The organism is Streptomyces sp. GD-15H (assembly GCF_045291515.1).
Lineage (GTDB): Bacteria > Actinomycetota > Actinomycetes > Streptomycetales > Streptomycetaceae > Streptomyces.
In genome coordinates, this window is record NZ_CP149447.1 from 6,585,454 (window position 1) to 6,695,000 (window position 109,547).

Annotated in this window: 98 protein-coding genes, 17 pseudogenes and 1 riboswitch (2 of these 116 only partly in view); of the genes and pseudogenes, 60 read left to right on the forward strand and 55 right to left on the reverse strand. The window is 71.7% G+C overall.

Translation table 11 applies throughout. The annotated features are described in order from the left end of the window. The 5 genes and pseudogenes from WJ438_RS31060 to WJ438_RS31080 form a co-directional block, all read left to right on the forward strand. Nucleotides 1-490 carry the 3' end of a hypothetical protein gene (locus tag WJ438_RS31060; protein WP_406728164.1) on the forward strand. It extends 947 nt beyond the left edge of the window, so only the last 490 of its 1,437 coding nucleotides appear in the window; its start codon lies beyond the left edge, outside the window; its stop codon occupies nt 488-490. Nucleotides 491-496: 6 nt separating this feature from the next. Beyond that, nucleotides 497-1,120, forward strand: a pseudogene (locus WJ438_RS31065) (alkaline phosphatase PhoX); the annotation flags it as partial. 118 nt (nt 1,121-1,238) lie between these two features. Beyond that, entirely contained in the window at nt 1,239-1,895 is a 657-nt protein-coding gene (locus WJ438_RS31070; protein ID WP_406728165.1) for a GntR family transcriptional regulator, read from the forward strand. Between the two features lie 14 nt (nt 1,896-1,909). Next, nucleotides 1,910-2,926 (forward strand): 1-aminocyclopropane-1-carboxylate deaminase, encoded by a 1,017-nt coding sequence (locus tag WJ438_RS31075; protein WP_406728166.1) that lies wholly within the window; start codon nt 1,910-1,912, stop codon nt 2,924-2,926. Nucleotides 2,927-2,986: 60 nt separating this feature from the next. Beyond that, entirely contained in the window at nt 2,987-3,556 is a 570-nt protein-coding gene (locus WJ438_RS31080; RefSeq protein ID WP_406728167.1) for a TetR/AcrR family transcriptional regulator, read from the forward strand. Between the two features lie 69 nt (nt 3,557-3,625). Here WJ438_RS31080 and WJ438_RS31085 read toward each other — a convergent pair whose 3' ends face one another. The 4 genes and pseudogenes from WJ438_RS31085 to WJ438_RS31100 all read right to left on the reverse strand — a co-directional run. Then, nucleotides 3,626-4,840, reverse strand: a complete 1,215-nt coding sequence (locus tag WJ438_RS31085; protein ID WP_406728168.1) for a TerD family protein — start codon at nt 4,838-4,840, stop codon at nt 3,626-3,628. 256 nt (nt 4,841-5,096) lie between these two features. After that, a pseudogene (locus WJ438_RS31090) lies at nt 5,097-5,235 on the reverse strand (alcohol dehydrogenase); the annotation flags it as partial. 68 nt (nt 5,236-5,303) lie between these two features. After that, a pseudogene (locus WJ438_RS31095) lies at nt 5,304-5,786 on the reverse strand (DeoR/GlpR family DNA-binding transcription regulator); the annotation flags it as partial. Nucleotides 5,787-6,124: 338 nt separating this feature from the next. Then, nucleotides 6,125-6,613, reverse strand: a pseudogene (locus WJ438_RS31100) (NAD(P)-dependent oxidoreductase); the annotation flags it as partial. On the opposite strand from WJ438_RS31100, the pseudogene WJ438_RS31105 reads away from it, so the two are divergent. The 10 genes and pseudogenes from WJ438_RS31105 to WJ438_RS31150 all read left to right on the forward strand — a co-directional run. Continuing rightward, nucleotides 6,600-7,343, forward strand: a pseudogene (locus WJ438_RS31105) (hypothetical protein); the annotation flags it as partial. The pseudogenes WJ438_RS31100 and WJ438_RS31105 overlap by 14 nt on opposite strands. 147 nt (nt 7,344-7,490) lie before the next feature. Beyond that, nucleotides 7,491-8,090 carry a TIGR03086 family metal-binding protein gene (locus WJ438_RS31110; protein WP_406728169.1) on the forward strand — a complete coding sequence of 200 codons (600 nt, stop codon included), beginning with the start codon at nt 7,491-7,493 and terminating at the stop codon, nt 8,088-8,090. A gap of 290 nt (nt 8,091-8,380) precedes the next feature. Beyond that, nucleotides 8,381-9,106: a GntR family transcriptional regulator gene (locus tag WJ438_RS31115; protein WP_406728170.1), complete on the forward strand. Its 726-nt coding sequence runs from the start codon at nt 8,381-8,383 to the stop codon at nt 9,104-9,106. After that, on the forward strand, nt 9,103-10,011 hold the full coding sequence (locus WJ438_RS31120; protein ID WP_406728171.1) for a dihydrodipicolinate synthase family protein: 909 nt from the start codon (nt 9,103-9,105) through the stop codon (nt 10,009-10,011). Before WJ438_RS31115 ends, WJ438_RS31120 begins: the two co-directional genes overlap by 4 nt. Next, nucleotides 10,008-11,475, forward strand: a pseudogene (locus WJ438_RS31125) (dihydroxy-acid dehydratase); the annotation flags it as partial. The gene WJ438_RS31120 and the pseudogene WJ438_RS31125, both read left to right, overlap by 4 nt. Then, a complete protein-coding gene (locus tag WJ438_RS31130) occupies nt 11,471-12,292 on the forward strand; it encodes a PmoA family protein (RefSeq protein ID WP_406729863.1) in 822 nt (273 codons plus the stop codon). The pseudogene WJ438_RS31125 and the gene WJ438_RS31130, both read left to right, overlap by 5 nt. Continuing rightward, nucleotides 12,289-13,767 (forward strand): annotated as a pseudogene (locus tag WJ438_RS31135) (family 43 glycosylhydrolase); the annotation flags it as partial. The gene WJ438_RS31130 and the pseudogene WJ438_RS31135, both read left to right, overlap by 4 nt. Then, nucleotides 13,767-14,228: pseudogene (locus tag WJ438_RS31140) on the forward strand (rhamnogalacturonan acetylesterase); the annotation flags it as partial. The pseudogenes WJ438_RS31135 and WJ438_RS31140, both read left to right, overlap by 1 nt. A gap of 65 nt (nt 14,229-14,293) precedes the next feature. After that, on the forward strand, nt 14,294-14,794 hold the full coding sequence (locus WJ438_RS31145; protein WP_406728172.1) for a hypothetical protein: 501 nt from the start codon (nt 14,294-14,296) through the stop codon (nt 14,792-14,794). 197 nt (nt 14,795-14,991) lie between these two features. Beyond that, nucleotides 14,992-16,056, forward strand: a pseudogene (locus WJ438_RS31150) (dienelactone hydrolase family protein). A gap of 60 nt (nt 16,057-16,116) precedes the next feature. On the opposite strand, the gene WJ438_RS31155 reads toward WJ438_RS31150, so the two are convergent. The 5 genes and pseudogenes from WJ438_RS31155 to WJ438_RS31175 form a co-directional block, all read right to left on the reverse strand. Continuing rightward, a complete protein-coding gene (locus tag WJ438_RS31155; protein ID WP_406728173.1) occupies nt 16,117-16,773 on the reverse strand; it encodes a response regulator in 657 nt (218 codons plus the stop codon). 120 nt (nt 16,774-16,893) lie between these two features. After that, nucleotides 16,894-18,143: pseudogene (locus WJ438_RS31160) on the reverse strand (sensor histidine kinase). Continuing rightward, nucleotides 18,140-19,045, reverse strand: a complete 906-nt coding sequence (locus WJ438_RS31165) for a hypothetical protein (protein WP_406728174.1) — start codon at nt 19,043-19,045, stop codon at nt 18,140-18,142. The pseudogene WJ438_RS31160 and the gene WJ438_RS31165 overlap by 4 nt, the downstream one beginning before the upstream one ends. Nucleotides 19,046-19,234: 189 nt before the next feature. Next, nucleotides 19,235-19,708, reverse strand: coding sequence for a GNAT family N-acetyltransferase (locus WJ438_RS31170; protein WP_406728175.1), 474 nt, complete (start codon nt 19,706-19,708; stop codon nt 19,235-19,237). 2 nt (nt 19,709-19,710) lie between these two features. Beyond that, nucleotides 19,711-20,484, reverse strand: coding sequence for an IclR family transcriptional regulator (locus tag WJ438_RS31175; RefSeq protein ID WP_406728176.1), 774 nt, complete (start codon nt 20,482-20,484; stop codon nt 19,711-19,713). Between the two features lie 151 nt (nt 20,485-20,635). On the opposite strand from WJ438_RS31175, the gene WJ438_RS31180 reads away from it, so the two are divergent. The 4 genes from WJ438_RS31180 to WJ438_RS31195 all read left to right on the forward strand — a co-directional run bounded on the left by WJ438_RS31180 (nt 20,636) and on the right by WJ438_RS31195 (nt 24,926). Beyond that, on the forward strand, nt 20,636-22,165 hold the full coding sequence (locus WJ438_RS31180) for an aldehyde dehydrogenase (NADP(+)) (protein ID WP_406728177.1): 1,530 nt from the start codon (nt 20,636-20,638) through the stop codon (nt 22,163-22,165). A 121-nt stretch (nt 22,166-22,286) separates the two neighbouring features. After that, complete coding sequence (locus WJ438_RS31185) at nt 22,287-22,802, forward strand: N-acetyltransferase family protein (protein ID WP_406728178.1); 516 nt, start codon at nt 22,287-22,289, stop codon at nt 22,800-22,802. A gap of 61 nt (nt 22,803-22,863) precedes the next feature. Then, nucleotides 22,864-23,601: a DsbA family oxidoreductase gene (locus WJ438_RS31190; RefSeq protein ID WP_406728179.1), complete on the forward strand. Its 738-nt coding sequence runs from the start codon at nt 22,864-22,866 to the stop codon at nt 23,599-23,601. 272 nt (nt 23,602-23,873) lie between these two features. Then, nucleotides 23,874-24,926, forward strand: a complete 1,053-nt coding sequence (locus WJ438_RS31195) for an aminotransferase class V-fold PLP-dependent enzyme (RefSeq protein ID WP_406728180.1) — start codon at nt 23,874-23,876, stop codon at nt 24,924-24,926. A 140-nt stretch (nt 24,927-25,066) separates the two neighbouring features. Here WJ438_RS31195 and thpD read toward each other — a convergent pair whose 3' ends face one another. The 6 genes and pseudogenes from thpD to WJ438_RS31225 all read right to left on the reverse strand — a co-directional run bounded on the left by thpD (nt 25,067) and on the right by WJ438_RS31225 (nt 30,481). Continuing rightward, entirely contained in the window at nt 25,067-25,978 is a 912-nt protein-coding gene (gene thpD, locus WJ438_RS31200) for an ectoine hydroxylase (RefSeq protein WP_406728181.1), read from the reverse strand. A 6-nt stretch (nt 25,979-25,984) separates the two neighbouring features. Next, nucleotides 25,985-26,383, reverse strand: coding sequence for an ectoine synthase (locus WJ438_RS31205; protein WP_361459498.1), 399 nt, complete (start codon nt 26,381-26,383; stop codon nt 25,985-25,987). Between the two features lie 147 nt (nt 26,384-26,530). Beyond that, nucleotides 26,531-27,802 carry a diaminobutyrate--2-oxoglutarate transaminase gene (gene ectB / locus WJ438_RS31210; RefSeq protein WP_406728182.1) on the reverse strand — a complete coding sequence of 424 codons (1,272 nt, stop codon included), beginning with the start codon at nt 27,800-27,802 and terminating at the stop codon, nt 26,531-26,533. 88 nt (nt 27,803-27,890) lie between these two features. Beyond that, the gene (ectA, locus tag WJ438_RS31215) at nt 27,891-28,397 is read right to left on the reverse strand and encodes a diaminobutyrate acetyltransferase (protein ID WP_406728183.1); all 507 of its coding nucleotides are present in this window, start codon (nt 28,395-28,397) and stop codon (nt 27,891-27,893) included. A gap of 382 nt (nt 28,398-28,779) precedes the next feature. Continuing rightward, a pseudogene (locus tag WJ438_RS31220) lies at nt 28,780-29,318 on the reverse strand (DinB family protein). Nucleotides 29,319-29,377: 59 nt separating this feature from the next. Next, nucleotides 29,378-30,481 (reverse strand): pyridoxal-phosphate-dependent aminotransferase family protein, encoded by a 1,104-nt coding sequence (locus WJ438_RS31225; RefSeq protein WP_406728184.1) that lies wholly within the window; start codon nt 30,479-30,481, stop codon nt 29,378-29,380. Between the two features lie 225 nt (nt 30,482-30,706). On the opposite strand from WJ438_RS31225, the gene WJ438_RS31230 reads away from it, so the two are divergent. From WJ438_RS31230 to WJ438_RS31255, 6 genes are all read left to right on the forward strand, one after another. Beyond that, on the forward strand, nt 30,707-31,558 hold the full coding sequence (locus tag WJ438_RS31230) for an ABC transporter substrate-binding protein (protein ID WP_406728185.1): 852 nt from the start codon (nt 30,707-30,709) through the stop codon (nt 31,556-31,558). Between the two features lie 4 nt (nt 31,559-31,562). Next, complete coding sequence (locus WJ438_RS31235) at nt 31,563-32,396, forward strand: amino acid ABC transporter permease (RefSeq protein ID WP_406728186.1); 834 nt, start codon at nt 31,563-31,565, stop codon at nt 32,394-32,396. After that, nucleotides 32,393-33,220 carry an amino acid ABC transporter ATP-binding protein gene (locus tag WJ438_RS31240; protein WP_406728187.1) on the forward strand — a complete coding sequence of 276 codons (828 nt, stop codon included), beginning with the start codon at nt 32,393-32,395 and terminating at the stop codon, nt 33,218-33,220. The genes WJ438_RS31235 and WJ438_RS31240 overlap by 4 nt, the downstream gene beginning before the upstream one ends. Nucleotides 33,221-33,241: 21 nt before the next feature. After that, nucleotides 33,242-34,339, forward strand: coding sequence for an amidohydrolase family protein (locus tag WJ438_RS31245; RefSeq protein WP_406728188.1), 1,098 nt, complete (start codon nt 33,242-33,244; stop codon nt 34,337-34,339). Between the two features lie 245 nt (nt 34,340-34,584). Continuing rightward, nucleotides 34,585-34,764 (forward strand): hypothetical protein, encoded by a 180-nt coding sequence (locus WJ438_RS31250; protein WP_406728189.1) that lies wholly within the window; start codon nt 34,585-34,587, stop codon nt 34,762-34,764. Between the two features lie 288 nt (nt 34,765-35,052). Beyond that, the gene (locus tag WJ438_RS31255; RefSeq protein WP_406728190.1) at nt 35,053-36,018 is read left to right on the forward strand and encodes an SCO1860 family LAETG-anchored protein; all 966 of its coding nucleotides are present in this window, start codon (nt 35,053-35,055) and stop codon (nt 36,016-36,018) included. Between the two features lie 99 nt (nt 36,019-36,117). Here the strand turns inward: WJ438_RS31255 and cobC are convergent. The 15 genes and pseudogenes from cobC to WJ438_RS31330 all read right to left on the reverse strand — a co-directional run bounded on the left by cobC (nt 36,118) and on the right by WJ438_RS31330 (nt 55,751). Beyond that, nucleotides 36,118-37,186: pseudogene (gene cobC / locus WJ438_RS31260) on the reverse strand (Rv2231c family pyridoxal phosphate-dependent protein CobC). Continuing rightward, nucleotides 37,176-38,081 (reverse strand): sirohydrochlorin chelatase, encoded by a 906-nt coding sequence (locus WJ438_RS31265; RefSeq protein ID WP_406728191.1) that lies wholly within the window; start codon nt 38,079-38,081, stop codon nt 37,176-37,178. The pseudogene cobC and the gene WJ438_RS31265 overlap by 11 nt, the downstream one beginning before the upstream one ends. Then, nucleotides 38,078-38,692 (reverse strand): precorrin-8X methylmutase, encoded by a 615-nt coding sequence (locus tag WJ438_RS31270; RefSeq protein WP_406728192.1) that lies wholly within the window; start codon nt 38,690-38,692, stop codon nt 38,078-38,080. Before WJ438_RS31270 ends, WJ438_RS31265 begins: the two co-directional genes overlap by 4 nt. Further along, the gene (gene cobJ / locus WJ438_RS31275; RefSeq protein ID WP_406729864.1) at nt 38,689-40,371 is read right to left on the reverse strand and encodes a precorrin-3B C(17)-methyltransferase; all 1,683 of its coding nucleotides are present in this window, start codon (nt 40,369-40,371) and stop codon (nt 38,689-38,691) included. Before cobJ ends, WJ438_RS31270 begins: the two co-directional genes overlap by 4 nt. Nucleotides 40,372-40,551: 180 nt before the next feature. After that, nucleotides 40,552-41,808 (reverse strand): precorrin-6y C5,15-methyltransferase (decarboxylating) subunit CbiE, encoded by a 1,257-nt coding sequence (gene cbiE, locus WJ438_RS31280; protein ID WP_406728193.1) that lies wholly within the window; start codon nt 41,806-41,808, stop codon nt 40,552-40,554. Then, a complete protein-coding gene (gene cobM, locus WJ438_RS31285) occupies nt 41,805-42,623 on the reverse strand; it encodes a precorrin-4 C(11)-methyltransferase (protein WP_406728194.1) in 819 nt (272 codons plus the stop codon). Before cobM ends, cbiE begins: the two co-directional genes overlap by 4 nt. Nucleotides 42,624-42,730: 107 nt before the next feature. Then, nucleotides 42,731-43,486 carry a precorrin-2 C(20)-methyltransferase gene (cobI, locus tag WJ438_RS31290; protein ID WP_406728195.1) on the reverse strand — a complete coding sequence of 252 codons (756 nt, stop codon included), beginning with the start codon at nt 43,484-43,486 and terminating at the stop codon, nt 42,731-42,733. Further along, complete coding sequence (locus WJ438_RS31295) at nt 43,483-44,943, reverse strand: cobyrinate a,c-diamide synthase (protein WP_406728196.1); 1,461 nt, start codon at nt 44,941-44,943, stop codon at nt 43,483-43,485. Before WJ438_RS31295 ends, cobI begins: the two co-directional genes overlap by 4 nt. After that, nucleotides 44,937-45,536, reverse strand: a complete 600-nt coding sequence (cobO, locus tag WJ438_RS31300) for a cob(I)yrinic acid a,c-diamide adenosyltransferase (protein ID WP_406728197.1) — start codon at nt 45,534-45,536, stop codon at nt 44,937-44,939. Before cobO ends, WJ438_RS31295 begins: the two co-directional genes overlap by 7 nt. Next, complete coding sequence (locus WJ438_RS31305; RefSeq protein WP_406728198.1) at nt 45,536-47,545, reverse strand: putative cobaltochelatase; 2,010 nt, start codon at nt 47,543-47,545, stop codon at nt 45,536-45,538. Before WJ438_RS31305 ends, cobO begins: the two co-directional genes overlap by 1 nt. 169 nt (nt 47,546-47,714) lie before the next feature. Continuing rightward, nucleotides 47,715-51,368 carry a cobaltochelatase subunit CobN gene (cobN, locus tag WJ438_RS31310; protein WP_406728199.1) on the reverse strand — a complete coding sequence of 1,218 codons (3,654 nt, stop codon included), beginning with the start codon at nt 51,366-51,368 and terminating at the stop codon, nt 47,715-47,717. Continuing rightward, the gene (locus tag WJ438_RS31315; protein ID WP_406728200.1) at nt 51,365-52,900 is read right to left on the reverse strand and encodes a cobyric acid synthase; all 1,536 of its coding nucleotides are present in this window, start codon (nt 52,898-52,900) and stop codon (nt 51,365-51,367) included. Before WJ438_RS31315 ends, cobN begins: the two co-directional genes overlap by 4 nt. Further along, nucleotides 52,897-53,862 carry a cobalamin biosynthesis protein gene (locus WJ438_RS31320; protein WP_406728201.1) on the reverse strand — a complete coding sequence of 322 codons (966 nt, stop codon included), beginning with the start codon at nt 53,860-53,862 and terminating at the stop codon, nt 52,897-52,899. Before WJ438_RS31320 ends, WJ438_RS31315 begins: the two co-directional genes overlap by 4 nt. 122 nt (nt 53,863-53,984) lie before the next feature. After that, nucleotides 53,985-54,125, reverse strand: a riboswitch (cobalamin riboswitch). Nucleotides 54,126-54,256: 131 nt separating this feature from the next. Then, entirely contained in the window at nt 54,257-54,478 is a 222-nt protein-coding gene (locus WJ438_RS31325) for a hypothetical protein (RefSeq protein ID WP_406728202.1), read from the reverse strand. A 43-nt stretch (nt 54,479-54,521) separates the two neighbouring features. Further along, on the reverse strand, nt 54,522-55,751 hold the full coding sequence (locus tag WJ438_RS31330) for an anion permease (RefSeq protein WP_406728203.1): 1,230 nt from the start codon (nt 55,749-55,751) through the stop codon (nt 54,522-54,524). A 241-nt stretch (nt 55,752-55,992) separates the two neighbouring features. Here WJ438_RS31330 and WJ438_RS31335 point away from each other — a divergent pair, with 241 nt between their 5' ends. The 3 genes from WJ438_RS31335 to WJ438_RS31345 all read left to right on the forward strand — a co-directional run bounded on the left by WJ438_RS31335 (nt 55,993) and on the right by WJ438_RS31345 (nt 59,529). Then, a complete protein-coding gene (locus WJ438_RS31335; RefSeq protein ID WP_406728204.1) occupies nt 55,993-56,661 on the forward strand; it encodes a class II aldolase/adducin family protein in 669 nt (222 codons plus the stop codon). Between the two features lie 60 nt (nt 56,662-56,721). Beyond that, nucleotides 56,722-57,849: an alpha/beta hydrolase gene (locus tag WJ438_RS31340; RefSeq protein WP_406728205.1), complete on the forward strand. Its 1,128-nt coding sequence runs from the start codon at nt 56,722-56,724 to the stop codon at nt 57,847-57,849. A 222-nt stretch (nt 57,850-58,071) separates the two neighbouring features. Continuing rightward, nucleotides 58,072-59,529 (forward strand): hypothetical protein, encoded by a 1,458-nt coding sequence (locus tag WJ438_RS31345; protein WP_406728206.1) that lies wholly within the window; start codon nt 58,072-58,074, stop codon nt 59,527-59,529. A 121-nt stretch (nt 59,530-59,650) separates the two neighbouring features. On the opposite strand, the gene WJ438_RS31350 is transcribed toward WJ438_RS31345, so the two are convergent. After that, the gene (locus tag WJ438_RS31350) at nt 59,651-60,064 is read right to left on the reverse strand and encodes a VOC family protein (protein WP_406728207.1); all 414 of its coding nucleotides are present in this window, start codon (nt 60,062-60,064) and stop codon (nt 59,651-59,653) included. Nucleotides 60,065-60,350: 286 nt separating this feature from the next. On the opposite strand from WJ438_RS31350, the gene WJ438_RS31355 reads away from it, so the two are divergent. The 3 genes from WJ438_RS31355 to WJ438_RS31365 all read left to right on the forward strand — a co-directional run bounded on the left by WJ438_RS31355 (nt 60,351) and on the right by WJ438_RS31365 (nt 63,523). Beyond that, nucleotides 60,351-61,949: an ABC-F family ATP-binding cassette domain-containing protein gene (locus tag WJ438_RS31355; RefSeq protein WP_406728208.1), complete on the forward strand. Its 1,599-nt coding sequence runs from the start codon at nt 60,351-60,353 to the stop codon at nt 61,947-61,949. 397 nt (nt 61,950-62,346) lie between these two features. After that, complete coding sequence (locus tag WJ438_RS31360; protein WP_029385158.1) at nt 62,347-62,568, forward strand: helix-turn-helix domain-containing protein; 222 nt, start codon at nt 62,347-62,349, stop codon at nt 62,566-62,568. A gap of 151 nt (nt 62,569-62,719) precedes the next feature. Next, nucleotides 62,720-63,523, forward strand: coding sequence for an enoyl-CoA hydratase/isomerase family protein (locus WJ438_RS31365; protein WP_406728209.1), 804 nt, complete (start codon nt 62,720-62,722; stop codon nt 63,521-63,523). Nucleotides 63,524-63,569: 46 nt separating this feature from the next. Here WJ438_RS31365 and WJ438_RS31370 read toward each other — a convergent pair whose 3' ends face one another. Beyond that, the gene (locus tag WJ438_RS31370; RefSeq protein ID WP_406728210.1) at nt 63,570-64,373 is read right to left on the reverse strand and encodes a nucleopolyhedrovirus P10 family protein; all 804 of its coding nucleotides are present in this window, start codon (nt 64,371-64,373) and stop codon (nt 63,570-63,572) included. Nucleotides 64,374-64,461: 88 nt separating this feature from the next. On the opposite strand from WJ438_RS31370, the gene WJ438_RS31375 reads away from it, so the two are divergent. Genes WJ438_RS31375 through amaP form a run of 5 tightly spaced genes read left to right on the forward strand, consistent with a single transcriptional unit; the run spans nt 64,462 to nt 66,766 of the window. Next, nucleotides 64,462-64,956, forward strand: a complete 495-nt coding sequence (locus WJ438_RS31375; RefSeq protein WP_406729865.1) for an Asp23/Gls24 family envelope stress response protein — start codon at nt 64,462-64,464, stop codon at nt 64,954-64,956. A gap of 31 nt (nt 64,957-64,987) precedes the next feature. After that, nucleotides 64,988-65,173 carry a hypothetical protein gene (locus WJ438_RS31380; RefSeq protein WP_406728211.1) on the forward strand — a complete coding sequence of 62 codons (186 nt, stop codon included), beginning with the start codon at nt 64,988-64,990 and terminating at the stop codon, nt 65,171-65,173. Beyond that, the gene (locus WJ438_RS31385; RefSeq protein ID WP_406728212.1) at nt 65,170-65,556 is read left to right on the forward strand and encodes a hypothetical protein; all 387 of its coding nucleotides are present in this window, start codon (nt 65,170-65,172) and stop codon (nt 65,554-65,556) included. The genes WJ438_RS31380 and WJ438_RS31385 overlap by 4 nt, the downstream gene beginning before the upstream one ends. Next, a complete protein-coding gene (locus WJ438_RS31390; RefSeq protein ID WP_406728213.1) occupies nt 65,553-66,182 on the forward strand; it encodes a DUF6286 domain-containing protein in 630 nt (209 codons plus the stop codon). Before WJ438_RS31385 ends, WJ438_RS31390 begins: the two co-directional genes overlap by 4 nt. A gap of 5 nt (nt 66,183-66,187) precedes the next feature. Then, entirely contained in the window at nt 66,188-66,766 is a 579-nt protein-coding gene (amaP, locus tag WJ438_RS31395) for an alkaline shock response membrane anchor protein AmaP (RefSeq protein WP_406728214.1), read from the forward strand. A gap of 30 nt (nt 66,767-66,796) precedes the next feature. Here amaP and WJ438_RS31400 read toward each other — a convergent pair whose 3' ends face one another. The 5 genes from WJ438_RS31400 to WJ438_RS31420 form a co-directional block, all read right to left on the reverse strand. Beyond that, nucleotides 66,797-67,552, reverse strand: coding sequence for an SDR family oxidoreductase (locus WJ438_RS31400; RefSeq protein WP_406728215.1), 756 nt, complete (start codon nt 67,550-67,552; stop codon nt 66,797-66,799). A gap of 4 nt (nt 67,553-67,556) precedes the next feature. Continuing rightward, nucleotides 67,557-69,338, reverse strand: coding sequence for a glycoside hydrolase family 15 protein (locus WJ438_RS31405; protein ID WP_406728216.1), 1,782 nt, complete (start codon nt 69,336-69,338; stop codon nt 67,557-67,559). Nucleotides 69,339-69,449: 111 nt separating this feature from the next. Next, nucleotides 69,450-70,250, reverse strand: a complete 801-nt coding sequence (locus WJ438_RS31410) for an SURF1 family protein (protein ID WP_406728217.1) — start codon at nt 70,248-70,250, stop codon at nt 69,450-69,452. A gap of 181 nt (nt 70,251-70,431) precedes the next feature. Next, nucleotides 70,432-70,635 (reverse strand): hypothetical protein, encoded by a 204-nt coding sequence (locus WJ438_RS31415; protein WP_406728218.1) that lies wholly within the window; start codon nt 70,633-70,635, stop codon nt 70,432-70,434. 47 nt (nt 70,636-70,682) lie between these two features. Beyond that, entirely contained in the window at nt 70,683-71,561 is an 879-nt protein-coding gene (locus WJ438_RS31420) for a YceI family protein (protein ID WP_406728219.1), read from the reverse strand. A gap of 289 nt (nt 71,562-71,850) precedes the next feature. Here WJ438_RS31420 and WJ438_RS31425 point away from each other — a divergent pair, with 289 nt between their 5' ends. The 3 genes from WJ438_RS31425 (at nt 71,851) to WJ438_RS31435 (ending at nt 72,814) form a co-directional block, all read left to right on the forward strand. Next, on the forward strand, nt 71,851-72,102 hold the full coding sequence (locus tag WJ438_RS31425; protein ID WP_406728220.1) for a hypothetical protein: 252 nt from the start codon (nt 71,851-71,853) through the stop codon (nt 72,100-72,102). Beyond that, nucleotides 72,099-72,479 carry a hypothetical protein gene (locus tag WJ438_RS31430; RefSeq protein ID WP_406728221.1) on the forward strand — a complete coding sequence of 127 codons (381 nt, stop codon included), beginning with the start codon at nt 72,099-72,101 and terminating at the stop codon, nt 72,477-72,479. The genes WJ438_RS31425 and WJ438_RS31430 overlap by 4 nt, the downstream gene beginning before the upstream one ends. An 86-nt stretch (nt 72,480-72,565) precedes the next feature. Further along, entirely contained in the window at nt 72,566-72,814 is a 249-nt protein-coding gene (locus WJ438_RS31435; protein ID WP_406728222.1) for a hypothetical protein, read from the forward strand. A gap of 24 nt (nt 72,815-72,838) precedes the next feature. Here the strand turns inward: WJ438_RS31435 and WJ438_RS31440 are convergent, their stop codons facing one another. From WJ438_RS31440 to WJ438_RS31460, 5 genes are all read right to left on the reverse strand, one after another. Further along, nucleotides 72,839-73,270, reverse strand: a complete 432-nt coding sequence (locus tag WJ438_RS31440) for a recombinase family protein (RefSeq protein WP_406728223.1) — start codon at nt 73,268-73,270, stop codon at nt 72,839-72,841. 166 nt (nt 73,271-73,436) lie between these two features. Next, the gene (locus WJ438_RS31445) at nt 73,437-74,423 is read right to left on the reverse strand and encodes a DEDDh family exonuclease (RefSeq protein ID WP_406728224.1); all 987 of its coding nucleotides are present in this window, start codon (nt 74,421-74,423) and stop codon (nt 73,437-73,439) included. Between the two features lie 130 nt (nt 74,424-74,553). Continuing rightward, nucleotides 74,554-75,558 carry a CopD family protein gene (locus tag WJ438_RS31450; RefSeq protein WP_406728225.1) on the reverse strand — a complete coding sequence of 335 codons (1,005 nt, stop codon included), beginning with the start codon at nt 75,556-75,558 and terminating at the stop codon, nt 74,554-74,556. Between the two features lie 153 nt (nt 75,559-75,711). After that, complete coding sequence (locus WJ438_RS31455; RefSeq protein WP_406728226.1) at nt 75,712-77,160, reverse strand: CoA transferase; 1,449 nt, start codon at nt 77,158-77,160, stop codon at nt 75,712-75,714. 237 nt (nt 77,161-77,397) lie between these two features. Then, nucleotides 77,398-78,933 carry a S8 family serine peptidase gene (locus WJ438_RS31460; RefSeq protein ID WP_406728227.1) on the reverse strand — a complete coding sequence of 512 codons (1,536 nt, stop codon included), beginning with the start codon at nt 78,931-78,933 and terminating at the stop codon, nt 77,398-77,400. A 265-nt stretch (nt 78,934-79,198) separates the two neighbouring features. On the opposite strand from WJ438_RS31460, the gene WJ438_RS31465 reads away from it, so the two are divergent. The 3 genes from WJ438_RS31465 (at nt 79,199) to moaA (ending at nt 82,343) form a co-directional block, all read left to right on the forward strand. After that, a complete protein-coding gene (locus WJ438_RS31465) occupies nt 79,199-79,555 on the forward strand; it encodes a DUF485 domain-containing protein (protein ID WP_406728228.1) in 357 nt (118 codons plus the stop codon). Then, nucleotides 79,552-81,180: a cation acetate symporter gene (locus tag WJ438_RS31470; protein ID WP_406728229.1), complete on the forward strand. Its 1,629-nt coding sequence runs from the start codon at nt 79,552-79,554 to the stop codon at nt 81,178-81,180. Before WJ438_RS31465 ends, WJ438_RS31470 begins: the two co-directional genes overlap by 4 nt. A gap of 173 nt (nt 81,181-81,353) precedes the next feature. After that, complete coding sequence (moaA, locus tag WJ438_RS31475) at nt 81,354-82,343, forward strand: GTP 3',8-cyclase MoaA (RefSeq protein ID WP_406728230.1); 990 nt, start codon at nt 81,354-81,356, stop codon at nt 82,341-82,343. A 35-nt stretch (nt 82,344-82,378) separates the two neighbouring features. On the opposite strand, the gene WJ438_RS31480 is transcribed toward moaA, so the two are convergent. Beyond that, entirely contained in the window at nt 82,379-82,603 is a 225-nt protein-coding gene (locus WJ438_RS31480; protein WP_109383225.1) for a hypothetical protein, read from the reverse strand. Nucleotides 82,604-82,867: 264 nt separating this feature from the next. Next, entirely contained in the window at nt 82,868-83,263 is a 396-nt protein-coding gene (locus tag WJ438_RS31485; protein ID WP_406728231.1) for a DUF3099 domain-containing protein, read from the reverse strand. Nucleotides 83,264-83,529: 266 nt separating this feature from the next. Here WJ438_RS31485 and WJ438_RS31490 point away from each other — a divergent pair. Continuing rightward, nucleotides 83,530-83,810: pseudogene (locus WJ438_RS31490) on the forward strand (GlsB/YeaQ/YmgE family stress response membrane protein). Between the two features lie 84 nt (nt 83,811-83,894). On the opposite strand, the gene tyrS reads toward WJ438_RS31490, so the two are convergent. The 3 genes from tyrS to WJ438_RS31505 form a co-directional block, all read right to left on the reverse strand. After that, nucleotides 83,895-85,163 carry a tyrosine--tRNA ligase gene (gene tyrS / locus WJ438_RS31495; RefSeq protein ID WP_406728232.1) on the reverse strand — a complete coding sequence of 423 codons (1,269 nt, stop codon included), beginning with the start codon at nt 85,161-85,163 and terminating at the stop codon, nt 83,895-83,897. 80 nt (nt 85,164-85,243) lie between these two features. Next, on the reverse strand, nt 85,244-86,674 hold the full coding sequence (locus WJ438_RS31500; protein ID WP_406728233.1) for a metallopeptidase TldD-related protein: 1,431 nt from the start codon (nt 86,672-86,674) through the stop codon (nt 85,244-85,246). Next, a complete protein-coding gene (locus tag WJ438_RS31505; protein ID WP_406728234.1) occupies nt 86,671-88,194 on the reverse strand; it encodes a TldD/PmbA family protein in 1,524 nt (507 codons plus the stop codon). The genes WJ438_RS31500 and WJ438_RS31505 overlap by 4 nt, the downstream gene beginning before the upstream one ends. A 591-nt stretch (nt 88,195-88,785) precedes the next feature. Here WJ438_RS31505 and WJ438_RS31510 point away from each other — a divergent pair. The 4 genes from WJ438_RS31510 (at nt 88,786) to WJ438_RS31525 (ending at nt 91,257) form a co-directional block, all read left to right on the forward strand. Continuing rightward, entirely contained in the window at nt 88,786-88,956 is a 171-nt protein-coding gene (locus WJ438_RS31510) for a hypothetical protein (RefSeq protein ID WP_406728235.1), read from the forward strand. 223 nt (nt 88,957-89,179) lie between these two features. Continuing rightward, nucleotides 89,180-89,884 carry a 3-oxoacyl-[acyl-carrier-protein] reductase gene (fabG, locus tag WJ438_RS31515; protein WP_406728236.1) on the forward strand — a complete coding sequence of 235 codons (705 nt, stop codon included), beginning with the start codon at nt 89,180-89,182 and terminating at the stop codon, nt 89,882-89,884. Nucleotides 89,885-89,889: 5 nt separating this feature from the next. Continuing rightward, nucleotides 89,890-90,657 carry an enoyl-ACP reductase FabI gene (gene fabI, locus WJ438_RS31520; protein WP_406728237.1) on the forward strand — a complete coding sequence of 256 codons (768 nt, stop codon included), beginning with the start codon at nt 89,890-89,892 and terminating at the stop codon, nt 90,655-90,657. A 207-nt stretch (nt 90,658-90,864) separates the two neighbouring features. After that, nucleotides 90,865-91,257 (forward strand): hypothetical protein, encoded by a 393-nt coding sequence (locus tag WJ438_RS31525; RefSeq protein ID WP_406728238.1) that lies wholly within the window; start codon nt 90,865-90,867, stop codon nt 91,255-91,257. On the opposite strand, the gene WJ438_RS31530 is transcribed toward WJ438_RS31525, so the two are convergent. Beyond that, nucleotides 91,235-91,927, reverse strand: coding sequence for a FadR/GntR family transcriptional regulator (locus tag WJ438_RS31530; RefSeq protein ID WP_406728239.1), 693 nt, complete (start codon nt 91,925-91,927; stop codon nt 91,235-91,237). The genes WJ438_RS31525 and WJ438_RS31530 overlap by 23 nt on opposite strands. 76 nt (nt 91,928-92,003) lie before the next feature. Between WJ438_RS31530 and WJ438_RS31535 the strand changes: the two genes are divergently transcribed. From WJ438_RS31535 to WJ438_RS31550, 4 genes are all read left to right on the forward strand, one after another. After that, entirely contained in the window at nt 92,004-93,464 is a 1,461-nt protein-coding gene (locus WJ438_RS31535; RefSeq protein ID WP_406728240.1) for a CynX/NimT family MFS transporter, read from the forward strand. A 58-nt stretch (nt 93,465-93,522) separates the two neighbouring features. Further along, on the forward strand, nt 93,523-93,639 hold the full coding sequence (locus WJ438_RS31540) for an SGM_5486 family transporter-associated protein (protein ID WP_406728241.1): 117 nt from the start codon (nt 93,523-93,525) through the stop codon (nt 93,637-93,639). A gap of 177 nt (nt 93,640-93,816) precedes the next feature. After that, nucleotides 93,817-94,023, forward strand: a complete 207-nt coding sequence (locus WJ438_RS31545) for a hypothetical protein (protein WP_406728242.1) — start codon at nt 93,817-93,819, stop codon at nt 94,021-94,023. 65 nt (nt 94,024-94,088) lie between these two features. Then, nucleotides 94,089-94,607 (forward strand): SixA phosphatase family protein, encoded by a 519-nt coding sequence (locus WJ438_RS31550; RefSeq protein WP_406728243.1) that lies wholly within the window; start codon nt 94,089-94,091, stop codon nt 94,605-94,607. A gap of 148 nt (nt 94,608-94,755) precedes the next feature. On the opposite strand, the gene serB is transcribed toward WJ438_RS31550, so the two are convergent. Beyond that, the gene (gene serB / locus WJ438_RS31555; protein WP_406728244.1) at nt 94,756-95,964 is read right to left on the reverse strand and encodes a phosphoserine phosphatase SerB; all 1,209 of its coding nucleotides are present in this window, start codon (nt 95,962-95,964) and stop codon (nt 94,756-94,758) included. 310 nt (nt 95,965-96,274) lie between these two features. Then, nucleotides 96,275-96,646: pseudogene (locus tag WJ438_RS31560) on the reverse strand (streptophobe family protein); the annotation flags it as partial. Between the two features lie 242 nt (nt 96,647-96,888). Between WJ438_RS31560 and WJ438_RS31565 the strand changes: the two are divergent. Then, the gene (locus tag WJ438_RS31565; protein WP_406729866.1) at nt 96,889-99,429 is read left to right on the forward strand and encodes an FHA domain-containing protein; all 2,541 of its coding nucleotides are present in this window, start codon (nt 96,889-96,891) and stop codon (nt 99,427-99,429) included. A 113-nt stretch (nt 99,430-99,542) separates the two neighbouring features. Here the strand turns inward: WJ438_RS31565 and WJ438_RS31570 are convergent, their stop codons facing one another. Continuing rightward, on the reverse strand, nt 99,543-100,271 hold the full coding sequence (locus tag WJ438_RS31570; RefSeq protein ID WP_406728245.1) for a transglycosylase SLT domain-containing protein: 729 nt from the start codon (nt 100,269-100,271) through the stop codon (nt 99,543-99,545). A 473-nt stretch (nt 100,272-100,744) separates the two neighbouring features. Between WJ438_RS31570 and WJ438_RS31575 the strand changes: the two are divergent. The 3 genes and pseudogenes from WJ438_RS31575 to WJ438_RS31585 all read left to right on the forward strand — a co-directional run bounded on the left by WJ438_RS31575 (nt 100,745) and on the right by WJ438_RS31585 (nt 102,998). Continuing rightward, nucleotides 100,745-101,922: pseudogene (locus tag WJ438_RS31575) on the forward strand (GAF domain-containing sensor histidine kinase). Further along, nucleotides 101,915-102,556, forward strand: a complete 642-nt coding sequence (locus tag WJ438_RS31580) for a response regulator (protein WP_406728246.1) — start codon at nt 101,915-101,917, stop codon at nt 102,554-102,556. Before WJ438_RS31575 ends, WJ438_RS31580 begins: the two are co-directional and overlap by 8 nt. 196 nt (nt 102,557-102,752) lie before the next feature. Next, entirely contained in the window at nt 102,753-102,998 is a 246-nt protein-coding gene (locus WJ438_RS31585; protein WP_406728247.1) for a chaplin, read from the forward strand. 92 nt (nt 102,999-103,090) lie between these two features. On the opposite strand, the pseudogene WJ438_RS31590 reads toward WJ438_RS31585, so the two are convergent. Then, a pseudogene (locus WJ438_RS31590) lies at nt 103,091-103,878 on the reverse strand (hypothetical protein). Nucleotides 103,879-104,030: 152 nt separating this feature from the next. Between WJ438_RS31590 and WJ438_RS31595 the strand changes: the two are divergent. The 3 genes from WJ438_RS31595 to WJ438_RS31605 all read left to right on the forward strand — a co-directional run bounded on the left by WJ438_RS31595 (nt 104,031) and on the right by WJ438_RS31605 (nt 106,503). Further along, nucleotides 104,031-104,828, forward strand: a complete 798-nt coding sequence (locus tag WJ438_RS31595; protein ID WP_406728248.1) for an ABC transporter ATP-binding protein — start codon at nt 104,031-104,033, stop codon at nt 104,826-104,828. Between the two features lie 105 nt (nt 104,829-104,933). Next, complete coding sequence (locus tag WJ438_RS31600) at nt 104,934-105,365, forward strand: NfeD family protein (protein WP_406728249.1); 432 nt, start codon at nt 104,934-104,936, stop codon at nt 105,363-105,365. A 190-nt stretch (nt 105,366-105,555) separates the two neighbouring features. Then, nucleotides 105,556-106,503 (forward strand): SPFH domain-containing protein, encoded by a 948-nt coding sequence (locus tag WJ438_RS31605; RefSeq protein WP_109383202.1) that lies wholly within the window; start codon nt 105,556-105,558, stop codon nt 106,501-106,503. A 140-nt stretch (nt 106,504-106,643) separates the two neighbouring features. Here WJ438_RS31605 and WJ438_RS31610 read toward each other — a convergent pair whose 3' ends face one another. The 3 genes from WJ438_RS31610 to WJ438_RS31620 form a co-directional block, all read right to left on the reverse strand. Further along, a complete protein-coding gene (locus WJ438_RS31610) occupies nt 106,644-107,150 on the reverse strand; it encodes an HNH endonuclease (RefSeq protein WP_406728250.1) in 507 nt (168 codons plus the stop codon). A gap of 198 nt (nt 107,151-107,348) precedes the next feature. Continuing rightward, nucleotides 107,349-107,888, reverse strand: a complete 540-nt coding sequence (locus WJ438_RS31615) for a YbhB/YbcL family Raf kinase inhibitor-like protein (RefSeq protein WP_406728251.1) — start codon at nt 107,886-107,888, stop codon at nt 107,349-107,351. 41 nt (nt 107,889-107,929) lie between these two features. Beyond that, nucleotides 107,930-108,712 carry a sporulation protein gene (locus WJ438_RS31620; RefSeq protein WP_406728252.1) on the reverse strand — a complete coding sequence of 261 codons (783 nt, stop codon included), beginning with the start codon at nt 108,710-108,712 and terminating at the stop codon, nt 107,930-107,932. A 162-nt stretch (nt 108,713-108,874) separates the two neighbouring features. On the opposite strand from WJ438_RS31620, the pseudogene WJ438_RS31625 reads away from it, so the two are divergent. Together WJ438_RS31625 and WJ438_RS31630 are read left to right on the forward strand one after the other, a co-directional pair. Further along, nucleotides 108,875-109,132, forward strand: a pseudogene (locus tag WJ438_RS31625) (DNA-3-methyladenine glycosylase); the annotation flags it as partial. A gap of 14 nt (nt 109,133-109,146) precedes the next feature. Further along, nucleotides 109,147-109,547: the 5' portion of a DNA-3-methyladenine glycosylase gene (locus WJ438_RS31630; RefSeq protein ID WP_406728253.1), read on the forward strand. Its footprint extends 211 nt past the window's final position; 401 of the gene's 612 nt are visible here — the first part of the coding sequence; it begins with the start codon at nt 109,147-109,149; the stop codon falls past the right edge of the window.

The window sequence follows — 109,547 nt, forward strand, 5'->3', positions numbered from 1 at the left end:
CGAACAGTGGCTCGCCCGCCGCGAACCCCTCGCGGCAGCACGGGAGTTGCTGGCCGCCGCGCGCGGGAGCGACGAGAACGCGCCGCTGCGGCGGCTGCAGTGCCAGCAGGCGCTGTCGCTGGTCGGCCTCTCGGCCGGGCCCGCCCTGCGCGAGGTGCTCGACGACGCCGAACTCGGCGGGCTGGCCCGCGTGTGGCTGACCGAGCACGGGGCGACGGACGTACCGCCGCCCTCCGAGGCCATGATCTTCTGGCTGACCATCGACACGGTGGCCGCACAACTCGCCGCCGAGGGCAACTCCGAGGAACTGCGGGCCCTGGTGGAGGGTCTGGCCCGTCAGCACAGCGGCTTCTTCGCCACGGCCTGGCGGGTGGAGCACTCGGCCACGGCGGACGTGCTGGAGGCGATGGGCCGGCTGCACCCGGACAAGAAGATCGCCAAGGAGGCCCGCAAGGCGGCCTTCAAGGCTCGGTCGCAGCACGGGGGTTGAGGGGCGCGCCCCGCTCGGGGCAGGCTTGGGTTCCGCACCCTCGCCGACGGCGCGGGCGTCCTCCAGGCGCCCGAGTGCTACGAATCCGGCGGCCGGTTCATCGACGATCTCCCCCGTGCCACGAGGACCGGCACGGTGTACGGCGTCGACTGGGTCGAGGTACCGGACCGCGACGCGCGGACCGTCTCCGTGCGCGAGCAGTTCGAGCCGGCGGGATCACCCGTGGCCGCAAACTGGAGGGCATGTGGTGGGGCGTACTTCGTCTCCTCGTACGTCCGCGAGGAGAGACCCGTCCAGCCCGACGGTCAGGTCTGGTTCTACGACCCGAAGCCCCGCACGGTGACCCTGAAGGTCCTGCTCGGTGTCAACCGGAACCCTGCCGCGGACGGCGGCCTGGTCATCGCAGAGGACGGCGACGGCGTGCAGCACCTGGTCGGCGCCACCGACAGCGGACGCACCTGTCCCATCGCCCGCAACGACCTGAACATCGGCACCGGGGAGGAGCCGGAGTTCAGCGAGTTCACCGGCGTCACCTTCTCGCCCGACGGAAAGACCCTGTGCGCCAACATCCAGGAACCGGGCATCATGCTCGCCGTCACCGGCCCCTGGAAGCGCCGGAAGCGCCACTGACAGTCACGGCAGCGACGACCACCACGACAGCCGCACCCCGAACGCTCTCCCGCGGCCCGCACGATCCGTGCGGGCCGCGGTCTTGTTCGCGAGCCCAGTGACATCTAACATTTCAATCATGGAGGCCATTCGACCCGTGCCGCGCACCCTGCTCAGGGACCGCGCGCATGCAGCGATCCGGGACGCCATCGTGGCCGGGGAGATCGAGCCCGGGGAGGTGGTGCGGGACGCCGAGCTCGCCGAGCGGCTCGGGCTGTCCCGCGCGCCGGTGCGCGAGGCGTTCTCGCGGCTGGTCGACGAGGGGCTGCTGGAGAGCAAGCCGCAGAGCTACACCCGCGTGACCCCCCTGGTGGCCGGCGACGTGCGGGACGCGGCGGCCGTCGTCGGCGCCATGCACGAACTGGTCACCCGCGTCGCCGTACCGCGGCTGCGGGAGCCCGATGTGGACCTCATGCGTGCAGCCAACGAGCGGTTCGCCGCCGCAGTACGGGCCGGTGACGTGGACGGCGCGCTGCGCGCCGACGACGAACTGCACGACGTACTCGTACGGGTGAGCGGCAACCGCGCCGCCGCCGCGACCGCCGCCCGTTACACGCCCCTCATCCGTCGGCTGGAACGGCAGCGCTTCGGCGAGGGCGGCACCTGCCGTTCCGCCGGGCTGCACGAACGGCTGATCGAGGCCTGCGCGGCCGGAGACCCGGACGAAGCGGTCCGGGTCACGGCGGAGATCTGGCGGGGCCTGGAAGAGCTCGCCGACGTTCCCGAGGCTCCCTGACGGAAGGATCACCCATGTCCCTCTCTGCTTACGAGCGTTACCCCCTGCTCTTCGGACCCTCGCCCGTGCATCCGCTGGAGCGGCTGACCGGACACCTCGGCGGCGCCGCCCTGTGGGCCAAGCGCGAGGACTGCAACTCCGGTGTGGCCCACGGCGGCAACAAGACCCGCAAGCTGGAGTACCTGGTCGCCGACGCGCTCGCCCAGGGCTGCGACACCCTCGTCTCCATCGGCGGGGTGCAGTCCAACCACACCCGCCAGGTCGCCGCCGTCGCCGCCCGCGCCGGGCTCAAGTGCGTACTGGTGCAGGAGAGCTGGGTGGACTGGCCGGACTCTGTCTACGACAAGGTCGGCAACATCCTGATCAGCCGGTTGGCCGGCGCCGATGTGCGCCTGGTGCGGGCCGGGTTCGGGATCGGCTTCAAGGAGAGCTGGGAGCAGGCGCTGAGGGAGGTCGAGGAGGCGGGCGGCAAGCCCTACGCCATCCCGGCCGGTGCCTCCGACCACCCGCTCGGTGGGCTGGGCTTCGCCAACTGGGCCTCCGAGGTCGCCGAGCAGGAGCGGGAGCTGGGCGTCTTCTTCGACACCGTGATCGTGTGCTCGGTGACCGGATCCACCCAGGCGGGGATGGTCGCCGGTTTCCGCGCCCTGGAGGAGGCGGGCGGGCGCTCCCGGCGGGTGATCGGTGTCGACGCGTCGGCGGCACCCGTCCGCACCCGCGAACAGATCGCGCGGATCGCGCAGAACACCGGCCGGCTCATTGGCGTCAAGGCGGAGTTGACCGAGGGCGACGTCGAGCTGGACGAGCGGTACCACGCGGGCACCTACGGAATCCCCGACGAGGCGACGCTGGACGCGATGCGGCTCGCGGCCCGCACCGAGGGGATGGTCACCGACCCCGTGTACGAGGGGAAGTCGATGGCCGGGCTCATCGACCTGGTGTCCCGGGGCGAGATCGGGCGTGAGTCGACCGTTCTCTACGCCCACCTGGGCGGGCAACCGGCGCTGAACGCGTACAGCGCGCTGTTCTGACGCCCCGTCGGTGGGCCCTCGATAGGGTACGGCGAGGGCCGCCGGATCGAGGAGGGGCTGATGGCGCAGGTCAGGCCCATGCGGGCGGACGCCAGGCGCAATTACGCGCGGCTGCTGGAAGTGGCGGTGGAGGCGTTCGCCGCGCATGGTGAGGGTGCCTCGCTCGACGACATAGCCAAGCGGGCCGGGGTCGGCTCCGGCACCCTCTACCGGCACTTCCCCACGCGCCGGGCGCTGCTGGAGGCCGCTTACGCGGACCGTATCGACCACATCGCCGCGCGCGCCGGCGAACTGGCCGAACACCTGCCGCCGGGCGAGGCGCTGGGCCAGTGGCTGAACGAACTCGGCGCCGGCATGACCCAGCTCCGCGGACTGCGGGCCCTGCTCGGCGCGGCCGTCTCGGGCGGCGGCCCGACGAACGACGCCACCGACTGCTGCGACCCCCTGAAGGACGCCGTGACCCGGCTGGTCGGCGCGGCGCGGGAGGCGAAGACACTGCGCCGGGACATCGAGCCGATCGACGTGCTGCGCCTGGCCCACGGGGTGGCCACGGCGTCGGAACTGGCCGGCGGCGAGGGGCAGCACCTGCGCCGGTATCTGGGGTGGCTGATGGAGGGACTGCGGCCGTAGTCCCTCCGGTCCGGGACCGGCGGTCCGGGCGCCCCCTGCGGACGGGGGCGCCCGGGCTCGTACGCGCGCTCAGAGGGACTGGGCGGCCGGCTTGACCATGCCCCTCACCGTGCGGGACTTCACGAAGTCGCCGAGGGCGGTCATCTCCCACTCGCCGGAGTACTGGCGGATCAGCTTCGCCATTATCACGCCCGTCTGCGCTTCGGCGGAGGTGAGGTCGAAACGGACCAGCTCCTCGCCGGTGGTGGCGTCCAGGAGGCGGCAGTACGCCTTGGCGACCTCGGTGAACTTCTGGCCGGAGAACGAGTTGACCGTGAAGACCAGGCCGGTGACGTCCTGGGGGAGGCGGCCGAGGTCGACCGTGATCGTCTCGTCGTCCCCGCCGCCCTCGCCCGTGAGGTTGTCGCCGGAGTGCCGGATCGCGCCGTTCACGATCTGGAGCTTGCCGAAGTAGCAGCTGTCGATGTGGTTGCGCTGCGGGCCGTAGGCGATGACCGAGGCGTCGAGGTCGATGTCCTTGCCCCGGTACGCGGGCTCCCAGCCGAGGCCCATCCGGACCTGCGAGAGCAGCGGGAGGCCGCCCTTCATCAGCGAGACGGTCTGGTTCTTCTGGAGGCTGACTCGGCCCTTGTCCAGGTTGATCTTCCCGGTGCCGGGCGCGGCGGCGGGCGGCGCCGGGGGAGCGGCGGGCGCCGGCGGGGCCTGTGGGGCGGACATCGGCGGGGCCGGGGGACTCACCGGCGGCTGCATGGCGGGCGGGGGCGGAGTGACCGGCTGGGCGGGGGCGGCCGGTTCCTCGACCGTGACTCCGAAGTCGGTGGCGATGCCGGCCAGGCCGTTGGCGTAGCCCTGGCCGACCGCGCGCGCCTTCCAGGCACCGTTGCGCAGATAGATCTCGACGATCACCAGGGCCGTCTCGGCGCTGAGGCTCGGGGGAGTGAAGGTGGCCAGGACCGCGTTGTCGTCCGCGCTCCGGATGGTCGCCGTCGGTTCGATACCCTGGAACGTCTGGCCCTGGGCGTCGGGGCTCGCGGTGACGACGATCTTCTCGATGCCGGGCGGAACCGCCGTGGTGTCGATCGTGATGGCGTCGGGGGCGGTGCCGCCACCGGAACGGTAGGTCACACCGGGGCCCGCGGGCTGGTTGTAGAAGATGAAGTCGTCGTCGGAGCGCACCTTGCCGTCGGCGGTGAGCAGCAGGCCCGATACGTCGAGCCGCACCGGGGCGGCGACGTCCACCGTCACACGGGCGGTGGGGAGGGGGATGTTCGAGCCGGGGGTCATAGCTGTCATGCCGGGTGAACGAGCGGGGGCGTTTTGCTGTTCCCTGACCTGTGGCCCGGCCGGGGAAGAGGCTCTCAGCCCCGGTTGCGGGGCGCCCCAAGGGTGCTCGCCCCCGCCGCCCTCTCCCTCCCCGACCCTGGGGCTCCGCCCCAGACCCGACCCCGCCCACCCACCACCCGACTCGGTCGATCGAGAGGGAACGGCCAGGACACTCAGCCCGTCCGGGGCGGGGCGGGGCGGCCGGGGCGAGGAACCCCTACGGCACCACCACGGTCTTCCTCCCCACCCCCCCGCGCGAGCTGCTCCAGCGCCTCCGGGTAGCGGTCGAGCGGGATGCGGTCGCTGATGAAGACGTCCGGGTCCAGGACACCCGTCGCGAAGAGTTCGGCCGCCACCGCGACCGGGATCTCCGAGAGGAACGAGTGCATCATCCACACGGCGATCGGCAGGTTCATGGAGGTGTAGTCGTCCAGTGGTCGACGGTGGCGAGGGTGCCGGGGCGGACCCGGCCGCCGAGCAGCAGCACGGACACGGTGCCGGTCCCGGCGAGCGTGCCCGCGACCGGCAGGGAGGCGGTGACCACGGTGAGCGGCCGGTCCTGGGGCAGTGCCTCGGCGATGAGCCGCGGGGTGAAGCCCTCGTCGATGAAAACCGCCTCCGCGTCGCCGAGCAGTTCGGCCGCGGCGTTCGCGACCCTGCGCTTCTCGGCCACGTGGCTGGTGGCGCGGAAGGCGAGCGTGGTCTCGAAGGCGGCGCTCTCCAAGGGATAGGCGCCGCCATGGGTGCGGCGCACCAGGCCGTGGTCCTCCAGAGCGCGCAGGTCCCGTCGTACGGTCTCCTTGGCCACGCCCAGGTCGGCGGCGAGCGCCGTGACGTCGACCGAGCCGGTGGCGCGCGCCACCCGCACGATCTCACGCTGGCGCGCTTCGGCCGTTCTGTCGCCCATGGCCGAACACCTGCTTCCTGATCTCGCTGCCCGCTCGGGCCCCGTCGGGTCCTTGCAGGCAGCTGTACAGGCGGTGCGCGTAGCTGACCAGGCCTGTTGCGGACCCGGTCATGCCCGTTTCCGCCCGTTCGACTCCGGCGATGCCCGGCTCGGATCTGCGCGGGGGCGGAGCGCAGCACGGAAGCGGGCATCGCGGATGCCCGAACAAGGCGGCGGGCGGGCCCGTTCGGTGTCCGCCCGCCGGTGGGAACGTCGGATTTCCGCCGCGGCCACGCGCGCGTGCCGTCGATGTGCCGGTACCGGGCCCGCGGTTTCAGCGGCGTGTCGGGCCCGTGGTCTCAGTACGGCCAGATCGGCGGATCGGTCACGAAGTGGCCGCCGACGCGCGCGTGCGCCTCGTTGTCCGGGTCCAGCTCGCCCCGCTCGGCGACGAGCTTCGCGGCGAACGGCTCGGAGTCGTCCTGCGGGTCGTAACCGAGCGCACGCGCGGAGGTGAGGTCCCACCACAGGCGTGTGTTGGCGGACGAGCCGTGGACGACCGTGTGCCCGACGTGCTCGGCGGTCAGGGCCGCGTGCAGGAGGCGGGCGCCGTCGGCGGGGCTCATCCAGACCGAGAGCATCCGCACGCTGGTCGGCTCGGGGAAACAGGACCCGATGCGCACGGAGACGGTCTCCAGGCCGTGCTTGTCCCAGTAGAGCTGGGCGAGGTCCTCGCCGAAGCACTTGGAGAGGCTGTAGAGGGTGTCCGGGCGGTGCGGCGTGTCGACGGGAATGAGCGGGTCGCCGGCCAGGGGACGGGGCGTGTAGCCGACGGCGTACCTGACCGACCTGGCAGCGGAGGCGGCGGTACGGCCCGGGGCGCGCGGCACCGAACTGGAATCCCTCGGCTGGTACGGGCTGGCACATCTGCACGCCCACGACAAGACCGCCGGGGTCGGCCTCGGGGACGCCGGGCAGTACCTGATGTCCCTGTGCTTCTGCCCGTCCTGCCGCGAGGGCTACGGGACTCAGGGACTGGACGCCGGTGGGTTGGCCGCGTCCGTACGGGTCGCGCTGGAGCCGGTGTGGCGGGGGGCGCCCTCCGGTGGGGAGGGCTGGGCGGGAGTCGAAAAGCTCCTCGGTGAGGAGACGGCGGCCGCCACGCGCGCGTGGCGCGACGCCACGGCCCGCACGCTCCAGGAGGCGGCGGTCCGGGCGGTACGCGACGCGGCCCCCGAGGGCTTCCAGGTCCTCCTGCACGCGGACCCGGTGCCGTACCACTGCGGCGCCAACGCCGGCGTCGACCCCGTACACATCCTCTCCGTCGCAGACGGTGTGGTCGTCCCCTGCGCCGGCGGCCCCGGCCTGCTGACACCGTTCGCACAGGAGAACCACCGGGGGAGCGTCCTCGCCGCAAACTTCACGGTGGTCTCCGGCATGGGCGGCAGTCCCGGCACCCTCGCCGCGGACGCGGCCGAGGTCCGCCGGCTCGGCGCGACGGAGCTGCGCCTCTATCACACCGGACTGGCCTCGGACGGCGACCTGGAGCAGGTGGGCGCGGCACTCGCCGACCTCTGAGAACGCTGAGAACCTCTGAGAGCCCCTGAGGAGTCCGGGACCCGCGACGCGATGAGTTTCGCGTGCGGGGGCGGTCCACCCCTCAGGAGCTGAACCACTCGCAGCGCCGTGCGCGGTGCTGCGAGTGGAAACGTGAGGAGCAAGCCCATGACAGACCCGATTCTCGACCTCGGACCGCAGGCGCGGATCGTGGCGCGACTCGCCGAGGGCGTCACCGACGCGCAGCTCGCGGACGGGACGCCCTGCCCGAAGTACACGGTGCGCGACATCCTGGGCCACCTCGTCGGGCTGTCCGTCGCCTTCCGCGACGCCGGGCGCAAGGACCTCGGCGCCACCACCGACACCAGCCCGGACGCCGCCGTGCCGGACCTCCGGCCCGGCTGGCGCGAGGAACTGCCCCGGGTGCTCGACGAACTCGCCGACGCCTGGCGGGGCCCCGGGGCCTGGACCGGCATGACCAGGGCCGGGGGCGTCAACCTGCCGGGCGAGGTGGCCGGGGCCGTGGCCGCCGACGAACTGGTGATCCACGGCTGGGACCTGGCCCGCGCCACCGGCCAGCCCTACGCACCCGACCCCGCCGCCCTGGAGGCCGTGCACACCTTCCTCCTCGCCGCCGCGGCGGAACCCGGCCGGGACGGCGGCGAGGGCATCTTCGGCCCCGTAGTGCCGGTGCCGTCCGACGCCCCGCTGCTGGACCGGACCGTGGGGCTGAGCGGCCGCGATCCGGGGTGGACGCGAAAGGCCTGATCCAGGGAGCCCCCGAGACCCTCCGAGCGGCCGGGCATCCGTCACTTCCGAGTGACGGATGCCCGGCCGCGCCGCGTTCGCGATATTGCGGAAGCACATGGGTCCGGCCGCGAATCCGACCACGGGGACGGCCGGGAGCGGTGTGGACAGCCCTTCCCGGACCGCGTGAACGGCAACCAGGACTTCCTTTGTCAGAAGCATTGACGAAACCCCGGGCCGCTCCTAGTTTCATCGCGTCGTACTTCGTACGTCATATATGAGACGCGATATGTGAGATTCGAGAGGCGCGCATGACCTCTGTGCCCATGCCGATCCCCTCCCGCACGCAGTACGTGCTGGAGGAGATCAAACGACGCATCCTCACCGGCCGGCTGACACCGGGCCAGGCCCTGGTCGAGGCCGACCTCGCCGCGCAGTTCGGGGTGTCCAAGACCCCGGTGCGGGAGGCCCTCAAGACCCTGGCCGGTACCGGCCTGGTCGTGATGAGCCAGTACAAGGGCGTCACGGTGCGCACGGTCGACGCGGACATGGCGCGTGCGGTCTACGACGTGCGACTCCTCCTCGAACCCGAGGCGCTCCGGCGCGCCGTCCGGCGCGGTGCCTCCCTGGACGCCGCACGCGACGCGCTGACCCGGGCCGACGAGGCCACCGACACCGCCGAACGCTCCCTGAGCAACCGCGAGTTCCACCGCGCCCTGTACATGCCGTGCGGCAACCCGCTGCTCGGCCGGATGCTCGACGAGGTCCGCGACCAGGCGGCACTCGTCTCCGCCGTGGCCTGGGCCGCCGACCCCTCCTGGGAGCGGGAGGCGAGCGAGCACCGCGAGATCCTGCGGCTCGCCCTCGACGGAGACGCGAACGGCGCGGCACGCGCCCTGCACGCGCACATCGCGTCCTTCGTGCGCCGGGCCTTTCCCGACGCGGACCTCGACGCGGACCTCGACACCGAGGAAGCCCGAGCAGGCCAGGAAGCCGGAAAGGCTCCGGAAGCCCAGGAAGAGGACGGCCAGGCATGACGACGACGTTCGAGACCCAGCGGGCGGCCCTGGCCGGCGTGGTGGCGATCCCGGTGACCCCGTTCGCCGAGGACGGCTCCGTCGACCCGGCCGGCTACCGGGCCCTGCTGCGTCGCCTCCTCGACGCCGGCATCACCACCCTGACCCCCAACGGCAACACCGGCGAGTTCTACGCCCTGACGCCCGAGGAGCGGCGCACCGTCGCCGAGCTGACCATGGAGGAGACCGGTGACGGCTCGTCCGTCCTGGTCGGCGTGGGCCACGACGTACCGACCGCGGTCGCCTCCGCACGGCACGCCCGTGACCTCGGCGCGCGGATGGTGATGGTGCACCAGCCCGTCCACCCCTACGTCTCCCAGAGCGGCTGGGTCGACTACCACCGCGCCATCGCCGAGGCGGTGCCCGACCTGGGCGTCGTCCCCTACATCCGCAACGCCCGGCTCACCGGCACCCGCCTCGCCGAACTCGCCGACACCTGCCCCAACGTCATCGGCGTGAAGTACTCCGTACCGGACGCGGCGAGGTTCGCCGCCTTCGCGCGGGACGCCGGCATCGAGCGGTTCGTGTGGGTCGCCGGGCTGGCCGAGCCGTACGCACCCTCCTACTTCTCGGCGGGCGCCACCGGCTTCACCTCCGGCCTGGTCAACGTCGCCCCGTCGGTGTCGCTGAACATGATCGGGGCGCTCAGGTCGGGCGACTACGCGACCGCCATGAAGGTCTGGGAGCAGATCCGCCGCTTCGAGGAACTGCGCGGTGCCAACGGTTCCGCCGACAACGTCTCCGTCGTCAAGGAGGCCCTCGCCTCCCTTGGCCTGTGCCGCCGAGACGTCCGCCCGCCGAGCAGGCAGCTGACCGAGCAGGAGCGGGCCGAGGTGGCCGCGATAGCCGCGGGGTGGTCCGTATGAGCGTCCCCGACGAGCGGCGCAAGCGATCCGGGGAACTGCGCAGCCACCAGTGGTACGGCACGGACGGGCTGCGCTCCTTCAGCCACCGCGCCCGCACCCGCCAGCTCGGCTACCTGCCCGAGGAGCACCTGGGCAAGCCCGTCATCGCCCTCCTCAACACCTGGTCCGACATCAACCCCTGCCACGCCCACCTGCGTGACCGCGCCCAGGCGGTCAAAAGGGGTGTCTGGCAGGCCGGCGGATTCCCGCTCGAGTTCCCGGTCTCCACGCTCAGCGAGACCTTCCAGAAGCCGACCCCGATGCTCTACCGCAACCTCCTCGCCATGGAGACCGAGGAACTGCTGCGGTCCTACCCGGTCGACGGCGCCGTGCTGATGGGCGGCTGCGACAAGTCCACGCCCGCCCTGCTCATGGGCGCGGCCAGCGTCGACCTGCCGACGGTCTTCGTCCCGGCCGGACCCATGCCGCCGGGCCACTGGCGGGGCGAGGTGCTCGGTTCCGGCACCGACATGTGGAAGTACTGGGACGACAAGCGGGCGGGCGTCATCGGCGACTGCGAGATGCAGGAGATCGAGAGCGGCCTGGCCCGCTCGCCCGGCCACTGCATGACCATGGGGACGGCCTCCACGCTGACCGCCGCCGCCGAGGCCCTCGGCGTCACGATCCCGGGCGCCTCCAGCATCCCCGCCGTCGACTCCGGGCACGACAGAATGGCCGCCGCGGCCGGGCTGCGCATCGTCGGACTGGTCCACCGGGACCGGAAACTGAGCGACATCCTCACCGCGGAGGCCTTCGAGGACGCGGTGACGACCGTCCTCGGCCTGGGCGGCTCCACCAACGCCGTGATCCATCTGATCGCGATGGCAGGCCGCGCGGGCGTCGAACTCACCCTCGACGACTTCGACCGCCTCGCCCGCACCGTCCCGGTGCTGGCCAACGTACGGCCCGGCGGACAGACGTACCTGATGGAGGACTTCCACTTCGCGGGCGGTCTGCCCGGCTTCCTCTCCCGGATACCGGACCTGCTCCACCTGGACCGGCCCACCGTCTCCCACGACACCCTGCGCGAACAGATCGCCGGCGCGCAGGTGCACCACGACGACGTCATCCGGCCCCGGGACAAGCCGGTCGCCGACGAGGGCGGGGTCGCCGTACTGCGCGGCAACCTCTGCCCGGACGGCGCCGTCATCAAGCACATCGCCGCCGAGCCGCACCTGCTGCGGCACACCGGCCCCGCGGTCGTCTTCGACGACTACCGGACCATGCAGCGCACCCTCAACGACCCGGCGCTGAACATCACCGCCGACCATGTGCTGGTACTGCGCAACTCCGGCCCCAAGGGCGGGCCCGGGATGCCCGAGTACGGGATGCTGCCCCTCCCCGACCACCTGCTCAAGCAGGGGGTGCGGGACATGGTGCGGATCTCCGACGCCCTGATGAGCGGCACGAGTTACGGCACCTGCGCGTCGCGGGCCGGCCGGTCGGTCGGTACGTCACCCGGCCCGAGCTGCCCCTCGGGCTCTCCCCGCGCCCCTATCTGCACCCCGTCACCACCCTGGCCGGCACGGCGGTCACCGAACTGTCCCCCGCGGACCACACCCACCACCTCGGCGTCGGCGTCGCCGTTCCCGACGTCGAGGGGCACAACTTCTGGGGCGGACGTACCTACGTCCGCGACCAGGGCCCGACCGAACTGGACAACCACGGCTCCCAGCGGCACACCTCCTTCCGGCTGCGGGACCCCGACGGCTTCGTGGAGGAGCTGCGCTGGATCGCCGCGCCGGGCGAGCTGCTGCGGGAGCGCCGTACGGTCGCCGCCACCGAACTCACCGACACCGCCTGGGCGCTGGACTTCACCTTCTCCCTCACCAACGTCACCGGGGCCCCGCTCTCCCTCGGCAGCCCGGCCACCAACGGCCGCCCCGGCGCGGCTTACGGCGGCTTCTTCTGGCGGGCCCGCAAGGAGGCGACGGCACCGGACGTCTTCACCGCCGCCGCCGAGGGCGAAGCCGCGGCGCACGGCCACCGGGCCGACTGGCTCGCCCTGGCCGGCACCCGCTGGACGCTGGTCTTCGCCGGCGCCACCGAACCGACCCGCCGCGACCCCTGGTTCGTGCGCACCGCCGAGTACCCCGGCGTCGGCTCCTCCCTCGCTCCCGACGAACGGCTGCCGGTCCCGCCCGGGGGGACGGTGGTCCGCCGTGTCGTCACCGTCGTCGCCGACGGCCGGCTCGGCCGGGACGACGCCGCCGCCCTGGTCCGCAAGGCGGTGAGCCGATGAGCGCCGAGCCGGCGGACGTCACCTACCGGAACCCGGTCCTGAACGCCGACTGGTCCGACCCCGACGTGATCCGCGTCGGCGACGACTTCTACCTGACCGCCTCCAGCTTCGGCCGCGTCCCCGGACTGCCGCTGCTCCACTCCCGCGACCTGGTCAACTGGACACTCGTCGGCCATGCCCTCGAACGACTGCAACCCGAGAGCGAGTTCGCGGTCCCCCGGCACGACTGCGGGGTCTGGGCACCGTCCCTGCGCCACCACGACGACCGGTTCTGGATCTTCTGGGGTGACCCCGACCAGGGCATCTTCCAGGTCGACGCCCCTGAGATACGGGGGCCCTGGACCCGCCCCCACCTGGTGAAGGCCGGCAAGGGCCTCATCGACCCGTGCCCGCTGTGGGACGAGGAGAGCGGCGAGGCGTACCTCGTGCACGCCTGGGCCAAGTCCCGCAGCGGCGTCAAGAACCGGCTCACCGGCCACCGCATGCATCCCCACGGCACCGAACTCCTCGACGAGGGCAAGGTGATCGTCGACGCCGACCGCATCCCCGGCTGGTTCACCCTGGAGGGCCCCAAGCTCTACCGGTACGACGGCTGGTTCTGGATCCTGGCGCCCGCCGGGGGAGTGGAGACCGGCTGGCAGGGCGCCTTCCGGTCGCGTGAGTTCTTCGGGCCGTACGAGGAGAAGGTCGTCCTGGAACAGCGGGACACCGACGTCAACGGCCCCCACCAGGGCGGCTGGGTGCGCACCCCGTCCGGCGAGGACTGGTTCCTGCACTTCCAGCAGCGCGGGGCGTACGGCAGGGTCGTGCATCTCCAGCCGATGCACTGGGGCGGTGAGGGAGGCCAGCCGGTGCTGGGGGACGCCGGCGCGCCGGTCGCCGGGCACCGCCGACCGGACCTGCCCGCGCAGCCGGCCGCGGGGCCCGCCACCGACGACGACTTCCCCGGAGGCCGCTACGGCCGCCAGTGGCAGTGGACCGCCAATCCCCGGGACGGCTGGGCCACCCAGCACTCCGCCGACGGGTTGCGGCTGACCTGCGTGCGCACCGCCGACGCGCACGACCTGCGCAGGCTGGCGAACGTGCTCACCCAGCGGCTGCCCGGCATCCCGTGCACCGTCGACGTGGAACTGCGGCTCGCCAGCCAGGAGCCCGGGGCACGGGCCGGCCTCGCGGTCCTCGGCGACGCTTACCGCTGGATCGGACTCCAGCGGGGACCGGACGGCACGGCACACCTGGTGCACCGGTTCGCCGAGACGGTCGCCGCGGGGGCACCTCCCACGCCTTCGGGGCAGTGGGGGAGGGAACGCGACGCCGACCGTCCGCGGCTCGCCCCCGAGGGCCGGGCGCGACTGCGGATCGAGGCCGGTGCCGGAGCCCGCTGCCGCTTCTCGTACGACACCGGTGACGGCTTCCGCCCCTCCGGGCAGATCTTCGCCGCCACCCCGTGGCGCTGGGTCGGCGCCCTGCTCGGAAGGCCACCGACCCGAGCCGCTACACCGAGCCCTGGACGACGTACCGGGAGCACCTGCGGCTGTACGTCGCCGGGGCCAGGGCCCGCGGGGCGCGGCCCGTGCTGGCCACCGCCGTGGAGCGCCGGAGGTTCGACACGGCCGGCGACGCCGTGCCGAGCCACGGCGCGTACCCGGCGGCGATGCGGGCGCCGGCCGGCGAGGAGCGGGTCGCGCTGCTCGACATCCAGGCCCTGTCGCTGGCGCTGTGGCAGGAGCTGGGCGTCGGGGAGACCAAGGAGTACTTCAACTGGACGGCGACCGAGCAGGACAACACGCACTTCAACCCGCCCGGCGCGATCGCCGTGGCCCGGCTGGTCGCCCGGGAGCTGCTGCGCACCCGGGTGCTCGCACCGCGGGGCGTGCGCCGGCTGCACGAGGTGATCCCCGAGTCCTGGATCACCTGGCCGGACGCCGCCGCCTGACACCGGCACCACGGATACGCCGGCACCACGGACACACGAGAAACGAGAAAAGGGAGAGCCGCACCATGAACAGACCGATGTGGCATGAGCATGCCGCAGCGAGAGCCGCCTCGCTGGCCGGCTGCACCGCCCTCGTGCTGGCCCTGACCGGCACCGGCGCCCAGGCCCACTCCGGCCCTCACCCCGGCCCCCGCGACGCCGCCCGGCAGACGCTCGACGCGAACGACGGCTGGGCGTCCCAGGGAACCGGCACCACCGGAGGCGCCGACGCCACCGCCGCGCACGTCCACACCGTCAGTGACTGGGCCGGGTTCAAGTCGGCCCTGACGGACGGCGGCAGCGCGCCGAAGATCCTCAAGCGGTGGAACGACTCGCCGCTCACCGCCGAGAACAACCGCGTCAACGGCGAGCGGATCGACCTGATCGCCGTGCACAACGCGGAGCGCCCCGAGGGGACCCTCCGGTCCGGCGCCGGCTGGACACCCACCCTGCGTACCGCCGTTCACCCGGTGCAGGCGGTCCCGGCACTGGTCAAGCACGGCGCGGGAGCGGGCCGCATCCGCTGACGTCCCCGCGCCCACCGTCGCCGGGGCGGGCGCGCTCCACCCCCACTGTGGCGCGCGCCCGCCCCGGTCCTCCCCGTACCGAAGGAGCCCCGCATGCCTTCCTTGCTGCCCCCGGCCCGGCCCCAGCTCATCCCCGCCCAGGCCGCCGCCCACCTGCGCGAGACCTACCTCGGCGACCGGCGCCCCCGGACCGGCAAGTGATCCCCGCCCCCGGGCCGCCCGGCCTCCATCCGGCACTCAAGGACGACTTGACGTTCCCACTCGCCTGGGGCACCTCACCCGTCCGGGACTTCCCGGCGTGGCGGCGGGCGGCCCGGGAGAAGACCGAGGAACTGCTCGTCGTCGAGGACCAGGACGGCACGCCGTACGCGCCCGAGTTCACCGCGGGTCCCCGAGGGGACGGCTGCACCCGCGAGTCCGTGGAGCTCTCGCTCACCCGGTACGGCAGGGTCCGCGGGCCCTGCTCACCCCGCGGGGCACCGGGCCCTTCCCGGCCGTGCTTCTCCTGCACGACCACGGTTCCCGCTTCGACGTCGGCAAGGAGAAGGGCGTCCGGCCCTGGTACGACGACACCCGGCTCGCCTCCGCCGAACAGTGGGCCGAGCGGTACTTCGCCGGGCGCTTCGCCGGCGACGAACTCGCCCGGCGCGGCCATGTGGTGCTCTGCCTGGACGCCCTCGGACGGGGCGAGCGGGGGCCGCTGGTCCACGAGCGGCAGCGGGAACTGGCGAGCGACCTCTTCCACCTCGGCTCTCACCCGCCGGACTCCACGCCTGCGAGGACCAGCGGGCCGCCGCCTTCCTGGCCGGCCTCGACCGGGTGGACGGGCACCGGGCCGCCGCCCTCGGCTTCTCCATGGGCGGCTACCGGGCCTGGCAGGTGGCCGCGCTCAGCGACCACATCGCGGCGGCGGCGAGCGTGTGCTGGATGACCGGCCTGAAGGAAAGGAGATGATGGTGCCCGGGAAAAACACGCTGCGCGGGCAGTCGGCGTTCCACATGCTCCACCCCGGGCTCGCCCGGCACCTGGACATCCCCGACGTGGCGAGCATCGCGGCACCCCGGCCGATGCTGTTCTTCCACGGCGGGCTCGACGCCCTGTTCCCCGCCGACGGGGTGCGTACCGCCTACGGCAAGCTGCGTGCCGTCTGGCGCTCACAGGGCGCAGAGGACCGACTGCGGCTGAAGACGTGGCCGGACGGCCACGTCTTCGACGACGCGGTGCAGGACGAGGTGTACGCCTGGCGCGACTCCGTCCTGTGAGGGCCGCCCGCCCTCAGGCGCTCATGGAACCCGTGCGGAGGGGCAGGGGGCCCGCCGGGCTCAGGAACCGTGCACAAAACCCGCCTCGTAGGCGGCGATGACGGCCTGGGTGCGGTCCCGGCTCCCGGTCTTCGCCAACACCTGCGCCACATGGGTCTTCACCGTGGCGGGGCCGACCCCCATCAGCCGGGCGATCTCCACGTTGGTCAGCCCGGTCGCCATGTGCCGCAGCACCTCGCTCTCGCGCCCGGTCAGCCTCGCCGCCCACGCCGGAGCAGTGCGGGTCGCGTGCTCGGTGGCGAGTGCGCGCACCGCCGCCGGGAACAGCAGCGTGTCGCTGCGCGCCACCAGCCGGACCGCACTCACCAGCGCGTCGGCCTCCGCCCGTTTGAGCAGGAACGCGGCGGCTCCGACGCGCAGCGCGTCGTACACGTAGGAGTCGTTCTCGAAGGTGGTGAGGACGACGATGCGCGGCGGCCGGTCGAGGCCGGTGAGGATCTGCTCGGTGGCGCGGATGCCGTCGATCTCCGGCATCCGTACGTCCATGAGGACCACGTCCGGTCTTTGCTCCCGCACGACCGACACGGCCTGGGCGCCGGTGGCCGCCTCGCCGACCACCTCGAGATCCGGCTCGGCGGAGAGGATGGCCCGCAGGGCGGTGCGTACCATGCGCTCGTCGTCGGCGAGGACGACACGGACCGGGGTGGGGCTCGTCATGGGTGGTGTCCGGATTCTGTGAGCAGCGGCTCCGCCCGGGCGCCGGGCCCGGGGCGGACTGTTCGCGTGCGGCGGCCCGAGGCCTCGGGCCGCCCGGAGCGTCCCGCGGGTCCAAGTCGTTCAGGTCGCGGCCCGCATCGGCAGCCGTACGCGCAGCCGCCAGGTGCCGTCCGCCGGGCCCGCCCGGACGGTGCCGCCCAGCAGCCGGGCCCGGTCCCGCACACCGCACAGGCCGTGACCGCCCCCGGGGCGGGCGGTGGAGGCGGCGCCGAGGGGGTCTCGACCGTGATCTCCAGATGGCCGTCCCGCACCTCGACGCACAGGGTCACGGTGCCCCTCTCACCGGCGTGCTTGAGGGCGTTGCTCAGTCCCTCCTGCACGATGCGGTACGCCTCGCGGGAGAGGATCGGAGGCAGCGCGTCCGGCGGTGTCCCGATCGCGGCCGCCACCTTCAGTCCGCTCGCCCGGGTGGCCCACAGCAGAGCGTCGAGGCCGGCGGCCAGGGTGGGTGCCGGCGCGGTGCCGTTGGCCTCGTCGTCGCGCAACACACCGAGTACGGCGTCGAGTTCGCCCACGGTGCGGCGCGTGGTGTCCTCGATGGCGGCGAGGGCCTCACGGACGAACCCCGGGTCGGTGTCCAGGACCCTGCGCGCCGCGCTCGCCTGGAGGGTGACCGCGCTCAGCGCGTGCCCGACCGAGTCGTGCAGCTCGCGCGCCAGCCGGTTGCGTACGGCGAGGTCGGCGGCGCGCGCCTCGGCGGCGGCGAGCCGGTCCTCGGGGGTGGGGCCGAGCAGCGTCGGAGCCCAGCGGGCCAGCAGCGCGCCGCAGCCGGCCGCGCAGCCCGCCAGCGCGAGGAGCGAGGCCACGCCCGCGACCGGCGAGAGCGCCAACGCCCAAGCGTGATCCAAGACTTCGGGCAACCCGAGCGGACTGTCCCGCAGCCCCGCGAAGAGCGGCAGCACGATCAGTACGGCGGCGAACGGCGGCACCGCCAGCGACATCCCGGCGACGGTCGCGCCCAGCCCCAGGTGCAGCGTGTACCAGGCCGCCGTACGGCCCTTCGCGGCCCGGGTGCGGGCGGGCCCGTCGGCGAGCCGGTCCCCGTCGACCCCGCACAGCCAGCGCACGGCGGCGGTCTCCAGCGACCGGGTCAGCGGAAACAGGGAGGTGACCGCGGCGAGCGGCAGGCCGACGGCGAACGAGGCGAGCTGAAGGGGGAGCGTCGAGAAGACGGCGGTGCCGCCGGTCGCGGGACCGATGACGACCGAGCCGACGAGCACGTACGGCATGGCGAGCGCGCCCCCCAGGATCAGATGGATCCAGCGCAGGCGCGCCCGTCGGCCGAACAGCGGCCGCGCGAACGCCCTCACGTCACCGGACGCTTCACTGCCCCGGCGGACCGCGCCGCGAGGAAACGGACGCCGACGGTGGCGACGAGCAGGCCGACGATCATCTGGCCAGCGTAGGCCAGGAGCATCAGGCGGGTCGGACGGTCGGCGGGATCTCCCCCGGTGACCAGCGCGGCCACCGCCATCCAACCGCCCCAGCAGGCCACGGCACCGGAGCTGATCCCGGCGAGGGCCAGCGGCACCCGCACCGGGAGCACCCGGCCGCGCCCGAAGGCCAGCAGGGCGCCGCCGGTGACCGCGGTGAGGAGGAAGACCACGTACAGGGACTCCAGGACGTGGAAGTCGCTGCCCCGCTCCGCGACGAGGCCCGCACTCAGCCCGGTCGTGCCGCCGCCGGCCCAGACGAGCCGGAGCGTCAGCGGGAACAGGGCGAGCACGCCCGCCACGACCGCGGTGACCCGCTGCGCCGTCCCCAGGAGCCCGGCGGGCAGGTCTCCCATCCGGCCGCGCCACAGGTGGCCCCAGCGGTCGCGGGCGTACAGCACGAACAACGTGCCCAGGGCGAGGCCCTGAACGATGAATCCGGTGTAGACGACGGCGAACACCCACTCGTGCAGGAAGGGTTCGTCCTCGCCGCCCGCCGTGCCCGCGGTGCTCCCGCCGAGCGCGCGCACCAGCAACTGCAGCGGATAGCCGGTCATGATCGGCGCGAGCAGTCCCGTCGCGACCCACATCGGCGGCGCGAGCAGCCACGCGGGCACCCTGAGGCCCCACGGCCGGGTCAGCAGCAGGGCGAGCACGATCACGGCGCAGTCCATGAGGATTGTCAGGACGTTCGCGACGACCATCCCGGTGGGGTGGTCCAGCAGCGGACTGCCCGCCGGGACGCCGACGTGACTGCCCGCCACCCAGGCGGTCTTCAAAGCGAGGTACGGCAGGCAGGCCAGGACGGCGACGGCGCGCAGCAGCCCGCGGGAGCGGGGAGGGCGGGGCCGTCGGTGGCGAGGGCGGAGGCGAGTGTCTGCGACATGTCCTCAGGCTCCCGCGAGGCCGCCCACGGACACGTCCCGCTCGGTGACGATCCGCCTCCCCCGCGTGGGGGAGGGCGCCGTTCAGCCGGTCGACGTGAGGACGAGTTCGTCGATCTCGGTGCCCCGCGCGGGCGCGTATCCCGTGTCCCGCGCGAAGACCCGGAAACCGCACTTCTCCAGCACCCGCAGCGACCCCGCGTTGTCGGCGGCCACGCGCGCGTACAGCGGGCGTTCGGTCACCTCGGCCAGCAACTCCCGCAGGGCCGCCGTCGCGATGCCCCTGCCCCAGTACGCGCGGTCGACCCAGTACGTCACCTCACGCTCGCCCGGCTCTCCGTACACCGCCGCGTTGCCCACCACGTCGCCGTCGCACAGCACCGTGCGTACGACGACGTCCGGCGCGGTGCGGATACGGGCCCAGTGGGCCTCGAAGGCGTTCCGGTCGGCCGGGTCCTCGGCGGTGAAGGCCGCCATGCGCAGGGACTCCGGGTCGTTCGACTGCCGGTAGAAGACCGGCAGGTCGCTGTCGTGCACCGCGCGCAGGGCGATTTCCAAGGTCAGAGTCTCCGGGTGGCCAGGGTCAGCCGGTCGCGTGCGTCGAACAGGGCGTCCTTGACCATCTGCTCGTGCGCGGGGGTGAGCCTGGCGACCGGCACCGAGCAGCTGATCGCGTCCCGCGCGGGCGTGCGGTAGGGGATCGCCACCCCGAAGCAGCGCAGCCCGAGCGTGTTCTCCTCGCGGTCCACGGCGATGCCCTGCTCGCGCACCTGGTGCAGTTCCTCGATGAGCTTCTCCCGGTCCGTGATGGTGTTCTCGGTGAGGGCGGGCAGCGTCTCCGGGAGCATCTTGCGCACCTGCTCGTCCGTGTACGTGCTCAGCAGCGCCTTGCCGAGTGACGTCGAGTGCGCGGGCAGCCGGCGGCCGACCCGGGTGAAGGGGCGCAGGTAGTGCTGCGACTGCCGGGTGGCCAGATAGACGACGTTGGTGCCGTCGAGCCGGGCCAGGTGGATGGTCTCCGTGGTGTCGTCCGAGAGCCGGTCCAGTGTCGGGCGGGCCGCCGCGACCACCTCGTCGCCGTCGATGTAGGACGTGCCCACGAGCAGCGCCCGCACGCCGATGCCGTACCGCGTGCCCGTCGCGTCCGTCTCCACCCAGCCGAGGTCGACAAGGGTGCGCAGCAGCATGTAGAGACTGGACTTGGGATAGCCGACGGCCTCCTGGACCGCCGCCAGGGAGTGCATACCGGGGCGCCCGGCGAAGTACTCGAGCAGTTCAACGGTCCGCACCGCGGACTTGACCTGCGCGCCGCCGCCCGTCTCGCCAGCCGACATGCCCTTTGACCCTCCGTTCGACGAGAAGCTGAAGTTATAGTCTCCAGCAGCACATTCATCACCAGAGACGGTGTTCAGTATATCGAACGCCGCTGATGGGTGACGTACATACTGCGGCATTGAAGGCGGCAGTCAAGTGGAGGGACTCGCGGTGGCAGCAGCACCAGTCTGGAGTGTCGACCCCCGAACCGGGAAGCAGCGGGAACAGGTTGCGGTGGAGGCCACAGCTCAGGAGGTGGACGCCGCCGTCCGGGCCGCGCACAACGCGCGGGGCGCCCTGGCCGACCGCACCGTCCGCGCGGCCTTCCTGCGTTCCGCCGCCGACGAACTCGAGGCGGCCGGGGACCGGCTCGTCGAGGCCGCCGACGCCGAGACCGCTCTCGGCCCGGTCCGGCTGACCGGCGAACTCGCCCGCACCTGCTACCAGCTGCGGGCCTTCGCCGGCATCGTCGACGAGGGCGCCTTCCTCGACGTCGTCATCGACCACCCCGACGACACCGCGACCCCGCCCATCCCGGACCTGCGCCGTTACAAGGTCCCGCTGGGTGTCGTCGCCGTCTACTCGGCCTCCAACTTCCCCTTCGCCTTCTCCGTCCCCGGCGGCGACACCGCGAGCGCGCTCGCGGCGGGCTGCCCGGTGGTCGTCAAGGCCCACCCCGACCACCCGGGCCTTTCCGAGCTGGTCGCCAAGGTGCTGCGCCGCGCGGCGGCCCGGCACGACATCCCCGAGGGCGTGCTCGGTCTGGTGCACGGCTTCGAGGCCGGCGTCGAACTGGTCCGGCACCCGCTGGTCGCGGCGGCCGGCTTCACCGGCTCGGTGCGCGGCGGACGCGCCCTCTTCGACGCGGCGGCCGCCCGCCCGGTCCCGATCCCGTTCCACGGCGAGCTGGGCTCCCTGAACCCGGTCCTCGTCACGGAGGCCGCCGCCGCCGAGCGCGCCGAGGCGATCGGCGCCGGTCTCGCCGGTTCGATGACGCTGGGCGTCGGCCAGTTCTGTGTGAAGCCGGGCCTCGTCCTCGCTCCGACGGGCGCGGCCGGCGACCGCCTCGTCAAGTCCCTGACCGACGCCGTCAGCGACACCGACGCCGGTGTCCTGCTCGACCACCGCATGCGCGACGACTTCGTCGCCGGGATCGCCGAGCGCGCCCAGCTGCCCGACGTGGAGTCCCCGGTGACCCCGGGCTCGGGCGGCGAGCACACCGTCAGCGCCGGCTTCCTCACCGTCCCGGCGAGCAGGCTCGCCAAGGACGGCGAGCACGACCTGCTGCTGGAGGAGTGCTTCGGCCCGGTCACCGTCGTGGTCCGCTACGAGGACGACACCGAGGTCCGCGCCGTGCTCTCCCGCCTCCCCGGCAACCTCACCGCCACCGTCCACCTGTCCGAGGAGGAGGGTGCGGGCCAGGGCCGGGGCGCGGAGATCCTCGCCGAACTGACCCCGCTCGCCGGCCGGGTACTCGTCAACGCCTGGCCGACCGGCGTCGCGGTCGCCCCGGCCCAGCACCACGGGGGCCCGTACCCGGCGACGACCTCCACCTCCACCTCGGTCGGCGGCACCGCCATCGAGCGCTGGCTGCGTCCCGTCGCCTACCAGAACAGCCCGGCCGCCCTGCTGCCGCCGGAACTGCGCGACGACAACCCGCAGGGACTGCCGCGCCGTTTCAACGGCAGCCTGGAGCGCTGAGCGCGCGTCCGGCACCGCACGGCACGCAGGGTCCGTCCGGCACGATCCGCCGGACGGGCCTGTGTACGACGGCAGTTGACACGCCGGGAACCACCATCCTCCCGGGAACGTCCTGCACTGCGTGATCAGAGCGCACCGGACCGTGGACTCCCTGGTGATCAGGACCGCCCTGGCGGCCGAGGCCGCGGACATCGCCGCGCTGCACCTGCGCGCCCGGTCCACGTACTACCCGGACGGCCTCCCCGACCACGGCACCGACTGGCGGGCGCGCTGGCGGGAGACCGTCGAGCGCCCCGACGGGCAGGTGCTGTGCGCGGTGCGGGACGGCCACCTGGCCGGCATCGCCTCGTTCCGCACTCCGCCGGGGGTCCCCGCCGACACGGTCAAGCTGTTCCAGTTCCACGTCGACCCGGGGCACTGGCGCACCGGCGTCGGCACGGCCCTGCACGCCGCCTGCGCCGAGGAGTGGCGGGCGAACGGCAGACGGACCGCCGTGCTCGAGGTGCACACCGGTAACCGGCGGGCCCAGGCCTTCTACGCCCGCCGAGGCTGGGCCCCGGACCCGGAGCGCCCGCCCGCCGAGCACGACCACCACCTGCGCTTCGCCGTGGCCGGGGGAATGAAGCGCACCGGTTGAACGTTCACGCAGGCAGCGGAGGGAGTCTCCGTGTCCTCACGACCGGGAGAGTGCCCGAACGATGCGTGTCGAAATCTGGTCGGACATCGCCTGTCCCTGGTGCTATGTCGGTAAGGCGCGATTCGAGAAGGCGCTCGGTGGGTTCCCGCACCGTGACGACGTCGAGGTGGTGCACCGCTCCTTCGAGCTGGATCCCGGCCGGGCCAAGGACGACATCCAGCCCGTGCTCACGATGCTGACCAAGAAGTACGGCATGAGCCAGGCACAGGCCGAGGCCGGTGAGGACAACCTCGGCGCCCAGGCCGCTGCCGAGGGACTGCCGTACCGCACCCGGGGCCGTGACCACGGCGGCACCTTCGACATGCACCGCCTGCTGCACTTCGCCCGGGCCCGGGGCCGCCAGGTGGAACTGCTCGACCTCCTCTACAAGGCGAACTTCGCCGAGGAGCGGTCCGTCTTCGGTGACGACGAACGTCTCCTCGAACTCGCCACCGCCGCCGGCCTCGACACCGACGCCGCCCGCGCGGTCCTCGCCGACCCGGACGCGTACGCCGCCGAGGTGCGCGAGGACCAGCGGGAAGCCGCGGAACTCGGCGCGCGGGGCGTGCCCTTCTTCGTCCTCGACCGCAAGTACGGCGTCTCCGGCGCCCAGCCCGCCGAGGTGTTCACCCAGGCACTGACCCAGGCCTGGGGCGACCGGCCGCCGCTGAAGCCGATCGACGGCGGCTCCGGCGCGGCGGACAATCAGGACGGCGGGGAGGTCTGCGGCCCGGACGGATGCGCAGTGCCGCAGAGCTGAACCGTCCGCGCCCCCCGCTCACCTGCAGGTCAGCGGGGGTGCGTGGGTGTTCCCAGGTAGTACCGCGCAGAATGCGGTGAAAGACGGGAGTTCCCCGAGCCCGGCCGCAGAGCGGTCCCGTGGCTCCACCCACCGCTGGAAGCGGCGGGCTTCCCACCCGAAGGTTGCGGTCCAGCCCGAACCGACCCCTTTCGGAGCGGACGGAAATTACCATGGCCGGGCAAGCGACTCCCCTTCCGCCTGAAGCCGAGGGACCCCTCGCTAGGAGACTGATGGAGATCTTCGCAAGCCTCGTCCGTGCCGAGTTCACCCCGAAGAACACCTTCCTGAACACCGCGAGCAGTGCCCTTCTGCCCGCGCGTACGGTGACCGCCCTCGAGGAGGCCGTGCGGCTGAGGGCCGAGGGCGGACCGCTGGATCCGCTGTTCGACGATGTCGAGGCGTGCCGGGCCGCCTACGCCCGGCTGGCCGGTGTCCCCGTCCAGCGCGTGGCGGCCGGCGCCACCGTCACCCTCTTCACCGGGCTGATTGCGGCCTCACTGCCGCCGGGCGCCGAAGTACTCACCGTCGAGGGCGACTTCGCCTCGGTGCTCAACCCGTTCCACGTACGCGGCGACCTCAAGGTGCGGGCCGTGCCCTTGGAGCGGCTCGCCGAGTCCGTCCGTCCGGACACCGCCCTGGTCGCCGCGAGCGCCGTGCAGTCCGCCGACGGCCGGATCGCCGATCTGCCCGCGCTGCGGGAGGCGGCCGGGGAGCACGGCGCGCGCACCTACGTCGACTTCTCCCAGGCGGCCGGCTGGCTGCCGATCGACGCCGGTGCCCACGACTACTCCGTCTCCATCGCCCACAAGTGGCTGCTCGGCCCGCACGGGGCGGCCTTCCTCGTCGTGCCGGAGGACTTCGGCGATCTGACGCCGGTGCAGGCCGGGTGGGTCGCGGCGGAGAAGCCCTGGGACAGCTGCTACGGGCCCGTCACCGAACTCGCCCACTCGGCCCGCCGGTTCGACGTGAGTCCTGCCCTGTTCACCTACGCGGGGCTGCGTGCCTCCCTCGAACTCGTCGAGGAGATCGGCGTGGACGCGATCCACGCCCATGACCTCGCCCTCGCCGACCGCTTCCGGGCAGGACTTGTCACGCTGGGCCACGAGCCCGTGCCCGCACCCGGCTCGGCCATCGTGTCCGTGCCGGAACTGGGCCGTCTCCAGCCGGAGTTGGACAGGGCCGGCCTCGCGTTGTCCGACCGGGCCGGCCATCTGCGGGCGTCCTTCCACCTCTACAACACCCCGGCCGACGTGGACCGGCTGCTGGACGCCCTGTCCGGCTGAGGACGCCCCGGGAAGCCGCACTCGCCCGGCCACGCGCACGGCAGCGGGCCGGTGCCCCCGCCCACACGAGGAGGCCCGGCCCGCAGTCACCGTCGCGCGCGCACGTCACGCGTGCGCGGCACCTGTTTCAGGTCCCGCGCTCACGTCACCGGCGTGAAGTCCCGTGCCCCGATGTACTCGGGACGCCGGACCGGCGCCGCGAACGGCTCGACGGCCGTGTTCTCGACGCTGTTGAACACGATGAACACGTTGCTGCGCGGGAACGGCGTGATGTTGTCCCCGGAGCCGTGCATGCAGTTGCAGTCGAACCACGTCGCCGAGCCGGCCGCGCCGGTGAACAGCTTGATGCCGTACTCGGCCGCCAGCGAGGTCAGCCCCTCGTCGGAGGGCGTGCCCGCGTCCTGCATCTGCAGCGACTTCTTGTAGTTGTCCTTCGGTGTGGCCCCCGCACACCCGAGGAACGTCTTGTGCGACCCCGGCATGATCATGAGTCCGCCGTTGGTGTCGAAGTTCTCGGTCAGCGCGATCGACACGGACACCGTCCGCATCCGCGGCAGACCGTCCTCGGCGTGCCAGGTCTCGAAGTCCGAGTGCCAGTAGAAGCCACTGGCCCCGAAGCCCGGCTTGACGTTGATCCGGGACTGGTGGACGTACACGTCCGAGCCGAGGATCTGGCGGGCCCGGCCGACCACCCGCTCGTCGCGCACCAGTCGCGCGAACACCTCGCTGATCCGGTGGACCTCGAAGACCGACCGGATCTCCTTGGACCGCGGCTCGACGATCGACCGCTCGTCGGCCCGGATCGCCGGGTCGGCGATCAGCCGGTTCAGTTCGTCCCGGTAGACGGCGACCTCGTCCTCGGTGATCAGCTGGTCGACGGCGAGGAAGCCGTCACGCTCGAACGACTTGAGGTCGGCCGGAGTGATCGGGCCGGGCGCGTCCGGGGCGCCCCAGACGACCGGGTCCTGCCGCGGGGTGAGTACCTCGGCGGGGCCGCGGGTGGGATAGAGGTCGGGGACGTGAGTCTCGGTGCTGGGGGTCGCGGTGGTCATGGAACCTCACACCTCCTCGGTGAGCAGCGGGTAGACGCCGTTCTCGTCATGGTCCTCCCGTCCGGTCACGGGTGGGTTGAAGACGCAGATGCAGCGGAAGTCCTTCTTCACCCGCAGCGTGTGCTTCTCGTGCCCGTCGAGGAGGTACATGGTCCCGGGCGTGATCGTGTGCGTCAGCCCGGAGTCGTGGTCGGTGAGCTCTGCCTCTCCTTCCACACAGACGACGGCCTCGATGTGGTTCGCGTACCACATCGATGTCTCCGTACCGGCGTACAGGATGGTCTCGTGCAAGGAGAACCCGACGTTCTCCTTGGCGAGGACGATGCGCTTGCTCTCCCAGGTGCCCGACGCGGACTTCACATGCCGGTCGGTACCTTCGAGCTCCTTGAAGGAACGGACAATCACGGTACTGCGATGCCTCCTCGGTGGTGGTGATGGTGCCTGCGGGCCGTCCGGGCGCCGGGCCGAGGCCGGGGCCCGGACGGTTTTCAGCAGGTGGTTCAGGTGGTTCAGGTGGCGCGGAGGGTGGTTCAAAGAGACCGGCCGGACGGCTCAGGCGGTTTCTCGGACGGCGCGGGCCAGCGTCGTCAGCCCCTCGTCCAGCTCGTCCGGGGTGATGGTCAGGGCCGGGAGGAGTTTGACGACCTCGCTCTCGGGGCCGGAGGTCTCGATCAGCAGTCCGAGCTGGAAGGCACGCTCGGCGATCCGCCCCGCGCGCTCCTTGTCGTGGAACTCCAGGCCCCACACCAGCCCACGACCGCGGTACTCCTTCACGTCGGCGAGGTTCTCCCCGGTGATGGCGGTCATCGCCTGCTCGACCTGCTCACCGCGCGAACGGGTCTGCTTCTCCATCGCCGACCCGTCGGCCCAGTAGGCCTCCAGGGTGGCGGTCGCCGTGACGAAGGCAGGGTTGTTGCCGCGGAAGGTGCCGTTGTGCTCACCCGGCTCCCAGACGTCCAGCTCGGGCTTGAACAGGGTCAGCGCCATGGGCAGGCCGTAGCCACTGATCGACTTGGAGACGGTGACGATGTCCGGCGTGATGCCCGCCTCCTCGAAGGAGAAGAAGGCGCCGGTACGGCCGCAGCCCATCTGGATGTCGTCGACGATGAGCAGCATGTCCTGGCGTTCGCACAGCTCGGACAGGGCGCGCAGCCACTGGGGCCGGGCGACGTTGATGCCGCCCTCGCCCTGCACGGTCTCGACGATCACGGCGGCCGGCTTGTTGAGGCCGGAGCCCTGGTCCTCCAGCAGCCGCTCGAACCAGAGAAAGTCCTCGACCGTGCCGTCGAAGTAGTTGTCGAACGGCATGGGTGTGCCGTGCACCAGCGGGATGCCGGCCCCGGCCCGCTTGAAGGCGTTGCCGGTCACGGCGAGCGAGCCCAGTGACATGCCGTGGAAGGCGTTGGTGAACGACACGATCGACTCGCGCCCCTTCACCTTCCGCGCCAGCTTCAGGGCCGACTCGACGGCGTTGGTGCCCGTCGGGCCCGGGAACATGACCTTGTACGGCAGGTCGCGCGGGCGCAGGATCCAGTTCTGGAAGGACTCCAGGAACGCGCGTTTGGCCGTCGTCGACATGTCGAGCCCGTGCGTGACGCCGTCCCGCTCCAGGTAGTCGATCAGCGCCCGTTTCAGTACGGGGTTGTTGTGGCCGTAGTTGAGTGAACCGGCTCCGGCGAAGAAGTCGAGGTACTCGTGGCCGTCCTCGTCGTACATGCGGCTGCCGTGCGCGCGGTCGAAGACGGTGGGCCAGCCACGGCAGTAGCTGCGCACCTCGGACTCAAGGGTCTCGAAGACGCTCAGATCGGGCTGGGTGATGGTCACGACGAATCGCTCCTCGTTGGCGTGGGAGGTCGAAGGGAGTCGGGGATCGACGGAGTGACGCACTTCTTCGTGCGCGAGGGGCCGAAGGTCAGGGGGCGAGGGGGCCGATGCGGTACAGGACCTCGGGGTCGTGCGGTCCGTCGGGGAACCGGTCGGACTCGAACAGCACCTCGCGCTCCAGCCGGGCGCCGTGGCGCTCGGCGAACGCGGTGAACAGGCGCTCGGAGGCGGTGTTCCCCGGGGTGATGGTGGTCTCCACGGTGGTCACTCCGTGTTCCGCGGTGGTCCGTGCGACCAGACCGTCGAGCAGAGCGGCGGCCAGACCGCGGCCGCGGTGCGCCTCGTCCACCGCGACCTGCCAGACGAGCAGGGTGTGCGGGCTGTCCGGCCGTACGTAGCCGGTGACGAAGCCGATCGGTTCCCCGTCGGCGTCGCGGGCGACGGCCGAGGTGGCGGCGAAGTCCCGGCACCACAGGAGATAGCTGTACGACGAGTTCAGGTCGAGGGTTTTCGAATCCCTCGCTATCCGCCACAGCGCGGCTCCGTCCGCCAGGGCGGGGGGGTCGATCTGCGGGTCTGCTTGAGCGGCAGTCATGTGAATTTAACTTACCGAGGTAAATTCAAAATTGCATCGGCTGCCGGGGTTACCTGGTGGCTTGAACTATGTTATCGCGCGGGCGTGAAGCCGCAAGCGGAAGCTCGGCGAGATGCCCCGGTTTGCGTGGAATATAAGGTGCAAATCGGTCGCGCTGTGGGACCGGTCACAAATGTGTAACTCCCGTGACGGGAGTCCTGGATGCACCGCTTCCCGCTCGCGGAATCGTTGCGTTTAGGTCCGAAAAAAGCGGGCAGAAGGAGATGGGAAGCTGCCCTGAAAGGTAATATTGAAATAAGCGGGAGAATGCTGGGTGGAAATGCCTCCGATTGCTTCCGATAACCCCATGGAATTCATGATTCGGTCACCTGTGGCCGGTCACTCACGTGCCGGTCGTGCCGTCGATGCGCTCCCGCAGGAGATCGGCGTGACCGTTGTGCCGCGCGTACTCCTCGATCAGCTGGACGAGCACCCGGCGCAGACTGACCTCGGCCCCCGCGATCGGCCCGTCCACGATCCGCCCGGTGTCGTCCAGCTCCCGCCCCGCGCAGAGCTCCCGACCGCGCTCGACCTCCCGGCGCCAGATCCCCAGCGCCTCGTCGAGCCCGCGCGCGGGATCCAGGGCGTAACCGGTCGGGTCGTCGAACACCGACGGCACGCCGAGGCCGGCGACCACCCGCCGGAACCAGTTCCGCTCCACCTCGGCGAGGTGCTGCACCAGGCCCAGCAGGGTCAGCTCCGAAGGCTCGACGGAGGCACGCCGCACCTGTGCGCCGTCCAGCCCCGCGCACTTCAGCTCCAGCGTCCCGCGGTGGTGGTCCAGCCAGTCGATCAGCATGGACCGCTCGTCGCCGGTCAACCCCGCGGTACCGGGCGCTTGTCGGGGAGCAGTCGCCGGGGCTGGGGCGATTCGGCTGCCATGGGGGGAGCACGGCACGGCGCCGGCCGGACCGGCGCGGGAGACGAAGGAGTCCCCAGGCTTACCGCCAGGCGTCGTCGGCCGCGCTCAGGGCGCCCCGCACGTCCACCGTCAGGCCCCGCTCCGCCAGTGCGGTGCCCAGGGCCGCCAGGCTCGCCCGTACCGCGCCTCGGGTCGCGTCGGAGCCGTAGTGGTTGACGCGGATCATCTCCTTGGCCAGCGCGCCGCCCCCCGCGGCCAGCGGGAGCGCCGGGTCCACGGCCAGGGCGTGGGCCACCAGCTCCGCGGCCACCGTGCCCGACGGGGCCCGCAGGGTGGTGGCGACCGGAGCCGCCTCCGACGCCTCGTGGACGTACGGCACCAGGCCACCGCCCAGCGCGAGCGCACCCGCCCGCGTCGCCGCGGCGGCCGCCGCGTGCCGTGCCGTCACCGTGTCCAGGCCCGCCGCCTCGATGCGCTCCACGCACGCCTCCAGCGCCAGCATCTCCAACTGGGCCGGCGCGTGCGGCAGCGCCGTACGGCCCCCGTCGATCCAGCGCTCCTTCCAGTCCAGCAGCGACAGGTACGAGCGGCGCGGCGCCCGCGGGTTCGCCGCCATCCGGGTCCACGCCCGCTCGCTCACCGACACCGCCGACACACCCGCCGGACCGCCCATCGCCTTCTGCGCCCCGATCACGCACAGGTCCACGCCCCACGCGTCCGGCAGCACCGGCTCCGCCCCGATCGACGCCACCGCGTCCAGGTAGAACAGTGCCCCGTGCGCCCGCACCGCCTCACCGATCTCCGCGACCGGGTTGGTGTTCCCGGTGGCCGCCTCCGCGTGCACCAGGGAGACGAAGTCGATCTCCGGGTGCTCGCCGAAGGCCTCGCGGATCTGCCCGGCCGTCACCGCCGTGTGGAACGGCACCGCCAGGTCGATCACCGTGGCGCCGCAGTCCCGCAGCCAGTCCCCGAAGGTCTGCCCGTAGGGGCCCGTGACGACGTTCAGGGCGGTCGTGCCGGGTCCCGCGGCCGCGCGGATCGCGCCCTCCAGCGGCAGCAGCGCCTCGCCTTGCATGATCACGACATCCTGCGCGGTGCGCAGCAGCCGCGCCACGCGGTCCTCGATCGAGGCGAAGTGCGTGGCGCTCAGCGGGGCCAGACCGAGGAAGGGGTGGGTGCTCACGGCGGTGCTCTCTCCAGATCGCGGCTTCACGAGGTCGTGCCGCCACGAGGTCGTGCCTGCACGAGGTCGTGCCTGCACGAGGTCGTGGGGTACATGTGTGAGCGTACGGGAGCCTGTCCGACGCCGGGTTCTTAGGTCGGACGGCTCTTCAGCCATCGGTTTGGTTTGAGGTACTGAAACCTCTCCTTATAATCAGAACCCACAGTTCCCTGACAGGAGGCCCACGTGAAGACGCTCCTCGGCCGCCGGACCCGTGTTCTGGCCGCCACCACCGCGACGGCCGGGCTGGTGCTGCTGACCGCCTGCACCTCCAGCGACGACGGAGACGGCGCCTCCAAGACCGCGGCCGGCGGTGTCGAACTCGTCAAGGCGGGGCAGCTCACCACGTGCACCCACCTCCCGTACCCGCCCTTCCAGTTGGAGATCGACGGCAAGGTGCAGGGCTTCGACGTGGCGGTGATCGACCTGGTCGCCGACGACCTCGGCGTGAAGCAGCAGATCCTCGACACGCCGTTCGAGAACTTCAAGACCGGCGCCTTCCTCAACTCCGGCGAGTGCGACCTGGCCGCGGCCGGCATGACCATCACCGAGGAGCGCAAGAAGAACGTCGACTTCTCGGACCCGTACTTCAACGCCACCCAGGCCGTCCTCGTCGACAAGAAGGCCGGCGTCACCTCGCTGGCCGACGTGAAGTCCGAGAACGTGAAGCTGGGCGCCCAGGCGCAGACCACCGGCGAGGACTACGCCAAGAAGCAGGGCTTCGACCCGGTCTCCTTCGAGTCCTCTGACGCCGTCCTCAACGGCCTGCGCACCGGCCAGGTCAAGGCCGTCGTCATCGACTTCCCGGTGGTCCAGGGCTGGCTGAAGGACAAGGCCAACGCCGACGCCTTCGAGGTCGTCGACAACCTCGACACCGGCGAGCAGTACGGCTTCACGGTGAAGAAGGGCAACACCGGGCTGCGCGACGCCATCAACAAGGCGCTCTCGGACGCCAAGGCCGACGGCACGTACAAGAAGCTGTACGAGCAGTGGATCGGGCCGTACGACGAGTCGGCCGCCGACCCGTCCGCCACCTGATCCCATGGCCGACACGAAGGTAGAACCGGAGCTGAGGAAGAAGGGCCTGACGCGGCGACAGAAACGCGGTCTGTCACGCGGCGCCCAGTACGTTGTCTTCGTCGCGGCCGTGGTCGCCTTCGCGGCCTCGGCCGACTGGGGCCGGCTGCAGAACCAGTTCGCGCAGGCCGACATCGCCGAGCGGATGTTCCCGGACGTCATCACCCTGGCGCTGAAGAACACCGTGATCTACACGCTGACCGGCTTCGCCGTCGGACTCGGCCTCGGCATGGTCATCGCGCTGATGCGGCTGTCGTCGGTCGGCCCGTACCGCTGGCTGGCCGGCGTCTACATCGAGATCTTCCGGGGCCTGCCCGCCCTGCTGATCTTCATCTTCATCGGTGTGGCAGTGCCGCTCGCCTTCCCCGGCACCGAGATCATCGGCGGCACCTACGGCAAGGTCGCCCTCGCGCTCGGCCTGGTGGCCGCCGCCTACATGGCCGAGACGATCCGCGCGGGCATCCAGGCCGTGCCCAAGGGGCAGATGGAGGCGGCCCGGTCACTGGGCTTCTCGCCCGCGCGCGCCATGATCTCGATCATCATCCCGCAGGCGTTCCGGATCATCCTGCCGCCGCTCACCAACGAACTCGTCCTGCTCTTCAAGGACTCCTCGCTGGTGCTGTTCCTCGGCGTCACCCTGGAGGAGCGCGAACTGTCCAAGTACGGCCGCGACCTGGCCAGCCAGACCGCCAACTCCACCCCGATCCTGGTCGCCGGCCTGTGCTACCTGCTGATCACCATCCCGCTCGGCTTCGTCGTACGCCGTATGGAGGCCAAGGCCCAGGAGGCCGTCAAATGAGCCGACCGGACAGGCAACCGGAGAACCGGCCGGAGGGCGGCCCGGAGATCCGGGTCAGCGGACTGCACAAGTCGTTCGGCAGCAACGAGGTACTGCGCGGCATCGACCTGGAGATCCGCCAGGGCGAGGTCGTCTGCGTCATCGGCCCGTCCGGCTCGGGCAAGTCGACCCTGCTCCGGTGCGTGAACCTCCTCGAGGAGCCCACCAAGGGCCAGGTGTACGTCGGCGGTACGGAACTCACCCACCCGGACGTCGACATCGACGCCGCCCGCCGCCGTATCGGCATGGTCTTCCAGCAGTTCAACCTGTTCCCGCACGTCACGGTGACCGAGAACCTCACCCTGCCGCAGCGCCGGGTGCTCCGGCGGGGCAAGGCGGAGGCCGCCCGGATCGCCGCCGCGAACCTGGAGCGGGTGGGCCTCGCGGAGAAGGCGAACGCCTACCCGTCCTCCCTCTCCGGCGGCCAGCAGCAGCGCGTCGCCATCGCCCGCGCGCTGGCGATGGGCCCCGAGGTGATGCTGTTCGACGAGCCGACCTCGGCGCTCGACCCCGAGCTGGTGGGCGACGTGCTGGCGGTGATGCGGATGCTGGCGAACGAGGGCATGACCATGATGGTCGTCACCCACGAGATGACCTTCGCCCGCGAGGTCGCCGACCGGGTCGTCTTCATGGACGACGGGGTGATCGTCGAGGACGGCACCCCCGAGCAGGTCATCGGGAACCCGCGCCACGAACGCACCCGCCACTTCCTCTCCCGCCTCCTCGACCCCGCCATGGCGGACGTGGAGGAGGAGACCTCGGACCAGGTGGGCGGGTCCGGGTAGCGGCTCATTAGGGTGCTGTCCATGAGCGAACGCGCGGTGCTGCACGTGAAGGGGCGGATCCTCGCCGGACCCGACGAGGACCAGGTCCACGACGAACTGTGGGTGGTCGACGGCCGGATCTCCTACGACCGCCCCGGCGGCGCCCGCGACGTCCGGACCGTCGAGGGCTGGGTGCTGCCCGGACTGGTCGACGCCCACTGCCACGTCGGCCTCGACCAGCACGGCGCGGTCCCCGCGGAGATCGCGGAGAAGCAGGCGCTCACCGACCGCGACGCCGGTGCCCTGTTGCTGCGGGACGCGGGCTCGCCCTCCGACACCCGCTGGATCGACGACCGCGACGACCTCCCGAAGATCATCCGGGCGGGCCGCCACATCGCCCGCACCCGCCGCTACATCCGCAACTACGCCTGGGAGATCGAACCCGACGACCTCGTCGCATACGTCGCCCAGGAGGCCCGGCACGGCGACGGCTGGGTCAAACTCGTCGGCGACTGGATCGACCGCGACCTGGGCGACCTGTCGGCCTGCTGGCCGCGCGGCGCCGTCGAGGCGGCGATCGCCGAGGCACACCGGCTGGGCGCCCGCGTCACCGCGCACTGCTTCGCCGAGGACTCCCTGCGGGACCTGGTCGAGGCCGGCATCGACTGCGTCGAGCACGCGACGGGTTTGACCGACGACACCATCCCGCTGTTCGCCGAACGGGGCGTGGCGATCGTCCCGACCCTCGTCAACATCGCCACCTTCCCGGAACTCGCCGACGGCGGCGAGTCCAAGTTCCCGCGCTGGTCGGCCCACATCCGCCGACTCCACGAACGCCGCTACGACACCGTGCGCTCCGCCTACGACGCCGGCATCCCCGTCTTCGTCGGTACGGACGCGGGCGGCTCCCTCCCGCACGGCCTGGCGGCGGCCGAGGTCGCCGAACTGGTCACCGCCGGCATCCCGCCCGTCGACGCCCTCGCGGCCGGCACCTGGGCCGCCCGCGCCTGGCTCGGGCGTCCCGGCCTGGAGGAGGGCGCCCCTGCCGACCTCGTGGTCTACGCGTCCGACCCGCGCGCGGACGTACGGGTGCTCACCGACCCGCGCCGGGTGGTACTGAACGGGCGCGTGGTCGGCTAGGGTCCTTCGTCCGGATCAGGCCGGACCCCGCGAGCCCGGCATGATCCGAACGAGAGGCCCTGGCGCTGGGACCGCACAGGTCGCCGGGTTGACGGTCGAACACCGCTCCTCGGTCACGGCACCGGCCGGGACGGCTTGCCACACCTTGCCGCCGAAGAAGACCTGCACCTCCTGGACGAGCCCGTCCCGGACAGTGATCGCCTCGATGCCGCGGTGCCTGTCGCCGTCGTGGGCTCGTCCTCGTCATGGACGGAGACGAGCTCTTCGTCTGCGGGCGTGACGTGCGGCAACTGCTGCTCCTTCAAACGGTCGGCGGGCGGGAGACACCGCTCGAAGAACGTCGCCCTGTCGATGTGGTCGTCCTGCGGACCGGTGAAGGAGAAATCGCCGGCGCAGAGCGCGAAGGCCGCGTTGCGGTCCTGTGACCCGCAGTGCGGGAACGCCGCTTCCACGACGGCTCTCGGACTGTCGACCATCCGGGCTCCCCGGACGGACGACTGGCCCTGTTCCGCCACCGCACAACCACGTTTCGCGGGGAAACCCCGCCGGCGGGTGACGCGGGGGTGGCGGTGGGGAACAGCCGTGCCCCGGGATTCGAACGTGTCGGCGGGTTCGCCACGAAGGGGTGAAGTGTCTGCGGATCGCTGACGGCCGTCTCCCGGGACGGTCATTCTTTCCGGGTCCCACTCAAGTCTCATGGGGGTCCCACCACCTTGAACAGCACCAACTTCCGCATGTATGCACGCCGTTGGGCCGTCGTCACCGCGGCCACCGCCCTCGCCGCGGGTCCCGCGGCGCTGACCGGAGCGGGCTCCGCGCAGGCCACCGAGGAACACGGCAGCGCGAGCGCGGCCGTCCTGCGCACCGGGCTCGACGTGGCCCTGCTCGACAAGAGCGTGAACGTCCCGCTCACCGTCTCCCTCAACGAGGTCCACGCGCCGCGGAGCGCGCAGAAGACCGTCCTCACCGCGGATCTGGAGGGCGTCGACAAGGGCCGTCCCTTCAGCGTGCTGCGCGCGGAGGTGGCCGACGCGAAGGCGACGGTGGAGGGGGAGCGGGCCGAGTCCTCCACCACCCTCGTCAAGGCCCGGGTCCATGTGCCCGGACTGCCGCTGCTGTCGCTGATCGAGCTCGAGAAGGTCACCTCCAAGGCCGTCTGCGAGGCCGGCCGGACCCCGCTCGCCTCGGCCACCCTGCCCGGCTCGGTGACCGTGCTCGGCAAACGCGTCACGCTGACCTCCGCCGGCACCACCGAGGTCACGGTGCCGGGCGTCGGCGAGGTCCGCCTGGACCTGTCCAGGACGGAGACCACGTCCCGCACGGCCGCCGCCACCGCGCTCCGACTCAAGGTCGCCGTGGATCCGTCGAAGCTGAACGTCGCCGAGGTCAACGGCACCGTCACCCTGGCCGAAGCGAAGTGCGAGGCCCCGGCCGCCCCGGCCGAGCAGCCCGCCGACCCGGCCGGTCCGGCCGAGGAGCAGGCGGCCCCGGCGGAGTCCGGAGAGTCCAAGACCGCCGACGTGCGGCCCCAGGGCACGCGGGCCGAGCAGGCGGCCGAGGCGGACCTGGCCGAGACGGGCGGCGACTCGACGACCCCGTACATCGCGGGCGCCGCCGTCGTGCTCCTCGCGGCGGGTGGCGCGGGAGTCGCACTCTCCCGCCGGGGCCGCCGCAACTGAGGACGGACAGCCGTACGTCGACGTGGACCGGCGCTCCCACCGCCGGTCCACCGGGACACACGGCCGATCCCTCTCCGCGGGCGCGCAGGGCAGGGCAGGTCAGCTTGCGTCCAGCGCCCGCTCCAGCGCCCCCAGGAAGGCGTCTGTCGTCTGCCGGTCGCGTACCGCGAGGCGGAGCCAGTTCTGGTCCAGGCCCGGGAAGGTGTCTCCGCGGCGTACCGCGAAACCGAGGTCGCGGAGCCGGCGGCGTACGGCGGTCGCCTGCGGCAGGTGGAGCAGGACGAACGGGGCCTCGGCGGGGCCCACGACCCGGAGACCGCGCGCGGCGAACTTCTCCAGCCCCACGATCAGACGGGACCGGTCGGCGGCGATGCGGTGGGCCGCCCCGGCCGCCTCCGTCAGTGCCCTGGGCCCCACGCACGCCTCGGCCGCCGCCAGCGCGGGTGTGGACACCGGCCACAGGGGCTGCGCCCGCTCCAGCACCATGATGGTCTCCGGCGCGGCAAGGACGTAACCGATGCGCAGCCCCGCCAGCCCCCACGTCTTGGTGAGGCTGCGCAGGACCACAAGGCCCGGTACGTTCGATCCGGCCGGCCAGGGCCTCCCGCTCGTCCGGCACCGCGTCCAGGAACGCCTCATCCACGACCAGCGTCCGCCCGGGACGGGCGAGTCGGGCGATCGTCGCGGCCGGGTGCAGCACCGACGTCGGGTTCGTCGGGTTGCCGATCACCACCAGGTCCGCGTCCTCGGGGACCGCCGCCGGGTCCAGCCGGAAACCGTCCTCCTCGCGGAGCAGCACCCGGTCGACGGTGTGCCCCGCGTCCCGCAGCGCCGCCTCCGGCTCCGTGAACTGCGGGTGCACCACCACCGGCCGGCGCACCTCCAGTGCCCGCGCCAGCAGCACGAACGCCTCCGCCGCCCCCGCCGTCAGCAGCACCCGCCGCACCGGCAGCCCGTGCCGCGCCGCCACCGCCGCCCGCGCGGCCCGTCCGTCCGGGTAGGCGGCGAGCGAGGACAGTGACGCGGCGATGTGCTCCCGCAGCCATGCCGGGGGCGTGCCCGCGCGGACGTTCACGGCGAGGTCGACCAGCGTGGCGCCGTCGTCGCGGACCTCGGCGTCCCCGTGGTGCCGCAGGTCGTGCGCGCCGGCCTCGGGGTCAGTGCGCATGGGAGTGCGCGTGGCCGTGCCCGTGAGGGTGGTGGCCGTCGTCGTCCGGGTGGAAGTGCGGCTCCTGCGGCAGCCCGACCTTGTCCTCGAAGCCCGGCAGCGCGATCCGGTACACGCAGCTGTCGCAGTTCATCCGCAGATCGCCCTTCACGGCCTCCGCGTACCGCTCCCTCACCAGGTCCAGCAGCTCCGGCTCCGGCCCGATGACGTCCGCCGACCGCACCTCCGTCTCCGGGTGCGCCGCCGCCCACTCCCCGGTCTGGTGCCGCACCCGGTCCGGCAGGATGCCGGTGAACAGGAAGTACGGCAGGACGACGATCCGCCGGGCACCGAGCCGCGCGCACCGGTCGAGCCCGCTCGGCACGTCCGGCGCCGCCAGCGACACGAAAGCCGTCTCCACGGCCCCGTAGCCGCGTCCCTCCCACAGCAGCCGCGCCGCCTTGAACACCTCGGCGTTGGCGTCCGGGTCCGTCGAACCGCGCCCCACCAGCAGTACCGTCACCTCGGCGGGGTCCCAGGACGGGTCCACCGCCTGCCGAAGCCGCCGCTCCAGCACGCTCAACAGGGCGGGGTGCGGGCCCAGCGGACGGCCGTAGGTGTACGAGATCCCGGGGTGGCGTTCCTTCTCACGGGCCAGCGCCGCCGGGATGTCGCCCTTGGCGTGCCCGGCGGACACCAGCATCAGCGGCACGGCGGCGAACCGCCGCACCCCCTGGCCGACCAGCTCGGCGACGGCCTCGCCCAGCGGTGGCGGGGACAGCTCGATGAAGCCGCCCGCGACGGGCAGTTCGGGGTGACGGCGACCCAACTCCCTTACGAAGTCACGGAACGCCTGCGCTCCGGCGTCGTCCCGGGTGCCGTGTCCGGCGATGAGCAGCGCGGGCGGGGTGGTCACAGGTTCTCCTCGGGTGCTTCGGAAGCCTTGGATGCCTCGAACGGAGTGGGGTGGTACAGCAGGGCGTTGAGCGCGGCCGCGGCGACCGCCGAACCGCCCTTCTCGGACACGTTGCTCACCGCGGGCAGCCCGCTCTCGCGCAACGCGGCCTTGGACTCGGCCGCTCCGACGAAACCGACGGGCAGCCCGATGACGAGCGCGGGGGAGGCGTCCAGGGTCAGCAGTTCCTCCAGGGCGGTCGGTGCGCAGCCGATCACCCAGAGGGCCCCGGGGCCGACCTCCTCGTACGCCAGGCGCATCGCGTGCGCCGAACGCGTGCGGCCGGGCCCGGCCTCGGCATCCCCGAGACGGCAGACGGTCCCGCGCCGGGTGATCCCGGCCGCGACCATCTCCACGTCCACGACGACGGGCGCCCCGGCGTGCAGCACCGCGTGCGCCTTCGCCAACTCGCCCTCCTCCATCACGAGATCGTCCGCGTACGCCAGATCGGCCGCGGAGTGGATGATCCGCTCCACGACCGCCCGGGTCAGCGGCGGGAAGTGCCCGGTGTCCAGCCGGGCGCGCAACCGGCGGAAGGACTCCTGCTCGATGGGATGGACCACGCGCTTCACCTGGGCTCCTCCTGCCAGCGGTAGCCGCGCGGGGTGACCATGCGCCCCGCGATCTCACGGGTCGCCGTGTTGCCCACGGTCACGACCGTCATCATGTCGACCGTCGCCGGGTCGAGCGCGGCGAGCGTGGTCAGGCGACTCGACTCGTCGGCGCGGGACGCGTTCCGTACGACACCCACAGGCGTCGTCGGCTCCCGGTGCTCGGCGAGGATCGCCAGCGCCTTCGGCAGCTGCCAGTCACGGCCCCGGCTGCGCGGGTTGTAGAACGTCACGACGAGGTCCGCCTCGGCCGCCGCCCGCACCCGCCGCTCGATGACCTCCCACGGCGTGTGCAGATCGGACAGACTGATCGACACGTGGTCGTGGCCCAGCGGCGCGCCCAGGATCGCGCCGGCCGCCAGCGCCGCCGTCACCCCGGGCACCCCGACCACGTCGATGTCGTCGGACGCCTCGGCGAGCGCGGGGGAGGCCATGGCGTACACGCCCGCGTCCCCACTGCCGATCAGCGCGACCGCCTGCCCCCGGCGGGCCTCCTCGACGGCCGTGCGCGCCCGCTCCTCCTCCGCACCGAGCCCGGACTCCAGAATCCGGGTGCCGGGCCGCAGCAGATCGCGGATCTGGTCGACGTACTGGTCGAGGCCCACCAGCACGGACGCGCCCCGCAGTTCCGCCTTCGCGCGCGGGGTGAGCAGGTCCCGGGCACCCGGCCCGAGCCCGACCACCGCGAGCCGCCCGCGCCCCGGCCGCCGTACGACGGCACAGGTCGCCATCGCCGGACTCGCCGCCGACTTGCGCTTGGGCACGAGGAGTTCGCCCCCGCGCCGCAGCGCGGCGGCCTCCGCGACCGACGGGGTGCCCACGGCGGCGAGCGGCGCGTCGGAGGGGTTCGGCACCTCGACCCGCGCCAGCTCCTCGGCGGCGTACGTCACCAGCGGCACGTCGAGCCGCCGGGCCGCCTCCACGATGCCGGGCTCCTCGGACTTCGCGTCCACGGTGGCCAGTTCGGCGAGCGACGCGGCCGACAGCCCGGCGTCGCGCAGGGCTCCCTCGACCAGCGCGAGGACCTCGCCGACGGGGGCGCCCTTCGAGGCACCCACCCCGACGACGAGGGTGGGCGGCCGGAGGATCGCCTCCCGCCGCCCCGCCTCGACCAGCCGGTCCGTGAGACGGATCCTGTACGCACCCTCGTCCGCGACCGGCAGCGGGGGCAGCGGCCAGGGCACGTCGGTGCGCAGCGCCACCGCCTCGCCGTCCAGCAGGGCGCGCGACACGGCGGCCACGTCGCCCTCCACCGGGAGGCCCAGCGTGTCCAGACCGGGCAGCCCCGCCGCATCGGTCGCCGTGGTCACCACCGGCTCGGCGCCCAGCGCCTCGGCGACCTCGCGCGCGAGGTCGTTCGCCCCGCCGCCGTGCCCGCCCACCAGCGACACCGCGAACCGGCCGCCCTCGTCGACACAGACCACGCCCGGGTCGCGCGCCTTGTCGTCCAGCAGCGGCGCCACCAGCCGCACCACGGCGCCCGTCGCCAGGAAGCACACGAGCTGCTCGCACTGCGCGAACGCGGTCCGTACGGCGTCCCCGACGGGACCCTCGTACACTCGTGTACGGTCCGGCCACGCGGCGGCCAGTCGGTCCCGTGCGGCGGCTCCCGCCGCGGTGGCGGAGATGAGGCCGATCACTGGGTGCCCCCGCATGGTGACTGGTGGAGTCGCGAATCGCTGAGCGAGAACCGAGCCAGCACAGTAGTAACCTCCAACAACTTCATGAACCGGGCTGGTTTCAGCCCGGCTGGTGCCGATCGCGTAAGACTCGGCGGTTCGACGGACCGACGAGCAGCGTGAGCCAGGGATCTCCCCCACCTACGGAGGAGAGGATTCGATGAGCGGCCCCTTCGATCGCCCCGGGCATCTGATGCCCCACAGCAGGAAAACGGGATTGGCCGCCGCCAGCCGGGTCACGTCCCCGGGCAGCGGCGCGAGCCGCGACGACTGCAACAGCACCCCGTCGCAGGTGAAGCCGGCACCGGTCAGCGCCTCGCGCACGGCCGGCACCCGGTCCAGGGCGGCCAGGGCGACGACGACCGTGCGCCGCGCCCGCCGCGCGCACGCGGTGACGACGGCGGGCAGCTCCCGCCCGCCCCCGCCGACGAACACGGCGTCGGGGTCGTCCAGGTCGGACAGCACGGTCGGCGCCGCCCCGTGCACCACGCGCAGGTCCACCCCGTGCGCGAGGGCGTTGGCGCGGATCCGCCCCACCCCGTCCGCGGTCTTCTCCACCGCGGTGACGGCGGCGCCCAGCCGGGCGCACTCCACGGCCACGGAGCCCGAACCCGCGCCGATGTCCCACACCAGTTCGCCGGGGCGCGGCCCGAGCCGGGCCAGGGCCAGCGCCCGCACCTCGAACTTGGTGATCATCGAGTCCCGGTGGGCGAACTCGGCCTCGTCCAGAGCCCAACCGGAGGGCCGTTCGCAGGAGCCCGCGACGGTCCGCGCGGGACCAAGTTCCCGCGACTCGTCCAGGCACAGCACGACGCTGACCGCCGGCCCCCAGTCCCGTGCCGCCGCAACGGCGGGCGTGACCCGCTCCACCCGTTCCCGCTCAGGGTCGCCCAGCGCGGAGGCGACGACGAGGACACGGCCGGGGGAGTACCGGGCCAGCGCCGCCCCCAGCTCCGCGGGACCGGTCCCCGGTCCCGTCAGCACGGCGACCTTCGGGTACGCCCGGCACAGATTGACGGCCGTACGCGGATCCCGGCCGTGCGCGCTGACCACCACGGCGTCGTCCCAGGGCAACCCGACCCGTGCGAAGGCGGTGGCGACGGAGGAGACACCCGGCCGCACGTCCAGCCGCTCGGACCCGAACCGCTCGGCCAGCGCCCGTACGATCCCGAAGAACCCCGGGTCACCGGAGGCCAGCACGACGACCGGACGCTCCTCGGCGACGTACTTCTCGACGGTGTCCAGGGCGGGCGCCAGCGCCCCGAGGACGACCCGTTCGGCTCCCTCCGGCAGCCGAACGGCGTCCAGGTGCCGCCGCCCGCCCACGACAAGCTCCGCCCCGGCGAGCACGGCCTCCTCGACCGGCGCCCCGGTACCCGTGCCGACGACCGTGATCACGTGTGCGCACCCCGGGTGCGCAGCGCCCTGCGGGCCTCCGGGTCAGCCTTGCGGTAGCCGTGGAAGTGACCAGGGTGGTACAGGTGCGAGCGGGTGCCGTGCGCGTCGAGGGCGGGGCCGACCAGGAACAGCGTGTGCTTCCAGAGCTTGTGCTCCTTGACCGTCTCCTCCAGCGTGCCGATCGTGCACTTCACGATCAGCTCCTCCGGCCAGGTCGCCTGGTACGCGACAACCACCGGCGTGCTCGTCGGGTAGCCGCCCTCCAGCAGCTCCCGCACCAGCTGCCCGCTGCGCGCGGCCGACAGGAAGATCGCCATGGTGGTGCCGTGCCGCGCGAACTCGCGGACCTCCTCCCCGGGCGGCATCGGTGTCTTGCCGCCGCCGAGCCGGGTCAGCACCACGGACTGCGCCACCTCGGGGATGGTCAACTCCCGCTGCGCGAGCGCCGCGACGGCGGAGAAGGACGACACACCGGGCACGACCTCGGTCGCGATGCCGAGGTCCGCGCACCGGTCGAGCTGCTCCTGCGTGCCGCCCCAGAGCGCCGGATCCCCAGAATGGATCCTGGCCACCCTCAGCCCCTGAGCGCGCGCCCGCTCGTACACGGCCACGACGTCCTCCAGCGACATCGTCGCCGAGTCGAGGATCTCGGCGCCCTCACGCGCATGATCGAGGACCTCCGCCTGGACCAGGCTGGCGGCCCAGATCACGATGTCGGCCTCGGCGATCGCGCGCGCGGCGCGCAACGTCAGCAGATCGGCGGCGCCGGGGCCGGCACCGACGAAGGTCACCTTGCCGGTGGGGGCATCGGCCATGGGGAAACGATCCTCTCCTGCGGTTCCCGCGGTTCGTGTGATGTCCGTGGTTCCTGTGATGTCTTCGAGGGGCCCGGGTGGCCGGATGCCGTCGCCCGGCTGCCCGCTCACAACTTGCCGCCCCGCCCACCGTCACGCCGGGGCGGCGCGATGAGCGTCGACAGGTAGGGCAGGGGCGACCCGTCCAGCTCGGCGGCCGGCCGGACGAACTCCTCCGGCAGCCCGAGGGCCGACCCCCACACCGCGTCGCCGAGCCGCCCGCTCTCCCGCAGCGCTTCGGCCACCTCGCCCGCCCGCCGCCCGAACTTGTAGGCGACGACCGTGCCGGGCCCGGCCAGCGCCTCCTTGAGCACGGCGGCCCCGGCGGTCACCGGCACCAGGGTGAGCGGTTCGGTCCCCTCGGTGAGCACGGCCCCGGAACGCGCCGCCAGATCCTGCATCGCGGTGATCCCGGGCACGGTCTCGACCACCGTCCCCGGCACCGACTCCGCGACGGTCTGGGCGAGATACGTGAACGTCGAGTACACGTTGGGGTCGCCGATGGTCGCGAACGCGACATGGCCCCGATCCCGCAGCAACCCGGCCACCCGCTCACCGGCCGCGTCCCAGGCCGCCTCGCGCCGCGCCCGGTCGGTGCGCTCGTTCAGCGCGAACACCACCCGGACGACCTTCTCCTCGGGCACGTAGTGCAGCACGGTCGCCTCGGCCCGTCCGCGCTCGCCCACATCTGTTCCGTCAGACGCGGCCATCACGGGGACGACGACGACATCGGCGGCGCGCAGGACGTTCACCCCCTTGACGGTCACCAGTTCCGGATCTCCGGGGCCGACCCCGACCCCGGTCAGCATGCTCCTGCCGCTCATGACGTCCGGCACCTCTCCACGAACCGACGGGCCACACCGGGCTCGGACGCCCAGTGCGTGTGCAGATAACTCGCGTGCACACCGCGCTGTACGAAGCCTTCGACGCGCGGCTCAGGGACCCGCACACCCCACGCGGGCGTGTCCCCCGCGCCGGGCTCGACGACGGTGCGATGGAACTCGTGCCCCCGCATCCGCGTACCGGCGCCGGCCAGCGCACTGTCGGACAGGGCCACGGCGTCCCGGTAACCGAGGGTGAGCCGCTCGCTCATCCGCGCGGAGGCGTCCAGCACCCCGCACATGGGCAGACCGTCCAACTCCCGGCACAGGTACAGCAGTCCGGCACACTCGGCGGCGACCGGCGCACCGCTCAGGGCCAGTTCGGCAACGGCCTTGCGCAGCGGCTCGTTGGCCGACAACTCGGAGGCGTACACCTCGGGAAATCCGCCACCGATCACCAACCCGCGGGTTCCGTCGGGCAGTTCCTCGTCCCGCAACGGATCGAAGACGACGACCTCGGCCCCGGCGGCGGTGAGGAGTTCGGAATGCTCGGCATAGGAGAACGTGAATGCGGCCCCGCCGGCGACGGCGATCACTGCGAGCCCGTCCGGGGGTGTCCCCTCGGGGGGAGTTCGAGGACGAGGCCGTTCAGGCCGAAGCGGGGCTCTGGGGACAAGGCCCCCGGAGTCGGGAAGGGGGAGGGGCGGCGGGGGCGAAGAAACAAGAGCCTCAGCCGCATCCCAAGCCGCACAGGCCAACACCCCCGCCCCCCGCGCCAGCCCCACCAACGCCTCCAGGTCACACCCCTCGGCCACCTGGGCAGCCATCGCACCGACGGCGTCCACCGCCCCGTCCCGCCGCTCGGCGACCGGCACCAACCCCAGATGCCGCGACGGCGTGTCGACCTGGGCGGCCCGCCGCAGCACACCCAGCACGGGCACGCCGACGGAGTCGAGTGCCTCCCGCAGCGACACCTCGTGCCGGTCCGACGCGACCTTGTTCAGGATCACGCCCCCGACCCGTACCTCCGGATCCCACGTCACGAACCCGTGCACCAGCGCCGCCACCGACCGCGACTGCGACGAGGCGTCCACGACCAGCACGACCGGTGCCCGCAGCAGCTTCGCCACGTGGGCCGTCGACGCCAACTCCCCTTCCCCCGCAGCCCCGTCGTACAGCCCCATCACGCCCTCGACGACCGCGATGTCACACCCGCGCGCCCCGTGCAGGAACAGCGGCGCGACCCATTCGGGCCCGCACAGATACGCGTCCAGGTTGCGCCCCACGCGCCCGGTGGCCAGCGCGTGGTACCCGGGGTCGATGTAGTCCGGCCCGACCTTGTGCGGGGACACCGCGAGCCCCCGCGCGGTGAGCGTGGCCATCAACCCCGTGGCGACGGTGGTCTTGCCACTGCCCGAAGAGGGCGCGGCAATCACCAACCGGGGTACGGAGGTCACCACTCGATGCCCCTCTGCCCCTTCTGCCCGGCGTCCATGGGGTGCTTGACCTTGGACATGTCGGTCACCAGGTCGGCGAGGTCCACCAGCTTGTCGGGCGCGTTCCGCCCGGTGATCACCACATGCTGGGTCCCGGGACGCTCGCGCAGCACGGACACGACCTCGTCGGTGTCGATCCACCCCCAGTGCATCGGGTAGGCGAACTCGTCGAGCACGTACAGCTTGTACGTCTCGGCGGCCAGGTCGCGCTTGACCTGCTCCCAGCCCTCGCGGGCCTTCTCCTCGTTGTCCATCTGCGAGTCCCGCTGAACCCAGGACCAGCCCTCGCCCATCTTGTGCCACCTGACGCTGCCGCCCTCGCCGGAGGCGCCGAGCACCCGCAGCGCGTTCTCCTCGCCGACCTTCCACTTCGCCGACTTGACGAACTGGAACACCCCGATCGGCCACCCCTGGTTCCAGGCCCGCAGCGCCAGCCCGAACGCGGCGGTCGACTTGCCCTTCCCGATGCCGGTGTGCACGACGACCAGAGGCCGGTTGCGCCGCTGACGTGTCGTCAGTCCGTCGTCCGGTACGACACTCGGCTGCCCCTTCGGCACTACGCGGCCCTCCTCGAAGTCCCCTGTACGTCCCTGACCAGCCCGGCGATCGAGTCCGCCCGCAGTTCGTCCAGCGTCACCGCCGTACCGCCCAGCTCACCCGCGAGCTGCCCGGCGAGCCCCAGCCGCACCGGCCCCGCCTCGCAGTCCACGACCACGGACGCGGTTCCGTCGGCGGCGAACAGCCGCGCCGCGCGCCCGGCGAGGGCGACCGGTTCGGGGCCGCCGGTGGCCCGTCCGTCCGTCACCACGACCACCAGCGCCCGCCGCGCGGGGTCCCGCAACCGCTCCACGCGCAGCACGTCGTGCGCCCTGAGCAGCCCGGCCGCCAGCGGCGTACGCCCACCCGTCGGCAGCGACTCCAGCCGGGACGCCGCCGCGTCCACGGACGAGGTCGGCGGCAGCGCCACCTCGGCCGCCGAACCCCGGAACGTCACCAGGCCCACCTTGTCCCGCCGCTGGTAGGCGTCCAGCAGCAGCGAGAGCACAGCCCCCTTCACGGCACTCATCCGCTGCCGCGCCGCCATCGACCCGGAGGCGTCCACGACGAACAGCACGAGGTTCGACTCACGCCCCTCACGCGTGGCCTGCCGCAGATCGTCCCGCCGCACCACCAGCCCGGGCCCGGACCGGCCCCGGACCCGCTGATGCGGGGCCGCCGCCTGCACGGTCGCCGAGAGGTGCAACTTGGTCAGCGCCCCCTGCGGCCTTCGCGCTCCGGTGGTCCGCCCCTGCTCGGTCCGCGCGCGGGAACGCCGCCCGGCGGCTCCCTGGCCGATGCCCGGCACGTTCAGCACCTTCGTCCGGAACGGCTCCGCGGCCCGTACGGCGGACTGCTCCCCGCCGCCGGGCCCCGCCTGAGGCTCCCCGCCCTCACCAGCCTCGGGCCGTGCAGCGGTGTCACCCTCGCCCCGAGGGCCCTCATCGGGTGCCGGCTGCCCGCCCGGGCCACCGTCCGGTCCCGGGTCGGGATCGTCCTCGCCCCCGTCCTCACCAGGCCCGCCGAACTCCTCCAGCGTCTCGTCGAGCTTGTCCTCGTCGAGTCCGGGCGCGTCGAACGGCGAACGACGCCTGCGGTGGGGCAGTGCCAGCAGCGCGGCCTGCCGCACGTCCTCGGCAAGCACGTCGGTGCGCCCCGCCCAGGCCGCCAGCGCGGTCGCCGTGCGGGCCATCACGATGTCGGCCCGCATACCGTCCACCTCGAAGGCGGCACAGGTCGCCGCGATCTGCCGCAGCGCCCCGTCACCGAGCCGCACCGACGGCAGCAGCTCCCGCGCCGCCACGATCCGCGCCCGTACGGCGGCCTCCTCGTCGGCCCAGCGGGCGGCGAAACCGGCCGGGTCGTCGTCGTAGGCGAGCCGCCGCCGTACGACTTCCACCCGCTGGTCGGGCTCCCGGGAGGCAGCCACCTCGACGGTCAGACCGAAACGATCGAGGAGTTGGGGTCTGAGCTCTCCCTCCTCCGGGTTCATGGTTCCGACCAGCAGGAAGCGAGCGGCGTGCCGCACGGAGATGCCTTCCCTCTCGACGTACGAGGCACCCATGGCGGCGGCGTCCAGCAACAAGTCGACCAGATGGTCGTGGAGCAGATTGACCTCGTCGACGTAGAGGATCCCGCGGTGCGCGTCGGCGAGCAGACCGGGCTCGAATGCCTTGACGCCCTCAGCGAGCGCCCGCTCAATGTCGAGCGCTCCGACCAGCCGGTCCTCGGAGGCACCGACAGGGAGTTCGACCATACGGGCGGGCCGCGACTCAAGCGCTCCCGACTCGTGCGGCCCGTCCGGGCACTCGAGGCCGGGGGAATCGGGACGACACGAGAAACGGCACCCGGAGACGACCTCAACCGAGGGCATGAGCGCTGACAGAGCACGCACCGAGGTGGACTTGGCGGTGCCTTTCTCGCCCCGCACCAGCACGCCACCGACCGCGGGGCTTACCGCATTGAGGAGCAGCGCCATGCGGAGATCGTTCTGACCGACGATGGCGGTGAAGGGATAGGGCGTGCTCACGCAGTGATCACTCCTTCAGGTGGCATGGCGCAGGGTCGATCGAGATCGGGCCGCATCCATGTCATGGTCAAGGTCTGCTCCCCGCGCATGCGGGGATGGTCCGCGGTCCAGCAGTTGGGGACGCAGTTCGCCGTGATGCTCCCCGCCGACGCGGGGGTTCGGAGGGCGCTCATTCGTCGCCCTCCAGATCGCCCTCGAGTTCGAGGTAGGTCGCCCGGAGCCGGTCCAGGGTCTCCTGGTCCGGCTCCGCCCAGAGGCCTCGGTCTGCGGCCTCCAGCAAGCGTTCGGTGATGCCTCTCAAGGCCCAGGGATTCGACTTCCGCATGAAGTCCCGGTTCTCGGCGTCGAAGACGTACTCGGCGCTGAGCTTCTCGTACATCCAGTCGTCCACGACCCCGGCCGTGGCGTCGTAGCCGAAGAGGTAGTCGACGGTCGCCGCCATCTCAAAAGCACCCTTGTAACCGTGCCTCCGCATGGCGCTCATCCAGCGGGGGTTGACCACTCGCGCCCGGAAGACGCGGTGCGTTTCCTCGCCCAGCGTGCGCGTCTTCACCTGGTCCGGTGTCGCCGAGTCCCCGACGTACGCCTCCGGGCTCGCGCCCGTCAGGTGCCGCACCATGGCGACCATGCCGCCGTGGTACTGGAAATAATCGTCCGCATCGACGAGGTCGTGCTCACGCGTGTCGACATTCTTCGCCGCCACCGCGATCCGCCGGAACGCCGTCTCCATGTCACCGCGCGCCGCCCGGCCGTCGAGCCCGCGCCCGTAGGCGTAGCCGCCCCAGACCGCGTACACCTCGGCGAGGTCCGCGTCGGAGCGCCAGTTGCGGGCGTCGATCAGCGGCAGCAGACCGGCACCGTACGCGCCCGGCTTGGAGCCGAAGATGCGGGCCGTGGCCCGGCGCCGGTCGCCGTGCTCGGCGGTGTCCTCGTCGGCGTGGGCGCGGACGTAGTTCTGCTCGGCGGGCTCGTCCAGTTCCGCCACCGCCCGTACCGCGTCGTCGATCAGCCCGACGACGTGCGGGAACGCGTCCCGGAAGAAGCCGGAGATGCGGACCGTGACGTCGATGCGCGGCCGGCCCAGCTCCTCCAATCCGACCACCTCGAAGCCGGTCACCCGGCGCGAGGCGTCGTCCCACACCGGACGGCAGCCCAGCAGCGCCAGGATCTCGGCGATGTCGTCGCCCTGGGTGCGCATCGCGGACGTGCCCCAGACCGTCAGGCCGACGGACTTCGGGTACTCACCCGTGTCCTGCAGATACCGCTGCACCAGAGAGTCCGCCAGCGACTGCCCGACCTCCCAACTCAGCCGGGACGGGATCGCCTTGGGGTCGACGGAGTAGAAGTTCCGGCCGGTCGGCAGCACATTGACCAGCCCGCGCGTCGGTGAACCCGACGGGCCCGCCGGGACGTAACCGCCGTCCAGCGCCCGCAGGATGTGCCCGATCTCGTCCGTGGTCCGGGCGAGCCGGGGGACGACCTCGGTGCAGGCGAACTCCACCACCGCCACCGCGTCAGGGAGTTCGGCGCCCAGCACCTCGCGCACCAGCGGCGCGCTCTCCTCGACCGCCCAGCCGCGCTCCTCCATGCCCTCCGCGATCCGCCGGCACAGCTGCTCCAGCAGGTCGATCGCGTCGGAGGCCGACCGCGCCGGACCGTCCACCCGCTCCGTCAGCTCCGCCGGCACCTTCAGCGGGGCGCCCGGCTCGGCCAGCAGTTCCTTCTCCACCAGCCCGAAGTGCTCGGCCAGCGAAGCCCGAAGCCCCGGCAGCGCGTTCGCCCGGCCGCCCCACACCTGCGAGGCGCGCAGCACCGCCAGTACGAGGTTCACGCGCGGCTCGCCGACCGGGCCGCCGCCCAGGATGTGCAGCCCGTCGCGGATCTGCACGTCCTTGATCTCGCACAGATAGCCGTCGATGTGCATGACGAACGAGTCGAAGTCGTCGTCGTCCGGCTGGTCGTCCACGTGCAGGTCGTGGTGCAGTTCGGCGGCCTTGACGAGGGTCCAGATCTGCGCCCGTACCGTCGGCGCCTTCTCCGGGTCCAGGTCGGAGACGAGCGCGTACTCGTCCAGGAGCTGCTCCAGCTTGGCCAGGTCGCCGTACGTGTCGGCACGCGCCATCGGCGGCACCAGGTGGTCGACGACGGTGGCGTGCCCGCGCCGCTTGGCCTGGGTGCCCTCACCGGGGTCGTTGACGATGAACGGGTAGATCAATGGGAGGTCGCCGAGGACGGCGTCCGGCGCGCAGTTCGCGCTCAGCCCGAGGCCCTTGCCGGGCAGCCACTCCATGGTGCCGTGCTTGCCCATGTGCACGACCGCGTCGGCGCCGAAACTGTTCTCCAGCCACCGGTAGGCCGCCATGTAGTGGTGCGACGGCGGCATGTCGGGGTCGTGGTAGATGGCGATGGGGTTCTCGCCGAAGCCGCGCGGCGGCTGGATCATGACCACGACGTTCCCGAACTGGAGGGAGGCCAGCACGATGTCGTCGCCGTCGACGTACAGCGAGCCCGGCGGCTCGCCCCACGCCTCGGTCATCGCGTCCCGCAGCGTCGGGTCCAGCTTCTCGAACCAGGCCCGGTAGTCCGCGAGCGGCACCCGCGCGGGCGCGGCGGCCAGCTGGTCCTCCGTCAGCCACTCCACGTCGTGGCCGCCCGCCTCGATGAGCCGGTGGATCAACTCGTCGCCGTCGTCGGGGTACCCATGCACCCCGTACCCCGCGTTCCGCAGCGCGTCCAGCACCCGCACCGCCGAGGCGGGGGTGTCGAGCCCCACCGCGTTGCCGACGCGGGAGTGCTTGGTCGGGTAGGCGGTGAAGACCAGCGCGAGTTTCTTCTCCGCGTTGTCCAGGTGCTTCAGCCGGGCGTGCCGCACCGCGATCCCCGCCACTCGCGCGGCCCGCTCCGGGTCGGCGACGTACACCGGTACCTCGTCCGGACCCTGCTCCTTGAAGGAGAACGGGACCGTGATCAGCCGCCCGTCGAACTCCGGAATGGCGACCTGCATCGCCGCGTCCATGGGGGACAGCGCGGCGTCGGACTCCTCCCAGGCATCCCGCGACGACGTGAGACAAAGCCCTTGCAGCACAGGCACGTTCAGATCGGCCAGCGCCCCGATGTCCCACGCCTCCTCGTCTCCGCCCGCCGACGCCTGCGAGGCGTGCGTGCCGCCGGACGCCAGCACCGTGGCGACCAGCGTGTCCGCCCGCCCGAGGATCTCGTACAGCCCGGGGTCGGCGCCGCGCAGCGAACCGCAGTACACAGGCAGGGCGTTGGCGCCGTGTGCCTCGATCGCGTCGCAGAGCGTGTCCACGAAGGCGGTGTTGTCGCTCAGTTCGTGCGCCCGGTAGAAAAGCACGCCGACCGTCGGACGGCCTTCCCGCACGGGCCGCGAACCGCGGACGCCGTACTCCGGCATCTTCCGCGGCTCCTCGAACCCCTCGCCGGTCAGCAGCACCGTGTCCGACAGGAACCGGGCCAGCTCGGCCAGGTTGTCGGGGCCGCCCTCGACGAGGTACTTCAGCGCCTCCGACACGACACCCGCGGGCACCGACGACTCGGCCATCAGCTCCGCGTCCGGCACGGCCTCCCCGCCCAGCAGCACCGTCGGGATACCGGACGCCCTGAGCGCCGCGAGCCCGTCCTCCCAGGCGCGTTTGCCGCCCAGCAGCCGGACGACGGCGAGGTCCGCGCCGTCCAGCAGCGCGGGCAGTTCGGCCGCCACGTCCACGCGGGTCGGGTTGCCGATCCGGTAGGAGACGCCGGTGGCGGCGCGGGCCGCCAGCAGATCCGTGTCGGCGGTCGACAACAACAACACTGTGCTCATGCGGGCGCTCCCGGTGGAATGAAAGGCAGTCCTTGCGGCGCGCCCGACTCGATGAGCCGCCAGAGCGCGTCCGTGTCCGCGTGCTGTTCGATCAGGTCGCCGAGCCGGTCGAGCTGCTCCTCGCGCAGCGCGGCGAACGAGGTGTCGGGGGCCGGTACGAAACGGCGCCCCGTGGCGGCGGCCACCTCGCGCAGAAAGGCCCGGCGGAAGCCGTCGGACTCCAGTGAGCCGTGCCAGTGCGTGCCCCAGGTCTGTCCGACCCGGCAGCCGTCCAGGCTGTGTCCACTGTCGTCGGAGAGGAATGCCACCCCTCCCATGACGTCGGCGACCCCGTGATGGATCTCGTACCCCTCGACCCGCTCGCCGAGGGCCTCCCCGGCGGGCCGGGTGAGGGTCTTCTCCCGGGCGAACCGCACCCGCACGGGCAGCAGGCCGAGCCCGTCGACGTGCCCGGCGCGGCTCTCGACCTCGTCCTCGATGTGCTCGCCGAGGATCTGGTACCCCCCGCAGATCCCCAGCACGGGCCGTCCCTCGGCCACCCGCCGTTCCAGGGCGTCCGCCAGCCCCCGCTCGCGCAGCCACTCCAGGGCCCGCACGGTTCCGCGGGTCCCCGGCAGTACGACGAGGTCGGCGTCGGCCAGTTCCTCGGGCCGGTCCACGAACCGCACGACGACGCCCGGTTCGGCGGCCAGCGCGTCCACGTCCGTGAAGTTGGACATCAGCGGCACCGCGCACACGGCGACCCGCAGCACGTCCTCGCCAACCGGTGGGGCGACGGCCGACTCCCGCACGGCACCGCGCAAGGACACTGCCAGCCCGTCCTCCTCGTCGATGCCGAGCCCGTGCCGGAAGGGCAGTACGCCGTACGTGTGCCGCCCGGTCAGGTCGTGCAGCATGTCCAGGCCCGGCTCCAGCAGCGTCACGTCGCCCCGGAACTTGTTCACCAGGAACCCGGCGACCAGCGCCTGGTCCTCGGGGGAGAGCAGGGCGACGGTGCCGAAGAAGGAGGCGAAGACGCCGCCGCGGTCGATGTCGCCGACGACGAGGACGGGGAGTCCGGCGTTCCTGGCGATCCCCATGTTCACGATGTCGGTGCGCCGCAGGTTGATCTCGGCCGGGCTGCCGGCCCCCTCACAGATCACCGCGTCATACGTGCTCCGCAACTGTGCGAGGCAGTCCAGCACCGTGCCCAGCAACTGCTGTTGCCGCCCGCCGTGGTAGCCCCGCGCGCTCAGCTCCCCGACCGCTCTGCCGAGCAGGACGACCTGGCTGCTCCGCTCGCCGCCCGGCTTGAGCAGCACGGGGTTCATCAGCGCGGTCGGTTCGACCCGGCAGGCCTGGGCCTGCATGGCCTGCGCCCGCCCGATCTCGGCGCCCTCGCGCGTCACGAACGAGTTCAGCGACATGTTCTGCGCCTTGAACGGCGCGACCTTGACGTCTTGCCGTGCCAGCCACCGGCAGATCCCGGCGGTCACGACGCTCTTGCCGGCGTCCGAGGTGGTACCGGCGACCAGCAGACCCCCACCGCTCATGACGTACTTCCCTTCCCGACGAGCCGCGTGCCGACGAGCCGCGCGGCGGCACCGGCGCCGAGCGCCAGCCAGCCCACGCGGCGGGAGAGGCGTACCGCCCGGTCGATGTCCGCCACGGTCACGGCCCGGCCGGCGCCGTTGAGGACGGGCCGGTGCTCGACCCGCCCGGCGTAGGACAGCGTTCCGCCGAGCCGCACGCCGAGCGCGCCCGCGAAGGACGCCTCCACGGGGCCGGCGTTGGGGCTGGGGTGCTTCGCGGCATCCGCGCGCCACGCTCGGACTGCTCCCCGCGGGTCCGGCCCGGCGATCGCGGCGAGTACGGCGGTCAGCCGCGCCCCGGGCCACCCGGCGACGTCGTCGAGGCGGGCGGAGGCCCAGCCGTAGCGCAGGTGGCGGGGGGACTTGTGGCCGACCATGGCGTCCAGGGTGTTGACGGCCCGGAATCCGAGCAGTCCCGGCACACCGGCGACGGCGCCCCACACGAGGGCGCCCACCACGGCGTCGGAGGTGTTCTCGGCGACGGACTCCACCACCGCGCGGGCGATCCCGTCGGCGTCCAGCGCCTGCGGGTCCCGCCCGCACAGGTGCGGCAGCCGTGCCCGCGCCGCCTCGATGCCCTCGGCGGTCCCGGCCCCCAGGGCCCGTTCGACGGTGCGGGCCTCCCGGGCCAGCGACGTCCCGCCGACGACGGCCCAGGTGGCGGCGCCGGTCAGGGCGACCGAGGCGGCGGGGGAGGACCGTACGCACCGGGCGGCCAGGCTCCCCAGAGCGAGGGCCCCGCCGACGCAGACGGCGGTGTGCAACGCGCCCCGGCCACGGTCGTCCCGCCACAGCACCCGTTCCACGGCAGCCGCGGCCCGCCCGAAAGCGGCGACCGGATGTCCCCGGCGGGGATCACCGAGGAGCAGGTCGCCGAGGAGGCCGGCGGCGGCACCGTACGCGAACTCGCGAGCGGTACCCACGGGTTCAGCCGGTGGGGGATCCGGTGGAAGTGGTCGCCCCGAGCCGGGGCGGAGCGTCGCTGGTCAACCTCAACAGGCAGCCGGGCATGGCGATATGTCCTCACTCAGGGTGTCCACGCCCTGGTTCGACGAGACCGGCGGTGAGAGTTCCTGGCTCCCGGGGTGTGCACCCCGGTGACAGTGGCGGGACCGCGCCGGACTTTCACCGGCTTCCTCTCCTGCCGCCGTATTGGCATCCGGCAGTCCACCACGGTCCGGAAGAACCGTCAACTTGCCTTTGACCTGCGAGGCTGAAGTGTGCTGAGGCCCACAGAGGGGTTCCGGTGGGGGAACGCGAACGGGCGGTGCGGGGCGCGAAGCCCCGCACCGCCCGTCGGACGGAGACGACCCGGAATCAGGCCATGATCAGAGAGATCCCGTACGCCACCGCTGCCGTGCAGGCCGCGAAGCAGGCGTAGGCGCCGACGACCGCCAGGGCCGCGGACTCGCCCTGGGCCGTGGCACGCTCACGGCGGGACAGGCCGACGATGCCGAGGGTGAACAGGGCCACCAGGGCCACGGTGACCACGAGGCTGACGCCGAAGACGGAACCGAGGGCCGCCCAGTCGATCTTCATGATGCTCTTCTTCCTTCGTGTCTTCCTTCGTACCGGGGTGCGGTCAGACGGTGGTCTTGGCTGCCGGGGCCGGGATGGTGGCCGAGAACTCCTCGGTCACGGTGCCCGCCGGGGGCGGGGTCACCGCGGCCATGGCGGCGGTCACCACGCCGACCGGCTCCTCGACGGGGTCGTCGTGGTCGTTGACGTTGGTGTGGTCGACGATCTCACGCCGGGAGATCTTCCAGATCGCCGCGCTGGAGGCGACCAGGAAGACGGCGACGATGGCGGTGCCCCAGCTGCCGGTTCGGCAGACCAGTTCGGCGATGGCCGCGACCAGGGCCGCCGCCGGCAGCGTCAGGCCCCAGGCGACGAACATCCGGGTGGCCGTCGACCAGCGGACGACACCGCCCTTGCGGCCCAGGCCCGCACCCATCACGGCACCGGAGACCGAGTGCGTGGTGGAGAGGGAGAAACCGAGGTGGGAGGAGGCCAGGATGACCGTCGCGGCGCTGGTCTGGGCGGCGAAGCCCTGCTGCGGCTGGAGGTCCGTCAGGCCCTTGCCCATCGTGCGGATGATGCGCCAGCCGCCGAGGTAGGTGCCGAGCGCGATGGCGACGCCCGCGGACACGATGACCCACAGGGGCGGGTCGGAGTCCGGGGCGAGGGTGCCGCCGGCGATCAGGGCCAGGGTGATGATGCCCATCGTCTTCTGCGCGTCGTTGGTGCCGTGGGCCAGGGAGACGAGGCCGGCGGAGGCGATCTGGCCCGCCCGGTAGCCCTTCTCGGACGCCTTGCCGTCGGCCTTCTTGCCCAGGCGGTAGGTCAGTCGTGTCGCGAGCATCGCGGCGAGGCCGGCGACCAGCGGCGCGGCGATCGCGGGGATCAGTACCTTGGTGACCAGGACGTCACCGTGTACCGCGCCGAAGCCCGCCGAGGCGACGGTGGCACCGATCAGGCCGCCCATCAGGGCGTGCGAGGAACTGGACGGCAGACCGACCAGCCAGGTCAGGAGGTTCCAGAGGATCGCGCCGACCAGTGCGGCGAAGATGACCTCGGGACGGATGCCGGCCTCGTCGACGAGGCCTTTGGAGATCGTGTTGGCGACCTCCACGGAGAGGAAGGCGCCCACCAGGTTCAGCACGGCGGACATGGCCACCGCGACCTTGGGCTTGAGAGCACCGGTCGAAATGGTTGTCGCCATCGCGTTCGCGGTGTCGTGGAAACCGTTCGTGAAATCGAACGCGAGTGCGGTTACCACCACAATCGCGAGGATCAGCGAGAAGCTTTCCATTTACCCAGGCAATCGTTCGAAGTCATTGGCGCGTTGAACGTAGGTAACCTGAGTGAACGGAAGATGAACTGGGATGGGCATCGGGATGACCGTGATGGGTGCGGTCGCTCCATCGGACGGCCGCACCTCCACCATGGCCCGCGCGCGGCGGTGCGGCTGAAGGGCTGTGCGCCGTCGACGGGTGTCCGCGGCCGATCGCGGAGCCGTTGAAGAGACCTTCGTCACCCGGCAGGATCGCGGCATGGCTGAGCAGCGAGGAGACGTGAGTGACGAGGAGGCGCGTGCCTGGACCGGCCTCGTCGAGGCCGCCCGCCGGACCGTCTCCGACGGGCTCGTCGTCGGCACGTCCGGCAACGTCTCGGTGCGGGTCGGTTCGACCGTGCTGGTCACACCGTCGGGAGTGCCCTACGACCGGCTGACCCCGGACGACGTGACAGGTGTCGACCTCACCGGCCGACAGGTCCTCGGCACCCTGGTCCCGACCAGCGAGCTGCCCATGCATCTCGCGGTGTACCGCACGACCGGCGCCCATGCCGTGGTGCACACGCACGCCGTGCACGCGACGGCGGTCTCCACGCTCGTCGACGAACTCCCGCTCGTCCACTACATGGCCGCCGCGCTCGGCGGGCCCGTCCGGGTCGCCCCGTACGCGACGTACGGCACGGACGAGCTGGCCGAGCACATGCTGCGCGCCCTCGACGGACGCACCGGCTGCCTCCTGAGGAACCACGGCACCCTCACCCACGGCACGACCCTCGATCAGGCCTACGACCGCACCGCCCAGTTGGAATGGATGTGCAGGCTCTGGCTGACCGCCTCGTCCGTCCCGGGTCGGTCCCCGGCCCTCCTGTCGGCCGACCAGCTGGCGGAGGTCGCGGACCGCCTACGGGGCTACGGGCAGGGCGGCTGAGCCGGCACCCCGGGCGGACGCCCACTGGCCGGGTGGCCGGTCCGCCGGGACACTGGGTTCGTGCGCACTGCCAGAGCGACGGCCGCTGCCGTCACCGCCGTGATAGGGGCCGGAGCCGCCGCGGTGGCGGCCTGGCGGCTCGCCAGCGACGCCGCCCTCAAGGCGCCGCCGGGCAGACCGCTGCCCACCGAGCCCCGGCTCACCGTGCACGGCACCGCCGCCGGCCAGGTCAGTCTCACCCGGCACCTCGCCACGCTGCGCCCCGGCCGCTACGGCCTCACCGGTGACGATTCCCACGCGGTCGTCGGACCCGTCCTGGAAGGCATGTCGGACTCCGCCGACACCGTCGTGCGCCGTCTCGAACGCGTCGTGCGGGGCACCCTGAGGCCCGGCGACCGGGTGTGGCTCACCCCGAACCTGCACATAGGCGACCCGGGCACCGCGCTGGGCCTGGACCACACGGACGTCGACGTCCCCGGCGAACTCGGCCCCCTCCCCGCCTGGTTCCTGCCGGGCGTCCGGGAGACCTGGGTACTCGCGGTGCACGGCCTCGGCACCACCCGGGAACACCCCATGAACGTCATGGAGTTCCTGCACCGCCACCACTTCCCGGTGCTCACCCTCACCTACCGGGGTGATCCGGGCGCACCACGCTCACCCGACGGCCTCAACCACCTCGGCGAGACCGAGTGGCGCGACCTCGACGCGGCGATCCGCCACGCGCTGGACGCCGGTGCCCGGCAGGTCGTCCTCCTCGGCTGGTCCACCGGCGCGACCATGGCGCTGCGCGCCGCAGCCCGCTCCACCCTGCGCGACCACGTCGCCGGGCTCGTCCTCGACTCCCCGGTGCTCAGCTGGGAATCGACCCTGCGCGCCCTCGCCGCCGCCCGCCGCACCCCGGGCCCGCTGTTGCCGCTGGCGGTCCGCGCCGCCCAGGGCCGCACCGGCCGCTACGGCGACCACCACCCCGGCACCGCGGGGCCGGAACACGTCGACGTCCCCACCCTGATCGTCCACGGCCCCGGCGACGTGGTGGCCCCCTGGCAGCCCTCCCGCCGTCTGGCCGCCGCCCAGCCCAACACGGTCACCCTGCTCACGGTCGAGGACGCTCCGCACGGCGCCATGTGGAACGCCGACCAGCATGCCTACGAAGAGGCCCTGCGCCGCTTCCTCACCCCCCTCATGTGACCTCCGTGCCCCTTTCATGTGACCTCCGTGCCCGCCTCGCCGCCCCGGCGGACGGCCGGGCGGCCGGTGCAGCGGGTCCTCGCCGGAGATTCCGCTCGGGGCCGTGTCACCGGCCCGTTCCCGCCCTCCGACCGCCCGCGCGACCCGGTGCGTTGGCCCTCTCCGTCGCCGCCCGTGACATTCCGTTTGGGTTTTCGGACCGTCAACCGCAAGACTGCACCCGTGACGTCCCGTATCCCGCGCGACTCCAGGCTTCGACTTGTCCGCCCGCGACCCCTGGCCGCCGCCCCCAGGGCGATGAACCAGCAGCGCTCGCGCCGTCCCGCGCCGCGCCCTCCGGAAGGCACACCGGCCCCCGCGGAGCTGGCCAGAATGGCACGCTCCGGTCTGGCCGGCGCGGCCCGCGTCGCGCGCTGGGCCGACGCCGCCCTCGGCCCCGGCCGGGGCAGCGCCACCGCCGCCGGCAAGGCCACCCTCTCCGGCGCGACCGCCGAATGGGCGGCCGGGGAGCTGGGTCTGACCCCGGCTCAGGTCCGGGCCGACTGGGACACGGCCCGGCTCGCCGGTCTGGTCGAGGTGCACGGCGACACGGCCCGTCCCGGCTGGCGGCTGCGCGCCTGGAACCGCGACGACAGTGCCGTGCTGCGGGGCTGGGTCGCCCTCTTCGACGCCTGGTCGCTGGCCCACCCGGAGCCCGAGGGCCACGAACCCGCCACCGTCGGCGAGGTCGTCTCGGCCATGCCGCAGGTGCTCTCCTTCCTCCAGCTCTCGGCCGGGCCCGTTCCCGTGCCGCAGCTCCTCGACCTCCTGCAGCAACGGGTCACCGAACTGCGCACGGAGCGCTGCGAGGTCGACTACGCGCCCCACTCCGCCGACACCGCCCACCCCGGATCCGATACCGGGCCCGAGCCCGCACTCCGCTCCGCCCGGCCCGCGCCGGTCGAGCCGGGTGCTGCCGACGCCCCGCTCGCCCCGCTCCTCGAATGGGCCCTGCGCGCCCTCGCCGCGGTGGGCGCCCTCACCTACGGCGAGGGGCAGGCCACGCTCACTCCGCTCGGCAGCTGGGCGGTCTGGGTCAAGCTGGAGCAGATCTGCGTCGCCGCGCAGAGCCCCGCCGGGAACATCGAGCAGGGCGCCGAGGACATGCTCCGCGGCTGCGCCCAGCTGCGCCCCAACGCGGCCCGCGCCGAGTACCGCGCCTGGCTCGCCGCCCGCCCGGTCGCCGGCGCCGTCACCGAACTGCTCGACGCCGCCCGGGGCGAGGACGCCCTGCTGCGCGGCCTCGCCTTCGAAGCGCTGCGGGCGGTCGGCGCCCCCGCCGAACCCGAGGTCCGCGCCGTGCTCGGCGAGCCGACCCTGCGGCCCTACGCCCTGCTGTGGCTCGCCGAGCACGACGGCGCCGACCCCGAGGACGCCCACGAGGTCCTCACCCGGGACGAGGCCACCTGGCTGTGGGTGGACACCGCCGCCGCGGTCGCCGACCACGGTGAGGCCCCGCTGCTGGTACGGCACCTGGAGTCCGCGGTCCAGCCGACCGTCCCCGCGCTGCTGGACGAGGTGCGCGCGGTCGGACACCCGCGCACCGTGCAGGTACTGGTCGCGCTCGCCGCCGCGCACCCCGACCCGGCCCTGGCCAAAGCCGTCCGCCGGGCGGCCTTCCAAGTGCACACCGGAGGCTGACACCACCACCGCCGTCCCGCAGGGCCCCGCGAGATCCCGCAGGACCGCCCGCCCGGCCCCGCGGGCCCGCCGACCCGGGCCCTGCCGCCTGGGCCCCGCCCGGTTCAGGCGCGGCCCCGGCTCAGGCCCCGGTCTCGGGCGCGTACGTACCGAAGCTCCAGATGTTGCCCTCGATGTCCCGGGCCGTGTAGTCCCGCGAGCCGTAGTCCTGGTCCGTCGGAGGCATCAGGATCTCCGCGCCCTGTTCCACCGCCCGCCTGTGGTGTGCGTCGACGTCATCCACGACGATGTACACCCCGGCCGGACCCGCTCCCTTCATCGCCGTGTCGAACACGCCGCCGCGGCCCTTGGACCCCAGCATCACCGCGCCGTTGCCCTGCACCAGTTCGGCGTGTATCACCGAGCCGTCCTCGCCCTCGTACACCGACAGTTCCGTGAAACCGAAGGCTTCCGTGAGCTGCCGGATCGCCGCCTTCGCGTCCGCGTACAGCAGCGTCGGGAAGATGCTCGGACGCCTGCCACCCGTGCCTGCCATGGTCCTCTCCTCACCTCCCGCCGCCGGATGTCCCGCGACGGGAAAATCACCGGAAACTCGACCTGCCGCGCAGTCTGGCACCGACCACCGACAACGCCCCGCGACCCGGCCGGGCGCGGGCATCGAACACCCGCACCCCGGGAAAGTGGTTGCGCGGCCCCGTTAGAATGGCCCGCATGGCCATTCTCCTTGTGCATTAGACGGCGGGAACGCCCTCAGCCGCCCACCGCCGACTTCCCCCGGGCTCCGTTCGAGCAGGGGACCCCAACGCCCTGGAGTCTGACCCGTGATCTCCGCCTCCGGCATCGAGCTGCGCGCCGGTGCCCGTGTCCTCATCGAAAGCGCCACCTTCCGCGTCGCCAAGGGCGACCGCATCGGCCTGGTCGGCCGCAACGGCGCCGGAAAGACCACGCTCACCAAAGTCCTCGCCGGCCAGGGCATCCCCGCCGCCGGCAACGTCACCCGCTCCGGCGAGGTCGGCTACCTCCCCCAGGACCCCCGCACCGGCGACCTCGACGTGCTCGCCCGCGACCGCATCCTCTCCGCCCGCGGACTGGACGCCCTGATCCGCAAGATGCGCGAGAACGAGCAGCGCATCGCGAACGGCCAGGGAGCCACCCGTGACAAGGCGCTCAGGCAGTACGAGCGCCAGGAGACGGAGTTCCTCACTAAGGGCGGGTACTCCGCCGAGGCCGAGGCCGCCACCATCGCCGCCGCGCTGAACCTGCCCGACCGGGTCCTGGGCCAGCCGCTGCACACGCTCTCCGGCGGTCAGCGCCGCCGTGTCGAACTGGCCCGCATCCTGTTCTCCGACGCGGACACCCTGCTGCTCGACGAGCCGACCAACCACCTCGACGCCGACTCGATCGTCTGGCTGCGCGACTACCTCAAGACCTACCGCGGCGGCTTCATCGTCATCTCCCACGACGTCGACCTGGTCGAGACGGTCGTCAACAAGGTGTTCTACCTGGACGCCAACCGCTCCACCATCGACATCTACAACATGGGCTGGAAGCTCTACCAGCAGCAGCGCGAGGCCGACGAGAAGCGCCGCAGGCGTGAGCGGCAGAACGCCGAGAAGAAGGCCGCGGCCCTCAACGCCCAGGCCGACAAGATGCGCGCCAAGGCCACCAAGACGGTCGCCGCGCAGAACATGGCCCGCCGCGCGGAGCGCCTGCTGTCCGGCCTCGAGGACGTCCGCCAGTCGGACAAGGTCGCCAAGCTGCGCTTCCCCGAGCCCGCGCCCTGCGGGAAGACCCCGCTGACCGCCGAGGGCCTCTCGAAGTCGTACGGCTCCCTCGAGATCTTCACCGATGTCGACCTGGCCATCGACAAGGGCTCCCGGGTCGTCATCCTCGGTCTCAACGGTGCGGGCAAGACCACCCTGCTGCGCCTCCTGGCCGGAGTGGAACAGCCCGACACCGGCATGGTCGTGCCCGGCCACGGACTCAAGGTCGGCTACTACGCCCAGGAGCACGAGACCCTCGACCGGGACCGCACGGTGCTGGAGAACATGCGCTCCGCCGCGCCCGACATGGACCTCGTCGAGGTCCGCAAGGTGCTCGGCTCGTTCCTGTTCTCCGGCGACGACGTCGACAAGCCCGCCGGTGTCCTCTCCGGCGGCGAGAAGACCCGCCTCGCGCTCGCGACCCTCGTGGTCTCCTCGGCGAACGTGCTCCTCCTCGACGAGCCCACCAACAACCTCGACCCGGCAAGCCGCGAGGAGATCCTCGGCGCGCTGCGCACCTACAAGGGCGCCGTCGTTCTGGTCACGCACGACGAGGGCGCCGTCGAGGCGCTCCAGCCGGAGCGGATCATCCTGCTGCCGGACGGCGTCGAGGACCTGTGGGGCGCCGACTACGCGGACCTCGTCGCCCTCGCCTGAGCGGTCTCGGTCCGCCGCGCGAGTGAGGGCAGGGGTGACCGCGGGAGTGACTGCTGACACGATCGCCGGCGTGACCCACCGCGTATGGATCATTCGGCTCATCGGTGATCCATCATTCGTGTGAGATCTCCTCGTACCGAGGTGTGTCCTCCACGTGTTTCGCGGCCGAGCCCCTGATCCACCGGGGCTCGGCCGCGACGTCTTTCTGACCTGGTACTTCGCGGGACAACCCGTTCGGTGGTGTCGTCGGCACCCGGTGGAATCTCTTACTCCGTTTGTGGGGATGCGCTCCTGTCGTCACAACCTTGTCGCACGGACCTTGCCGAATGGGTGGCCATCGGGCCCAAGAGGGGTGATCATGAGGAGACCAGAGCGCACTTCCCATGAGGAGGCACGGGTGGCCGAGACTCTGAAGAAGGGCAGCCGGGTGACCGGCGCCGCGCGCGACAAGCTCGCGGCAGACCTGAAGAAGAAGTACGACGCCGGTGCGAGCATCCGGGCGTTGGCCGAGGAGACCGGCCGCTCGTATGGCTTTGTGCACCGCATGCTCAGCGAGTCGGGCGTCACGCTCCGAGGGCGTGGCGGGGCGACGCGGGGCAAGAAGGCCCCTTCGGCCTGATCCCGGGCGCCGCCCCTCGACCACGATGGTGGCCACCCGGTCGGCCGACTGACCGGCCGGGTGGTTACTGTGCAGTCACTTAGCTGTGCCGCAGGACGGCTCGACGCCGTCGTACGGCGCGGAAGACGACCGCACCCATCGGAGGCGCCCCATGGCTTCGTCCGCCCAGGACCTCGGTCCGGTACTCGACAAGGACGGCGTACGGCTCACCGTCGACGACGCGATCGCCACGGTGACGCTGACCAACCCGGCCAAGCGCAACGCGCAGAGCCCCGCTCTGTGGCGCGCGCTGACCGAGGCGGGCCGGCTGCTGCCGGGCTCCGTCCGGGTCGTGGTGCTCCGGGGTGAGGGCAAGTCCTTCTCCGCCGGGCTCGACCGGCAGATGCTCACGCCCGAGGGAATCGAGGGTGAAACCTCGTTCATCGACCTCGCGCGCGGCGGCGAGGCCGAGCTCGACGCGACCATCGCCGAGTACCAGGAAGCGTTCACCTGGTGGCGGCGCAGCGACCTCGTGTCCATCGCGGCCGTGCAGGGACACGCCATCGGGGCCGGTTTCCAGCTGGCCCTCGCCTGTGACCTGCGGATCGTCGCGGACGACGTCCAGTTCGCCATGCGCGAGACCAGCCTGGGGCTGGTACCGGACCTGACCGGCACGCATCCGCTGGTCGGCCTCGTCGGTTACGCCCGCGCGCTGGAGATCTGCGCGACCGGGCGGTTCGTCACGGCCGAGGAGGCCGTGAGCACCGGGCTGGCCAACCTCGCGGTGCCGGGCGACGAGCTGGACGCGGCGGCGCGGGACCTCGCGGCGGCGCTGCTGGCCGCGCCCCGGAGCGCCGTGATCGAGACGAAGGCGCTCCTGAGCGGTGCCCAGGAGCGTACGTACGAGGAGCAGCGGGTCGCCGAGCGCGCGGCCCAGGGCCGCAGGCTGCGGGATCTGGCCGGTCTCGGCGAGTGAGCAACCAGCGCCTCACCGAGGAAGGACCGGTGAGGCGCTGGGGGTGTCAGTCGAGCGCCGTGACCAGTACCGCCACTGTCGGATGATCCGGCAGGGCGGCCGACACGGCCGAGCGGACCGCTCGGGCCACGTCCACTGTCCGGTGGTCCGCCAGGGCGGCGAGGTCCACGCGTGCGTGGCGGCGGGTCATGGAGGGTCCGCCGGGCGGCTGGTGAGCCGTCAGGTGCACCGGGCGGCCCAGGGGGCTCGTCAGCCGGGACACTCCCGGGACGGCGAGCGCCGCGGCGGCCACCCGACTTTCGTCGGAGCCACCGGGCTCCGGCGCGCCGAACGGCGAGGCGTCAGCCGATTCTTCCGCGGACCCGCCCGTGGACCGGGCGGACCGGTCGTCGGACGGGACGTCGGCCGCCGACCCCGCACCTGCCGCCGACCCCGGTGGGGGCCCGGCCTCCGGGTCCAGCAGTTCGGTCACCCGCAGGTCCACCTCCGCCACCACCAGCCCGATCCGCTCCGCCGCGGCCCGCGACAACACCGCCCGCAGACGGTCCGCCGTCACCGGCAGCGGTTCTGCCGCCGTGGCCGCGAACCGGGCCGTCACCCGCAGCGCGCCCGGTGGCAGGGCGCTCGGCGGGGGCGGCACCACCGGCTCCCCGGCGTCCTGAGGGGCGGCGAGCGCGATACGCAGTCCGGCCAGGCGCACGCCCGGTTCGTCCCGCTCCACCGCGCGCCGCAGGGCGTCCCCGGCGGCCGCTTCGGAGATCCACGCGCCGTCCCGCGGTCCGCCCAGAGGGAGGATCCTGCCCAGCCCCAACTGCTGTCGCACTGTCCGAGTCCACCGGTCTGCCGTCATTCCTCCAGCTTGCCGTATCCCTGGCGCGCTATCACGCAACCGCGCATACGGTGGTCACGTGGACGACGACCGGAAGGGACGTACGCCGATGACCGACATGACGGAGGGCGGCTCGACGAGGGCCACCGACATGGAGAAGACCGTGCCGGACACCTCCGCGCGCCAGGGGCCGGGCGCCCGGCGTGGCGGAGGCGACCCCGCCACCCGTGGCCGCACCACGATCGCCGACGGCGTCGTGGAGAAGATCGCCGGTCTCGCCGCGCGGGACGTGTTCGGCGTGCACGCCATGGGCAGCGGCCTGTCCCGGACCTTCGGGGCCGTGCGCGACCGGGTGCCGGGCGGGTCGAAATCGGCGACGCGTGGCGTGAAGGTCGAGGTCGGCGAGGTACAGACCGCGCTGGATCTGGAGATCGTCGTCGACTACGGCGTGTCCATCAGCGATGTCGCCAAGGCCGTGCGGGAGAACGTCGTCGCGGCGGTCGAGCGGATGACCGGCCTCGAGGTGGTCGAGGTCAACATCGCGGTGAGCGACGTGAAGCTGCCGGACGAGGAGGACGAGGAGCCGGAGAGCCGTCTCCAGTGAGGCGAACCCCTGAGGAGCTGAGGAGCGCATCATGAACATGGCCGTGGTCGGCATGATCGCCGGCATGGCGCTGGGCTTCGCCGGATACTTCGGCGGGTTCGGGGCCTTCGTGCTGGTGGCCGCGTTGGGGGCCATCGGTTTCGTCGCCGGGCGGTTCCTCCAGGGGGACCTGGAGCTCGGTGACTTCTTCCGTACCCGTGACGATCGTCGGCGGTGACACCGGTGAGCACGGCGGAAGACTGGTCCGACGACGCCCGCGTCGTCGTGCCGCCGCGCGAGCGCGGTGCGACCAGGATCGCCGACCGGGTGGTCGCGAAGCTCGCCTCCCGGGCGGCCCGTGAGGCGCTCGGACCGCTGCCCCCGGACGCCGAGCCGCCGCACGCCACGGTCGTCGTCCACCGCGACGACACCGCGCGGATCCGCGTCCACATCGAACTCGGCTACCCCGGCGACATCGGCAGCCGGTGCGGGCAGGTACGCCGCCAGGTGGTCGAACGGGTGTCCGCGCTGGCGGGCATGCGGGTGCCGGAGGTCGTCGTCCAGGTGGAACGGCTGCACCTGGCGGCGGCGCCGGGAGCGGCACGGGGGAGGGTCCGATGAGCGAACCCGGAGCTGTCGAGCAGCCCGCGGGTACCGTCCTGGAGAAGACACCGCCACCCGCGCCGGAGGGCGCCGCGGCCCGCGGCGCCCGGCGTTTCTGGTCGGCGCGCAGGGTCCCCGCGGGCCTGCTCGCGCTGCTGCTCCTGGTGGTCGTGGTGGCGTTCCTGTACGACATCGCCGCGGTGCGCGCCGACCGGCCCGCGATGAGCTGGCGCCGGGAACTGGCCCGCCAACTGGCCGAACGGCCACTGGACGACGTCTGGGTGCTGCTGGGCGCCGGGGTCGCCACCGCCCTCGGACTCTGGCTGCTCCTGCTGGCCCTCACCCCCGGGCTGCGGGCCCTGCTCCCGATGCGCCGCGCCCACCACGACGTACGCGCCGGACTCGACCGGGACGCGGCGGCGATGGTGCTGCGGGACCGGGCCATGGAGATCGCCGGGGTGCAGGCGGTGCGGGTACGGGTGGCCCGCAAGCGGGCCGACGTCCGCGCGGTGTCGCATTTCCGTGAACTGGACGACGTACGGGCCGATCTGGACGCGGTACTCGCCGACGCCGTCAGGGGCCTGGGGCTGTCCCGGCCGCCCGCCCTGTCGGTACGGGTGCGGCGTCCCGGCCGGAAAGGGTGAGGCTGGTGATCAGGGTCGTCAACCGTGTACTGCTCGGGATCGTGGGCCTGCTCCTGGTGGCCCTCGGCGGGTCCGTGCTGGCCATCGGGCTGGGGGCGCCGGCGCCCTCCTGGTGGCTGCACCACGGACGGCACGACGTACTGCTGGACGACGCCGAGCGGACCCGGTGGCGGGACGCGGGCTGGTGGTGGCCGGTCGTGATCGCCGCGCTCGCGGTGCTCGTCCTGCTCCTGCTCTGGTGGCTGGTCGCGGTGGTGCGCCGACGCCGGCCGGCCGAGGTGTTCGTCGACACCGGCGACGGCGAAGGCGCGGTCCTGCGCGGCCGGGCCCTGGAGGCCGTACTCGCCGAGGAGGCGGACCGGCTGGACGGTGTCGACCAGGCCCACGTCCGGCTGACCGGCCGCCGCGGTGCCCCGCGGACCCGCGTCCGCCTCCGTCTGGAACCCCACGTCGACCCCGGCACCGCGCTGAACACCCTCACCACCGGAGCCCTGGCCCACGCCCGCGAGGCGGCAGGCCTGACCACCCTCCCGGCCGAGGTCCGCCTACGAGCGGTCAAACACCGCCCGGAACGCGTCAGCTGAGCACGCCCCCGACCCGCAACCGGACAGGCCCTAGAACCCGTGCCGTGTCCCGCCGTCCACCGGGACCATGACGCCGGTGAGGTAGGAGGCGGCAGGGGAGAGGAGGAAGGCGGCGGCGCGGCCGAACTCGGCCGGGGTGCCGTAGCGGCGCAGGGGGATGAGGGACTGGGCCGCTTGGCGGGTGGCCTCCGGGTCGGCGGAGAGGGCGTCGAGTTCACGGACCCGGTCCGTGTCGATCCGCCCGGGAAGCACGCCCACGACGCGGATGCCGCGCGGGCCCAGCTCGTCCGCGAGGGACTTGGCGAAGCCGGCGAGTCCGGGGCGCAGGCCGTTGGAGATGGTCAGGCCGGGGAGCGGCTCGTACACCGAGCCGGACAGCACGAAGCCGATGACCCCGCCCTCGCCCAGCTCCGCGGCGGCGGCACGGGCCAGTCGTACCGCGCCCAGGAACACCGACTCGAACGCCGACTGCCACTGTTCGTCGGTGGTGTCGGCGACGAACCCGGGCGGCGGCCCGCCCACACTGACGAGGATGCCGTCGAAACGGTGGAACCGCTCACGCGCGGTCGCGATCAGCCGCGCCGGTGCCTGAGGGTCGGCGTTGTCGACCGCCACGCCGACCGCGTTCGGCCCGAGACCGGCGACCGCCTCGGCGACGCTCTTCTCCTCCCGCCCCGTGACGACCACCTTCGCACCGTCCGCGACCAGCTCACGAGCCGCGGCGTTGCCCAGTCCGCGGGTCGCCCCGGTGACGATGTACACCCGGTCCTTCAGTCCAAGATCCATGGCCCTATCCTGCCTCCTCGACCCCGAACAGGGTGAGAGCGGTGTCCACCAGGCCGATATGACTGAACGCCTGCGGAAAGTTGCCCAGCAGCCGCTCATCTTTGGTGTCGTACTCCTCCGCCAGCAGACCCACGTCGTTGGCCAGCCCCAGCAGCCGCTCGAACAGCTCGCGCGCCTGATCCTTCCGGCCCGCCATGTGCAGGGCGTCCGCGAGCCAGAACGAGCACACCAGGAACGTGCCCTCCTTACCGGGCAGGCCGTCGACGGGCGCGGCGTCCGGGGTGTAGCGGCGTACGAACCCGTCCTGCCCCAGCTCCGCGCGGACCGCGTCGATCGTGCCGAGCACCCTGGGGTCGTCGGGCGGCAGGAAACCCACCCGGGGGATCAGCAGCAGCGCGGCGTCCAGTTCACGCGAGCCGTAGGACTGCGTGAACGTGTTCCGCTCGGGGTCGTACCCCTTCTCGCACACCTCACGGTGCACCTCGTCGCGCAATGCGCGCCAGCCGTCGATGTCGCCCTCGAGGTCCGGGCTCTCCTCCAGGGTGCGCACGGCACGGTCCGCGGCCACCCACACCATCACCTTGGAGTGCACGAAGTGGCGGCGGCCGCCGCGCACCTCCCACAGCCCCTCGTCCGGCTGCCGCCAGGCCGTGCGCAGGAAGTCCAGCAGTACCCTCTGCAGGGCCCACACGTCCGGGTGCGGGGACAGGCCGGAACGCCGGGCCAGCGCCAGCGAGTCCACGACCTCGCCGTACACGTCCAGCTGGAGCTGGTTGACGGCGTCGTTGCCGATCCGTACCGGGACGGCGCCGCCGAAGCCGGACAGCCACGGCAGTTCGGCCTCGGGCAGCCGTCGCTCGCCCGCCAGCCCGTACATGATCTGCAGGTCCGCGGGGTCGCCCGCGACCGCGCGCAGCAGCCAGTTGCGCCAGGCCTCCGCCTCGTCCTGGTACCCGGCCGCCAGCAGCGTGCTCAGGGTCAGTGTGGAGTCGCGCAGCCAGCAGAAGCGGTAGTCCCAGTTGCGCACCCCGCCCGGATCCTCCGGCAGTGAGGTGGTGGCCGCGGCGACGATGCCGCCGGTGGGGGAGTAGGTGAGCGCCTTGAGCGTGATCAGGGACCGGACCACGGCGTCCCGGTGCGGACCGGCGTAACGGCACCGGGACGCCCACGCACGCCAGTCGGCGATGCTGTGCCGCAGCGAGGAGTACGGGTCGACCAGCGGCGGGCGCGGCTCGTGGGAGGGGTGCCAGGTGAGGACGAACGCGACCCGCTCGCCCGGACCGACCGTGAACTCGGATTGAGTGCACCGGTCCTCACCCCAGGTGGGCACCTCCGGCACACTGCGCAGCCACACCGAGTCCGGCCCCGCGACCGCCACCCGGTGGCCGTCGGCCTTGCGCACCCAGGGCACCACCGAGCCGTAGTCGAAACGCAGCCGCAGCGTGCTGCGGACGGTCACCTCGCCGCGTACGCCCTCGACGATGCGCACCAGGTCGGGGGCGCGGTTGCGCTGCGGCATCAGGTCGGTGACGCGCACCGCGCCCGCGTCGGTCTCCCACTCGGTGTCCAGGACGAGGGTGTCTTGGCGGTAGGCGCGGCGCGTGGACCGCTCGGCGCCCAGCGGCGCGATGCGCCAGTGACCGTTGGTCTCGTCGCCGAGCAGCCGGGCGAAGCAGGCGCCGGAGTCGAAGCGGGGCAGGCAGAGCCAGTCGACGGACCCGTCCGCGCCCACCAGGGCAGCGGTCTGTTCGTCGCCGATGAGCGCGTAGTCCTCGATACGGTGCACGAAGTGCGGATGCCCGGCCGCCGGGGCGGCAATCAGGGACGAAGCCGGGGGAGAGCGACGACCGTCGCGGTGGTGGTGACGGTGCGCGTGGCCGCACCGTCGCCCGGCGCGCTAGACCGCCGAGGGTTCGGTCTCCTCCGTGTTTGCTGACCCGGCCTCCGCCTGCTCCGCACGCTCCCGTGCTTCGCGGCGGACCAGGATCACCCAACCGATGGGGACACCCGCGGTGAACAGCCACCACTGGACGGCGTACGCCATGTGCGGGCCGATCTCGTCGTGCACGGGGGCGGCGATCTGCTCCGGGGTGTCACCGCTCGGCTCGGGCTCCGTCAGCTCGACGTAGCCGCCGAGGACCTCCTTGCCGAGCCGCTGGGCCTCCAGCTCGCTGTTGATCAGCATGATCTGCCGGTCGGGCAGGCCCTCGAGGTTCTTGATGCCGCTGTCCTCGGTCGTCTGGTCCTGCATCAGCCGCCCGGTGACGGTGATCTCCCCCTCGGGCGGTGCGGGGATCTCGGGGAACGCACTCTGGCTCGGACCGTCCGCGGGAACCCAGCCCCGGTTGACCAGCAGGATCTTGCCGTCCTCGAGGACGAACGGGGTCAGGACGTGGTAGCCGACCTCGTCGTCCGCGTTGGTACGGCGGCGCACGACGACCTCGTCGGCGGTGTCGAAGCTTCCCCTCGCCGTCACCCTGCGGTACAGGTGTTCGTGCTCGACCTTCGCTCCGGGCGAGGTCAGGGACTCGGCGGGCACCGGCTCGACCGCCAGGGAATGGGCGATCACCTGGTTCAGGGCGACCCGGCGCTCATGACGGTGCAACTGCCAGAAGCCCAGCTCGATCATCGTCGGGATGAGCACGAGTGCCAGGAGGGTGAGGATCACCCACTGGCGGGACAACAGGAAGCGGTACACCCCTCGACCGTACAACCAGAGCAGTGGGGTGTATTCAGGCGGGTACGTCCTCACACCCGGTCGACGATCCCCGTCCTTCCCTCCGCACGTGCGCGGTGGGCGTCGCAGTACCCATGGCCCTCGGCCTCCACGCCCCAACCGATGATCTGCACCCGGCGGTGCTCGGCACCGGTGGCCGGCGCTACGGTTCCTCGCGCCGGCCCTCCCGCTCCCCGGCGAACTCGTCCAGTTCGCCGGGGCTCAGCCGTTTCCCCTCGTCGCGCAGGACGACGGGCCAGTGGGCGGTCCGGACGAGCTGCGGCTCCTTGCCGGTACCGGCCCGCTCGCCGAGCGTCTCCACCGCTTCCTCGGCGGCAGCACCAGCGATGTCCCACTTCGCTCCCAAGAGCCCTTGCCGGGCGCTCCCGGGGCAGCGAACGCCAGGTCAGTCGGTCAGCTCTTGGGCACGACCTGCACGTCGATGTCGACCCGGATGGTGGGGCCAACGGCGGCTATACCCCGCGCCAGCATCGTCTGCCAGTTCACCTCGAAGTCATCGCGGTGCAGTTCGGTGGTGACCCGGCAGGCCGCCCGGGCCTCGCCCTGCATGCCGTTGCCGAGCCCGAGGTACTCCATGTCCAGCGTGACCGTACGCGCCACCCCGCGCAGCCACAGCTCACCGATGACGTCCCACCGGTTGCCGCCCCGGGGCACGAACTGGTTGCTGTAGAACTCGATGGTCGGGAACCGCGCCACGTCCAGGAAGTCCGCCGACCGCAGATGGTCGTCGCGCATCCTCATATTGGTGTCGATGGTCGCCGCGTCGATCACCACGTGCATCGCCGTCTGCGCCGCGTCGTCGGTAATCCGCACCACCCCCGCGAAGGAGTTGAACCGGCCGTGCACCCGGGCCAGTCCGATGTGCCGCGCGGTGCAGGCGATCGAGGAGTGCGCCAGATCGATCTCCCAGTCGCCCGGCGCGGGCATCTCCAGCGGCTGTGCCACCTGCAGGGTCACATCGCCGAGTGAAGCGAGGGAGTTCTCGGTGACCGTGCACGGCACCCGGTACGGCATGTACCCCTCGGCGAGCACCGCGAGCCGGTACTCCCCCGCCGGAACCGTGGCCACGAACGATCCGAAGGGGTCCGTCCCGCCCTCGACCAGTTTGCGTCCCACGGTGTCGCTGACCGCGAACCGGGCGTGCGGCACCGGTTCGTTGGCCGGGCTGAGGACCCGGCAGCTCAGCACCCCGGCATTCGAGGGAGTCTGCACAGCTGCCAGGGGGCCCGTCTGATGCTGTTTCGTTCGGCTTGCCAACCAGCGGCCCATCATGTGCGACACCCTCTGCGTAACGTCAAGAACACCGATTGCCGGACACGTATTCGATCACCCTCGAGGCTTTGAATGCAATAGGCAATTACCTTGATGTTTTCTCGGTGAAACAATTGACGCGAATGGGGTTGATCTGGGTGCTCCGAGTCGGGTCGGACAGCGGCGGTCCGGGTGGGACAGACGTGAAGCCCCTGGCGGACGGTTCTCGCCACAAGATCGTCCGCTGGACCAGAGGCTTCACGTTGGTCACCCGTGTCGCCGTGCTCGATGTCCCGCGCCACGCGGTGGAGTGCGTGGCCGGCTGCTGGCCGCCCACCGCCGGATCGGCACGCCGAAAGGCTCGTGGGCGCTGGGCCCCTTCCGGCCGGCCGTGTTCGTGCTGCGCTGGTTCCGCGAAGCCGGCTGTGTGCACTGCCTGGCCCGCGATGCGGGAATCTTGCAGGCCACCGGCTACCGCTACCTGCACGAAGGGATCGACGTCCTGGCCGACCGCGCCCCGAACTGCCCGAGGTCCTGGACCGCTGCCGCGCGCAGGAGATGAGCCACGTGGTCCCGGACGGCGCCTCGCCATGGGTCTCCGCTGCGGAACCCGGCAGCGTCCATGACCTGCGTGCCGCCCGCATCCATGCCGTGCCCGCCCTTTACGCCGGCAGCCCGCAAGGGCCTGTCGACGCCGGTTGCACGGACGCCGGCAAAGGCGTCCACACCCCTTTCCGCCCCCACGACCGGCTTCTGCGTGGCATCCGCGCCCTGGGCGAGCGAGCCGCCACCGAGCTCAAACAGCGATCGCGCGCTGCAGCACGTCGCGATCAGCCCCAGTCGGATCGGACGCGTCGCACAGGCCGCACTCGTCTGCAACACTTCATGGAAGTGAAAACCGCTGAGGAAACGTCACTGGAGCTGATGGAATTGAAGTGACAGTGCTACGCCCGCCACATGTGACGTTCGGTGGGCGTAGCGCTGCCGGCTTGCGAGTGCCTGTCCCGCCTCTGATGATGAGGCTTATGACACGTTGCGAAGTGTGTGGGAATGACTACGCGTTGGCGTTCACCGTCGAGACTCAGGACGGGGCACGTCACGTCTTCGATTCGTTCGCCTGTGCGATCCATCGCATGGCCCCCATCTGCGAGCACTGCCGGGTGCAGATCATCGGCCAAGGCGTCGAGGCGGATGGGCACTGGTACTGCGGCGCGCACTGTGCCCGCGCGGAGGGCAAGGTCGGCATCGTGGACAAGGTGGGTCCTGCTGTGTAGTCGACGGACCCCTTGGAGTTCGGATCAGGGTGCGAAAAAGACCGACTCGGGCCGGGTCGAACCGGCCAGCGCGACCTTTTTGGCCTGCACCGGGTACCAGGTGTCGGGACTGTCGAGGATCGGGTCCCAGTGACCCATGACGATCTCGTCGTCATCAACGTAGGCGATCTCTTCGTCGTGGGTCCGAATGCCCCGGTTTCGCGGGGCGAGGATCATGGCCTCAGTGCCGCCCCGAGTGAAGTGCTTTCCCGTGGCGGTGTTGATCGTATTCTCGGCAGCAAGCCGCTTCATGACCGTGGCCGCTTTGTCGCCGGCGATGCGTTTCTCCACGGTCTTCTTCCTGATCCTGGAATTCTTGGGGTCGAGTTTTCTCGGGTTGTCTTCGAGCCGGCCGAACAGGACGCCCTTGCACTCCTCCTCGGCTGCTTCCTCGGGAGTGAGCAGCCCTGCCTTCATACGTCGCCATGCGCCGCAGGGTGCGCCCGTGAGTCCGGTGCGGGCGAGTGGGTGGCGGGCGAGTCGCCGGTAATCACCCGTCCCTACGGTCGTCCGCCCTCCGGCGGGCAGGCGGACGGCGCCGCCCCTCGGCGCGCGGACGGCACCCTGCTCGCCGTCGGCTCGGTCAGCGCTCCGACGCGGGTTCGACGTCACCGAGCAGCTGGCCGAAGGCCGCCTCGTCCACGACCGGGGTGCCGTACTGCCGGGCCTTGACCACCTTGGACGTGCCCGAGTCCGGATCGTTGGTGACGAGGAGGCTGGTCAGCCGGGACAGGCTGGTGGCGACATGCAGCCCGGCCTCGGTCGCCCGGTCCTCCAGCAGGTCCCGCTCCACGGAGGTGTCACCGGAGAACGCGACCCGCATGCCCTGCTTGAGCGGCTCGCCCGGCCGGTACCGGCCCGGGTTGGGGTAGGGGCAGGCGGGCCGTTTGCGGGAGGGGCGCCAGCTGGTGGGCCGATGACCGCCGCCGTACCCGGCCTGCTGTCCGATGCCGGGCCGGTCGGTCCACTCCGTCAGCGGCAGGCACTCGTGCAGCGGCAGCCGTATCCCGCTCACCGCCGCGGCCCGCAGGCTGGGCCGGAACGCCTCCGCCAGCACCCGCGCGTCGTCCAGCGCGTGGTGCGCGCGCCGCTGCACCACACCGAAATGCGCGGCGAGCGACTCCAGTTTGTGGTTGGGCAGCGGCAGCCGGAGCTCCTTGGAGAGGACGATCGTGCACAACCGCTGCTTCACCGGCGCCTGCGCGCCGGCGCGGGCGTACTCGCGGGCGATCATCTGCCAGTCGAAGACGGCGTTGTGCGCGACGAGGACCCGGCCCTCCAGCCGGGTGGCGAACTCTCCGGCGACGTCACCGAAAAGGGGCGCCCCTTCGAGCGCCTTGCTCGTCAGACCGTGGATCCACACCGGGCCGGGGTCCCGCTCCGGATTGACCACCGTGTACCAGTGGTCCTCGACCTCGCCGTGCGCGTCCAACTGGTAGACGCCCGCGGAGACGATGCGGTCGTCCCGGGCGAGCCCCGTGGTCTCCACGTCGACGACCGCGTATCCCCGCGGATACGAGGCCGGCCAGGCGGTGGGGGAGGACGCTGCGGTCGTGAGGTCTTCGAGCATGGTTCATGAGGATACGGGCCACGACTGACATCCCTGTCTGTCAGGTACCGTGCGGGCCGGTCTGTTCGGATGCCGGGAATGTCCGGACGGGTGTGGCGGGAGCGCCGCCGTGCGGGCCCGTCGCCCGGCCTCACCAGCGGATCGGTACCGGGAGCGCCGTCAGGAGGCCCGACACCGCCACCACCAGGGCCAGCAGATAGGCCTCCGCCCGCGCGGGACCGCGGGCGCTCAGCGGTCCCGCGCGGGCCAGCCGGATCCGGGCCCACAGGGCGAGGGCCGCGACACCGGCCATCAGGATCACCTTCGCGAGCAGGACGCGCCCGTACGCGGTGTCCGTCAACTGCTCCAGGATCGTCCCCGGCGGCATCCGGCGCAGTGAACTGCACACCCCGGTCGCGGTGATGGCGACCAGCAGAACGGCCGCCACGCGCGCGTACAGCCCCAGCAGCACGCCCCCCGCTTCCGAGCCCCGCCACGCCCGCATGGTGCGCAGCGCGTACAGCAGGCCGCCCACCCAGAGTGAGGCGCAGGTCAGGTGAATCAGTGTCAGGCCGGATCCGATCAGCGGGGTGTACTCGGTCTTCGGGTGCGCGCGCAGGGCCTCGGCGGCGACGACCGCGGCCAGCGGCCAGGCCTGCGTGCCCGGACGGCCGGAGGCGGCGCACAGGGCCGCGACGAGGAACGCGTTGACCTCCAGGAGGGCCAGCTTGCCGTCCCGGGAGTCGTACAGGCCGCCCACGTCGATGGCGGCGAGGCTTTCGGGAACCAGGTTGCCGGTGGCCACGACGGAGGCGAGTCCGATGGCGGCCGCGAAACCGACGGCGTTCGCGACGGTGGACCAGCTGCGGGGCACGGCCGGGGGCGCGTGGGGCACGGAAGGCAGGAGCCGTTTCACGAACAGTTCGCCGACGGGTACCGCCAGGGCCGCGAACAGCACCGTCCGCAGCAGGGCTATGCCGCCGGTGCCGGGCGCCGGGGCCTCACCGGTGCCGTGCAGGGCGGGGGGCGGGCCGAGGAGGGGTATCAGCGCCGCCAGCGCCACCAGCACGAGTACGGCGACGGCCGGGCCGGTGCCGGAACGCCGCGCGCCCCTGTGCGCACCGGTCACCCCGGACCTGGGATTCGTCAGAGTCACCCCAGGATCTTCACAAGCGCTCACAGGACGGGCAAGCGTGGGATGAGGAGGCGGGGGGCAATTCGCGCCAAGGTCGGATGTGGCCCTCTGGGCGTGCTCGTACGGCTGCCGACACCGCCCGCGGTCCGTCGTTCCCGACGCCGTCCCCCACCGTCATCCCCACCGCGCGGTGTCGGCCCCCCACGGTCCGGGTGGGCGGGTCCAGTCACGGGGCCCTCCGGCGAACGACACCGGGGGCCGGGCGTACCGCAGCCTCCCCTGCACACTGTCCGCCTCCGTGAGCCATGCGCCGGCGGACCCGCCCGCGACCGGGGCGGGAGCGGCCGCTGCCCCTCCGGTCGGCGCAGGCGTGTGTGCGGCTCCTTCCCGCAGCCAGCCCGCCGTCCGCGCCAGCGCCAGCCCCACGAACCGGCTGCCGCCCTCGTCCGCCTGCTCGGTCAGCGCCCGCAGCACCGCCGCCGCCAGCAGATACCCCGTGCCGTGGTCGAGGGCCTGCGCCGGGAGCGCACCCGGCCGCTCCGCCGAACCCTCGCTCGCCGCGATCCCCGTGGCCACCTGCACCAGGCTGTCGAAGCCGCGCCGGTCGCCCCACGGCCCGTACGCACCCCACGCCGACAGCTGCGCCACGACCACCCCGGGCCGGCGCTCGGCCAGTGCCTCGGGGCTCAGCCCGAGGCGGTCCAAAGACCCCGGCCGGTACCCGGTGACCACCACGTCCGCCGTCGCGAGCAGCTCCTCGAAGACATCCCGGTCGGCCGTCAGATCCAGCAGGGCCGAGCGCTTCCCGAACCCCGTGTCGACGTGCTGGTCGGGGAGTTCGGGCAGCCGCGGGGAGTCGAGGCGCAGCACGTCCGCGCCGAGCAGGGCCAGCGTGCGGGTGGCGACCGGTCCCGCGACGACCCGCGTCAGGTCCAGTACCCGCAGCCCCGCCGCGGGCAGCAGCGGACCGCGGCCCACGGGGGTGAGCACGCGCGCGGGTGCGGCGTCCAGCCGCCCGCGCTCCACCAGCGGACGCTCCGCCACCGCCGCGGCCTGCCCGTGCGCCGCCCACTGCGCGGGCGTCCGCAGCGCGGCGGCGAGTCCCCCGGCGGCGTACACGGCCTCCTCGACCTCGACGGCCGACCGCTCGGCGAGCGCCGCCGCCACCGCCTGTGCGTCCTCGGGCGTGCCCAGCGCGGCGAGCAGCCGGGCCCGGTGGTGGGGGTAGTTGGCGTGGGTGCGCACCCATCCGTCGGCCGTGCGCCAGAAACGCGACAGCGGCGCGAAGGCCACCGGGGCCCGCCCGTCGACCAGCAGATGCCGCTCGCTGACGAACGCCGCAGCCACCGCTCCGTCGTCCACCCGCACCGCGGGCGTCCCGGGCACGCCGGGACGCCCCGTAGGAGCGCGTCCCGAAGGCGTACGCGCCGCCCGCCGCGCGCCCAGTTCGGCCGCGGCCAGCGCGCACGCGCCCACACAGGCGCGCGCCAGCTCCCGTACCGGCAGCCGCGCGGGAAGCACTTCGGGCCGCTCGACGGTCGACACGCGCGTGAGGAGGGCCGGATCGCCGCCCAGTGAGGACCACGCGGCCGCGATGCCGATGCGGGGTTCGGTGTCGGTCATCGGGTTACCTCCGGGGAGACTCGGGCCTTCACATCGGGGTGGGGGTACGGCCCGCGCGAGGGGGGAATCGGATTCCTGCGAACCGGCGTCCAGCACCGCCCGTGCGGCATGAGCCGATCATCGCACTCGGGCACCCGCTGGTGACCTGTCCATGGGCCCACCCGTACGGACCCCGGGACACCGGAAGGGCCGGGCGGATCGCCCGGCCCTTCCACTTCCACAGGCCACGCGGTACGACTACCGCGTCACCGCGTCCAGCGCGTCGACGATGCCGAAGCCGTAGAAGCCGTTGACCCGCTCGCCGCCCTCACACGTCGCGTCCTGCACTCCGTCGCCGTCCTGGTCGTAGGAGGCCGGGCAGCCCGGGTTGTCCGCCTGCGCCTTCAGCAGCGCCTGCAGCATGGCCGGGGTCGCCCGCGGGTGCTTGGACTTCAGCAGCGCGGCCACACCGGCGGCGTGCGGCGAGGCCATCGAGGTGCCCTGGAGGAAGGCGTACCCGTTGTTCGGCATGGTGGACAGGATGCGGCCGTTCTTCGACGGCGTGTCCGGCAGCTGGTAGCGGCTGTCGCCGCCCGGTGCCGCGACGTCCACCACGCGGTTGCCGTAGGTGGAGTAGAACGACTTGGCGTTCTGCCCGCCGGTCGCGCTGACCGTGACCACACCCGGCAGCTGGGTCGGCAGGTCCAGGCACTCCGACGGGTCGATGGTGCGCGTCACCGGCGTGGTGTCGTTGGGGCTGGAGGCGTCGTCGATGGCGTCCGAGGCCAGGTCGTGGTTGGAGTTGCCGGCCGAGGCGACGTGCAGGGTGCCCTTGCGCTGCGCGTAGAGCTGGGCCCGGTTGACCGCGTCGACGATCGCCTTCTGGTCGGGGTCGTCCTTGCAGTTGTACAGCCACGGGTCCACGTAGTAGCTGTTGTTCGTGATCTCGACGCCGTGGTCGGCGGCGAACACGAAGGCGCAGACGACGTTCTCCGGGTAGAAGAGACCGTTGTTCGGGTCGCTCACCTTGATACTGGACACCTTCACGCCGGGCGCGACACCGGCGACGCCGATGCCGTTGCGGGCCGCGGCGATCTCACCGGCCACGTGGGTGCCGTGGTAGTCCTCGTCCGTGTACGGGCGCCAGGCGCCCTCGCTGGTGTCCGCCTTGCCGCCGACGCAGTTGGCCGACTGGGCGGCGGAGAAGTTCGACTTGAGGTCGTCGTGGGTGTCGTCGACGCCGGTGTCGATCACGGCGACGGTCACCTCGCGGCTGCCCGGGTTGATCTGTGCGGCCTGGTCGGCGCCGATCGCCCGCAGGTCCCACTGGTCGGCCTCGAGGGGCTCGCTGCCGGGGACCTTGTCCGAGGCGGCCTTCGTCTTCGCGGCCTCGGCGTCCGTCATGTAGTCGGCGGCGCCCACGTCGGTCGTCCCGGCCGGGGTCAGCGGCGCGGTACGGGTGGCCCCGGCGGACTGCACTCCCCGCGCGGCACGAATCTCCTTGCCGAAGTCCGGGTTCGCCGAGTGGACGACGATCACACCGATCTTGTCGTACGTGACCACGACGGTCCCGCCGGCCGCGGCGATCGCCTTCTTCACCGACGCGATGGTGCGGTGGTCCGCCTTGGTGTTGACGACATACGCCAAGGCGGGCGCGTCCGTCGCCTGCTCCGCCACCGACACCGCCTGCGGAGCTGCCGACGCCGCCACCGGCAGGAAGCCGAGCGAGGCGGTCAGGGACAGCGCGACAGGCACGGCGAGGGCGAGACGGCGTCTGGAACGCAGATCAGCCATGGGATCTCCACATCATCCGGAAACAAAACCACCCGCGGCACAGGTGGTGCTCGGGCAGGTACATGACGGGTGGTGCAGGGTGAAGTTATCCCGTGCTCTCGCCGGCCAACAACGTTTTGCCGTAACGACTTCGGAAAACGTCCCCCGAAAAGAAAGCGCGGACCGTTGAACCGGTGCTCGCGTGGCGCCGTGACGTTGTGCAGGGAGCGCGAGGACACTCGCCCCCGTCCCCGTCGTAACCGCACCCGCAACGCGAGGAGACTCCGTGGCCGCCGAAGCACCACCCCCCTCAGCAGAGGAACACAAACTCCCCACACCCGAGGAGTTCACCGCGGTGCAGGAGAGCGCTGAGTTCGGTGAACTGCGCCGTTCCCACCGCTCCTTCGCCTTCCCCCTGACCGTCGGCTTCATCCTCTGGTACCTGCTGTACGTGCTGCTCTCGAACTACGCGGGCGGCTTCATGGGCACGGAGCTGTTCGGCAACATCAACGTCGCCCTCGTCTTCGGTGTCCTGCAGTTCGTCACCACGTTCCTCATCGCGTGGTGGTACTCCCGGCACGCCGCCGCCAATCTCGACCCCAAGGCCGAGGCCATCAAGACCCGTATGGAGGGCGGCGCATGAGCCCCTCGATCACGCACATCCAGCTCGCCGCGGGCGAGGCGGGCGAGCACCGCCCGCTCATCATCACCCTGTTCGCGCTGTTCGTGGTCGCGACCCTCGGCATCACCGTGTGGGCGGGCCGGCAGACCAAGGACGCCGCCGACTTCTACGCGGGCGGACGCCAGTTCAGCGCCTTCCAGAACGGACTCGCGGTCTCCGGCGACTACATGTCGGCCGCGTCCTTCCTCGGCATCGCCGGCGCCATCGCCCTCTTCGGCTACGACGGCTTCCTCTACTCCATCGGCTTCCTGGTCGCCTGGCTGGTCGCCCTCCTCCTGGTCGCCGAGCCGCTGCGGAACTCCGGCCGCTACACGATGGGCGACGTCCTCGCCTACCGCATGCGCCAGCGGCCCGTGCGCACCGCGGCCGGCACCTCCACCATCGTGGTGTCGATCTTCTACCTGCTGGCCCAGATGGCGGGCGCCGGCGTCCTCGTCTCGCTGCTGCTCGGCATCACCTCCGACGCCGGGAAGCTCCTCATCGTCGCCCTCGTCGGCGTCCTGATGATCGTGTACGTCTCCATCGGCGGCATGAAGGGCACCACCTGGGTGCAGATGGTCAAGGCCGTGCTGCTCATCGGCGGCACCATCCTGATCACCTTCCTGGTGCTGCTGAAGTTCAACTTCAACATCTCCGACCTGCTGGGCAAGGCCGCCGAGAACAGCGGCAAGGGCGCCGCCTTCCTCGAGCCCGGCCTCCAGTACGGCGGGAGCGACATCTCCAAACTGGACTTCATCTCCCTCGGCATCGCCCTGGTGCTCGGCACCGCCGGCCTGCCGCACATCCTGATCCGCTTCTACACGGTGCCCAACGCCAAGGCCGCCCGTAAGTCCGTGAACTGGGCCATCGGCATCATCGGCGGCTTCTACCTGATGACCATCGCCCTCGGATTCGGCGCCGCCGCGCTGATCTCCCAGGACGAGATCATCGCCTCCAACCCGTCCGGCAACACGGCCGCCCCGCTGCTCGCCCTGCATCTGGGCGGCGTCGACTCGGCCTGGGGCGCGATCCTGCTCGCCACCATCTCGGCGGTCGCCTTCGCGACGATCCTCGCCGTGGTCGCCGGTCTCACCCTCGCCTCGTCGTCCTCCTTCGCGCACGACATCTACGCCAACGTCATCCGCAAGGGGAAGGCCACCGAGAAGGAGGAGATGAGGGCGGCCCGCTGGGCGACCGTCCTCATCGGCGTCGTCTCCATCGCGCTCGGCGCCCTCGCCCGCGACCTGAACGTGGCCGGCCTGGTCGCACTGGCCTTCGCGGTCGCCGCGTCCGCCAACCTGCCGACGATCCTCTACAGCCTGTTCTGGAAGCGGTTCACCACCCAGGGCGCCCTGTGGTCGATCTACGGCGGTCTCCTCGTCGCCGTCGGCCTGGTGCTGTTCTCACCCGTCGTCTCCGGCGACCCGACCGCGATGTTCCCCGACGTCGACTTCTCCTGGTTCCCGCTGAAGAACCCGGGCCTCATCTCCATCCCGTTCGGTTTCCTGATGGGCTGGCTCGGCACGGTCCTGTCCAAGGAGGAGCCGGACGTCAAGAAGTACGCGGAGCTGGAGGTCCGGTCGCTGACCGGCACCGGCGCCCACTGACCCGCACCGGCGGCCGGGCCGCGTCGTACGGAGCTCTCCCGGAGCTCCGTACGACGCGGCCGCCGTACATCCCGTCGTCTCGGACCGCTGTGCTTGTCGGTGCCGTCACGTAGGCTCGCAGATAGCCGGAGTACACGTGATCCGAGTGATCCGAGTCGAGGGAGGGGGCCCACGTGCTCATCGACACGTACGGCCGAGTGGCCACCGACCTGAGGGTGTCACTGACCGACCGGTGCAATCTGCGGTGCACCTACTGCATGCCCGAGGAGGGCCTGCAGTGGCTGGCCAAGCCCGACCTGCTCACGGACGACGAGATCGTCCGCCTCATCGACATCGCCGTCACCTCTCTCGGCATCGAGGAGGTCCGCTTCACCGGCGGTGAACCCCTGCTCCGCCCCGGCCTGGTCGGCATCGTCGAGCGGGTCGCGGCCCTGGAGCCCCGCCCCGAGATGTCCCTCACCACCAACGGCATCGGCCTCGGGCGCACCGCGGCGGCCCTGAAGGAGGCGGGTCTGGACCGGGTCAACGTCTCCCTCGACACGCTCCGCCCGGACGTCTTCAAGGCCCTCACCCGCCGCAACCGCCACCATGACGTCATCGACGGCCTGTACGCGGCCCGCGAGGCCGGGCTGACCCCGGTGAAGGTCAACTCGGTCCTGATGCCGGGACTCAACGACGACGAGGCCCCCGACCTGCTGGCCTGGGCCGTGGAACACGACTACGAGCTGCGCTTCATCGAGCAGATGCCCCTGGACGCCCAGCACGGCTGGAAGCGCGACGGCATGATCACCGCCGGCGACATCCTCGCCTCCCTGCGCACCCGCTTCGAGCTGACCCCCGAGGGCGAGGAGGCCCGCGGCTCCGCCCCGGCCGAGCGCTGGCTGGTCGACGGCGGCCCGCACCGCGTCGGCGTCATCGCCTCCGTCACCCGCCCGTTCTGCGCGGCCTGCGACCGCACCCGCCTCACCGCCGACGGACAGATCCGCACCTGCCTGTTCGCCACCGAGGAGACGGACCTGCGCGCAGCCCTGCGCTCCGACGCGCCCGACGAGGAGATCGCCCGGATCTGGAGGCTGGCCATGTGGGGCAAGAAGGCGGGCGCCGGTCTCGACGACCCGTCGTTCGTGCAGCCCGACCGCCCGATGTCCGCCATCGGCGGCTGAAGCGCCGAAGGACCGGGGAGGGGCAGGGCGCGAGGCTACGCCTCTTCGGGGGCCCGCCACTCCTCGAAGCGCACCACGTCCTTCAGGAACCCGCGTACGCCGAGGAACTGCGACAGATGCTCCCGGTGCTCCTCACACGCGAGCCAGGTCTTACGGCGCTCCGGCGTGTGGATCTTCGGATTGTTCCAGGCGAGCACCCACACGGCGGCGGCACGGCAGCCCTTGGCGGAACAGATCGGCGTCTCGGGATCAGGGTCCATCACACCGCCGACCCTAACCCGACCGGCCCAGGGGAAACGGCCGGGAGCACCTGTCACACCCGGAACAAAGGCGACGCCGGGCAGCCACGGGGGGAGCTGCCCGGCGTCGGTCCGTCGCTCCGACGGGGGATGCGGAGCGCGTACGAAGTATGTCATGGGTCACCCCGCCCCCGGCACCGGAACAACATGATTGAGCTGAGCATTTCCTGAGCTTGGCGGGGAAGCGTCTTCCGCTTCCGGCTGGTCATGGTCATGTTCCGAAGGTCATGACGGCTCGGGCCGCTCCGTTCGTGTACCGGGCGTGGGCTCGGCCGCCACATCCTCCGTCCCGGATTCCGCCGCACCGTCATCCGTCCGCGACGGCTCGATCATCGGCCGCACCTGCGTCGCCAGGTAGGTCGACGGCAGCGACGGCGCGTTCTCGCGCCCGGCGTTGGCGATCACCACCGCGATGTACGGCAGCAGCATGCCGAGGGCCAGCGCCACGATCGCGACGTGCCGTTCCACGTTCCAGAGCGTCGCCGCGAGGATGACCGAGATCGTACGAATGACCATCGAGATCACATACCGGCGCTGCCGCCCGCGCACATCGTCGTGGAGGCCCGCCCTGGCACCGGTGATCCGGAACACCTGGACGCTGCCGCCATGCTGCTTCCGCATCACGTTCCACCATCCGCCCGTATCGGACTCTCCCCGCCTCCGACCGTCTCGCGACCGGCCGGGGCGCCGGGCCTGCACAAAGACCACGTTACGCCGCGCCCACACCGCCCACGAGACCGGGGCACCCTGTTCCGCCGCCCGTCCATCCCCCGGGTCCGTCCGCCCTGCCTGCGCCGAAACGCATACGGCGCACCCGACATGCGGCGCAAAGGGTCCGGGCCGACACTGGCCGTAACGCTCGCGTCTAGGCGTACCAGGAGGCAGTCATGGGCTGGTTGTGGGCGATCATCGTGGGATTCGTGCTCGGTCTGATCGCCAAGGCGATCATCCCCGGCAAGCAGCACAGCCCGCTGTGGCTGACCACCATTTGCGGCATCCTCGGCGCCATCGCGGGCAACGCGCTCGCGCGCGGCTTCGGTATCGAGGAGACCGCGGGCATCGACTGGGCCGGCACATCTTCCAGCTGGTGGCGGCGGTCGTCATCGTCTTCGTCGTCGACATGCTCTACATGCAGATGCGGGGCGGCCGCAGGCGTCAGCGGGCCTGACGTACGGGCCCGCCGAGGCGTCGCCCGGTGCCGTCCGAGGTGGTGCGTCCCCGTCGGGTGCCCGGGCGACCGGACGGCGGCGGCTCAGGCGGCCGTGACCTCCACCGCCGCCAGGTTCTTCTTGCCCCGGCGCAGCACCAGCCAGCGCCCGTGCAGCAGGTCCTCCTTCGCGGGGACGGCGTCCTCGGCCGTGACCTTGACGTTGTTCACGTAGGCGCCGCCCTCCTTGACCGTGCGCCGCGCGGCCAACTTGCTGGGCACCAGGCCGACCTCGGCGAACAGGTCGACGACCGGACCGAGCTCGGCGACCCGGACATGCGGCACCTCCGAAAGGGCCGCCGTCAGTGTCCGCTCGTCCAGCTCCGCCAGCTCACCCTGACCGAACAGCGCCTTCGACGCGGCGATCACGGCGGCCGTCTGGTCGGCGCCGTGCACCAGGGTCGTCAGCTCCTCGGCCAGGGCGCGCTGGGCGGCACGGGCCTGCGGACGCTCCGCCGTCTGCCGCTCCAGCTCCTCCAGCTCCTCGCGGGACTTGAAGGACAGGATGCGCAGGTAACGGGAGATGTCCCGGTCATCCGTGTTCAGCCAGAACTGGTAGAACGCGTACGGCGTCGTCATCTCCGGGTCGAGCCAGACGGCGCCGCCCTCGGTCTTGCCGAACTTGGTGCCGTCCGCCTTCGTCATGAGCGGCGTCGCGTAGGCATGGACGGTGGCGCCCGGCTCCAGCCGGTGGATCAGGTCCAGGCCCGCCGTGAGGTTGCCCCACTGGTCGCTGCCGCCCTGCTGGAGCGTGCAGCCGTGGCGCCGGTACAGCTGGAGGAAGTCCATGCCCTGCAGGAGCTGGTAGCTGAACTCCGTGTAGCTGATGCCCTCGGAGGACTCCAGACGCCGCGCGACGGATTCCTTCGTCAGCATCTTGTTGACGCGGAAGTGCTTGCCGATGTCCCGCAGGAACTCGATGGCGGAGAGGTTCTGCGTCCAGTCGAGGTTGTTGACCATCTCGGCCGCGTTCTCGCCCTCGAAGGACAGGAACGGCTCGATCTGGCCACGCAGCCGGTCGACCCAGCCGGCGACGGTCGCCGGGTCGTTCAGTGTGCGCTCGGCGGTCGGGCGGGGGTCGCCGATCTGGCCCGTGGCCCCGCCGACCAGCGCCAGCGGCCGGTGACCGGCCTGCTGGAGCCGGCGCAGGGTGAGCACCTGCACCAGGTGCCCCACGTGCAGTGACGGCGCGGTCGGGTCGAAGCCGCAATAGAACGTGACGGGACCGTCCGCGAGCGCCTTGCGCAAAGCGTCCTCGTCGGTGGACAGGGCGAACAGCCCGCGCCACTTCAGCTCGTCGACGATGTCCGTCACGGTTCTCGTGTCTCCTCGATGATCTTCGGTTCGCCGGTCCTCGGCCGGTCGGGTGACCACCGGGGCGAACGACTACGAGGTTATACGCCCTGGCTGACAGAACTCATATTGAAATCGGGGACGCGCAGCGGTGGCATCGCGGCCCTGGTGAACCAGTCGCCCCACTCCCGGGGCAGCGTCCTCTCCGTACGCCCCGCCTCCGTGGCACGGCCCAGCACATCCACCGGCGACTCGTTGAACCGGAAGTTGTTGACCTCGCCGATGACCTCGCCGTTCTCGACGAGGTAGACGCCGTCCCGGGTCAGACCGGTGAGCAGCAGCGTCGCCGGGTCCACCTCGCGGATGTACCACAGGCAGGTCAGCAGCAGGCAGGGCCCACGATGATCCGTGGCCGCGACCATCTCCTCCAGGGAGCGGTCCTCGCCCCCGTCCAGGATCAGGTTGTCGATGCCCGGGGCCACCGGCAGCCCGGTCAGGGCCGCGCTGTGCCTGCTGGTCGTCAGACGGTTCAGCTCGCCGTCGCGCACCCAGTCGGTGGCCGTCAGCGGCAGCCCGTTGTCGAACACCGACCGGTCGCCCCCGGAGGAGTGGGCGATCACGAAGGGCGCCGACTCCAGCCCCGGCTCGGCGGGGTCGCTGCGCAGGCTCAGCGGCAGCCCGGTCAGCCGCTCGCCGATCCGGGTGCCGCCGCCCGGCTTGGAGAACACCGTGCGGCCCTCGGCCGCGTCCCGGCCCGAGGCCGACCACAGCTGGTAGATCAGCAGGTCCGCGACGGCGGTCGGCGGCAGCAGCGTCTCGTACCGGCCCGCGGGCAGCTCGAGCCGCCGCTCGGCCCAGCCCAGCCGCACGGCCAGCTCGGCGTCGAGCGCCGCGGGGTCGACGTCCTCGAAGTCCCGCGTGGCACGGCCCGCCCACGCCGAGCGGGTACGGTCCGGCGACTTGGCGTTCAGCTCCAACGTCCCGCCCGGCTGGTCGTGCCGCAGCCGCAGCCCCGTGGACGTACCGAGGTAGCTGGAGACCAGCTCGTGGTGGGCGAAGCCGTACAGCTCCCGGCCGCCCGCACGCGCGCGTGCGAACGCCTCACCGAGCGCCGGCGCGAAGTCGGCGAACACGGCGGAGGAGGTCTCCGCGGGCGCCTCCGTGAATTCGGGGGACTCAGTCACCCCCGTCACCAGCGGCTGGGCGTCCTCGGCCGGCCCGGCGCCCCGCGCGGCGGCCTCGGCGGCCCGTACCAGGGGCTCCAGTTCGTCGGCGGTCACCGCGGACCGGGACACGACGCCGGACGCCGTACCCTCCCGGCCGTCCACCGTCGCGATGACGGTGAGCGTGCGCCCGCGCGTGACACCGTTCGTGGTGAGCGAGTTGCCCGCCCAGCGCAGGTTGGCACTCGACTGCTCGTCGGCGATCACGACACAGCCGTCGGCCCGGGACAGCTCCAGAGCACGTTCGACGAGCTCGTGCGGCTTGGTGGTGGTCAACGAAGTAATGCCGTCAGGCACACGCGCGCTCATCGGCCCGTCCCCTGCGTGGTGTTCAGAATGCCGACTCCCTTGAAGAGGGCGGACGGGCAGCCGTGCGAGACCGCCGCGATCTGCCCCGGCTGGGCCTTGCCGCAGTTGAAGGCACCCTCGAGGACATACGTCTGCGGACCGCCGACCGCCGCCATGGAGCCCCAGAAATCGGTGGTCGTCGCCTGGTAGGCGACGTCCCGCACCTGCCCGGTGAGCCGCCCGTTCTCGATGCGGAAGAAGCGCTGCCCGGTGAACTGGAAGTTGTACCGCTGCATGTCGATGCTCCACGACCGGTCACCGACGACGTAGATGCCCCGGTCCACGCCCCCGATCAGATCCTCGGTCGACATCCCGGCGGGATCGGGCCGCAGCGACACATTGGCCATGCGCTGCACCGGAACATGCCCGGGGGAGTCCGCGAACGCGCACCCGTTGGACCGCTCGAACCCGGTCAGCCTCGCGATCCGCCGGTCCAGCTGGTAGCCGACCAGCGTGCCGTCCTTCACCAGGTCCCAGGACTGCGCCTCGACGCCCTCGTCGTCGTAGCCGACGGTCGCCAGACCGTGCTCGGCGGTGCGGTCGCCCGTGACGTTCATCAGCTCCGAGCCGTACCTGAGCCTGCCGAGCTGGTCGAAGGTGGCGAACGAGGTGCCCGCGTAGGCCGCCTCGTAACCGAGGGCGCGGTCCAGCTCGGTGGCGTGCCCGATGGACTCGTGGATCGTCAGCCACAGGTTGGACGGGTCGACGACCAGGTCGTACAGGCCCGGCTCGACGCTCGGCGCGCGCATCTTCTCGGCGAGCAGCCCGGGGATCCGCTCCAGCTCGCCGTCCCAGTCCCAGCCGGTGCCCGTCAGGTACTCCCAGCCACGGCCGACGGGTGGCGCGAGGGTACGCATGGAGTCGAACTCACCGCTCGACTCGTCCACCGACACGGCCGTGAACACCGGGTGCAGCCGCACCCGCTGCTGGGTGGTGACGGTGCCCGCCGTGTCGGCGTAGAACTTGTTCTCGTGCACGGTGAGCAGCGAGGCGTCCACATGGTCGACCCCGCGCGCCGCCAGCAGCCGCCCGCTCCACTCGGCCAGCAGCCCGGCCTTCTCCGCGTCGGGCACGGTGAACGGATCGATCTCGTACGAGGAGACCCACGTCCGGTCGGCGTGCACGGGCTCGTCGGCCAGCTCCACCCTCTCCTTCGACCCGGCCGCCCGGATCACCCGCGCCGACAGCTGCGCCATCGCCACGGCCTGCGAGGCGACCTTGGCAGCGGCGTCGAGGGTGAGATCCACCCCGGACGCGAACCCCCACGTCCCGCCGTGCACCACGCGCACCGCGTACCCGAGGTCGGTGGTGTCCGACGACCCGGCCGGCTTGGCGTCCCGGAACCGCCAGGACGCGCTGCGCACCCGCTCCAGACGGAAGTCCGCGTGCTCCGCCCCGAGCGCCCGCGCCCGCGCGAGCGCGGCGTCGGCGAGGGCGCGCAGCGGCAGCGCCAGGAACGACTGGTCGACTTCACGGGGCATGAAGGAGATCTCCCTGGTGCTCGGTGAGCGCGGCGTCTTCGCTGTGAGGGCAGTGAACCACGGCGAGTGACGTGCTGCAGCCACCGCCCGTACCGTCCGTTGACGACACGTGGCTGCTGACGCGGACGGGCAAACTGCAGAAGTCCCCGCCGTCGGCTCCCTGGAGGCCGTGAGGCTGGAGAATTGCACCCGTGCGTCCGTTGTGGCGTCGCGGGCGCAGGTGGTTTTGATTCGTTTGTTCGCCGTATCGGCCCACCGAGGACCTGCGTCCTGTTCTGGCCACCGGACGAGTTCGCCGGACTGCTGCGGCGCTCGCCGTCCGCCGTGGACGCCTACGGTGACGACCAAGCCGGCCATCTGCGGCAGGTCGAGCGCCCCTGCGCGAACTGTCCGTCCAGGGGACCACGCACCTGGCGGTCGGCCGGGGGACGGTGAGCGGCCTCGAAGCGCATGTGAACGACAGCGGCGGAGTCCTCGACACCGCGTCGGCCCGGTCCGCCTACCGGCTGAACTGGCTCGCGGGGGGACAGGCGGCCGCCTGTCCCCCGCCTCCCCCGCCGCGCAACGGCCGGTGCTGGTGCGGCGGACCTCATGGGGCACTTTCCCAAGACGGTGGAGGACCTGGACGCCCGGATCACCGAGATCCTCCTCACCCGGGAGGTGCGCGACGGAGCGGCCTTGCTGGTCGGGCGCCTGAGGACGCTGGACGCGATCCATGTGGCCGGCGCACTGTCACTGCGGGACGATCCGACGCCCTGGTGAGCTATGACCGCATAATGCTCGAGACCGCTCGTGCCGAAGGTCTGCACGCTCACGCACCTGATATGAACGACTGAAGACCGGGCCGTTTCTGTAGGGACCCGACAGTGAGTCCCCTCGGCCACTGTTGGTGCCCGAATGCCCTCCGGCACGTGGCGACCGATAGGTTTTCGGAGAAGGCGCCTGTCTCGCAGGGGCTCCAGACCGCTATCGAAAGGGTGATCCGTTGAGCCGCTCGGTTCTCGTCACCGGAGGTAACCGGGGCATCGGCCTCGCCATCGCCCGCACGTTCGCCGATGCCGGTGACAAGGTCGCGATCACGTACCGCTCGGGTGAGCCCCCCACGGGCTTCCTCGCCGTCAAGTGCGACATCACCGACAGCGAGCAGGTGGAGCAGGCCTACAAGGAGATCGAGGAAGCGCACGGTCCCGTCGAGGTGCTGGTCGCCAACGCCGGCATCAACAAGGACCAGTTGCTGATGCGGATGTCGGAGGAGGACTTCACGTCCGTCGTCGACACCAACCTCACCGGCACCTTCCGCGTCGTCAAGCGCGCCAACCGCGGCATGCTGCGGGCCAAGAAGGGCCGCGTCGTGCTCATCTCGTCGGTCGTCGGGCTCCTCGGTTCCGCCGGGCAGGCGAACTACGCCGCCTCCAAGGCCGCGCTGGTCGGCTTCGCGCGCTCCCTCGCCCGTGAGCTGGGCTCGCGCAACATCACCTTCAACGTCGTCGCGCCCGGTTTCGTCGACACCGACATGACCAGGGAGCTCACCGAGGAGCAGCAGACGAAGATCCTCGCGCAGGTGCCGCTCGCCCGGTACGCGCGGTCGGAGGAGATCGCCGCGGCCGTGCGGTTCCTCGCCTCGGACGACGCCTCGTACATCACTGGAGCCGTCATTCCCGTTGACGGCGGACTGGGAATGGGTCACTGAACGACATGAGCGGAATTCTCGAGGGCAAGCGCGTCCTGATCACCGGTGTGCTGATGGAGTCCTCCATCGCCTTCCACACGGCCAAGCTGGCCCAGGAGCAGGGCGCCGAGATCATCCTGACCGCGTTCCCGCGGCCCACGCTGACCGAGCGCATCGCCAAGAAGCTCCCCAAGCCCACCAAGGTCATCGAGCTCGACGTGACCGACGAGGAGCACCTGGGCCGCCTCGCGGACGTCGTGGGCGAGGAGCTCGGCGGCCTCGACGGCGTCGTGCACTCCATCGGCTTCGCGCCGCAGGACGCGCTCGGCGGCAACTTCCTCAACACGCCGTTCGAGTCGGTCGCCACGGCCATGCACGTCTCGGCGTTCTCCCTGAAGTCGCTGACCATGGCCTGCCTGCCGCTGATGCAGAACGGCGGGTCCGTCGTCGGCTTCACCTTCGACGCGCAGTACGCCTGGCCGCAGTACGACTGGATGGGCCCGGCCAAGGCCGCCCTGGAGGCGACCAGCCGTTACGTGGCGCGTGACCTGGGCAAGCAGAACGTCCGCTGCAACCTGATCTCGGCGGGCCCGATCGGCTCCATGGCCGCCAAGTCCATCCCGGGCTTCAGCGAGCTGGCCACCGTGTGGGACACCCGTGCCCCGCTGGAGTGGGACCTGAAGGACCCGGAGCCGGCCGGCCGCGGTGCCGTCGCCCTGCTGAGCGACTGGTTCCCGAAGACCACGGGCGAGATCGTCCACGTGGACGGCGGTCTGCACGCCATCGGCGCCTGAGCGTCGCCGATCTGGCCCGAAGCGGCCTGCGAGGGCCCGTACCCGGGAGGGGTGCGGGCCCTCGGCACGTCACCCGTTCGGCTCAGCAGGGCAGGCGGTGCGCGGCGCCGGCAGGTCATTGTGGAGCAACAGGTCACTGTGGAGTACGCGTACACCGCGTGATCCCCGCCTGATCTCCCTCCCAGCACGGCCGAGGAGGTCCCCCTTGTGCGCTTCCACCGCCTGGCCTCAGTGACCTTCACCGTCGCTGTCGGCATCGCTCTCGTGCCCGCCCTGGCGTACGAGGCGATGCCGCACGAGGCGACGTCGCACGCGCGCGTGCAGCCGGCCGCCGGGTCGTCGTCCGACGGCGCGGAGTCCGACGATCCGTTCGGAGCCGCCTGCCGGATCGAGACCGACGGCTCCCGGGTGACCGCGTACTGCCACAACCCCTATCCGGACACCGACCACGTGAGCCTGCACATCGAGTGCGTCCAATGGTGGGACCTCGACAGCGACAGCGCCCCGGTGGCCGCCGCACCCGCACAGACCGTGCGGCTGACCGGACGCTGCTGGAAGGAGGTCCGGGCCGTGTGGATCAGCCACCGGAAGGCGGACTGAACCGCCCCGGACGGCACACCAGCGAGTGGGCGGCGGCCTCCTCGGCCGCCGTCGCCGCGTCGCCCGCGCGGATCGCGTCCAGCAGCCGCGAGTGGTCCGTGTGAGTCTCCGGGGTCAGCTCCTGGCCGACGTCGTCGCGCAGCCAGTCCCGCAGCACCTCGCTCAGGTCCGCGTACAGCGCGGTCAGCACGTCGTTGTGCGACGCCGCCACGACGGCCAGGTGGAACGTCGTGTCCGCCGCCACGAACTGCTCCGCCGCACCCGACTCCCAGGCCTCCTCACGGTGCAGCAGCAGGGTGGCGAGCTGTTTGAGGTCCTTCTCGGTGCGCCGCTCGGCGGCCAGCCGCGCCGCGGACGACTCCAGGGTGGAGCGCAGTTCCGCGATGTGCCCGGGGTCGGCGTCGGCGAAACGGCGCTGCATCACCCCGGCCAGCTCGCTCGTGGTGACGACATACGTGCCCGAGCCCTGGCGGATGTCCAGCAGCCCGTTGTGTGCCAGCGCGCGCACGGCCTCGCGGACTGTGTTGCGCGCCACCCCGAGCTGCTCGACCAGCTCCGGCTCGGTCGGAATGCGGGAGCCGACCGGCCACTCGCCCGAGGTGATCTGGGCGCGCAGAGCGGCGATGACCTGCTCGGACAGCACAGAACGACGGGGGTGGCTCAGGGACATGACACACCTCCGCGCAGCAAGGGCACCGGCGTCGGACGGCAGCCTCGGCATGGACAACCAATCATCCTATGATTCTATGATGTACCTCATGGCTGGTGAGGAAACCCGGACGCTCAAGTCCACGACCGTACGCATGGCGGCTCCGTCCGAAGTCCGGGAGACCGAAGCCCGGAAGACCGGCGATCCGGAAACCGGGGGTACCGCCCCGCGCGCGTGGACGATGCGGCTGCTCGTCGTCGGCATCGTGCTGGCGGCGCTGAACCTCCGCCCCGCCATCACCAGCCTCGGCGCGCTGCTCGAGGAGGTCCGGACCGACCTCGGCATGAGCGGCAGCGTGACCGGGCTGCTCACCTCCGTGCCCCCACTGTGCTTCGCCGTCTTCGGCGTCACAGCCCCGCGGCTGGCCCGCCGTTTCGGACCGGGCGCGGTGGTGTGCGCCGGCATGGCCGCCATCGGCGCGGGCCTGCTGATACGCCCGTTCACGGGAGGCACGGCGGGCTTCCTGGCCGCCAGTGCCCTCGCGCTCATGGGCATCGCCGTCAGCAACGTCCTGATGCCGGTCATCGTCAAGCAATGGTTCCCGGACCGGGTCGGCTCCATGACCGGCCTGTACTCCATGGCCCTCGCCCTGGGCACGGCCGCGGCCGCCGCGGTGGCCGTGCCGCTGACCGAGGCACTGGGCGGGAACTGGCGGTCGGGACTCGCCCTGTGGGCGGCGCTCGCCGCGGCCGCCGTACTGCCCTGGATCCCGTTCGTGGGAAAGCGGGGCAGGCCACCGGCCGAGCGGGCCCTCGTGCGGGTACGGCCGAGGCGTGAGCCGGCGACCCGACCTGCCCGCGAGGAGCGCTCGCCGGAGCAGCACACACCGGGGGAGGACGCGGCGCGGGAGAGGTCGCCCGAGCCGTCGTCCGCGGGCGTGGCGGCGTCGTCGGGCGCGTCGGCGCCCGAGGTGCGCATCACCCGCAGCCGGACCGCCTGGGCGCTGGCCGTCTTCTTCGGGCTCCAGGCGACCGTCGCCTACATCACCATGGGCTGGATGGCGCAGATCTTCCGGGACGCGGGCGTGCCCGCGAGCACGGCCGGGCTGCTGCTCGCGTTCATCATGGTGATGGGCGTGCCGCTCGCCTTCGTCATCCCGCGCCTCGCCACGCGCCTGCCGCAGCAGGGCCCGATCGTGCTCGTGCTCGGCGGGAGCGGCCTGGTCGGCTACGCCGGTCTGTACTTCGCACCGGCCGCCGGGGCCTTGGCCTGGGCGCTGCTGCTGGGCATCGCCAACTGCGCCTTCCCCCTCGCGCTCACCATGGTCGGGATGCGGGCCAGGTCCGGCGCGGGCGTGGCCAAGCTGTCGGCCTTCGCCCAGAGCGTTGGCTATCTGATCTCCATCCCGGGCCCCCTTCTGGTGGGCGTGCTCTACCAGCACAGCGGTGGCTGGGGCCTACCGCTCGCGCTCATGGCCGGCCTGATGATCCCGCAGATGATCGCCGGTGTCCTGGCGGGCCGTGACCGCACGGTGGAGGAAGAGGCGGCGGCTCGCTGAGCCCGCTCCGTCCGACCCCGGGGCGCGCCGCAGCGGTGACAGGTGCGAGACTTGCCCCATGCCAGTCCTCGACCCGAACCCGCAGAACGGCCAGAAGAAGCTGCTGCTCGTCTTCGGCACGTTCTTCGTCATCTTCATCGTCATCGGTGTGATCGCGAGCATCCTCGCGCCGTGACGCCCCCGGCGCCGGCCCTGTCCGGGGGCCATGGCGGTGCTGGCACCCCTGTCCCCTAGGGGGCCGGGCTCAGGGTCAACTGGGTGGGTCACCGGATGGATCGAGGGCCGAGGAGTACATACCTTCGAGAGGTGGCCGCGAGACGCGGCACGAAGCACTCGAAGAGCGGAGCCCCCCATGTTGGCGCGCACCCACACCCGGACCCACCCGGTACTCCGGGGCGGCGTCGACGGCCGGCTGCCGTGGTGGGCCCTCGCCCTGCCCACACTCGCCTTCGTCGCGCTGCTCGCCCTGATCCTGAACCCCGCCGACGCGCACGCGACGACCGCCGAGCCCGGGATCACCCACCTCCTCGAGCGTGCTCAGCAGTTCATAACCCGCTGAGCACCGCTGGAAGCGGCCGTCAACTACCTGCGCCTCATGGCCTGTTTCATGCGAAGCTGGTTCCCATGAGCGTCGCAGAACCCCGCAGGATTGTCCTTTTCCGGCATGCGAAGGCCGACTGGCCACCGGTGACCGACCACGAGCGCCCACTCGCCGAGCGCGGCAGGATGGACGCCGCAGTCGCCGGACGCAAGCTCGCCGACACCGCCATCGCGTTCGATCTGGCCCTCTGCTCCACCTCGACCAGGACCCGGGAGACGTGGAAAATCGCGGTTCACGAGTTCCCGCAGCGCCCGAAGACGGTCTACGAGGAGCGGATCTACGAGGCCTCGCCCGGTGAGCTGATCACCCTGCTGAACGAGACCCCCGACGACGCGCAGAACGTGCTTCTGGTCGGCCACAATCCCGGCGTCCAGGGAGCCGCCGAGATCCTCTCCGGGTCGGCCGAGGGGGACGCGGGCGAGCGGATGAGTCGTCGTGGCTATCCCGCCGCCGCCTTCGCCGTGCTGTCCTTCACCGGCTCCTGGAAGTCCCTCGAGCCCGGGGGCGCCACTCTGCTCGACTACTGGGCACCCAGCGAGTGACCCACGCGCCATGACATGACCCACGCGCCATGACAGAGGGGCCCGGCACCGACCGGCGTCGACCCGGCGCCGGGCCCCGCACGGCCCGTGCACCGCAAGGCCTGGAACCGGATGCTCGCGGACCGGGTACCGCAGGCCCGCGCGCGGCTCAGTCCAGGTCCAGGATGTCCGCAGCCTCGACCTCTTCGCGCGTGATGCCCAGCAGATACAGGACCGTGTCCAGGAAGGGGAAGTTCACCGCGGTGTGGGCCGCCTGGCGCACCACCGGCTTGGCGTTGAACGCGACCCCGAGACCCGCCGAATTGAGCATGTCCAAGTCATTCGCGCCGTCGCCGATCGCCACGGTCTGCGACAGCGGAACCCCCGCCTCGGCCGCGAACCGGCGCAGCAGCCGCGCCTTGCCCGGGCGGTCCACGATCTCGCCCATGACCCGGCCGGTCAGCTTTCCGTCGACGATCTCCAGGGTGTTGGCATGGGCGAAGTCCAGCGCCAGCCGCTCCTTCAGATCGTCCGTGATCTGGGTGAACCCCCCGGAGACCACGCCCACCTGGTAGCCGAGCCGCTTCAGCGTGCGGACCAGGGTGCGGGCACCCGGTGTCAGCCGTACCTCGCTGCGCACCTTGTCCACCACGGAGGCGTCCAGCCCCGCCAGCAGTCGCACACGCGCGTGCAGCGACTCCTCGAAGTCCAGTTCCCCGCGCATCGCCGCCTCGGTCACCTCGGCGACCTTGTCCTCGCAGCCGGCATGGGCGGCGAAGAGCTCGATCACCTCGTCCTGGATGAGTGTGGAGTCCACGTCCATGACGACCAGGCGCTGGGCCCGGCGGTGCAGACCGGCCGCGACGACGGCGACATCGACCCCGAGCTTCGACGCGTCGGTCACCAGGGCGGTGCGCAGCGGTTCCGTCTCCACGCCGGACACCGCGAACTCCACCGCGGTCACTGGGTACTTGGCGAGCCGGAAGACACGGTCGATGTTGGCGCCGGTCTTCGTGATCCGCGCGGCGATCGCCGCCGCGGTCTCGGCGGTGAGGGGGTGACCCAGCACGGTGACCAGGGAACGGCCGAGTCCGCGCGGACGGTTGTCGCCGATGCCGGAGATGATCTCCGCCTGCATCTTCATCGACTCGGCCCAGTTGTGGACGGTCGCCCGCAGATTGCCCTCCAGCCCCTGCGCCGGCTGGGTCACGAGCACGCACAGCACGATTCGGCCACGGGTGACGACCTGCTCGATGTCGACCACGTCGACGGAGTAGGCGGCGAGGGTGTCGAGGAGACCGGCCGTGATGCCGGGCCGGTCCTTGCCGAAGATCTTGACGAGGAGTGTGGGAACGTCCGAGGTCTGCGATGCGTTCATGGTGTTCTTACCGTATCGGGCACGCAGTGCCCTGCGCGCCCGAGGTCCGTCTGGCGGACAGCGAACTCTCGGCGTCGCCGAGGTGTCCCGGACCTTGCGGCCTCACCCGCGACGGAGAGCGGGCTCCCGACGCCCTGCGACTCCGCCTCCGGTGTGGTCGGCGGTCACCGACGCTCCGCGTCGCTTTCCTCCTCCGCCTTGGAATTCGAAGCCGCATGACGCCGCTCGCTGATCCACTCTCCATCGCGGGTGAGGCCGTTACACGCCTTGGGCGCCGCCTGCCCTACCGGCCCCCGCCGGGGTGGCGCGGTGCCGGGGAGGGGACGGCGCCCGCCGCCCGCAGCGACCGCAGGAAGAAGTACGACAGCAGCAGCGCGCCCACCGGACTCACCCCCAGCGGCGTGACCCCGACGGCCGTGCTCGCCTCCGCGCCCGACAGCCCGAACGCCGACACCCCGCCGGACGGCGTGACCGGGCCGCCGGCCGCCGGAGCCACCACCGCGGCCGTCATCGGCCCCAGCGAATCCGCCGAGTCCGCGTCCAGCAGACGCAACCCGAGCGCCGCCGTCCCCGCCCTCCCGATCAGCGTCCAGCTCACCGCGGCGACCGCGGACATCACGACATCCACCCACGGCACGCGCGTGCCGTGCCCCGCGGTACCGACACCCGTGGCAGCACTCATGGCAGACCCCCCGATCCGCGGCGCGGCACGCGGTGGCCGCGCATGTCCCCCTCGCGTGGATTACCGCTCTCCGGTCCGGTTTCCACCCCGTCAACGGAAGTGCTGAAAGCGTCCGAGAGCCCCCTTTACACGGCCCGGCTTTCGGTCCGGGGGCCGAGCCTGAAATAGTTCCCCCCGATGTTCGACATCCCTAGACTCCCTGCGACGGGGGAAATTCGGGGGACAACTCAGTGGGGCATGGAGTGCCGGAACTCGTACTGGAATCAAACGGACGGACCTGGACGCTCGATCCGTCCAGGTCGTACACCCTGGGACGCGATCCGCAGGGGGATGTCGTGGTGGACGACGCCAGGGTGTCCTGGCGACACGTCACGGTCAGCTTCAACGGCCGCAGTTGGGTCGTCGAGGACCACGGCAGCACCAACGGCACGTTCGTGCAGGGGCAGCGGATCCATCATCTGGAGATCGGCTCCGGCGCGGCGCTGAACCTGGGCAACGCGACCGACGGGCCGCGCGTGACCCTGTCCGGTGCTGCGGCCGCCTCGCCGCAGGCACAGCCGCAGCAGCCGTACGCCGCGCAGGGGGTACAGGGGGCGAACCCGGGTTGGGTCCAGCAGGGGCAGCAGCAGATGCAGCATCAGAGGCAGCAGCCGGGAGCACAGGCCGGCTGGCAGCAGCAGTCGGTGCCGCAGCAGCCCGCGCCGTATGTCCCGCAGCAGCAGGGACCCGGTGGCGCGGCGGGGGCGCCGCCGGTGTACGGCGACCGCAGTCCGACCACGTTCCACCAGTTCTCGCTCGGCCGCGTGATGCGGATAGGCCGTGCCCTGGAGAACGACCTGGTCGTCTCCGACCTCCAGGTCTCCCGCAACCACGCCGAGTTCCACTCGACGCCCGACGGTCGCATGGAGATCCGCGACCTGGGTTCGCACAATGGCACCTATGTCAACGGTATGCCGATCGCCAAGGGCGGCACGCAACTGCTCGGCCCGGCCGACATCGTGGGCGTCGGCCACTCGACGTTCCGGATCGTCGGCGACCGGCTCGAGGAGTTCGTCGACACCGGTGAGGTGTCCTTCTCGGCCCGCCACCTCACCGTCACGGTCGACGACGGCAAGCAGATCCTCAAGGACGTCTCCTTCGGCGTTCCGGAGAAGTCACTGATCGCGGTCATCGGCCCGTCCGGCTCCGGCAAGTCCACCCTGCTCAAGGCGCTCACCGGGTACCGGCCCGCCGACCAGGGCGAGGTCCTCTACGACAACCGGAACCTCTACAAGCAGTTCGCCGAACTGCGCCAGCGCATCGGTCTGGTCCCGCAGGACGACATCCTGCACAAGGAACTGACCGTCAAGAAGGCGCTCGCGTACGCGGCCAAGCTCCGCTTCCCTGCCGACACCACGGCCACCGAGCGCGACGCCCGCATCGACGAGGTGCTGCGCGAGCTGAAGCTGGACATCCACAAGGACAAGAAGGTCACGTCGCTCTCCGGCGGCCAGCGCAAGCGGGTCTCGGTGGCGCTGGAACTGCTCACCAAGCCGTCGCTGATCTTCCTCGACGAGCCGACGTCGGGCCTCGACCCGGGCATGGACCGCGATGTCATGCAGCTGCTGCGCGGGCTCGCCGACGACGGGCGCACCGTCCTCGTCGTCACCCACTCGGTGGCCGAGCTGGCGATCTGCGACAAGCTCCTGGTGATGGCACCCGGAGGTTCGGTCGCCTACTTCGGTCCGCCCGAGGAGGCGCTGAACTTCTTCGGCTACGACACCTGGGCCGACGTCTTCTCCGCCTTCGAGAACTACCGCGACTACGACTGGGCAGGCCGCTGGAAGGGCTCGCAGCACTACCAGATGTACGCAGCGGACATCGACGCGGTCGCGCCGCAGTCCGTACAGGTCCCGGCGATGCAGGCGATGAAGCCGCCGAAGCCGCAGGGCTGGATGTCGCAGTTCGTCACACTGGTGCGCCGCTACATCTCGGTGATCGTCTCCGACAAGGGGTTCCTCGCCCTGACGGTGATCCTGCCGGCCGTCCTCGGCGCGGTCAGCCTGCTCATCGACGCCGACAAGGGGCTGCTGCCGAACCCGCCCCACCCGCAGACCGGCCGGATCATCCCGAACGGCACGGCGACCACGGTCCTGCTGATCCTCGCGGTCGGCGCCTGCTTCGCCGGTGCCGCGAACTCCGTACGTGAGCTGATCAAGGAACGGGTCATCTACGAACGGGAACGCGCGACCGGCCTGTCCCGCTCGGCGTATCTGATGTCCAAGGTGTTCGTGCTCGGCACGATCACCGTGCTGCAGGGACTGATGGTCGGCATCATAGGCTTCTCCAGCCGGGAGCTTCCCGAGGAGGGGCTGGTCCTCGGCGGCTTCACGCTGCTGGAGCTGTCCATCCCGATCATGGCGCTCGGCTTCACCTCGATGATGTTCGGTCTGATCATCTCCTCGCTGGTGAAGACCGCCGAGAAGACCATGCCGCTGCTGGTGATGTTCGCGATCATCCAGGTCGTCTTCACCGGCTGTCTGTTCGCGCTGCACGGCTCGATCGGCGTCAACCAGTTCTCGTTCCTGATGCCGTCGCGGTGGGCGGTCGCCGCCTCCGGCGCCACGCTGGACCTCAACAAGATCAGCCCGCCGGAGACCGCCGGTGACCCCGACCCGCTGTGGGAGCACACGGCGGGGGCCTGGTTCATGGACATGGGCGCGCTCATCGTCCTCGGCGTGATCTGCGGCTTCTTCGTGGCCCGCTTCCTGCGCCGCCACGAGCCCGAGGTCATGCGCAAGTAACCGGAGAGGCCGTTCGCGCGCCGTACGCCCCGAAGGGCGGCACCCCGTCAGGAGGGTGCCGCCCTTCGGCGTATCCGTTCGCGTCAGGTCGCGTGAAGAGGTCCGCGCCGACCTCAGTACGCGCTGTAGACGTTGTCCATGGAGCCGTAGCGGTCGGCCGCGTAGTTGCAGGCGGCGGTGATGTTCGCGACCGGGTCGTAGATGTCCTTCGACGTGCCCGGGACGTGGTACGCCGCGAACGTCGGCGGGATCACCTGCAGCAGCCCCTTGGACGGGATGCCGTTCTTGGCGTTGATGTCCCAGAGATTGATGGCCTTCGGGTTGCCCGAGGACTCCCGGATGATGTTGCGGTGGATGCCTTCGTACGAACCCGGGATACCACGCTTCTTCATGATGTCCAGGGACTCGCGGATCCAGCCGTCCAGGTTGTTGCCGTAGGTCTGCGGGGCGGCCTTGTCGACCTCGGCCCGCTGCGCGGAGCGGCTGGCGGCCTCCTCGGCCTCGCGCTCCTTCTCGGCCTGCTCCTTCGCGGCAGCCGCGTCGGCCTTCTTCTTGGCGGCGGCGTCGGCCGCGGCCTGCTTCTTCGTCGCGATCTGCTCGGTCTTCACACCGGAGGCGGCGAGCTGGTCGGTGACGGTGCCCTTGACGTCCTTGATCGGCTCGGTGCTGTAGGCGACCTGCGCGGTGGAAGCGGCCTCGCTCGTGAGGGTCGTCGACGCGTTGCTCGGCGTGGCCGAGAAAGCGATGGCGGTGGCACCGAGGGCGGCGACACCGGCGACGACGATCTTGTGATGGCGGTTCAGAGCACGAATGTGGCCTCGGGCGAGGAAGTTCTTCGACATGGGTGAGGGACCTCTTCGAATAGCGCGGAGGTCGCTCAGCGTCCGGTGGGGAACAGGGGCTTCTCCGGCACGAACGCCGCGGGCGGAACCCACGGCGCTGAGCGACGGCAGCCATTCTTAGCGGCCGCAAAATAGCGAGGCAAAGATGTGATGTACGAAGCCGGGTAGTGGATCGGGGGAGGGCAAAGCGGTGCAGAGTGGACTATCCGCGCCGCTCAAGTGCCCGTTATGTTTCTCCTATTCACCTTCGTACGTGATGTACACCCTATGCCCGGCCTCACATCGGGCGGTCGTCGCTCTCACCGGTAGTTGCTGGCGCAATGCTCTGTGTGAGGGGTCCGGTGAGACCTGGGCCGCTCGCGAAAGGACCCGGGGCCGCCCCTGGGGGACCGGAGGTCCTAGGACCTCCGGTCCGGGGCGTCGCCGCCACTGGTCGGATCCGCGGTGCCGGTGCCCGCCGGTACCGTGAGGACATGAGCCACGGCCCCCGGTCCGGCCTCGCCGCGGTGAGCACCGCGTTGCTGGCCATGAGTAGGCACCTCGAGGTGCGTGACGTCCTCAAGACGATCGTCGCCTCGGCCCGCGAACTGCTCGACGCGGAGTACGCCGCGCTCGGCGTCCCCGACGACCACGGCGGCTTCGCCCAGTTCGTGGTCGACGGGGTCAGCGACGACCAGTGGAAGGCCATAGGCCCCCTCCCGCGCCAGCACGGCATCCTCGCCGCGATGCTCCGCGAGGACGGACCCCAGCGCCTCGCCGACGTACGCAAGGACCCCCGCTTCGAGGGCTGGCCCAGTGCCCACCCCGACCTGGTCGACTTCCTGGGCCTGCCCATCCGTGACGGCGACGAGGTCATCGGTGCCCTGTTCCTCGCCAACAAGCGGAGTCCCGCGGGGGAGACCCCTCCCGCCCCCCGTGCCCCGCACCCGAGGGCACCTGCGGATTCACCCAGGACGACGAGGACGTACTCGGCATCCTGGCCCAGCACGCGGCGATCGCCCTCACCAACGCCCGGCTCTACGAGCGCAGCCGCGAACTGACCATCGCCGGGGAACGCTCCCGCCTCGCCCACGAGCTGCACGACGCCGTCAGCCAGAAGCTGTTCTCCCTGCGCCTCACCGCCCAGGCGGCCGCCCGCCTCGTGGACCGCGACCCGACCCGGGCCAAGGGAGAGCTGCAGCAGGTGGCCGCGCTGGCGGCCGAGGCCGCCGACGAACTGCGCGCCGCGGTCGTCGAGCTGCGCCCCGCGGCCCTCGACGAGGACGGCCTCGTCGCCACCCTCCGCACCCAGATCCAGGTCCTCGACCGTGCCCACTCCGCGCGCGTGACCTTCACCGGGCACGGTGTGCGCGCCCTGCCCGCCGCGCAGGAGGAGGCCGTACTGCGCGTCGCCCAGGAGGCGCTGCACAACGCCCTGCGGCACTCGCAGGCAGAGCATGTCGACGTCACCCTGGGCCGCCTCGGCAGTGGCGCCGTCCTGCGGGTCACCGACGACGGCAAGGGCTTCGACCCGCAGATCATCCGCCGCGCGGGACGTCATCTCGGCCTGGTCTCCATGCGCGACCGGGCGAGCGGGGTCGGCGGCAGCCTGACCGTGGAATCGGCGCTCGGCAAGGGCACCACGATCGAGATGGAGGTCCCCGGTGGCTGACGCGATCAGGGTGCTGCTCGTCGACGACCACCAGGTGGTCCGCCGAGGCCTGCGCACCTTTCTGGAGGTGCAGGACGACATCGAGGTCGTCGGCGAGGCGGCGGACGGTGCCGAAGGAGTCGCCCTCGCCGGGGAGCTGCGGCCCGACGTGATCCTGATGGACGTCAGGATGCCGGGCATGGACGGCGTGGAGGCCCTGCGCCGGCTCCGCGAACTGGACCACCCCGCGCGCGTGCTGATCGTCACCAGCTTCACCGAGCAGCGCACCGTGGTCCCGGCCCTGCGTGCGGGCGCCGCCGGATACGTGTACAAGGACATCGACCCCGACGCGCTCGCCGGAGCCATCCGCTCGGTGCACGCCGGGCACGTCCTCCTCCAGGCCGAGGTCGCCGGCGCCCTGCTGGCCCAGGAGGAGACTCATTCCGGCCAGGGCCGTGCCGGTTCGCTCACGGAGCGGGAGCGTGAGGTGCTCGGTCTCATAGCGGACGGCCGCTCCAACCGGGAGATAGCCCGCGCCCTGGTCCTCTCCGAGAAGACCGTGAAGACGCATGTCTCGAACATCCTGATGAAGCTCGACCTGGCGGACCGCACCCAGGCCGCCCTGTGGGCGGTGCGCCACGGCCTGAGCGGCTGAGCGGCTGAGTACCTGAGCGGGTGAGCCGGAGGGAGGCCGACCCGTGACGTCCCGGGCCGGGCGGACGGTTCCCTTCCGGTGCGAGATTCATACTGTCGTGGGAGTGTCCCCCGAATGGCGCATCCTTCTTCGGCCTCCGCCGTTCTCCAGTGCGTACCGCGGCGCCTGCCGCGGTGACCGCGAGGAGGGCTCGGAAGTGAAGAACCTGAAGAAGGCAGCGGCCGTGACGATGGTGGCCGGCGGTCTGCTCGCCGCCGGTACGGGCATGGCCTCCGCCACCGACGGCGCGCACGCCGGCGGCAAGGCCGTGGGCTCCCCGGGCGTCGTCTCGGGCAACGTCATCCAGGCCCCGGTCGACGTCCCGGTCAACGTGTCCGGCAACAGCGTCAACGTGATCGGCCTGCTGAACCCCGCCTTCGGCAACGTGGCCGTCAACGGCTGACGCCTGTCACCCGACCGGTGACGCCCCCGGCCTCCCGGCCCCACCCGGGAGGCCGCTCGGTTCGCCCACGCCGGTCACCAACGGACCGGGATTCACCCGACGCCCCGCTCCCGCTCCTCCACCACGGAGTTGTACGCCGCTACCTGCGCCCGCCGAGCCGTCCGCTCCACCGGCCGCAGGGCTTCCCCGCGCGCCGCCATCTCCGACGCGCTCACCGCGCCCCCGTGCCCGTTCGCACCGGCCAGCGAGACCAGCGTCCCCACCCGCCGCGCCAGCTCCAGCACCCGTACCGCTCGCGGCGGATACCCCGGCGCCAGCACCTCACGGCCCGGCTCCACCCGGGCCCGGTACGCGTCGATCGCCGCCTCGGCCACCGGCCCCAGCCGGCCACGTCCAGCCGCGTCAGCACCTCGGTCGCCTCCCTGAGGGCCTCCGCCAGCTCCCGCTCCGCCTCGCCGAGCGAGGGCACGTCGGCGGGCGGCGCCTCCCGCACCGCCAGGCAGTGCCAGACGACCTCCACATGCACATCACCCGCGGGCCCGGCCTCCCGCACCTGAGGCACCAGCCCGAAGGCGGCCCCGTGACAGACCACCGCCTCCCCGGCCTCCAGCGCCCGCGCGTTGAACTCCGGCGGCCCGCTCAGCCCCAGCGGATGCCCCGGCGTGGGCAGCGCGACCCGCAGCCCGGTCACCCCGAGCGTCCGCAGCCGCCCCAGCGCCAACGTGAGACCCACCGGCGCGGACTCACCCGGCAACCCCTCCACCCGGTGCACCGCGTCCTCGCCGACGATGGCGAGCACGGCGTCATCCGGCGAGACAAGACCGGCAATAAGGGCATTTCCCCAGGAGGTGAGGCGTCCTGAACGTGGTTCCGAGAGCATGCCTCCACCCTAAGGACAGGGCCGAGGGGATGTCCGGGCCGACCGGTGGCGTAGATTTCATGGAGGGCTGCGCCCATGGGGGCGGCGGACCGACCACAGGCGTACGACAGAGCCGAGAACCCGGCCACACTGCAAGGGGAGACAACGCGCTCATGAGCGATGTTCTGGAGCTTCAGGACGTATCCGTGGTCCGCGAGGGCCGGGCTCTGGTGGACCAGGTCTCCTGGACGGTGAAGGAGGGCGAGCGCTGGGTCATCCTCGGCCCCAACGGTGCCGGCAAGACCACTTTGCTGAACATCGCCTCCAGTTACCTGTTCCCCAGCAAGGGCACCGCCACCATCCTCGGTGAGACCCTCGGCACCCCCGGCACCGACGTCTTCGAACTGCGCCCGCGCATCGGCATCGCCGGGAACGGCATGGCCGACAAGCTCCCCAAGCGTCAGACGGTCCTGCAGACCGTGCTGACCGCCGCCTACGGCATGACCGCCGGCTGGCAGGAGGAGTACGAGGACATCGACGAACAGCGCGCCCGCGCCTTCCTCGACCGCCTCGGCATGTCCGAATTCGTGGACCGCAGGTTCGGCACCCTCTCCGAGGGCGAACGCAAGCGCACCCTCATCGCCCGCGCGCTGATGACCGACCCCGAACTGCTGCTCCTCGACGAGCCCGCCGCCGGCCTCGACCTGGGCGGCCGCGAGGACCTCGTACGCCGCCTCGGCCGTCTCGCCCGCGACCCGATCGCCCCCTCCATGGTCATGGTCACGCACCACGTCGAGGAGATCGCCCCCGGCTTCACCCACGTCCTGATGATCCGTCAGGGCCAGATCCTGGCCGCCGGTCCGCTGGAGCTCGAACTCACCTCCCGCAACCTCTCCCTCTGCTTCGGCCTTCCGCTCGTCGTGGAGCAGGTCGGCGACCGCTGGACCGCGCAGGGCCTCCCGATGGCCTGAACCCGGCTGGGTGGGTTCCGTCCACTCAAAAACCGGGCCGAGAAGGCTCTTTCAAACGCTCCGGCGCCCTGTCGGTGACCGGGTGCGCGGTCCTACCATGACCGTGTGGACATCGATGCGTGGCTGTGGTGGCTGATCGGCGCGGCGGTACTCGGCATCGCGCTGGTGATCACCGCGATGCCCGAACTCGGCATGCTCGCGGTGGGCGCCGTCGCCGCGGCGGTGGTCTCCGGAATCTTCGGCGGCGGCGCCGTGGTCCAAGTCGTGGTCTTCGCCGTCGTCTCGACCGCTCTCATCGCCGTCGTACGGCCCATCGCGAACAGGCAACGCGCACAACGCCCCCACCTCGCCAGCGGCGTCGACGCCCTGAAGGGGAAGCAGGCCGTCGTGCTGGAGCGGGTCGACGGCTCCGGCGGCCGGATCAAGCTGGCCGGCGAGATCTGGTCGGCACGTGCCCTCGACGCCGACCGCGCCTACGAAGTGGGCCAGGAAGTGGACGTCGTGGAGATCGAGGGAGCCACGGCGATCGTCATGTGACCCCGCACGACCGACGGACATCGCACCCCCGACCTCCCACTCCCTCGCACGACTGGCTCACACAGGACAACAACTGGGCCGAACAGCCACCGAGTTGCACGATGGTCTGTCAGACTCGACCAGCAAGATCCGTAACAGGCATAGGATCTGACGAAGGCGCCGAGGCGAAGAAGGGTTCGGGAAACCGACGATGCAACCGATCATCATCGTTCTGATCATCCTGGTGGTGTTGGTCTTCATCGCCCTGATCAAGACGATCCAAGTCATCCCGCAGGCCAGCGCCGCCATCGTCGAGCGCTTCGGCCGCTACACACGCACACTCAACGCGGGCCTCAACATCGTCGTCCCGTTCATCGACACCATTCGCAACCGGATCGACCTGCGCGAACAGGTCGTCCCGTTCCCGCCGCAGCCGGTGATCACCCAGGACAACCTGGTCGTCAACATCGACACCGTCATCTACTACCAGGTGACCGACGCACGGGCCGCGACCTACGAGGTCGCCAGCTACATCCAGGCGATCGAGCAGCTCACCGTCACCACCCTGCGCAACATCATCGGCGGCATGGACCTCGAGCGCACCCTGACCTCCCGCGAGGAGATCAACGCGGCCCTGCGCGGCGTCCTCGACGAAGCCACCGGCAAGTGGGGCATCCGCGTCAACCGCGTCGAACTCAAGGCGATCGAGCCGCCCACCTCCATCCAGGACTCGATGGAGAAGCAGATGCGCGCCGACCGCGACAAGCGCGCCGCGATCCTCCAGGCCGAAGGTGTCCGGCAGTCCGAGATCCTGCGCGCCGAGGGCGAGAAGCAGTCCCAGATCCTGCGCGCCGAGGGCGAGGCCAAGGCCGCCGCCCTCCGGGCCGAAGGCGAGGCCCAAGCCGTCCGCACGGTCTTCGAGGCGATCCACGCGGGCGACCCCGATCAGAAGCTGCTCTCCTACCAGTACCTCCAGATGCTCCCGAAGATCGCGGAGGGCGACGCCAACAAGCTCTGGATCGTCCCCAGTGAGATCGGTGACGCGCTCAAGGGACTTTCCGGCGCCATGGGTAACTTCGGTGGCCTGGGCGGCGGTTCGGGCGGCAACGGCGCCTCCGGCGGTGCCACGGAACGCCGCGAGAAGCCCTCCATCGACTGACGGCCGCCCTCACGACGAACAGTTTCCCGCACCCCCTCCAGGGGCGCGGGGCCCTATCGACATGCGGCTCCGCCGCGTGGGCGCGATCAGCCATGAACAACCCGCAGCCGGGAACCACCCAGGCCCCTACGGCGAAACCCTCACGCCGCGCCCAGTGCCAGCCAATCCGGCAGCGCCTCAAGATCGTCTCTCGCCAGCGCGAGCAGCATCGTGTCCGCCGGCGTCGGCTCGAACGGCTGCCGCAGCAGCGGCATCCCCGCCTGCTCCGGAGTCCGGTTCGCCTTGCGGTGGTTGTCCTCGGCGCACGAGGCCACCGTGTTCAGCCAGGTGTCCTGACCGCCGTGCGACCGCGGCACCACGTGGTCGACGGTGGTGGCCCGCCGCCCGCAGTACGCGCACCGGTGCCGGTCCCGCACCAGCACACCCCGCCTCGACCACGGCGCCCGTCTTCGGAACGGCACCCTGACGTATTGGCAGAGCCTGATCACCCGTGGCACGGGTATGTCCACCTCGGCTCCCCGCATCCGCAGTCCGGGGTGGGCCTGCTCGACGACCGCCTTGTCCTGGAGCACCAGAACGACGGCTCGGTTCAGCGTCACCGTCGACAGCGGCTCGAAGCTCGCGTTCAGTACCAAGGTGTCCCGCATACCAGCCCACCTCCCGTGTGCACCGGCCCACCCCTCGGCGGGCTGGGATCAACTCTGGCCGGGCACGCCGAGATGGACAACGCAATATCTGCTGCTTCCACGGGAGGTGACCCCCGCGCCCCCGGCAACAAAAATGCCCGCCCCTGATCAATTCCAAGACCAGGGGCGGGCAAACGTTCCGTGAACGCCGGGATCGGCTCAGGAACCGGCGGGCACCTCGTACTCACCGATCAGCTGGGCCCGCGCGAGCGTGTGGAACCGCAGGTTGAAGCCCACGACGGCAGGGGACGCGTCCGAGTCCGGGCCGAGCTTCTCCTGGTCCACGGCGTACACCGTGAACACATACCGGTGCGGTCCGTCCCCGGGGGGCGGCGCGGCCCCGCCGAAGTCCTTGGTGCCGTAGTCGTTGCGCGCCTGAATCGCGCCCTCGGGCAGTCCCTCGAACCCGCCGCTGCCCGCGCCGGCCGGCAGCTCGGTCACCGAGACCGGGATGTCGAACGCCACCCAGTGCCAGAATCCGCTGCCCGTCGGGGCATCCGGGTCGAAGCAGGTCACGGCGAAGCTCCTGGTCTCCGGCGGGAAGCCCGACCAGCGCAGCTGCGGCGACGTGTTGCCGCCCGCCTTCGCCTGGGCGTCCTGGAGCGTCGCGCCCTCCTCGACGTCCTCGCTCGTCACCGTGAACAACGGCACGGGCGGGTGGAAGTCATGGGGGAGCGGACGTCGCTCGAGCTCGGTCACCTCGGTACCTCCTGATCGCTTGCGTTCAGTGGGAACCGAGCCTAGAACCAGTTGCGCTTGCTGCCGACCTCGGACAGCCACTGGTTGAGGTACGCCGCCCAGTCCGTGCCCTGGTAGTCGTTCAGTCCCACCTTGAACGACCGGAAGGTGTCGCTGCCCTCGCTGAACAGACCGGGCTTCTTGTCCATCTCCAGCACGACGTCCATCGCCTGCTCGTCGGCCACGAAGGTCAGCTCGACCTGGTGCAGCCCCCGGTACTGCTGCGGCGGGAAGAACTCGATCTCCTGGTAGAACGGCAGCCGCTGACGCGTCCCCCGGACATGACCGCGCTCCATGTCCGCGCTCTTGAACCGGAAGCCCAGCTGGATGAACGCGTCCAGGATCGCCTTCTGCGCCGGCAGCGGGTGCACGTTGATCGGGTCCAGGTCACCCGAGTCCACGGCCCGCGCGATCGCCAGCTCCGTGGTCACGCCGATGTTCATCCCGCGCAGCGACTGCCCGTCGATCATCGTGATCGGCGTCTCCCACGGGATCTCCAGCCCGAACGGCACCGCGTGCACCGCGCCCGCCTGGAGCTCGAAGGCGCCGCCGAGCCGCGACTTGGTGAACTCGATGTTCTGCTTGTACTCCTCGTCGCCGCTCTCCACCTCGACCTTGGCCTGCAGCCCGACCGACAGCCCCTCGATCTGCTGATTCACGGACCCGCCCTGGATCCGCACCTCACCCTGGACGACCCCACCCGGAACGACGTTGACCTCGTGCAGCACCGTCTCGACCGAAGCCCCGCCGGCTCCCAGGCTCGCGAGCAGCTTCTTGAACGCCATGTCTCTCCCCTTGTCGTTCTCTATCGCGTCGTTGCCACATGTGGACCTTTGATCCCTAACAACGCGATCCGGCCCTGGCCGGTTCCGTGTCCGTCACCCTTGCAAGCGCGGCGTCCGGTGACCACCCCGTGGCGGCACCCGCCTGGAGTACGCTCGGACGCCATGATCGCGACCCCCGACCGTACGCCCCTGCCCAGGAAGTTCTTCGACCGCCCTGTCCTCGCGGTCGCCCCCGACCTGCTCGGCCGGGTCCTCGTACGCACCACCCCGGACGGTCCGATCGCCCTCCGCCTGACCGAGGTCGAGGCCTACGACGGTCCCGACGATCCCGGTTCCCACGCCTATCGGGGGCGTACCGCCCGCAACGGCGTGATGGTCGGTCCCCCCGGGCGCGGATACGTCTACTTCGCCTACGGCATGTCAAATCGGTCAGCATGAACATTATGAATCTCGCTCACCCCGCTGAAGAAGTCGCCCCCGAGCTGCTCGGTGCCACCCTCACCCACGAGACCGCCGAGGGAACCGTGAGCATCACCATCACGGAGACCGAGGCGTACTCCGGTACGGCCGACCCCGCCTCCCACGCCTACCGAGGCAGGACACCCCGAAACGCCGTCATGTTCGGGCCCGCAGGGCACCTGTACGTCTACCGGTCTCACGGTCTCCACTGGTGCGCCAACATCGTCACCGGGGCAGACGGCCTCGCCTCAGCTGTCCTCATCCGGGCAGGCAGGGTCATCGAAGGGGAAGACCTGGCACGCAAGCGGCGAGGGGGCAAGGTCGAGAGTCCACGTCTCGCGCGGGGTCCGGGAAACTTCTGCCAAGCGCTCGGCAT

Excerpts from the sequence above, each read along its gene's own strand:
- WJ438_RS31070 (WP_406728165.1), top strand. The coding sequence starts at position 1,239 with ATGGAGGCCATTCGACCCGTGCCGCGCACCCTGCTCAGGGACCGCGCG.
- WJ438_RS31075 (WP_406728166.1), top strand. The coding sequence starts at position 1,910 with ATGTCCCTCTCTGCTTACGAGCGTTACCCCCTGCTCTTCGGACCCTCG.
- WJ438_RS31080 (WP_406728167.1), top strand. The coding sequence starts at position 2,987 with ATGGCGCAGGTCAGGCCCATGCGGGCGGACGCCAGGCGCAATTACGCG.
- WJ438_RS31085 (WP_406728168.1), bottom strand. The coding sequence starts at position 4,840 with ATGACCCCCGGCTCGAACATCCCCCTCCCCACCGCCCGTGTGACGGTG.
- WJ438_RS31110 (WP_406728169.1), top strand. The coding sequence starts at position 7,491 with ATGACAGACCCGATTCTCGACCTCGGACCGCAGGCGCGGATCGTGGCG.
- WJ438_RS31115 (WP_406728170.1), top strand. The coding sequence starts at position 8,381 with ATGACCTCTGTGCCCATGCCGATCCCCTCCCGCACGCAGTACGTGCTG.
- WJ438_RS31120 (WP_406728171.1), top strand. The coding sequence starts at position 9,103 with ATGACGACGACGTTCGAGACCCAGCGGGCGGCCCTGGCCGGCGTGGTG.
- WJ438_RS31145 (WP_406728172.1), top strand. The coding sequence starts at position 14,294 with ATGAACAGACCGATGTGGCATGAGCATGCCGCAGCGAGAGCCGCCTCG.
- WJ438_RS31155 (WP_406728173.1), bottom strand. The coding sequence starts at position 16,773 with ATGACGAGCCCCACCCCGGTCCGTGTCGTCCTCGCCGACGACGAGCGC.
- WJ438_RS31175 (WP_406728176.1), bottom strand. The coding sequence starts at position 20,484 with ATGTCGGCTGGCGAGACGGGCGGCGGCGCGCAGGTCAAGTCCGCGGTG.
- WJ438_RS31190 (WP_406728179.1), top strand. The coding sequence starts at position 22,864 with ATGCGTGTCGAAATCTGGTCGGACATCGCCTGTCCCTGGTGCTATGTC.
- WJ438_RS31195 (WP_406728180.1), top strand. The coding sequence starts at position 23,874 with ATGGAGATCTTCGCAAGCCTCGTCCGTGCCGAGTTCACCCCGAAGAAC.
- thpD (WP_406728181.1), bottom strand. The coding sequence starts at position 25,978 with ATGACCACCGCGACCCCCAGCACCGAGACTCACGTCCCCGACCTCTAT.
- ectA (WP_406728183.1), bottom strand. The coding sequence starts at position 28,397 with ATGACTGCCGCTCAAGCAGACCCGCAGATCGACCCCCCCGCCCTGGCG.
- WJ438_RS31235 (WP_406728186.1), top strand. The coding sequence starts at position 31,563 with ATGGCCGACACGAAGGTAGAACCGGAGCTGAGGAAGAAGGGCCTGACG.
- WJ438_RS31240 (WP_406728187.1), top strand. The coding sequence starts at position 32,393 with ATGAGCCGACCGGACAGGCAACCGGAGAACCGGCCGGAGGGCGGCCCG.
- WJ438_RS31245 (WP_406728188.1), top strand. The coding sequence starts at position 33,242 with ATGAGCGAACGCGCGGTGCTGCACGTGAAGGGGCGGATCCTCGCCGGA.
- WJ438_RS31250 (WP_406728189.1), top strand. The coding sequence starts at position 34,585 with ATGGACGGAGACGAGCTCTTCGTCTGCGGGCGTGACGTGCGGCAACTG.
- cobM (WP_406728194.1), bottom strand. The coding sequence starts at position 42,623 with ATGGCCGATGCCCCCACCGGCAAGGTGACCTTCGTCGGTGCCGGCCCC.
- cobI (WP_406728195.1), bottom strand. The coding sequence starts at position 43,486 with ATGAGCGGCAGGAGCATGCTGACCGGGGTCGGGGTCGGCCCCGGAGAT.
- cobN (WP_406728199.1), bottom strand. The coding sequence starts at position 51,368 with ATGAGCACAGTGTTGTTGTTGTCGACCGCCGACACGGATCTGCTGGCG.
- WJ438_RS31315 (WP_406728200.1), bottom strand. The coding sequence starts at position 52,900 with ATGAGCGGTGGGGGTCTGCTGGTCGCCGGTACCACCTCGGACGCCGGC.
- WJ438_RS31325 (WP_406728202.1), bottom strand. The coding sequence starts at position 54,478 with ATGAAGATCGACTGGGCGGCCCTCGGTTCCGTCTTCGGCGTCAGCCTC.
- WJ438_RS31330 (WP_406728203.1), bottom strand. The coding sequence starts at position 55,751 with ATGGAAAGCTTCTCGCTGATCCTCGCGATTGTGGTGGTAACCGCACTC.
- WJ438_RS31335 (WP_406728204.1), top strand. The coding sequence starts at position 55,993 with ATGGCTGAGCAGCGAGGAGACGTGAGTGACGAGGAGGCGCGTGCCTGG.
- WJ438_RS31350 (WP_406728207.1), bottom strand. The coding sequence starts at position 60,064 with ATGGCAGGCACGGGTGGCAGGCGTCCGAGCATCTTCCCGACGCTGCTG.
- WJ438_RS31365 (WP_406728209.1), top strand. The coding sequence starts at position 62,720 with ATGGCTTCGTCCGCCCAGGACCTCGGTCCGGTACTCGACAAGGACGGC.
- WJ438_RS31370 (WP_406728210.1), bottom strand. The coding sequence starts at position 64,373 with ATGACGGCAGACCGGTGGACTCGGACAGTGCGACAGCAGTTGGGGCTG.
- WJ438_RS31375 (WP_406729865.1), top strand. The coding sequence starts at position 64,462 with ATGACCGACATGACGGAGGGCGGCTCGACGAGGGCCACCGACATGGAG.
- WJ438_RS31380 (WP_406728211.1), top strand. The coding sequence starts at position 64,988 with ATGAACATGGCCGTGGTCGGCATGATCGCCGGCATGGCGCTGGGCTTC.
- WJ438_RS31390 (WP_406728213.1), top strand. The coding sequence starts at position 65,553 with ATGAGCGAACCCGGAGCTGTCGAGCAGCCCGCGGGTACCGTCCTGGAG.
- WJ438_RS31400 (WP_406728215.1), bottom strand. The coding sequence starts at position 67,552 with ATGGATCTTGGACTGAAGGACCGGGTGTACATCGTCACCGGGGCGACC.
- WJ438_RS31420 (WP_406728219.1), bottom strand. The coding sequence starts at position 71,561 with ATGATGGGCCGCTGGTTGGCAAGCCGAACGAAACAGCATCAGACGGGC.
- WJ438_RS31430 (WP_406728221.1), top strand. The coding sequence starts at position 72,099 with ATGAGCCACGTGGTCCCGGACGGCGCCTCGCCATGGGTCTCCGCTGCG.
- WJ438_RS31435 (WP_406728222.1), top strand. The coding sequence starts at position 72,566 with ATGACACGTTGCGAAGTGTGTGGGAATGACTACGCGTTGGCGTTCACC.
- WJ438_RS31440 (WP_406728223.1), bottom strand. The coding sequence starts at position 73,270 with ATGAAGGCAGGGCTGCTCACTCCCGAGGAAGCAGCCGAGGAGGAGTGC.
- WJ438_RS31445 (WP_406728224.1), bottom strand. The coding sequence starts at position 74,423 with ATGCTCGAAGACCTCACGACCGCAGCGTCCTCCCCCACCGCCTGGCCG.
- WJ438_RS31455 (WP_406728226.1), bottom strand. The coding sequence starts at position 77,160 with ATGACCGACACCGAACCCCGCATCGGCATCGCGGCCGCGTGGTCCTCA.
- WJ438_RS31460 (WP_406728227.1), bottom strand. The coding sequence starts at position 78,933 with ATGGCTGATCTGCGTTCCAGACGCCGTCTCGCCCTCGCCGTGCCTGTC.
- WJ438_RS31470 (WP_406728229.1), top strand. The coding sequence starts at position 79,552 with ATGAGCCCCTCGATCACGCACATCCAGCTCGCCGCGGGCGAGGCGGGC.
- WJ438_RS31480 (WP_109383225.1), bottom strand. The coding sequence starts at position 82,603 with ATGGACCCTGATCCCGAGACGCCGATCTGTTCCGCCAAGGGCTGCCGT.
- WJ438_RS31485 (WP_406728231.1), bottom strand. The coding sequence starts at position 83,263 with ATGCGGAAGCAGCATGGCGGCAGCGTCCAGGTGTTCCGGATCACCGGT.
- WJ438_RS31500 (WP_406728233.1), bottom strand. The coding sequence starts at position 86,674 with ATGAGCGCGCGTGTGCCTGACGGCATTACTTCGTTGACCACCACCAAG.
- WJ438_RS31505 (WP_406728234.1), bottom strand. The coding sequence starts at position 88,194 with ATGCCCCGTGAAGTCGACCAGTCGTTCCTGGCGCTGCCGCTGCGCGCC.
- WJ438_RS31510 (WP_406728235.1), top strand. The coding sequence starts at position 88,786 with ATGGGGCACTTTCCCAAGACGGTGGAGGACCTGGACGCCCGGATCACC.
- fabI (WP_406728237.1), top strand. The coding sequence starts at position 89,890 with ATGAGCGGAATTCTCGAGGGCAAGCGCGTCCTGATCACCGGTGTGCTG.
- WJ438_RS31530 (WP_406728239.1), bottom strand. The coding sequence starts at position 91,927 with ATGTCCCTGAGCCACCCCCGTCGTTCTGTGCTGTCCGAGCAGGTCATC.
- WJ438_RS31535 (WP_406728240.1), top strand. The coding sequence starts at position 92,004 with ATGATGTACCTCATGGCTGGTGAGGAAACCCGGACGCTCAAGTCCACG.
- WJ438_RS31540 (WP_406728241.1), top strand. The coding sequence starts at position 93,523 with ATGCCAGTCCTCGACCCGAACCCGCAGAACGGCCAGAAGAAGCTGCTG.
- WJ438_RS31545 (WP_406728242.1), top strand. The coding sequence starts at position 93,817 with ATGTTGGCGCGCACCCACACCCGGACCCACCCGGTACTCCGGGGCGGC.
- WJ438_RS31550 (WP_406728243.1), top strand. The coding sequence starts at position 94,089 with ATGAGCGTCGCAGAACCCCGCAGGATTGTCCTTTTCCGGCATGCGAAG.
- serB (WP_406728244.1), bottom strand. The coding sequence starts at position 95,964 with ATGAACGCATCGCAGACCTCGGACGTTCCCACACTCCTCGTCAAGATC.
- WJ438_RS31570 (WP_406728245.1), bottom strand. The coding sequence starts at position 100,271 with ATGTCGAAGAACTTCCTCGCCCGAGGCCACATTCGTGCTCTGAACCGC.
- WJ438_RS31595 (WP_406728248.1), top strand. The coding sequence starts at position 104,031 with ATGAGCGATGTTCTGGAGCTTCAGGACGTATCCGTGGTCCGCGAGGGC.
- WJ438_RS31605 (WP_109383202.1), top strand. The coding sequence starts at position 105,556 with ATGCAACCGATCATCATCGTTCTGATCATCCTGGTGGTGTTGGTCTTC.
- WJ438_RS31610 (WP_406728250.1), bottom strand. The coding sequence starts at position 107,150 with ATGCGGGACACCTTGGTACTGAACGCGAGCTTCGAGCCGCTGTCGACG.
- WJ438_RS31620 (WP_406728252.1), bottom strand. The coding sequence starts at position 108,712 with ATGGCGTTCAAGAAGCTGCTCGCGAGCCTGGGAGCCGGCGGGGCTTCG.